This is a genomic window from Acidobacterium capsulatum ATCC 51196, from assembly GCF_000022565.1.
GTDB classification, from domain to species: Bacteria; Acidobacteriota; Terriglobia; order Terriglobales; family Acidobacteriaceae; genus Acidobacterium; species Acidobacterium capsulatum.
In genome coordinates, this window is record NC_012483.1 from 1 (window position 1) to 115,343 (window position 115,343).

General features: G+C 58.2%; 78 protein-coding genes, 2 tRNA genes and 1 pseudogene (1 of these 81 running past the window's edge). 36 read left to right on the forward strand and 45 right to left on the reverse strand.

The window, feature by feature from the left end:
- Positions 1-116 precede the first annotated feature (116 nt).
- The 9 genes from ACP_RS17945 to ACP_RS00045 form a co-directional block, all read right to left on the reverse strand.
- Entirely contained in the window at positions 117-764 is a 648-nt protein-coding gene (locus tag ACP_RS17945) for a LutC/YkgG family protein (protein ID WP_012680412.1), read from the reverse strand.
- Positions 751-2,181: a LutB/LldF family L-lactate oxidation iron-sulfur protein gene (locus tag ACP_RS00010; RefSeq protein WP_012680413.1), complete on the reverse strand. Its 1,431-nt coding sequence runs from the start codon at positions 2,179-2,181 to the stop codon at positions 751-753. The genes ACP_RS17945 and ACP_RS00010 overlap by 14 nt, the downstream gene beginning before the upstream one ends.
- The gene (locus tag ACP_RS00015) at positions 2,178-2,921 is read right to left on the reverse strand and encodes a (Fe-S)-binding protein (RefSeq protein ID WP_012680414.1); all 744 of its coding nucleotides are present in this window, start codon (positions 2,919-2,921) and stop codon (positions 2,178-2,180) included. Before ACP_RS00015 ends, ACP_RS00010 begins: the two co-directional genes overlap by 4 nt.
- Positions 2,922-3,176: 255 nt before the next feature.
- Positions 3,177-3,704, reverse strand: coding sequence for a hypothetical protein (locus ACP_RS00020; protein ID WP_041839113.1), 528 nt, complete (start codon positions 3,702-3,704; stop codon positions 3,177-3,179).
- 5 nt (positions 3,705-3,709) lie between these two features.
- Entirely contained in the window at positions 3,710-4,477 is a 768-nt protein-coding gene (locus ACP_RS00025; RefSeq protein WP_012680416.1) for a hypothetical protein, read from the reverse strand.
- Positions 4,478-4,514: 37 nt separating this feature from the next.
- The gene (locus tag ACP_RS00030; protein WP_012680417.1) at positions 4,515-4,694 is read right to left on the reverse strand and encodes a hypothetical protein; all 180 of its coding nucleotides are present in this window, start codon (positions 4,692-4,694) and stop codon (positions 4,515-4,517) included.
- Positions 4,695-4,763: 69 nt separating this feature from the next.
- Complete coding sequence (locus ACP_RS00035; protein WP_012680418.1) at positions 4,764-4,943, reverse strand: hypothetical protein; 180 nt, start codon at positions 4,941-4,943, stop codon at positions 4,764-4,766.
- A 65-nt stretch (positions 4,944-5,008) separates the two neighbouring features.
- Positions 5,009-5,188 carry a hypothetical protein gene (locus ACP_RS00040; RefSeq protein ID WP_012680419.1) on the reverse strand — a complete coding sequence of 60 codons (180 nt, stop codon included), beginning with the start codon at positions 5,186-5,188 and terminating at the stop codon, positions 5,009-5,011.
- Positions 5,189-5,694: 506 nt separating this feature from the next.
- The gene (locus ACP_RS00045; protein WP_052294621.1) at positions 5,695-7,161 is read right to left on the reverse strand and encodes a glycoside hydrolase family 125 protein; all 1,467 of its coding nucleotides are present in this window, start codon (positions 7,159-7,161) and stop codon (positions 5,695-5,697) included.
- Positions 7,162-7,265: 104 nt separating this feature from the next.
- On the opposite strand from ACP_RS00045, the pseudogene ACP_RS18755 reads away from it, so the two are divergent.
- Both ACP_RS18755 and ACP_RS00050 read left to right on the forward strand, forming a co-directional pair.
- Positions 7,266-7,385, forward strand: a pseudogene (locus tag ACP_RS18755) (twin-arginine translocation signal domain-containing protein); the annotation flags it as partial.
- Positions 7,386-7,427: 42 nt separating this feature from the next.
- On the forward strand, positions 7,428-9,761 hold the full coding sequence (locus ACP_RS00050) for a GH92 family glycosyl hydrolase (RefSeq protein WP_052294622.1): 2,334 nt from the start codon (positions 7,428-7,430) through the stop codon (positions 9,759-9,761).
- A 98-nt stretch (positions 9,762-9,859) separates the two neighbouring features.
- On the opposite strand, the gene ACP_RS00055 is transcribed toward ACP_RS00050, so the two are convergent.
- The 7 genes from ACP_RS00055 to ACP_RS00085 all read right to left on the reverse strand — a co-directional run bounded on the left by ACP_RS00055 (position 9,860) and on the right by ACP_RS00085 (position 19,157).
- Positions 9,860-11,992: an FUSC family protein gene (locus ACP_RS00055; RefSeq protein WP_012680422.1), complete on the reverse strand. Its 2,133-nt coding sequence runs from the start codon at positions 11,990-11,992 to the stop codon at positions 9,860-9,862.
- A 2-nt stretch (positions 11,993-11,994) separates the two neighbouring features.
- A complete protein-coding gene (locus ACP_RS00060) occupies positions 11,995-13,236 on the reverse strand; it encodes an efflux RND transporter periplasmic adaptor subunit (protein WP_012680423.1) in 1,242 nt (413 codons plus the stop codon).
- A 12-nt stretch (positions 13,237-13,248) separates the two neighbouring features.
- Positions 13,249-13,539: a YtcA family lipoprotein gene (locus ACP_RS00065; protein ID WP_012680424.1), complete on the reverse strand. Its 291-nt coding sequence runs from the start codon at positions 13,537-13,539 to the stop codon at positions 13,249-13,251.
- Between the two features lie 6 nt (positions 13,540-13,545).
- A complete protein-coding gene (locus ACP_RS00070; RefSeq protein WP_012680425.1) occupies positions 13,546-14,988 on the reverse strand; it encodes a TolC family protein in 1,443 nt (480 codons plus the stop codon).
- A 196-nt stretch (positions 14,989-15,184) separates the two neighbouring features.
- Complete coding sequence (locus tag ACP_RS00075; RefSeq protein ID WP_238525596.1) at positions 15,185-17,338, reverse strand: carbohydrate binding domain-containing protein; 2,154 nt, start codon at positions 17,336-17,338, stop codon at positions 15,185-15,187.
- A gap of 164 nt (positions 17,339-17,502) precedes the next feature.
- Complete coding sequence (locus tag ACP_RS00080) at positions 17,503-17,820, reverse strand: AtuA-related protein (RefSeq protein WP_012680427.1); 318 nt, start codon at positions 17,818-17,820, stop codon at positions 17,503-17,505.
- A complete protein-coding gene (locus ACP_RS00085; protein WP_012680428.1) occupies positions 17,820-19,157 on the reverse strand; it encodes an acyclic terpene utilization AtuA family protein in 1,338 nt (445 codons plus the stop codon). Before ACP_RS00085 ends, ACP_RS00080 begins: the two co-directional genes overlap by 1 nt.
- A gap of 256 nt (positions 19,158-19,413) precedes the next feature.
- Here ACP_RS00085 and ACP_RS00090 point away from each other — a divergent pair, with 256 nt between their 5' ends.
- The 3 genes from ACP_RS00090 to bglX all read left to right on the forward strand — a co-directional run bounded on the left by ACP_RS00090 (position 19,414) and on the right by bglX (position 24,517).
- Complete coding sequence (locus ACP_RS00090) at positions 19,414-20,331, forward strand: LysR family transcriptional regulator (protein ID WP_012680429.1); 918 nt, start codon at positions 19,414-19,416, stop codon at positions 20,329-20,331.
- 178 nt (positions 20,332-20,509) lie between these two features.
- Positions 20,510-22,090 carry a carboxylesterase/lipase family protein gene (locus ACP_RS00095; protein ID WP_202944482.1) on the forward strand — a complete coding sequence of 527 codons (1,581 nt, stop codon included), beginning with the start codon at positions 20,510-20,512 and terminating at the stop codon, positions 22,088-22,090.
- Between the two features lie 153 nt (positions 22,091-22,243).
- Positions 22,244-24,517, forward strand: a complete 2,274-nt coding sequence (gene bglX / locus ACP_RS00100; RefSeq protein WP_238525713.1) for a beta-glucosidase BglX — start codon at positions 22,244-22,246, stop codon at positions 24,515-24,517.
- A gap of 86 nt (positions 24,518-24,603) precedes the next feature.
- Here bglX and ACP_RS00105 read toward each other — a convergent pair whose 3' ends face one another.
- A complete protein-coding gene (locus ACP_RS00105; protein ID WP_041839116.1) occupies positions 24,604-25,521 on the reverse strand; it encodes a carbohydrate kinase family protein in 918 nt (305 codons plus the stop codon).
- 155 nt (positions 25,522-25,676) lie between these two features.
- On the opposite strand from ACP_RS00105, the gene ACP_RS00110 reads away from it, so the two are divergent.
- Positions 25,677-26,801 (forward strand): substrate-binding domain-containing protein, encoded by a 1,125-nt coding sequence (locus ACP_RS00110; protein WP_238525597.1) that lies wholly within the window; start codon positions 25,677-25,679, stop codon positions 26,799-26,801.
- Between the two features lie 193 nt (positions 26,802-26,994).
- Entirely contained in the window at positions 26,995-30,615 is a 3,621-nt protein-coding gene (locus ACP_RS00115) for a TonB-dependent receptor (protein ID WP_012680434.1), read from the forward strand.
- Here the strand turns inward: ACP_RS00115 and ACP_RS18195 are convergent.
- Positions 30,588-30,884 (reverse strand): hypothetical protein, encoded by a 297-nt coding sequence (locus tag ACP_RS18195; protein ID WP_169305873.1) that lies wholly within the window; start codon positions 30,882-30,884, stop codon positions 30,588-30,590. The two genes, ACP_RS00115 and ACP_RS18195, sit on opposite strands and share 28 nt — an antisense overlap.
- A 55-nt stretch (positions 30,885-30,939) precedes the next feature.
- Here ACP_RS18195 and ACP_RS17030 point away from each other — a divergent pair, with 55 nt between their 5' ends.
- From ACP_RS17030 to ACP_RS00135, 4 genes are all read left to right on the forward strand, one after another.
- Positions 30,940-32,343, forward strand: coding sequence for a glycoside hydrolase family 32 protein (locus ACP_RS17030; RefSeq protein ID WP_169305874.1), 1,404 nt, complete (start codon positions 30,940-30,942; stop codon positions 32,341-32,343).
- Positions 32,344-32,418: 75 nt separating this feature from the next.
- Positions 32,419-33,774 carry a sugar porter family MFS transporter gene (locus ACP_RS00125; RefSeq protein ID WP_012680436.1) on the forward strand — a complete coding sequence of 452 codons (1,356 nt, stop codon included), beginning with the start codon at positions 32,419-32,421 and terminating at the stop codon, positions 33,772-33,774.
- A gap of 60 nt (positions 33,775-33,834) precedes the next feature.
- The gene (locus ACP_RS00130; protein ID WP_169305875.1) at positions 33,835-35,475 is read left to right on the forward strand and encodes a sialidase family protein; all 1,641 of its coding nucleotides are present in this window, start codon (positions 33,835-33,837) and stop codon (positions 35,473-35,475) included.
- On the forward strand, positions 35,468-36,703 hold the full coding sequence (locus ACP_RS00135; protein WP_012680438.1) for an SGNH/GDSL hydrolase family protein: 1,236 nt from the start codon (positions 35,468-35,470) through the stop codon (positions 36,701-36,703). The genes ACP_RS00130 and ACP_RS00135 overlap by 8 nt, the downstream gene beginning before the upstream one ends.
- A gap of 80 nt (positions 36,704-36,783) precedes the next feature.
- Here the strand turns inward: ACP_RS00135 and ACP_RS00140 are convergent, their stop codons facing one another.
- A complete protein-coding gene (locus ACP_RS00140; RefSeq protein WP_012680439.1) occupies positions 36,784-37,914 on the reverse strand; it encodes an SIS domain-containing protein in 1,131 nt (376 codons plus the stop codon).
- Positions 37,915-38,319: 405 nt separating this feature from the next.
- Between ACP_RS00140 and ACP_RS00145 the strand changes: the two genes are divergently transcribed.
- Together ACP_RS00145 and ACP_RS00150 are read left to right on the forward strand one after the other, a co-directional pair.
- Positions 38,320-40,380 (forward strand): beta-N-acetylhexosaminidase, encoded by a 2,061-nt coding sequence (locus ACP_RS00145; protein ID WP_012680440.1) that lies wholly within the window; start codon positions 38,320-38,322, stop codon positions 40,378-40,380.
- Between the two features lie 230 nt (positions 40,381-40,610).
- On the forward strand, positions 40,611-42,761 hold the full coding sequence (locus tag ACP_RS00150; protein ID WP_238525598.1) for a glycosyl hydrolase family 18 protein: 2,151 nt from the start codon (positions 40,611-40,613) through the stop codon (positions 42,759-42,761).
- A 211-nt stretch (positions 42,762-42,972) separates the two neighbouring features.
- On the opposite strand, the gene ACP_RS00155 is transcribed toward ACP_RS00150, so the two are convergent.
- Genes ACP_RS00155 through ACP_RS00170 form a run of 4 tightly spaced genes read right to left on the reverse strand, consistent with a single transcriptional unit; the run spans position 42,973 to position 47,561 of the window.
- A complete protein-coding gene (locus tag ACP_RS00155) occupies positions 42,973-44,199 on the reverse strand; it encodes a lactonase family protein (protein WP_012680442.1) in 1,227 nt (408 codons plus the stop codon).
- A 49-nt stretch (positions 44,200-44,248) separates the two neighbouring features.
- A complete protein-coding gene (locus ACP_RS00160) occupies positions 44,249-45,661 on the reverse strand; it encodes a GntT/GntP/DsdX family permease (RefSeq protein ID WP_238525599.1) in 1,413 nt (470 codons plus the stop codon).
- Positions 45,662-45,673: 12 nt separating this feature from the next.
- Positions 45,674-46,060 (reverse strand): RidA family protein, encoded by a 387-nt coding sequence (locus tag ACP_RS00165; protein WP_041839118.1) that lies wholly within the window; start codon positions 46,058-46,060, stop codon positions 45,674-45,676.
- 37 nt (positions 46,061-46,097) lie between these two features.
- Positions 46,098-47,561: an N-acyl-D-amino-acid deacylase family protein gene (locus ACP_RS00170; protein ID WP_012680445.1), complete on the reverse strand. Its 1,464-nt coding sequence runs from the start codon at positions 47,559-47,561 to the stop codon at positions 46,098-46,100.
- Between the two features lie 92 nt (positions 47,562-47,653).
- On the opposite strand from ACP_RS00170, the gene ACP_RS00175 reads away from it, so the two are divergent.
- Positions 47,654-48,937, forward strand: a complete 1,284-nt coding sequence (locus tag ACP_RS00175) for an amino acid deaminase (RefSeq protein WP_012680446.1) — start codon at positions 47,654-47,656, stop codon at positions 48,935-48,937.
- 94 nt (positions 48,938-49,031) lie between these two features.
- On the opposite strand, the gene ACP_RS00180 is transcribed toward ACP_RS00175, so the two are convergent.
- On the reverse strand, positions 49,032-51,248 hold the full coding sequence (locus ACP_RS00180; protein ID WP_012680447.1) for a beta-N-acetylhexosaminidase: 2,217 nt from the start codon (positions 51,246-51,248) through the stop codon (positions 49,032-49,034).
- A 344-nt stretch (positions 51,249-51,592) separates the two neighbouring features.
- Here ACP_RS00180 and ACP_RS00185 point away from each other — a divergent pair, with 344 nt between their 5' ends.
- A complete protein-coding gene (locus ACP_RS00185) occupies positions 51,593-52,828 on the forward strand; it encodes a glycoside hydrolase family 18 protein (protein WP_169305877.1) in 1,236 nt (411 codons plus the stop codon).
- A gap of 139 nt (positions 52,829-52,967) precedes the next feature.
- Here the strand turns inward: ACP_RS00185 and ACP_RS00190 are convergent, their stop codons facing one another.
- A complete protein-coding gene (locus tag ACP_RS00190; protein WP_012680449.1) occupies positions 52,968-55,574 on the reverse strand; it encodes a glycosyl hydrolase family 18 protein in 2,607 nt (868 codons plus the stop codon).
- A gap of 551 nt (positions 55,575-56,125) precedes the next feature.
- Between ACP_RS00190 and ACP_RS00195 the strand changes: the two genes are divergently transcribed.
- On the forward strand, positions 56,126-56,911 hold the full coding sequence (locus ACP_RS00195) for a DeoR/GlpR family DNA-binding transcription regulator (RefSeq protein WP_012680450.1): 786 nt from the start codon (positions 56,126-56,128) through the stop codon (positions 56,909-56,911).
- 594 nt (positions 56,912-57,505) lie between these two features.
- Positions 57,506-60,862, forward strand: a complete 3,357-nt coding sequence (locus tag ACP_RS00205; RefSeq protein WP_169305878.1) for an outer membrane beta-barrel protein — start codon at positions 57,506-57,508, stop codon at positions 60,860-60,862.
- 58 nt (positions 60,863-60,920) lie between these two features.
- Here ACP_RS00205 and ACP_RS00210 read toward each other — a convergent pair whose 3' ends face one another.
- Together ACP_RS00210 and ACP_RS00215 are read right to left on the reverse strand one after the other, a co-directional pair.
- The gene (locus ACP_RS00210) at positions 60,921-62,102 is read right to left on the reverse strand and encodes a tetratricopeptide repeat protein (RefSeq protein ID WP_012680452.1); all 1,182 of its coding nucleotides are present in this window, start codon (positions 62,100-62,102) and stop codon (positions 60,921-60,923) included.
- Positions 62,103-62,387: 285 nt separating this feature from the next.
- A tRNA-Ser gene (locus ACP_RS00215) sits at positions 62,388-62,479 on the reverse strand.
- 815 nt (positions 62,480-63,294) lie between these two features.
- On the opposite strand from ACP_RS00215, the gene ACP_RS00220 reads away from it, so the two are divergent.
- From ACP_RS00220 to ACP_RS00245, 5 genes are all read left to right on the forward strand, one after another.
- A complete protein-coding gene (locus ACP_RS00220) occupies positions 63,295-64,713 on the forward strand; it encodes a flippase (RefSeq protein WP_148214949.1) in 1,419 nt (472 codons plus the stop codon).
- A gap of 540 nt (positions 64,714-65,253) precedes the next feature.
- Complete coding sequence (locus ACP_RS00225; protein ID WP_041839121.1) at positions 65,254-66,201, forward strand: glycosyltransferase family 4 protein; 948 nt, start codon at positions 65,254-65,256, stop codon at positions 66,199-66,201.
- A gap of 248 nt (positions 66,202-66,449) precedes the next feature.
- Positions 66,450-67,490, forward strand: coding sequence for a glycosyltransferase family 2 protein (locus ACP_RS00230; RefSeq protein WP_012680455.1), 1,041 nt, complete (start codon positions 66,450-66,452; stop codon positions 67,488-67,490).
- Between the two features lie 407 nt (positions 67,491-67,897).
- Complete coding sequence (locus tag ACP_RS00240; protein ID WP_012680456.1) at positions 67,898-69,148, forward strand: hypothetical protein; 1,251 nt, start codon at positions 67,898-67,900, stop codon at positions 69,146-69,148.
- Positions 69,149-69,160: 12 nt separating this feature from the next.
- Positions 69,161-70,258, forward strand: coding sequence for a glycosyltransferase family 9 protein (locus ACP_RS00245; RefSeq protein ID WP_083770463.1), 1,098 nt, complete (start codon positions 69,161-69,163; stop codon positions 70,256-70,258).
- 17 nt (positions 70,259-70,275) lie between these two features.
- Here the strand turns inward: ACP_RS00245 and ACP_RS00250 are convergent, their stop codons facing one another.
- The gene (locus ACP_RS00250; RefSeq protein ID WP_041839733.1) at positions 70,276-71,157 is read right to left on the reverse strand and encodes a glycosyltransferase family 2 protein; all 882 of its coding nucleotides are present in this window, start codon (positions 71,155-71,157) and stop codon (positions 70,276-70,278) included.
- 660 nt (positions 71,158-71,817) lie between these two features.
- Between ACP_RS00250 and ACP_RS00255 the strand changes: the two genes are divergently transcribed.
- Both ACP_RS00255 and ACP_RS00260 read left to right on the forward strand, forming a co-directional pair.
- Entirely contained in the window at positions 71,818-73,032 is a 1,215-nt protein-coding gene (locus tag ACP_RS00255; RefSeq protein ID WP_052294625.1) for a glycoside hydrolase family 27 protein, read from the forward strand.
- 152 nt (positions 73,033-73,184) lie between these two features.
- Complete coding sequence (locus ACP_RS00260) at positions 73,185-75,707, forward strand: 2-oxoglutarate dehydrogenase E1 component (protein WP_052294626.1); 2,523 nt, start codon at positions 73,185-73,187, stop codon at positions 75,705-75,707.
- A gap of 425 nt (positions 75,708-76,132) precedes the next feature.
- On the opposite strand, the gene ACP_RS18760 is transcribed toward ACP_RS00260, so the two are convergent.
- Positions 76,133-76,438: a type II toxin-antitoxin system RelE/ParE family toxin gene (locus tag ACP_RS18760; protein WP_012680461.1), complete on the reverse strand. Its 306-nt coding sequence runs from the start codon at positions 76,436-76,438 to the stop codon at positions 76,133-76,135.
- Positions 76,429-76,647, reverse strand: coding sequence for an addiction module protein (locus ACP_RS00270; RefSeq protein ID WP_041839735.1), 219 nt, complete (start codon positions 76,645-76,647; stop codon positions 76,429-76,431). The genes ACP_RS18760 and ACP_RS00270 overlap by 10 nt, the downstream gene beginning before the upstream one ends.
- A 101-nt stretch (positions 76,648-76,748) precedes the next feature.
- Between ACP_RS00270 and ACP_RS00275 the strand changes: the two genes are divergently transcribed.
- Positions 76,749-77,159 carry a hypothetical protein gene (locus tag ACP_RS00275; protein WP_148214950.1) on the forward strand — a complete coding sequence of 137 codons (411 nt, stop codon included), beginning with the start codon at positions 76,749-76,751 and terminating at the stop codon, positions 77,157-77,159.
- Between the two features lie 561 nt (positions 77,160-77,720).
- On the opposite strand, the gene ACP_RS00280 is transcribed toward ACP_RS00275, so the two are convergent.
- Both ACP_RS00280 and ACP_RS00285 read right to left on the reverse strand, forming a co-directional pair.
- A complete protein-coding gene (locus ACP_RS00280; protein ID WP_052294627.1) occupies positions 77,721-78,011 on the reverse strand; it encodes a hypothetical protein in 291 nt (96 codons plus the stop codon).
- A 77-nt stretch (positions 78,012-78,088) separates the two neighbouring features.
- The gene (locus ACP_RS00285; RefSeq protein ID WP_041839126.1) at positions 78,089-78,319 is read right to left on the reverse strand and encodes a hypothetical protein; all 231 of its coding nucleotides are present in this window, start codon (positions 78,317-78,319) and stop codon (positions 78,089-78,091) included.
- Between the two features lie 359 nt (positions 78,320-78,678).
- On the opposite strand from ACP_RS00285, the gene ACP_RS00290 reads away from it, so the two are divergent.
- A complete protein-coding gene (locus ACP_RS00290; protein ID WP_012680465.1) occupies positions 78,679-78,879 on the forward strand; it encodes a cold-shock protein in 201 nt (66 codons plus the stop codon).
- A gap of 64 nt (positions 78,880-78,943) precedes the next feature.
- On the opposite strand, the gene ACP_RS00295 is transcribed toward ACP_RS00290, so the two are convergent.
- Positions 78,944-80,218 (reverse strand): M16 family metallopeptidase, encoded by a 1,275-nt coding sequence (locus ACP_RS00295; protein ID WP_012680466.1) that lies wholly within the window; start codon positions 80,216-80,218, stop codon positions 78,944-78,946.
- A gap of 115 nt (positions 80,219-80,333) precedes the next feature.
- Between ACP_RS00295 and rlmN the strand changes: the two genes are divergently transcribed.
- On the forward strand, positions 80,334-81,524 hold the full coding sequence (gene rlmN, locus ACP_RS00300) for a dual-specificity RNA methyltransferase RlmN (protein WP_012680467.1): 1,191 nt from the start codon (positions 80,334-80,336) through the stop codon (positions 81,522-81,524).
- Positions 81,525-81,599: 75 nt separating this feature from the next.
- Here the strand turns inward: rlmN and ACP_RS17950 are convergent, their stop codons facing one another.
- From ACP_RS17950 to ACP_RS00330, 7 genes are all read right to left on the reverse strand, one after another.
- Positions 81,600-82,052 carry a hypothetical protein gene (locus ACP_RS17950; protein ID WP_148214951.1) on the reverse strand — a complete coding sequence of 151 codons (453 nt, stop codon included), beginning with the start codon at positions 82,050-82,052 and terminating at the stop codon, positions 81,600-81,602.
- Between the two features lie 98 nt (positions 82,053-82,150).
- Positions 82,151-83,239: an AAA family ATPase gene (locus ACP_RS00305; protein WP_012680469.1), complete on the reverse strand. Its 1,089-nt coding sequence runs from the start codon at positions 83,237-83,239 to the stop codon at positions 82,151-82,153.
- Between the two features lie 40 nt (positions 83,240-83,279).
- Positions 83,280-84,311 carry a gluconeogenesis factor YvcK family protein gene (locus ACP_RS00310; protein ID WP_238525601.1) on the reverse strand — a complete coding sequence of 344 codons (1,032 nt, stop codon included), beginning with the start codon at positions 84,309-84,311 and terminating at the stop codon, positions 83,280-83,282.
- A 92-nt stretch (positions 84,312-84,403) separates the two neighbouring features.
- Positions 84,404-84,925 carry a tetratricopeptide repeat protein gene (locus tag ACP_RS00315; RefSeq protein ID WP_169305879.1) on the reverse strand — a complete coding sequence of 174 codons (522 nt, stop codon included), beginning with the start codon at positions 84,923-84,925 and terminating at the stop codon, positions 84,404-84,406.
- Positions 84,926-85,146: 221 nt separating this feature from the next.
- Positions 85,147-85,764, reverse strand: coding sequence for a DUF4254 domain-containing protein (locus ACP_RS00320; RefSeq protein ID WP_012680472.1), 618 nt, complete (start codon positions 85,762-85,764; stop codon positions 85,147-85,149).
- A 69-nt stretch (positions 85,765-85,833) separates the two neighbouring features.
- Positions 85,834-86,232 (reverse strand): putative toxin-antitoxin system toxin component, PIN family, encoded by a 399-nt coding sequence (locus tag ACP_RS00325; protein ID WP_012680473.1) that lies wholly within the window; start codon positions 86,230-86,232, stop codon positions 85,834-85,836.
- Entirely contained in the window at positions 86,229-86,516 is a 288-nt protein-coding gene (locus tag ACP_RS00330; protein WP_041839129.1) for a ribbon-helix-helix protein, CopG family, read from the reverse strand. The genes ACP_RS00325 and ACP_RS00330 overlap by 4 nt, the downstream gene beginning before the upstream one ends.
- A gap of 161 nt (positions 86,517-86,677) precedes the next feature.
- Between ACP_RS00330 and ACP_RS00335 the strand changes: the two genes are divergently transcribed.
- Positions 86,678-87,733, forward strand: coding sequence for a UDP-glucose--hexose-1-phosphate uridylyltransferase (locus ACP_RS00335; protein WP_012680474.1), 1,056 nt, complete (start codon positions 86,678-86,680; stop codon positions 87,731-87,733).
- A gap of 24 nt (positions 87,734-87,757) precedes the next feature.
- Here ACP_RS00335 and ACP_RS00340 read toward each other — a convergent pair whose 3' ends face one another.
- The gene (locus tag ACP_RS00340; protein WP_012680475.1) at positions 87,758-88,789 is read right to left on the reverse strand and encodes a LacI family DNA-binding transcriptional regulator; all 1,032 of its coding nucleotides are present in this window, start codon (positions 88,787-88,789) and stop codon (positions 87,758-87,760) included.
- Positions 88,790-88,868: 79 nt separating this feature from the next.
- Positions 88,869-91,046, reverse strand: a complete 2,178-nt coding sequence (locus ACP_RS00345) for an alpha-galactosidase (RefSeq protein WP_012680476.1) — start codon at positions 91,044-91,046, stop codon at positions 88,869-88,871.
- A gap of 464 nt (positions 91,047-91,510) precedes the next feature.
- On the opposite strand from ACP_RS00345, the gene ACP_RS00350 reads away from it, so the two are divergent.
- The 4 genes from ACP_RS00350 (at position 91,511) to ACP_RS00365 (ending at position 98,919) form a co-directional block, all read left to right on the forward strand.
- Positions 91,511-95,071 carry an outer membrane beta-barrel protein gene (locus ACP_RS00350; protein ID WP_238525603.1) on the forward strand — a complete coding sequence of 1,187 codons (3,561 nt, stop codon included), beginning with the start codon at positions 91,511-91,513 and terminating at the stop codon, positions 95,069-95,071.
- 64 nt (positions 95,072-95,135) lie between these two features.
- Entirely contained in the window at positions 95,136-96,536 is a 1,401-nt protein-coding gene (locus ACP_RS00355) for a tetratricopeptide repeat protein (RefSeq protein WP_148214955.1), read from the forward strand.
- Positions 96,533-97,705, forward strand: a complete 1,173-nt coding sequence (locus ACP_RS00360; RefSeq protein ID WP_041839130.1) for an alkaline phosphatase family protein — start codon at positions 96,533-96,535, stop codon at positions 97,703-97,705. Before ACP_RS00355 ends, ACP_RS00360 begins: the two co-directional genes overlap by 4 nt.
- Positions 97,705-98,919 carry a hypothetical protein gene (locus ACP_RS00365; RefSeq protein WP_012680480.1) on the forward strand — a complete coding sequence of 405 codons (1,215 nt, stop codon included), beginning with the start codon at positions 97,705-97,707 and terminating at the stop codon, positions 98,917-98,919. The genes ACP_RS00360 and ACP_RS00365 overlap by 1 nt, the downstream gene beginning before the upstream one ends.
- Before the next feature lie 3 nt (positions 98,920-98,922).
- Here ACP_RS00365 and ACP_RS00370 read toward each other — a convergent pair whose 3' ends face one another.
- The 3 genes from ACP_RS00370 to ACP_RS00380 all read right to left on the reverse strand — a co-directional run bounded on the left by ACP_RS00370 (position 98,923) and on the right by ACP_RS00380 (position 103,470).
- Entirely contained in the window at positions 98,923-100,572 is a 1,650-nt protein-coding gene (locus ACP_RS00370; RefSeq protein ID WP_012680481.1) for a DUF5597 domain-containing protein, read from the reverse strand.
- Between the two features lie 52 nt (positions 100,573-100,624).
- Positions 100,625-103,123, reverse strand: coding sequence for a beta-galactosidase GalA (gene galA, locus ACP_RS00375; RefSeq protein ID WP_012680482.1), 2,499 nt, complete (start codon positions 103,121-103,123; stop codon positions 100,625-100,627).
- 271 nt (positions 103,124-103,394) lie between these two features.
- A tRNA-Lys gene (locus ACP_RS00380) sits at positions 103,395-103,470 on the reverse strand.
- Positions 103,471-103,784: 314 nt separating this feature from the next.
- Here ACP_RS00380 and bcsQ point away from each other — a divergent pair.
- The 4 genes in view from bcsQ to ACP_RS00400 are tightly spaced (at most 11 nt apart) and all read left to right on the forward strand, a layout consistent with a single transcriptional unit that may run on beyond the window.
- Positions 103,785-105,305: a cellulose biosynthesis protein BcsQ gene (gene bcsQ, locus ACP_RS00385; RefSeq protein WP_041839131.1), complete on the forward strand. Its 1,521-nt coding sequence runs from the start codon at positions 103,785-103,787 to the stop codon at positions 105,303-105,305.
- Positions 105,302-109,789 carry a UDP-forming cellulose synthase catalytic subunit gene (gene bcsA / locus ACP_RS00390; protein WP_012680484.1) on the forward strand — a complete coding sequence of 1,496 codons (4,488 nt, stop codon included), beginning with the start codon at positions 105,302-105,304 and terminating at the stop codon, positions 109,787-109,789. Before bcsQ ends, bcsA begins: the two co-directional genes overlap by 4 nt.
- 11 nt (positions 109,790-109,800) lie before the next feature.
- The gene (gene bcsZ, locus ACP_RS00395) at positions 109,801-110,952 is read left to right on the forward strand and encodes a cellulose synthase complex periplasmic endoglucanase BcsZ (protein ID WP_238525604.1); all 1,152 of its coding nucleotides are present in this window, start codon (positions 109,801-109,803) and stop codon (positions 110,950-110,952) included.
- Positions 110,949-115,343, forward strand: the 5' portion of a protein-coding gene (locus tag ACP_RS00400) for a cellulose synthase subunit BcsC-related outer membrane protein (RefSeq protein WP_169305880.1). 939 nt of this gene lie beyond the right edge of the window; only the first 4,395 of its 5,334 coding nucleotides appear in the window; it begins with the start codon at positions 110,949-110,951; its stop codon lies off the right edge, out of view. Before bcsZ ends, ACP_RS00400 begins: the two co-directional genes overlap by 4 nt.

Below are 115,343 nucleotides of genomic sequence, written 5' to 3' on the forward strand. Positions count from 1 at the left end.
GTCCCATGGAATCAATAGCTTACAGGACGTTAATGTGTGTTTTTTTAGCGCGCTCAGACCTCTCCGCAAGCACTCACTCCAGGCCTGAAATGCCCTGCTACTCAAGCACCGCCCCGCTACTCCAGCACTAAAGTCACATACAGTTGCCGGGGCCCATGCACGCCGCGAATGCGGGTCATCTCAATATCGGCCGTGGCTGACGGACCGGAAATCAGCGTCAGGGGCTCGGTGGCAGCATCCGCCAGCCGTGCAAAGGCTTCCGGAACCGTCTCCACCACTTGCGAGGCCCGCACCACGCAAAGATGCCGGTCAGGAATCAGCGACGTGCGCCGCCGTCCTTCCCCCGCGCCGTGCCGCAGCACCAGCGTGCCCGTCACCGCAATGCCCACGGAGCAAGCCGTCACCACGCCCGCGCAGCGGTCCAGCTCGTCCACGCCTGCCTCGCTCTCGGGCATAACCGCCGGGCTCCTGGCCAGCCACTCGGCAGGGAAGCCATCGGCCACCACCCAGGGCAGCGCCGCCTCGTCCGCCTCCCGCAGCACTCCGGCAATAGTCGAAGCCACATCACCCGCCTTCACACTCATTACCTGCGCGTCATACTCGCGCAGCCGCTCCAGAAATAGATCCAGCCGCTCTGGCAGCGTCAAAGTCCCGGCTCTTCGGTAGTTGGCTGGGCTGTCTTCCGGTTCGTAACGGTCATCGTTACCTTTCACCGCGCTTTGAATGCGCGCCAGAATCTCCGCGCGCGCTTCACTCTGCGTCACGATGCGTCTCCTTCCACCACTGCCGAAACGACTGCTTCGGAATCGCTTGTAGATCGCGCGCCGCCGTCCATGCCGACAGCTCCCCCGGCAGCCGGTGAATCCAGCCATCCTTCACCAGCGGAGCCTGCGCCATCTGCGCCAGCCGCTGCGCCGCCTCCAGTCTTCGGTGGCTGCGAAACACAGCGGCCACGGCCTTCATGCCCAGCGTTTCCGGCTTCAGCGCGCTCTGCTGCTCCCGCACCACCCGGCCGCGCAGGTGTATCAGCACCTCCGGGATATTGATCTTCACGGGGCACACTTCATAGCACGCGCCACACAGCGATGAGGCGTAGGGCAGCGACTGCGCGTGCTCCATGTTCTGAAGCTGCGGCGTCAGGATCGCGCCAATCGGCCCGCCATAGGTGGACCCATAAGCATGTCCGCCCGTCTGCCGGTAGACCGGGCATGCATTCAAGCACGCGCCGCATCGAATGCACTGCAGCGTCTGCCGCGCTTCCTCATCCGCCAGAATCCCCGTGCGCCCATTGTCGATCAGCACCACGTGAAAGTTCTTGGGACCGTCTCCGTCATGCACGCCCGTCCAGATCGAGTTGTACGGGTTCATCCGCTCGCCCGTGGCCGAGCGCGGCAGCAGTTGCAGAAAGACCTCGAGATCCTGAAAGCGGGGAATCACCTTTTCCACGCCCACCATCAGAATCAGCGTCTCCGGCAGAGTCAGGCACATGCGCCCATTGCCTTCTGATTCCACGATGCAGACGCCGCCCGTCTCGGCAATCAGAAAGTTCGCGCCGCCAATAGCCGTCTTTACCCGCAGAAACTTCTCGCGCAGATACTGCCGCGCCGCCTCCGTCAAATCCTGCGGACTCGCGCCCAGATCAGGCCGCTGCATCTTGTCCCGGAAAATCTCGCGCACCTGGTTGCGATTCTTGTGCAGCGCCGGAACCACGATGTGCGATGGCCGGTCCTCGCCTAATTGCACAATCAACTCGGCGAGGTCGGTCTCATGCGGATGAATGCCGGCCTGCTCCAGCGCGCGGTTCAGCCCGGTTTCATCCGCCGTCATCGTCTTGATCTTCAGCACTTCCTGAGCATTCTGCTGCCGCACCAGCTCCAGCACAATGCGATTGGCTTCTTCCGCATCGCGAGCCCAGTGCACATGGCCTCCTGCGGCGAGGCAGGCCGCCTCAAACTGCTCCAGATACTCATCCAGATGCCGCAACGTCTTCCGCTTGATCGCCGCCGCTGCCTCGCGCAAAGCCTGCCAGTCCGGCAACTCGCCGGCAACCATGTCGCGCTTGTGCTGAATCACCTCGGTCGCATGCCTTACGTTCTTCCGCAACTGCACGTCTTTGAGCAGCGGCAGCGCCGCTTTCTGAAAGGAAGGAGCCTCGGCCGAATCGCCCACACGAATCGTCATCGCACGGTCTCCTCTTCTGTGGAAGCAAGAATCTCCGCGAGATGTACGGTGCGAATCCCCACCTTCCGCTGATGTAGCCCGCCATAAATGTGCATCAGGCAGGAGTTGTCCACCGCCGCGCACACCTCCGCGCCCGTGTTCTCCACGTCGCGCATCTTCTCGGCCAGCATCTCTGCGGAAACATCGCCATTCTTCACCGCGAACGTGCCGCCAAATCCGCAGCAACGGTCGGCATTGGGCAGCTCCACCAGATCGATGCTGCGCACCTTGCGCAGCAGACGCAGCGGCAGATCGCCGAGTTGCAGACTGCGCAGAGAATGGCAGCTCGCATGGTAGGTCACACGATGCGGATAGTAAGCGCCGACGTCTTCCACTCCCAGCTTGTGGACGAGCAGCTCGCTGAACTCGAACACGCGTGGCAGCAGCGCATTCACCGCGCCTACAAGTCTCGCGTCTCCTGTCGAAGCCGCCATCTTGGGGTAGTGATCCCGAATCATTGCCACGCAGGAAGAAGAGGGAATGCACACCGCCTCCGCATCCTGAAAGATCTCAACAAATCGCTGCATCAGCGGCATGGCCTCGCGCTGATAGCCGGTGTTGTAATGCATTTGGCCGCAGCAGGTCTGCTCGCGGGGAAACTCCACCGTATGCCCCAACCTCTCCAACAGCCGGACCAGACTCCTGCCTGTCTCCGGAAAGAGCAAGTCGTTGTAGCAGGTAATAAAGAGTGAGACGCGCAAAAGCCAATTCTCCCAACGTGGCAGTTAAGGTGTGGCAGACCCGGCCGGAGTTCTTCCTTCATTCAGACGAGGAAGAAAGTGCAGCAATTTCATGCAGAGCCTGCCTCGCTGCTCTGGAACCTGATGCGTGACAACAACCCCGGCTTCCTTTGAGTGTAGCTCCTGGCGCATTTTGGATTGGGCACGGCTCTTGGATTATCGGGCAGCATAAAAGGCACCCTGTAGGGTGCCTTTTATGCTCAATCTGTTTGCGAATTACAGGGCCGCGGCCAGAGCCGGGTAGCGCACATACTGGCAGGTTTCATAGAGGGCCAGCAGTCGCTGCGTCATCAAATAATAAGAAGCTGCCGCCTGCTGCATGTGGAAGGGAACTCGCGGTGAGGCCTTCTTCAGCAGCATGTGCAACTGAATCATGAAGACCGCCCGCTTCACGATCATGGAATCCTGACGAATGCGCTCCGCGATGATGACCGCCTCTTCAAAATTCCAGCGCTGCACATAGGCCGCCAGGTTCACGAGCAGGTCTGCATTCTTGCGCATTCTCTTCAGACCTTCACGCCCTCCCAGCAATTGCCAGATATCGTCTGGCTCTAGCCGAAGCTCGCGGTTCTGGGGGTTCAGATGGTCTTGCGCGACCATGGCGAGGCCTTTTTCATGCATGGGCTGAATGCGGGAGACAATGTCTTCCCACTTCGTCGAGCGTAGCTTGTACTGCTGGAACTGGATGTACATCATCCAGACCAGACCGGAACCGCCTACCAGAAGGATGGGGAGTATCCACATGGCGTCTAAGGCTTCCTCAAGTTAGAAAGAATCTCTGCATCACTTTCCAACCTGCGCTGCATGTTGGAAAGGTAGATCTGCATGTCAGGAGACAGCTTACGTTCCGCCGGCTCGTTCAACCAGAACATTGCAACCCAATATACAGTAACTGCCTGCGTACTGAAAATTCTTATTTGGTCTAATACGATCCCGTGGTAATCCGGTCCGTGATAGGCCGACGCCAGTTCTTCAGCAAAGCCGATGGCTGCCCACAGGGCCCATCCTGTGGTGATGGCCATGACATGATTTCTCCAAACCAGCCCCAGCCGGGTGGAGGAGAAGCCCATGGCCACAAATAATTCCAGTGTTATCAGGGAAGAGAAAAGCCTTCCTCGTTCAATCCATGTTCCGAGAAAGCTGGATTCTGCCGGATGAGCGAGCCATGCCAGTCCCGCTGCGAGGACAATACCTGCGACCCCAAACACCAGAAACGAGCGCAAAGCGCTTCTGACCCAGGTTCCCGTCGGCCTTAGAACGTTGCGACAAATCTCGTAAATCACCCCTATCTGCAGCAGCAGGTCAATGATTTCTGCTAACCAGTAGGTGTAGTAGTACTCTCTCAGCGATCCCAAGACCGCGAAGAGTACCACATTCTTCAGTACCAGAAAGGCTATCCAGATCGTAAATATGGGAAAGGCTCGAAATCTCTTGCGCAGAAGCAGCACAAGCAGCAGGGCGGCCTGCTCGGTAAAGCCAGCCGCCCACAAAACTCGTGCTGCTAAGGAGAGGTGCATGACACCCCTATCGTATCGTCAGAATGCCCTTAAGTCTTTAGATTCCAAGGCTGCCGATGACCGCGTTGATGACCACGCCAACGATCGAGCTGTGGGGCGGCAGGTTAACCGGAGGCATGGGTTCGCTGCCAAAGATGCCTGCATGGGCGGGGGTAGCGATGGCGACAGCGCCCATGGCGACCAGGGCGAGAACGGCGGTGCGAGCAATCTTCTTCATGCGAAATCTCCTTTTAATGGCGCGCCATGCGCAGCCGATGAAACTGTTTGGATGGATCAGAGCCGTACTCTAGAGGCCTACCGTGCTGAAAAAAGCGGTGACAATCACGCTGACCACTGTGCTGTGAGGCGGCAGGTTAACCGGAGGCATGGGTTCGCTGCCAAAAATGCCGGCGTGGGCAGGGGTGGCAATAGCGACAGCGCCCATGGCGACCAGGGCGAGAACGGCGGTGCGAGCAATCTTCTTCATGAGAAATCTCCTTCAATGTGGCGCAGGGCGCGCGGATTTAATTCTGGGTATCAATCTCTTCCGGTCTAGAGACCGAGGGTTCCGATGACGGCGTTGATGACCACGCTGACCACGGTGCTGTGAGGCGGCAGGTTAACCGGAGGCATGGGTTCGCTGCCAAAGATGCCTGCATGGGCGGGGGTAGCGATGGCGACAGCGCCCATGGCGACCAGGGCGAGAACGGCGGTGCGAGCAATCTTCTTCATGAGAAATCTCCTTCAGTGAAATCTTCGATAAGGGGGAGTCAGCGAGTCTGTGATCAAGCTTCCTGGCAGCCAGAGTTCTGTCACTCTCTGAGCAATGGAGAAAGCATCATCCGGAGTGCCTGGCCATCCGGCCGGGCATTTTTGCTGGGCGTATAAGGAAACTTGCGGAGGGAATGTCGAGCGGCGGAAACGGCACAAGGCCATCCGGCCCGGGTAGAAGCGGGAAGAGCCGACCGAGGAGGGATATATGTCTTCACGGGTCCTGACTCCGAACCGTTAAAAATGACGATAGGGAAAGCCTAAGCTGTTAAGAAGCTGAAAAACAACCGAATTTAGATCAAATAAGCGCATTTTCAAAAAAAAAGCAATCCCCGAAGGGCGCTAAACAAAAAGAACTTACCAAGGTAACTCTCATCCTTCGATAAACGCCATATCTTCGGCGCCATCCCAGCCTCAACCCGGAATGCACTGCGGATGCGCCCCGTGTCGTTTTTCCAGCGGATATCCTAAGCCTGCTGCAGCAACGACGGCTTTTCATGAGCCAGTTTGAGCACTAGCTCGCCAAAGAGAGTGTTTGCCCAGGCAAACCATGGCCGCGTGTACTGCGACGGATCGCTCGCGTCAAAGGACTCATGCATATAGCCGGTTCCTCCGGTGGTGTTCCGCAGCCATCGCAGGCAGGCAACGATCTCCTCGTCATGAGTTGACGTCAAAGCTCGAATCAGCAGGCTCATCGGCCAGATAGCATTTCGGCCTGTGTGCGGGCTGCCGATGCCCTGGGCTGCGGAGCCCTCAAAGTACCAGGGGTTGGCGGTACTGAGCACAAACCGCCGGGTGTTTTGGTAAAGAGGGTCGTTCGAGTCGCAGCACCCCAGATAGGGCAGGCTCAGCAGACTGGGAACATTCGCATCATCCATGCATAACGTATTGCCGTAACCATCCACTTCATATGCCCAGATGCGGCCATGCTCCGGATGCTGCACCGTGCCATATTGCCGCAACGCGGCACGAACGGTTTCGAGCAGACTCTCACATTGTTCGGCGATGCCCGGTGCTCCCGCAGCCTTTGCTGCCAGCTCTTGCAACTGCTCAAGAGCGCGCACCGCAAATAGGTTGGCCGGGACGAAAAGGGGATAAACGCAGGAATCATCCGACGGCCGGAACATCGAATAAATCATGCCGACGGGCCGCGCCACATTGCCGTAGCCGTTCAGCGCCAATGTGTCATAGGGATTAGTGGTGAGCCGTCCGAAGGAATAGGGTCCCTGGCCCTGCAGGCGCTGCTGCTGCTTGAAGGTGGTGAGAATGCTTTGCGCGGCCTGTCTCCATTCCGCATCGAAGGGGCTTGTGTCGCCCGTGGCTTGCCAGTATCCATGAGCCAATCGCACCGTGTAACAGAGCGAGTCGATCTCCCATTTGCGCTCGGCGACGCCCGGCTTCATCGTGGTGCGGTCGTGCAGCGACCAACTCAGCGGCGGATCGGTGGTGGAACGCATGAATGCGTTCGCATACGGATCGATGAGGATCATGCGTGTCTGCCGCCGCACCACGCCTTCGAGCAGGCGTGCCAGACCTGCGTCCTGCCGGGCAAAAGGCAGGTAGGGATGCACCTGCGCGGAGGAGTCGCGCAGCCACATGGCGTCGATGTCGCCGGTGATGACAAATGTATCCGGCTTGCCGTTGACGCTCCCCGGAAAAACCGTGGTGTCGAGCGTATTCGGGAAACAGCGCTCAAACATTCTGCCCAGCACCGGATCGGCGATGAGAGCTTTCACCCGTTGGATGGCCGCTTCAATGGCCGGGCTCTGGAATTTGCGTTCTCCCACCGGGGGACGCCCCTGATCCATCTTCCATGTGGCAGCCTTGTATTGTGCCAGAGGGAAGGCGGCCAGAGCCGAAGCTGCCATGCCTCCTCGCAGCAGGTCGCGGCGTGTGATGGGAGTGGGAGCGAGGCTGGAGGAATCGTTTTTCATCTCGGTAATCCTTGGGTGGGTAGTTCTTTTGACCATTCCCGATATGTTGGCGTTACCATAATAAGCGATCGGGGCGGTCGCGACTGTTTCGACCCGAACAAGAGATGGTGAATCCTCGCCTTGTCCGGAAATTCTGTCATGAGGTACACGGAGTGAAGCAGCGCGCGATACAGCGGCGAGATTTTTTGAAAGCATGTGCAGCGGCTGCGGCCGCTTCGGCAATTCCGGCCTATGGATTGCGGTGGAATTCTGCGCATGCGCTATTGATGCCGGCCACCAAAGCCGCAGGCGAGATGCAGGATGTGCTGCCGATGATCGGCACCGGATGGCACGGGCATATGTTCCCAGGTGCGGTGATGCCCTTCGGCATGGTGCAGCTCAGCCCTGACACCAGCGGAATGCCCGAGCCGAAGTGGAACGGGAAATGGGACATCACAGGCTGGGATCATTGCTCCGGATATCACTACACCGACAACGTCGTGCAGGGCTTCAGCCATACGCACCTGCAGGGCACCGGCGCCAGCGATCTGGGAGATGTGCTCCTCATGCCGATGGTCAAAGGCCGCAACTGGAGCTGGAACTCCGGCACTCCGGCGCAGCAGGCGGAGGCGCAGATCGAGGCTCTGGGTGAAAACTCAGGCTGGGTCATGAATGCGGGCGAGCGGGGCTACTGGTCCTTCTTCTCCCATGACGAGGAAGAAGCCCGCCCAGGCTATTACCGGGTGCATTTGAAGACTCCCGATGTGCGAGCAGAGTTGACCGCAACCACTCGCTGCGGTATGCATCGCTATCACTATCCTGCAACCGGTGTGCACGGCCTCATGCTCGATCTGGTGCACGGCATCGGCTGCGAGGTTTATGCGGCGGAATTGCATGTGGAGAGCACGACCCGCGTCCGTGGCGTACGCTCCACGCATGGATGGGCCGCCGACAAGCAGGTCTATTTTGTAGCCGAGTTTTCGCGGCCCTTTGCCTCGGTGGAAGTCCGGGTGGACGGCAAAGAGCAGTCACTCCAGGCGGGCGATCATGTCGCCGGAAAGCAGGTTCAGGCCATCTTTACGCAGGCTGACAGCGCAGATGCGCTGGTGGTTCGCGTTGGCATCTCGGCCACGAGCATGGAAGGCGCCGCGAAGAATCTTGCGGCAGAGATTCCGCATTTTGACTTTGACCGCCAGCGCGGAGAAGCCGGGAAAGCCTGGAACGATGCGCTGCAGGTGTTGCAGGCCGATTGCCCCACGCCCGCGATGCAGCAGACCTTTGACACCGCGATGTATCACGGCCTCGTCGCACCAGCGACCTTCAATGATGTGGATGGCGCGTATCGCGGACAGGACCACAAGAACTATCCCAACCCTGGATTCACGAAGTACACCACACTTTCGATCTGGGATATCTATCGCGGCGAATTCCCCTTCATCATGCTCATGCAGCCTCACCGCGTGCGTGACATCATTGAGACGCTGCTCGCCGACTATCGCCAGCTCAATCAGAATTCCTTGCCCGTGTGGCCCCTGTGGGGCAATGAGACTTGGTGCATGACAGGCTTCCATGTGGTGGGCATGATTGTGGGTGCGTATGCGCGAGGCTTTCGTGACTTCGACGTGGACGCAGCGTACGCCGCGATGCGAGACACGGCGCTCGTCGGGGCCAAAGCGAATGGCAACTTTGAGCTGCAGCAGCAATTCCGCAAGCTGGGTTACGTTGCCTCTGGCGGACGCAACCAGTCCGTGTCGCGCACCCTCGATTTTTCCTATGACTATTGGTGCGTCGGGGCGATGGCCGAACTGCTCGGCAAAAAAGACGACGCCGCAATGTTTTACAAACTGGGGCAGAATTACCGGAACATCTTTGATCCGGCCAGCGGTTTCATGCGGGGCAAAACCGAAGAGGGCGCATGGCATGAGCCCTTCCGGCCTGATGAAGAGTACTGGCAGGACTACACCGAGTCCGATGCCTGGCAGGCGACCTTCAACGTCATGCAGGATGTGCAGGGACTCATCGGTCTCTATGGCGGAAACGACGCGTTCATCGCCAAGCTGGATGCGCTCTTCGCCGCGCCATCGAACATTCTCAATTCGCCACCGGACATCAGCGGCATGGTCGGCCAGGATGCCCAGGGCAATGAGCCCAGCAATCACATCCCGTACCTCTACTCGTTTGCCGGGGCTCCCTGGAAGACGCAGGAGCGCGTGCGGCAGGTGGCCGCGCTTTACAACAACACACCGGCGGGTGTGCCCGGCAATGATGATTGCGGCCAGATCTCCAGTTGGTTTGCCTTTGCGGCGATGGGCTTTTATCCAGTGAATGCGGTCACCGGTGTTTACGTCATCGGCAGTCCGATGGTGGAGCGCGCTGTGTTGCGCAATCCTAAGAGTGGAACGACCTTCACTGTCGTGACTGAGAACAACTCGGAACGGAACCTCTACATCCAGAGCGCCGAGTGGAATGGAAAGCCTCTCACCCGTTGCTGGATCACGCATGAGCAGATTCTTGCCGGTGGGGAACTGCGCTTCCGTATGGGCAGCCAGCCCAACAAGCGTTGGGGCTCCGCGCCCGAGGATCGTCCTCCGTCGGGGCTTGTGCATACAAAGCAGATGTAAACCAAGCAAGAAGGCCCTGGGGTGGTTTCGTCCCAGGGCCTTTTCACGCGTAGAGGCGGGGCTGCCAGAGCACTGGGAACGGCCAGAAAAGCGAGTTGCTACTCAACGGCGTAGAGCGAAGCGGAAGATATATCGCTCCATAACCGGTCGAGAATGCGCGCCAGTTCGGTGGCCAGCGAGAGAATGCCGCGCTGCATCTCTTCCTGATTGCCATGCTGCAGCCACTGCGGCCACTCGGGGCAGTCGGGCTGTGGCAGCAGTGGTGCGTCCGGCGAATCATCGGTCTGCTTTTGCAATGATTCTGCCATGATGGCGAGCCGCTGCGAGCAAAGACGGTCAAATGCTTCCAGGTCGCGCAGAGTTTCGTCTGTCAACGTCTCGGCCACGGCGAACGCCGTATATTGCAACAGTGCCAGTTCTAAAATATAGAATCCGCGCAGCATGGCCTGCCAGCGCCGAATGCGGTCTCGGGCAGCCATGTGCTGATTGCGGCGCGGGCCAATCTCAAAGGGAACGGCATCGGCCTGCGCATTCACCGCGCCAAAGTTATCGAAGATGCGGGCGCGCAAGCGCCTCACGCGGGTGATCGCCTTTGCGTCGTGGCCAGGAAGTGTGAACTCGCTCAACTGGCCGAGCAGGCTCAGGTTTCGAGTGAAAGTCTCCACCATCTGGTTGACTGCGGATTTTGGATGGAGTCGCTCGAAGACGAGCCACATCATGAAAATTCCAAGCAGCACACCCAGCGCGCGATTTCGTGCGATCGACAGTGAAAGCTGAATGCGGAAATCATTCACATTGATCAGGTAAAACGCAAGCGCAATCTGCAGTCCGCAGTATGAGAGCCGGGTGCTTGAGGTTCCTACCCAGGCGGCAAACGCAGTCACGGCGGCAAAGAACAGCGCGAATCCCGTGATGCCATTCAGCCACGGCAGCACCACAATCTGGGCCCCCATGCCAAAGATGAATCCGCCGATCACCGCGCCTGCCACCAGCAGCAATTGCTTTTGCCGCGATGCGCCTACATTCGAGAGCGCCGTCAGGGCGCAGGTGGTCACTGAGGTGGCCAGGCCCGGCCAGTCCAGCGCCATATAAGTGATGTAGCAGAGCATGCCGGCGAGGCATCCGCTCAAGGCATAGCGCAGGTGGTCGGGATTCTGAAAAGCGTCGCGAATGAAAATATGAAAACCCTGGTCGATGTTTTCAGTGAACGCTTCAAACGCCTCCAACTCGGCCGATCCTTCGAGAACTCGCGGGATGAGCGAAAACATTTCTTCCAGTTCGCGCAACATCGGCATGGTTTGCCCCGTAGAGACGCGCGCCAGCGCGGGAGGAACACATTTGGACGCCAGGCAGTTTTGAATTGCGGCAAGATGCTCGGCCAGCTTGAGCGCAACCTGTTGATCGGGAAGCGAAAGCACCGGATCGGTATGCGTCATCGCCGCCGCAAAATCGAGCGAGCGTCCCGTCAGGGAGACAATGGCATTCATCTGCGCGCGATAAAGGCGCGTGTAGTTTGACCGCATGACAGATCTGCGCAGACTACTCACGCCCACCATTGCGTTCTGTGTCAGGCGGCGCTCCAGTTCGCGCGGGCGATCTTTGCATTCCGCATAGCAGCGCAGAACATCTTCGATGGTCTTCAATCTGCGATTCAGGCCATCCACCAACTCATCCTGCTTATGAAAGGTGTGAAAGACCACCTCAACCGCAATCGTGACCGCCGCGCCAATGGTCGGCGCGAGCACTGCCCAGAGAGTGTTTTCTACATTGGCATTGGCCGGACCCGGCAGATACCAGATGGCCAGCGCCGAGCTGCCGATCAGCGCAATACCGCTCGTAATCGTGTAGTTTTCGAGCGTTCTGATCAGAAAGAAGATCAGAAAGATGCTGATGCCTTCCCATAAGAAATGGGTAAGCGGAATCGAGCCGAACATATGTCCGCCCAAAGGTACGAACACTGCGCACAAGCCGAAAGCAATGATCAGGTAAAAGGCGGATCTGGCGGAGGAAACCAGGTTTTCCCGGGAGATCAGAAATGCATACAGCGGGCCGGTCGCGGCGCCCGGGATACGAAACGTCATGATCAGGATCATGGTGATCGTCGCCGAGATCACCATGCGCGCAACCAGCATGCCGCGGCCCGGATAAGGGGCCAGTTCGCTGCGCAGAAAATCAGCAAACCATGCGGCAAATCCGCGTGTATCGGTCCGTCCCGCGGTCGCAGTGGTCATGACTATTTCTTGAAGTCCCGCAGCAGGGGCCTGCTGCCGTGAACCACCACAACAGCAGATTCCCCAAGCCGGAAATCCTGCTGAGGGCCGTTCAGAATGCGAATGCGAACCGGGAAGCGCGAAGCCAGATGCACCCAGTTCAACGTGCGCTGCACATCGGGCAAGCCCTGCGTCAACTTGCCGACAATGTCGGCGTCGGGTGTCACGCCATATCCCACGCTGTCCACTACACCGTGCAGCCGCAGGTCAGGCCGCGAAAGAATGTAGACATCGGCGCGCATGCCGGGACGGATATGCGCCAGCTGCGTCTCGCGGAAGTTCGCCACGACCCACCAGACGCGCGTATCAATCAGGGTAAAGATCTGTTGCCCTGCGTGAGCGTATTCTCCCTGTGAGATCGTCAGGTTGGTCACGCGCCCGTCAAAAGGGGCATAGATTTTGCAGTTTTCCAGGTTGTATTCAGCGGTTTCAATCGCAGACGTCGCACCGCTGCGTTGCGCCAGCAAGGGATCAAGCGTCAGAACCGCGTGCGCAGCCTGCTTGACCTGTGCCTGGCTCTGCTGCAACAAAGCCTGCGCCTGCTGCTGCTGCGCCATGGACGAAGCCAGCTGCGCGGCGGCGAGTGCCTGTTGTGCCTGCGCTTCGTTGTAGGCTTGCTGGCGAGTCGCTTCCAATGTCCGCGCCTGATCTACCTGATCGACTGTTACATATTGCTTGGCCAGCAGCGGCTCAATGCGATGCAGGTTGTGCGTGGCGTAGGCAAGCTCTGCCTTGGTGCGGGCCAGGGCTGCTTTGGCGTCTGCGACCTGGGCGCGCGCCTCCTGTACGGCCGCATCCGCGCGGGTCAGGCTGGCCTGGGCGCTCTTGACGCCTGCCTGGCTCACGCTCACCGCGCTGCTTTGAGAGGCGATGGTGCGGCCCTCATCGAGAATCTTTCCCTCGAGCGCGGCCTGATCTGATCTCGCCAGCTTCAGCGCATAGGCATAGGGCCGTTCGTCAATGTCGAGCAGCAACTGGCCTTGCTTCACATATTCGTTATCCACCACGTTCAACTGCATGATGGGGCCATTCACAATGGGCGCCATGCCGATGAAGTTCGCGAAGACCTCGGCGTCGTCTGTGCGCGGATTTTCGATGATCTGGCGCGCCACCAGAGCGCCGGTAATCAATGCGCCTGCGATGGAGACGACGCTGATCATTCGTCCCATCTGCCGCCGTGTCTTATCCGATAGATTCGAGAGCATCTGCCTCATTCCTCAACTGAACAGCAACAGCCACAATGTGAAGGCCAGGAACGCCGCCATGCACGGGTACGCAAGAATGGAAGGCTTGACTTCGCTTTCCAAGTGCAGTCGTTGCAAGCCCCAGTAAGCCAGTCCGGTCAGGCTGATGCCGGCGGTGATGCACAAGAGCCACGCAGGAAAATACGACCCGAGAATATTAAAGTTCGGTGCATGGCTGCATCCGGCTACAGGGATCAATGCTGCGCCTGCCGTCAGCACAGCAGCAGCGCGGTGTGTGAATCGTGAGCGCTTATGAATTCTCATTTGCATCTACGGTCCTGTCTTTCCCGGCGAAGCGGCGATAAGGTCTCCGGTCTGGAATGCAAGATTTGCGGTCTGCAACAGGAGCTGTGCTCTCGCTGTCACATCCTCGGCTCGTGCCTGTGCCAGAGCCTTTTGCGAGGCGATCACATCCAGAATATTGCGGACTCCGTAGTTGTAGGAGTCACGTGTCGCCTCGTAAGACTGTTCGGCTGAAGTCACCAGCGCTCCTGCCGCCTGGCGCTGGCGCAGGGCCGTCTCTACATTGGTATGCGCCGTCCAGACCTGATTTGCAATGTCATCCTGCAGCGTATCAATCTGTGCCTGAGCGGCGGCCTTTTGGGCGAGCGCCTCTGCGACCTGGTGCTCGCGGCGGCCACCGTCAAATAATGTCCACTTCAATTCCAGGCTTGCGTCCCAGGTTTCGCCGCTCGCATAGCCGGGGACCAGTTGATCCTGCGCGCCATACTGCCGGTCGAGTCCGCCGTTTCCGCTGAAGTTCAGCGTAGGGAAGTAGGACGACCGCTGCTGGCGAATCACTGCATTCGCTGACTTCACCTTTGCGATCAATGCTTCGAGGTCAGGCCGCTGCTTCAGCGCACGCTGCGTCTCTGCCTTCACTGTTCCGGCTAGCTGTGCGGGGAGTTCTAATGCGCCAATCGGCTGCACCTGAAAGTCCGTATCGGGAGGCAGTTCCAACACGGTCGCCAAATTGCCGTGCGCAATCTGTTCTTCTCCGGTCGCGGACTGCAAATCATACTCCGCCTGTGCGGTGGCCGCCTGCGCCTCCAGCAGGTCCGGTTTGGTCGCGAGGCCATGGTTCAGGCGATCCTGCACATCGCCTTCCACGGCCTGCGCATTGCGCAGACTCACTTCGGCTGCTTGCAGCAATCCTTGAGCATTGAGCAAACGGTAATAAGCCGACATCACCTGAAAGATGATGCGGCGGTGCGTGTCATTGAAGCTTAGATTCGCTGCCAGCAGATTCCACTTCGCCGCTTGAATGGCTCCGCTGCGGCCACCAAAGTCGAGCACCAGGTACTCGGCATGCAGCTCAGGCGAGAAGCTTCCGTACGTCTGGCGGTAAAAGGCTGAATTCAGCAGTACGCGAACGCGCGATGTATTGGCTACGGCTAATGCCGCCAGCGTGGGGTACCACTCGGAGCGTGCGATACCAAGCTGTGCGGCGCGCGCCTTTGCCTGCTGCCATGCAAGCCGCGTTGCAGGATTATGCTGCTCGGCGAGATCGATCAGCTCTGCCAGCGTATAGGCTGATTGGCTGGAAACGGCATAACCCATCATGGGCGCGGCGGGCAGCCTGGTGTTCAGCTTTAACTTCTTTTGCGGCTGCCAGATTTGCCCCGGAGCGGCGGGTGCTTTTTGGGCGATGCCGTTCCCGGTTGCAAGTCCCAGAACAACAGCCGCAGCTACAAATGGAGAGAAGAACTTCATGGCGTGAAAGAGTTGGAGAAGCCTTCTTCATTGTGCATGAGGCATAGGCAGGGAGCAATGCTTTGTCCTGGCAGATCAACGGCTGAGGCCTGATCTGCATGCAGGCTTTATCGCCGAGAGCCCGGCGAACTGCATTGCCCCCAAGAAAAACAGGCTGCCCTCGATCCTGCGAGAGCAGCCTGTTTCTTGTGTGACGTTATTCCGCGCTTTGCGTGACCGGGAACTGGTAGATACCCACGCTGATAGGCGCAACCGTGATGCTATTTGTTGCACGGCCCAGAGCGACCTTCCGGATGGAAACCTGCGGGGCCTGTCCCACGCGATCGGCAGCCTGCAGATCTTTGCCTGTGAGCTGCCAGAGTGTGGTGGGCCCGTCGACGCGGGTTCCCGTCACATTGAGGTGGAATGTTTCTGCCTTGTCGGTCGCGTTGACCACGGCCACATTCAAAAACTTGTGGTCGGGTGTGAGCGCCGCAAACATATCGAGCGGATAGGTCGGGCTTCCCGAGTTCGTCTTCGGCTGATCTCCACCTACCGGATATTGCGGTGCCGGCTGAGGAGAATTGCCGTTGAGCGCTACAGGAATGGAACCGGGAACAAAGTGATCGCCATAGAGCTTGAACATCAGCCCCGTGGTGTTGAATGTAGCGGCGGTGGGCGTGTAGTCCATGGTGGAAACGCCCATCGTATGCGCGGACATTCTCAGGAAGTCCGTGTGGCGCAACATCTCGTTGAAGATCATGCCGTAGGCCAGCGCCAGCTTCAGGTTTGCTCCATGAGTGAAGCTTCCGCCAAAGTAGGCGTACTCATCAATCGAAAGGAAGATGTGCTTCTTGACGAGTTGAGGAAAGCGCTGTTCGTAGCGATCCCACTCCTGCGCCTTCAGGTGAACAATGTTTGCAGGATAGCGGGCATACTGCAGCGTGGTCTGGTTTACCTTGACGAAGCCGTCGTCGGTGGGCGCGTCGAGCGGAAGATGCTTGGCCTTCTGAACATCAAACCGATGACCGCCCTGCGCATACCAGTGTTGCGTGATGCCGGAGAAGTTGCCCCAGCAATGCTCAATCTCTCCGCCGGTCCAGTCCACGGGAGTTCCCTCGACCGCGCGCATGTTGTCTACGTCCTTGGCGCGCATTTCGCCCTTCAGGTCCATGGGGTCAGGCATGTTGCCCGAGGCCAGCAGAATGATGGAAGGATCGGCCTTGCGCATGGCCGCGGCGAAGAAGTTGTGCTTGAGCACGTAATATTTCAGGTCGGTGCGGCCAAGCTGCCAGGTGCCATACGGTTCGTTGCCGATGTCCCAGTACTTCACGCCGTAGGGCGCTGGATGTCCGTCTTTGGCGCGCAGCGCTCCCATGGGCGAGCTTACCGGGCCGTTCATGTATTCGACCTCCTGCGCGGCTGAGTGTGCATCCTCGAATCCTGCGTTGACGGTGATGTACGGTTCCACCCCAATCAGCTTGCAGAGCGTCATGAACTCATCCATGCCCACGTCGTTGGGCTGCATCGCATTCCAGGCATAGTCAAAGGTGGGTGGCCGCTTGTCTCTCGGACCAATGCCGACATACCAGCTCCAGTCAGAGAGGAAGTTGCCCCCCGGCAGTCTCCAGAACCCGGAGTGCAACTGGCGCAGCAGCGCGATCGTGTCGGGGCGGAAGCCATCCACGTTGTCCGCCGGCATCATCGAGACGGTGCCCACATGGAAATTCCCACTGCCGGTGCCCGTAATCTCAAAGCTCGCCTGGTTTGTGTCCGCTTCTGCCGTGAAGGAAAACGGGAATTTCTGATAAGTGCCGCTCAGAGAGGAAAACGCGAAGGTCTTCTCATTGCCGGCGCCAGCAACCACGGAAACTTTTACGCGGCTTCCCGGCGTGCCTTTCAGCCAGATATGGCCTACGTAACGCTTGCCCTTCACGAGCGAGATTCCCGTTTGCTCAATGCCGTGCGGAGTCGCGCCGTCCAGCGCGATGCGGGGGCTATGGTCGCCAACAAACGGATCATTCGTATCCATCACCACATTGTTTTCCGGCCCCACGGGCCGCCACTTCCTGAGTCCGCGGCCAAAGCCGCCCTGACGGGCATGCGCAGGTGCGGCTGCCTTCTCCGCCGTGATGGGGAAGTAGAACTTGCGGTCATCGAGCATCTCTGCCCACAGGCTTCGATAAACCAGAGGGCCGATGTGCTCAATGAACATGCCGAACTGATACTTCGAAGTCGGTACGCCGGTTTGTTGCGCGTTGATGTCCACCACAATGTTCTTCTGTGGCGCTGCCGTGCTGGTTTGTGCCTGTGCGGCAAAGCATGGCAGCCCTATCAGGGCACACGCCATCAGTGCATGTCGAATTTTCATCGAACCCACCCGCTCTTTCTTTTCGATTGCTTTGAAATCTTCAGAAAATTGGCGTCCCGCCATTGCGGGAAACGTTTGCCAGCACCGGAGACTATCGCGGATGATCAACCTTTGTAAAGCGATTTATCCCCATACTCTGACTTCTCAAGGAAAATCGCGGAAGATCAACGGATTTCCGGTAGCGACAGTTCAAAATCCAGCAGAACATCTCCCAGGCACTTGCCATGCGCATCCAGCGAGAGCGAGCAGGTCACACTCTTTTCGCCCGCCCGCTGCAGCACAAAGTTCAGCGCATGCAGTGACGGAACCGAGTAGCGTGTCACGGGCGTGGCCAGTACCGGCGCGAAAACCTGTGAGAGTAGTTCGGCTGTTACATATTGCTCAAGCACCGGAAAATCTTCTGCCCGGTAAGCAATCAGCGAGATGGTGAGCAATCGGCCTTTGTCTCCCGTGCGCGCGTGGGCAATCTCTCTCAAGCGCATCAGGCGGTCTCCATGTGTATGCTGCAGGTGACGGCCTCGCGCGGAATCAACAGGCTCTCCACAGCGATCATCTCGCGGGTGAATCCGGTCACTCCGCCACCGCCTGCGGGGCCGTTGACATACAGTGCCTCCACCTCGCGCGGAATCCGCTGCGCCACGGCGCGATCATGAGCGCGCCCCGCCACGCGCAACCTGACTTCGTGCGGCTCATGAAGTAGATGAGGTGCGAGCGCATCGCCATGGATTGCATTGACGCCAATCAGGGAGCATTCCAGTTCGCCAGTCTCCCATGCTTTCAGTCGCTCCCGCACGATAGATTCTGCCAGTTGCGCGCGGCGCACGCAGCCGTGGCCTGCATAAGAGATTTGCCCTTCGCCCATATAGCCGTGATGAAAACCCGCGGACACCTTCAATTGCGAAGGGCGCGTGCGGCCTCCGGCATGAGAGACGCGAACCTGATTCGGGCCGCATTCAACGAGCTGAACAGTCGAAAAATCTGCAATTACATCGGGCGTGATGTAAGCAGCCGGGTCCTGTACCTCATACAGGAGCTGCTCTGTGCAGGTCGCTCGCGAAATGAGCCCACCGGCGCCCTCCACCTTCATGATGGTGGCCGTGCCATCGGGAGTCACTTCTGCCAGGGGAAATCCAAGATGCGCCAGATCGGGCACATCCTTGTATCCGGGATCGGCAAAGTATCCGCCCGTGATCTGGCCTGCGCATTCCAGTAGATGGCCCACTACCGTGCCTTGCCCAAGTTGTGGCCAGTCATCGGCGCGCCACGCAAACTCATGCATCAATGGCCCAAGAAAAAGCGAAGGGTCGGCCGTGCGCCCGGTCAGCACCACGTCAGCGCCCTGGGCAACTGCTTGCGCGATCGGTTCCGCTCCAAGATAGGCGTTAGCCGAGAGCAAATGCTCGCGCCATCCAGCCGGCATTGCGTAGCCGGCAACGGCCGGCTCCAGCAAAGAGGCAGCCAACGGCAACACATTGTCGCCCATCACATAAGCTACTTTGAGTCCACGCAGCCCGAGCGAGCGCGCAATCGAGAGCGTCGCCCGCGCCGCCGCTGCAGGGTTGGCAGCTCCCATATTGCTGACGATCCGTGTACCGTTTCGGTGGCAGATCGGCAGCACCGCCTCCATGCGCTCTCGCAGCCACGGGTCAAATCCGCCCTCAGGATTTTGCAACAGGTCGAGTTGCGCCAAAGCGATGGTGCGCTCTGCCAGGCACTCGAAAACCAGATAATTCAGCCGGCCTTTTTCTGCCAGTTCGACGGCGGGCTCCAGACGGTCACCGGAATACCCAGCCCCGCAACCAATGCGAATCATCTTCATTGCGGAATTCCCCGAAAAAGAAGCCCCCGGAAGGTCATCTGCACCGAAGCGGTCGCTGTTGGGGCAGCCGTCAGCACAGCCATTGGCAAAACACAGCGGCCGAGCGCTAGCACCAGCATCGAGAGAATAGTCAAAATCCCGGGGAGAGCAATCATGAACGAAAAGATGATCCGGTTTGCAAAAACAGGAGCAGTATAGGGAGCAGGTAATAGTTCTGTACAATGAATCGTTTTAAATTCAGTATTCTGAAAATACGATGATCAATGAGCTTCGGCATATTCGCGCGTTTCTGGCTGTCGCACAGCATGCCAACTTCACTCGTGCCGCGCAGGAGTTGCACGTCTCGCAATCGGCGCTCACCGTTCAGATTCAGCAATTGGAAGAAGCCCTCGGAGTCAAACTGTTTGACCGCAACAAACGGAGGGTGGCGCTCACTGACGCGGGTCGTGAGGTCATCGCTCCGCTTCAGCGGATTGTCGTCGATGCCGAGGCGATTGTGAGTCGAACCCGCGAAATCACAGGACTGCGCCGGGGCGTACTTTCGATGGCGGTTCTGCCTTCGATGGCTTCCGGAATTCTCTCCACAGCGCTGAGCCGTTTTACTGCGGCTCACCCCGGAATCATGATTCACATCCACGACGTCGTTGCCGACCAGGTGATTGAAAAAGTCAAAAAAGAAGAAGTCGATTTCGGCGTGGCGACGGTCATGCACGCAGACAAGGAACTTACCCTGATGCCGTTGTTTACAGATCGCCTCTTTGCATTTCTTCCGGAGCAGCATCCGCTCTCCAGCCGCGCCTCGGTTTCCTTGCAGCAGATCTCTGACTATCCTCTGGTTCTTATGGCAAGAGGTACCAGCGTGCGATCCATGGTGGACCAGGCACTTCGCGATCATGGCCTGACTGCCACGGCAGCCTATGAGGCAAATTACATGTCGACTGCCCTGAGCCTCGTTCGTGCGGGATTCGGAATTGGCATTCTTCCGGAAGACGCCGGAACCATGGGCAGTGCTCAAAATCTGGTCGCGCTGCCTATCGTTCGTCCCCAGCTCACGCGGCCCATTCATGTGCTTATGCGAAAGGGAAGAAGCGCGTCGCCCGCAGTTCAGCAGATGCTGCAGATTCTTAGAGACATTACTCGAAAGTCTGGCGACCCTGCTCGCGGCAAAGGGTAGGTTGTGGCGCAACTTCTATTCCGTCTAACAGAATAGTCTGTTCTATTATTTCTATTTCACAGATGTAGATTCATTCCCCTATAGTTACCGATCGGAATGAAAGAAGCGCCTGGCAAGATGTGTGAAGTGTAACCCGGACCAGGGCGAGCGTTTTGAAATGGAACTAAGGAGAGAAGCATTGCGCAAAGCACTTTCAGCGTTCATTTTGTGCCAGGCAGTGGCGCTTGCAGCGGTTGCTACCGCGCAGAGTGTCGTCACGATTGATACAGGCAAGTTGCAGGGCTCCACGCAAAACGGTGTGACAGCCTATAAGGGAATCCCCTACGCCGCCCCGCCCGTGGGCAAACTCCGCTGGGAACCTCCCCAGCCCGCGGCCCACTGGAAAGGCATTCGCCAGGCGACGCAGTACGGTCATGACTGCATGCAACTTCCATTTCCTAGCGATGCTGCTCCGCTCGGAACCACGCCTTCTGAAGACTGCCTGGTTGCGAACGTCTGGGTTCCTGCCCATCATGGCAAGGCTCCGCTGCCCGTCATGGTGTGGATTTACGGAGGTGGTTGGGTCAACGGCGGCAGTTCGCCCGCCGTCTACAGCGGCAAGCATTTTGCGCGCAAGGGCATTGTCTTCGTCAGTTTCAACTATCGCCTTGGACGCTTCGGCTTCTTTGCCTTTCCCGAACTGACCAAAGAGAGCAAGACCGGCCTGCTCGGCAACTATGGCTATATGGATCAGATTGCGGCACTCAAATGGGTACAGCGGAACATCGCGGCCTTCGGCGGCAATCCGCATGAGGTAACGGTGTTCGGTGAGTCTGCCGGAGGATTTTCAGTACACATGCTGATGACCTCTCCTCTGGCCAAGGGCCTCTTTGAGCGAGCCATGGTGGAGTCCGGTGGCGGCCGCACAATGCTGGGCGCAACCGGCCTGACCCAGGGCATGAACGGTCAGCCCTCAGCCGAACAGATTGGTGTAAATTTCGCGCGGAGCATGGGCATTGAGGGCGACGGAGCCGCTGCACTCAAAAAGCTGCGCGCGCTGCCGGCAAAAGATATCGTCGATGGTCTGAATATGGCCAGCATGCAAAGGGCCGCGACCACTTATTCCGGTCCAATTCTTGACGGTAAAATCGTCGTCGGCCAGCCGGAAACGCTCTACAAAGAAGGCAAATACCAGCATGTGCCTTTTGTGATCGGCGCAAACACTCTCGATATCGGCTTTACTCACGCTCACAATGTGCAACAGCTTTTTGCTCCTTTTGGCGCAAATGCCAACGAGGCAAAGAAGGCATATGGGGCAACCGCTTCATCCAATTTCTTCTTGCTCGGCATGCAAGTCGGTGCCGACGCCATGATGAGAGAACCGGCGCGTTTCGTGGCTGCAACACTTTCCTCGCAGGGAGTTCCCGCATGGGAGTACCGCTTCGGCTACGTGGCGAGTTCCATGCGCAGCAAGTGGCCCGGCGCTCCGCATGCAACCGAGATTCCCTTTGTCTTTGACACAGTCAAGGCCAAGTATGGGGCGGCGGCGACCGCACAGGATGAAAAGATGAGCGAAGCGATGAACACGTATTGGGCCAACTTCGCAAAGACCGGCAACCCCAACGGCGCGAGTCTTCCGGATTGGCCAGGATACTCGTCGAGCAAAGATGTTCTCATGGACTTCACCGAGAACGGCCCGGTCGCGAAGCGTGATCCCGCCGAGGAACGTCTCAACCTGACCGAACAGGTCGCAAATCACGCCCACGCCGGTAAGCAGTAGGTTCAACACATGCAATCAGAAAGTGGCGCGCTATGGTGCGCCACTTTTTGATGCGCAGATGTTCCACTCTGCGTTCTTCATAGAACCAGGAGTGCGATGCAGAAAGAGGTTTTCGTGCGACTCCGTGCAAGCTTGTGCTTTGCCATCTCCTTGATGCTGGGCCTTTCGGGTATCACGTTTTCTGCGCATGCCCAGGCGCCTGGCAACAGCAGCGCCGCTGTCAAACAAAGGGCAGATCATCTGCTCGCCGAGATGTCTACGCAGGAGAAAATCGGCCAGCTTAGCCAGCTCTTTTATTTCGGACCCAACGTGAAGATTCCCGGCTTTGACTCCGGCCCTTCGATTGAAACGCAGATTGCCAAAGGCGAGGTGGGGTCGCTGCTGTTTATTACCGATCCGGCAACCATCAACCGAATGCAGAAGATTGCGGTGCAGGATTCTCCGCATCACATTCCTCTCATCTTCGGCTTTGATGTCATTCATGGCTTGCGCACCATATTCCCGGTGCCGTTGGCGCAAGCCGCGTCGTGGGACCCTGTTATGGTCTCCCGCGATCAATCCATCGCGGCTATGGAGGCACGTTCGGTGGGTATCGACTGGGCATTTGCACCCATGGTGGACATCGCTCGCGACCCTCGCTGGGGAAGAATGGTCGAGGGGGCAGGCTCTGATCCTTATCTTGGTGCGGCCATGGCCGCTGCGCAGGTGCGCGGTTTTCAAGGGGCCTATCCCGGCGCGCCCAACCACATTCTGGCCTGCGCCAAGCACTTCGCCGGCTATGGAGCCGCGGAAGGCGGCCGCGACTACGATGCCTCCTATATATCTGACTCGCAGCTCTGGAACGTTTACCTCCCGCCTTTTCATGCGGCAGTGAAGGCAGGCGTAGCAACGCTGATGAGCGCCTATATGGATCTGAACGATGTTCCGGCGACCGGAAATCAGTGGCTCCTGCAGGATGTGTTGCGCAGAGACTGGAAGTTCGACGGCTACGTGGTGAGCGACGCCAACGCGGTCAGGAATCTGCAAACTCATGGGTTCGCACAAGATCAGGAAGACGCTGCAGTGCGCGCCTTCAAGGCCGGCGTCAATATGGAGATGGCCATCGGGCAGACAGCGTATGATTCGGAACTTTCGAAAGCACTGCAACAGGGCGTGATCACCGGTCAGCAATTGGATGATGCCGTCCGTCCCATCCTTGAGATGAAAATGCGCCTCGGCTTATTCGAGCATCCCTATGTGGATGTGGCTCGTTCCCAGCGCATTCTCGATGACCCCGCCCATCGCACCGCCGCGCGCATCGCCGCCGAGCGTTCCGCGGTTCTTCTGCGCAATGAAGGCGGACTTCTACCGCTCAACAAGACCAGATATCACAATATCGCCGTCATTGGTCCGCTGGCAGATTCTCAACGAGACACGCTTGGGCCGTGGACCTTCGACGAAAACCTCAGCGAGACCGTCACGGTCTTGCAGGGTCTGCGCAATGCCTTCGGCGCGTCCGCAAAAATCACCTATGCACCTGGCGCTCAGATGCACCGCAAGTTTCCCTCCATGTTTGACGCGCTGGATCGCGGGAAAAAGCCGCCCGTGTGGACGCCCGCGCAAGCACGCCAACAGATGCAACAAGCGATCGATCTTGCACGGAAATCTGATCTTGTTGTGATGGTGCTGGGCGAGCATCAGAATATGAGTGGAGAGGCCGCTTCGAGCGATTCGCTTAAACTGCCCGGCGATCAGGAGCAGTTGCTGCAAAGCGTTGCGGCCACAGGCAAGCCGCTCGTCCTGGTGCTGATGAATGGGCGTCCGTTGAACATCAAATGGGCAGCCCTGCATGTCCCCGCTATTCTCGATGTGTGGTACCCGGGCTCGCAGGGCGGCAACGCTGTGGCAAATCTGTTGCTCGGCAAAAGTGTGCCGGGCGGCAAGTTGCCCTTTGATTGGCCGCGTGATGTGGGGCAGGTGCCGATCCCTTACGCGCACAACCTGACGCACGAACCGCAGAATCAGGCGCGGCGCTATTGGGACGAAGCCAGCACACCGCTCTATCCTTTTGGCTACGGGCTCAGCTATACAGCATTTGCTTTTTCTCATTTGCAAATAGACAAAAGCAGCGTCAGCAAGAAGGAAGACGTACATGTATCTGTCGATGTGACAAATACGGGAAAGCTTGCCGGGGATGAAGTGGCGCAACTCTACATCCATCAGGAGTATGGGAATGCTTCCAGGCCTGTGCGGGAGCTGAAGGGCTTCGAGCGAATCACACTACAACCGGGCCAGACCAAAACCCTACAATTCACCCTGGGAAAAGAGCAGCTCCAATACTGGAGCCAGGCGCTTCATCGCTGGACCTACGATCCTTCTACCTATGATGTGTGGGTTGGGGACGACTCCACGGCAACCATGCATGCAAAATTTGTCGTGACGAATTGATCCCGGTGTTTACGCTGCATGCTTGTTCTTTCTGGCCGGTGGCCTCAGACCATCGGCCAGAAAGAAGGGAAATACTTTCCTGTCATCTAAGCCAGTAGCTTCTGGACGTCCTCAATTGACCAATCGGGAATAGCCGTAGCGCGGCTGGCGACAATCGCTCCCAGAGCATTTGAAAACCGCGTTATCTGATCGATGGCCCAACCGGATTGCAGCCCGTGCAGAAATCCAGCCGCAAATGCATCACCTGCTCCCACCGTATCGACAACAGTTGCTGGAAATCCGGGGTAAGTCCGCAGCGTGCCTTCTGAGAAAACAGCGCAACCTTCGCTGCCCAACGTAATGCAGATGCAGGCCAAGGCGTATCTGCGAGACCACTCGATACAAAACAGCTCCAGTGAAAACGGTTCGCTGCTATGCATGTGGAATAGCAATTCGGCTTCGTCCCGATTCAGCTTCAGAATAGTTGCCAGTTTGGTCAGGTTGTCCACCAGCGAGAAATCCCAATGGTTGGGCCTCAAGTTCAAGTCGTAAAAGCATGCAATGCGAGGGAAGCGATCTTTCAGCCGATGAAGCAGCATTTCATTCTGCGAAGAAGTTTGTGCGAGCGTGCCAAAATACAGCCATTGCGGTGCGAGCGCCGCAAGCTGCTCCAGATCCTGGTCCGCTACACTCAGATAATCAAAAGCTGCAGGTCTCGCTATCGTGTATGAAGGATTTCCCCGAGCATCCAGCTGAATTTCGGCAGTCCCAGTTCGAGCAGCTTCCACCTTACTCATGAATTGTGTGGTGAATCCCGACTCTCCTAGTTGTTGCAAAGCCCGCTGTCCGTCTTCGTCCGCGCCAAATGCGCTGATCAGAGTGGGCTGGTCTCCCAGCCGCTTGAGAGCTGCCGCCACGTTTAAAGGAGCCCCGGCCAAAGCCTCCGCGCCATCCTGAAAGCGATCCCAGAGAATCTCACCCACGCAGAGAATCGACACGAGCCGTTCCTTTCCAATGTTCGCCACGCAAATAAGTGACTACATTCCTGACTATAAACTGATATAGCAATTATGCTTTACCTGTCTACCTTTACTCTGCCAGGATGAAGAGGCGAGCAGAGAACCCTTAGAAGAGATTCAGGAGCCGCAAATCGACCATGAACAAGCCGCTGGAGAGAATCATGAAGACGAAGAAGGTGATGGAAGAGCTCTCGTCCGATGAACCGAAGTACCGCCTGATCGCCGATAGTCTTCGCGAGAGCGTGCTTTCTGGCGAATACCGGCCCGGCAGCCGGCTTCCGAGTGAAACTGACCTTGTCCGCCGCTTCGGCGTCTCGCGCATGACTATCGTCAAGGCCATCAAGGAGTTGCAACAAGCGGGCCTGGTTACGCGCCGCGTCGGGTCGGGCACTTACGTCAGCCCCCGGACCAGCCAGACCAGCCGGCTGTTCGGGTTGTTGATTCCAGAGCTGGGGCAAACGGAGATCTTTGAGCCGATCTGCCAGGGCATGGCCAGCTATCAGGGGACCACCCCTCATTCGCTGCTCTGGGGCAACTCTGTAGGTGACGGGCACCCTAAGGAACAGGTCGCCGAAGAGCTTTGCCAGCAATACATTACGCAGCAGGCTTCGGGCGTCTTCTTTGCGCCCCTTGAGCTCACCCCCAAAAAAGACGAGGTTAACCGGCGCATCATGGCCGCGCTCCACAAGGCAGGCATCCCCGTGGTCTTGCTCGATCGCTGCGTGGAACCCTATCCGCGGCGCAGTCAATACGATCTGGTTGGCATCGATAACCGGCGCACAGCCTATGCCGCCACGGCGCATTTGCTTTCAGCAGGCGCGCGCCGCATTGCATTTTTAGGCAAGGCGCTCGCGGCCTCGACCGTTGATGCCCGCATCGCAGGCTATCGCGAGGCGCTGAATACTGCCGGCATGCGCGCACAGGAGGTCGTCGTTCGTGGTGACCCTGGCGACAGCGACCTCATTCAAAAGGTGTTGAATGTTCAGAAGCCAGACGCTTTTCTTTGTGCCAATGACCACACCGCAGCCAGCCTGATGCAGAGCCTCTCCCGCCTCGGCCGCCGCGTGCCTGAAGACATCCGTATCGTCGGCGTGGACGACGTGAAGTACGCCAGCCTTCTGGCGGTCCCCCTCACCACGCAGCATCAGCCCTGCATCGACATTGGCAGAATCGCTATGTCCACCATGCTGAGCCGGCTTGAAAATCCTGATTTTCCCGCGCGTGAGATTCTTCTGAATTGCCGTCTGGTCGTGCGTCAGTCATGCGGAGCCCCAAGAGGGAACTGATCACCCTTTTCGGCGATTCTTCATCCTCTCGCCACTGAGACGTTCAGCCGCTGGTGGGCCATTCACGATGCCAAGGCGTTGTCGTGCGTCTGCCTAAATGCATATACAACTTTGTGGCCGATTGAATCACATCCTGATTGACAGTTGTCAATTCATATCACTACAACGAGTCCTGCCAATCTCAGGAGGCAGTATGAATCGACGAATCATTGGACTGGTCAATCTGGTCACAGCCAGGCGGCGCGGCAAGACGGCGGCTGTGGGCACGCCGGCAATACCAGCAGCTACCCCGGCGCGACGGGGTTCGCAAGGCACGCGAATGGCTTTGGCGCTCGCCATTTTGCTGGCAGCTTTTCTGTGTGCTCAACCCGTGAGGGCGCAGATGAGCTATGGCGGAGTGGTGGGCACGGTCACCGACAGCACAGGGGCGATTGTTCCTGGCGCGCGGGTTGTGCTCAAAAATGTGCAGACTGGTGCCACCCAGAGCGCAATGACCGGTACGGCCGGCAATTTCAGCTTCGTTAACCTGATCCCAGACACCTATCAGGTTACCGTTTCTAAATCAGGGTTCAAGTCGGTCACCCAGAGTGGAATCAATGTGCAGGTAGGCGGCGCTACGCAGGCCAATGTGGTTTTGAGCGTGGGCAACATCAGCCAGACCGTGACGGTGACCGCCTCGCAAGCGGGATTGCAGACGCAAAGCGCATCGCTGGGCGGCGTCGTTCAGGGCCAGCAAGTTCTAGAAGCCCCTCTGAATGGTCGCAACGTGAATAATCTACTCGACTTTGTGCCTGGTGTTGTGCCGGGCGGTGGCACGCAAGGCAGCACCATGTCCAATCAGGGAGATGGGCAGACGCAGGCAATCGCCTATAACAACTACCAGATTGGCGGTGGCTTCAGCGGTCAGAGCATCTTCTACATCGACGGCATGGAGCAGAACATCGCCGAGAACAACGTGAATCCGCTCGTGCCCACGCAGGACGCCGTGCAGGAGTTTCGTGTTTCCACGAATAACGTAAGTCCTGAATTTGGCGGTTACGGCGGCGGCGTCGTGCAGATTGTAACCAAAAGCGGTACAAACCAGTTCCACGGCAATCTTTACGAGTACTTCCGCAATACTGCTCTCGATGCCAATGACTGGTTCAGCAACCACGACGGGCTCGGTAAAACGCCTTTGCATCAGAACCAGTACGGCGCCAACCTGGGCGGTCCTATCGTCAAGAATAAGGCCTTCTTCTTTTTCTCGTGGGAGCATGAATCGCTGCTTTCCTCGCATCCCTCCACGGCCACGGTGCCCACCACTGCTGAGTTGCAGGGGGATTTCTCGAGCGACCCTCAGACCATCTACGATCCAAATACCGGCCAGCCATTCCCTGGCAATGTTATTCCGCAAAACCGCATCGACCCCATAGCGCTGAAGATCCTTCAGCTTGAAACTCCCGATGAATCGCACGTAGTTCAAAAGCCCTTCACCACCAACTTCGTTGCTTCTGCTCCCACCGAGGGCTACCAGACGCAGTACAACGCTCGCGTAGACATTGCCCCGACTTCACAGGATTCACTGTTCGCTCGCTATGTCTTCTGGAATCCCCACAATGGTTCCAGCGATCCTTTCGGCACCAAGACCGGACTCGGCCCAACAGGGAACTACACGCAGGAAGCCGAAGTGGGCGAGAATCATGTGTTCAATCCCACAACCATTGCAGATGTGCATTTCGGGTACCTGGAGAACTACAACTTCCAGTACATCCTGAGCCACGGCTTCGACATGTCAACCATCAGCCCGACATACGGCAACATACAGCAGGAAAGTCAAAACGCGAGCCAGGGCATTCTTCCCGCGCTGGGCATTCAGGGCTATGGAGTAGGGGCTGCGCAGAGCACCCTGTATTGGAACAACAATGCATGGGAGCTGAACGGCAGCCTGACCAAGATTCTGAACCGTCACACCATCAAGATCGGTGCGGACTGGCGTCAGTTGCTTTGGGAAGCCTACGGATATTGGACCTACGGGCTCAATGCGACTCCGTTTTTCACCGCATCTTCCAGCTCTGACCAGACCACGGGCAATGCTCTGGCTTCCTTCCTCCTCGGCATTCCATCGAGTACGGTCGCTTCTTATGGCAATACGGAACATGCCTTCATTCACAGCTATTCCTTCTATGCAATGGATACGTATCAAGCGTCCAAAAAGCTGACCATCACGGCCGGCCTGCGTTGGAGTCAGCCCGGTGCATTCTCTGAGGAGAATAGCCTCGATGCCGTATTGCAGCCCGATGCGGCCGTGACGATCGGCAATCTCAATTCCATTCAGAATCCCGTGAATGGCCAGTCTCAGCCTCTTACGGGCAGGGCGGCTCTTGAAAATAGCGCCGAATACCCGCATGGTCGCGATGAACTGCTTCACTGGAAACTCTTTGCGCCGCGACTCGGGCTCGCTTATCAGATCACGCCGCAAACCGTCTTCCGCCTCGGATACGGAATCTCTTATTTGCCGCCGGACATCACCCAGGATGGTCCACAACTCAGCCCCATCAACCGCGCCAATACGACCTATACCAATACGGTGGGCCAGCCGCTGATCGCTACAGTCGATAACCCACTGCCCAATGGATTCGTGAAGCCCGGTGGACACACGCAGGCAGCTCTCGATTCGCTATTAGGTTCAGGTCTGTGGGCCGGTCTTCCCAATGTTCCCTACGCATACACGCAGCAGTGGAATGCCGCTGTGCAACGCGCACTGGGGACCAACAGCAGCCTCACCATTGCCTACGCCGGAGCCAAGGGAACGCATCTCGTCATTGCAAGTGCCTACACCGGCCCCGGCTACAACCGGAATCAGTTGCCTGACCAATATGATTCGCTCGGCACCCAGCTTCTCAAGCAGGTGCAAAATCCCTTCTACGGCATCCTGCCTTCTACGTCAGTCGTGGGTGGGCAGACGGTGCAGCAAGGCTACCTGCTCGAGCCGCACCCGCAATATCCTGATGGCATGCTGCAGCAGAATGCACGCTACGGCTCATCAACCTATAACGCATTGCAAATGCAGTACACCCTGCACATGAGGCATGACGGAATCGTGCAGGTTGCTTACACCTACAGCAAGCTGTTGAGCGACACCGACAATACCAGCTCATTCCTTGACGGTCAGGGCGCGCAGGGCTTGCCGCAGGACAACTACAACCTTAAGGTCGAAAAATCCCTGAGCATGCAAGACATCACGAACAATCTCGTGATCGATTACGGTGTAGATCTCCCCTTTGGCCGCGGCCAGCTCTACCTTGCCAATGCAGGGCGGCTCGTCAACAGCATCATCGGGGGATGGCGCATCAACGGCATCACGATCTTCCGCAGTGGTACGCCCATCGCATTCACCGCGCCTCCCAACATCCTCAGCCAGTTTGGTGGAGGAACGGCTCCCTTTGGTCCGGGGCAATCTGGAATCATCCGGCCAGATTATGTGGCGGGATGCAACAAGAGCGCTCCCGGCTCTGCTCATAGCTCACAGCGCGCCAATGAGTGGTTCAACACGGCATGCTTCACGCAGCCAGGAGAATTCGCATTCGGCAATGAGCAGCGTGTCGATCCTACAATTCGCGGGGACAGGCAGGCAAACTTTGACACGGTCTTCAGCAAGTACTTTGACCTGCCGAAGAATGCAAAGTTCAAGTTCTCAGCCGAGGTCTTCAACCTCTTCAACCATCCTCAATTTGGACTTCCCAATAGCGAGGCTGGCATCCCTGGCTTTGGTGAAGTCACTTCTCAGATCAATCTTCCCCGCACCGCTCAGTTTGAGGGGCGCATCACCTTTTGAAGTAGTTGCATGTCTTTCTTCCGGCGAAGCTGATGCAATTCGGCATCAGCTTCGCACTTCTTTTTACTGCGGTATTCGCAGACGAAAGCGGCACTTGCAAGAAAGATCAACAATCGCGTCTGCTTCAGGGCAGCGAACACATCAAAACTTTGACGGGGAGAAACCAGAATGAATCGCCGCGAATTGTTCAGAACCGCTGCAGGTCTTGCGGGTGCGATCGCTCTGGGGCAAGCCGACTGGGCCATCAACAGGCCACGCAACACCGCCATCGCAGATCTCGAGGCGAGACTGGCTCTTGACCCGAGGCGCCCGCAATTCCATCTCTTGCCCCAGCGCAATTGGATGAACGATCCTAACGGCCCCATCTACTGGAAAGGCCAGTACCATATGTTCTTCCAGTACAACCCTGACGCCGCGGTGTGGGGAGATATGCATTGGGCTCACGCCGTCAGCCCCGATATGGTTCACTGGCGGCATCTTCCGATAGCCCTTGCGCCTACTCCAGGCGGTCCCGACGCGGCTGGCTGCTTCTCGGGCACAGCGGTGGTCGATAACGGAGTGGTCACGGTTTTATACACCGGCGTAGTCAACAGCACTCTGGCTAATGCCACACTCAATGATGGCCAGCACATATTCCGCGAGAGTCAGTGTCTTGCAACTTCAATTGACCCGGACCTCAAAACATGGAAAAAGCTTGCTGCGCCTGTGATCGCCGCTCCACCTCCCGGCCTGTCGATTACCGGCTTTCGCGACCCGTCGCCGTGGCGCAGCGGAGAGTGGTGGTATCTCGCCGTAGGTTCAGGCAATGCGCACACCGGCGGGGACGTGTTGCTTTATCGCTCGCGCGACCTCAGACATTGGCAATATCTGCATAAGCTGGTGAGCGGCGAGCAGTCCGCGAAAGGCGCAATCAATCCTGTTGCCAACGGTGACATGTGGGAGTGTCCCGACTTCTTTCCGCTCGGGGAGAAGCACGTGCTGATCTACTCCTCTCGCGGAGGCGTGCATTGGCAGACGGGCACGTTAGATAAGGAAGCAATGCGCTTCCACCCCGAGAAGACCGGCATTCTCGACTACGGCGCCTTTTATGCCGCCAAGACGCAATTGGATCAACAGGGGAACCGCATCCTCTGGGGATGGATTCCAGAGCAGCGTCCCGCTGCTGAGTACAGTGCGGCGGGCTGGGCTGGCATGATGTCTCTGCCTCGCGTGTTGCGCATGCAGCCGGATGGCGGCCTCGGCGTCGCCTTCAGCCCAGCCGTGCACAGCCTCCGCACGCGCGAACATCGCCTCGATCCTTCTCAAAAGATACAATCGCAACTCGCGGGGCTCTTTCTCCCACGTGCAACCGGGGAAATCTTGGCTCAACTGAATTGCGATCATCGAGCCTTTAGCTTCTCACTGATTGCAAAGTTTCCGCACAAGCAGCAGTCCCAGCCCATTGTGGAAATTGCCTATGATCCGTCGTCGCGGCAAATCTTTGCAGACAAGAAAGCAGTGCCCATCGCATGGGACCGCGACAATCTTTTGCAGTTGCACATTTATGTCGATGGTTCCGTGGCAGAGATTCTCTTGTCTGGTAAAGCGGTATACACCAAGCGCTTCTACTATGCCGGTGAAGATGCGCCGGGCATTTATGTACACCTGCAAGCTGCAGGGCAAATTCTCAATAGCTTCCGGCTTTGGCATCTCAAGGCAATTTCGCCGAACAGGCTAACTACTGGATAAGACAGGCGGCAGGACACCGCTGCAGCAAAATAGCGATCACCTCAACACACATACAAGCGAGCGAAATTTCTCACGATGCGTATGAATCGAATTCTGGTGAAGAGCACTCTGGTCGGTGCATTGGGTGGGCTGCTCTTTGGCTTTGATACGGCGGTGATCGCCGGATCAACGAGATCACTCACCCATACATTTTCGCTTACGCCATTCTGGCTCGGGGTCACGGTCTCCGTCGCGCTCTGGGGCACTGCCATCGGCGCACTCAGTTCTGGCGAACTCGGCGAGCGTCTTGGAGGGCGTGGCGCATTGCGCGTGATGGCAGCGCTCTATCTCATCTCCTCGTTAGGCTGCGCTTTTGCCTGGAACTGGGATGCACTGCTCGTCTTCCGCTTCATCGGCGGGCTGGGCATAGGCGGATCATCCGTACTTGGCCCGGTTTACATCGCGGAAATGTCGCCGGCCAAATGGCGCGGGCGAATGGTGGGCCTCTTCCAAGTCATGGTTGTGACCGGCATCCTCATCGCCTACTTCTCCAACTTCTGCGTCGCACAATTTCATCTCGGCAATGCGGAGTGGCACTGGCAGTTGGGTATTCCTGCCCTACCTGCTTTGTTGTTCCTCATACTGCTCTATGGAATACCGCGCAGCTCGCGCTGGCTGGTCACACAAAACCGTGTCGAAGAAGCGCGCGAAGTGCTCGCCATGATTGGCACGCCAGACACAGAGGCCGAACTGAACGAAATTGTACGTTCCGTGCATCGTGACCGCTCCCAGAAGCGGGAAGCGATTCTGCAAAGGAAATACCTGTTCCCCATATTTCTCGCCGTGGCGACCGGAATGTTCAATCAACTCGCCGGCATCAACGCCATTCTTTACTACCTCAACTCTATCTTTGCCTCTGCCGGATTCAACCAGATGTCCAGCAGCGGACAGGCCGTCATCATCGGCTTCACCAACTTGGTCGCGACACTCTTCGCCATGTCGATCATCGACAAGGTGGGGCGCAAAAAACTTCTGCTCGTCGGCGCAGTGGGAATGATCTTCTGTCTCGGCGGCGTGGGATGGCTCTTTCAGTCCGGGGCGCGATCGGCATGGCTGCTGTGGCTCCTGGTTGGCTACATCATTTTCTTTGCGATCTCGCAGGGCGCGGTCGTCTGGGTCTATATCAGCGAGATCTTCCCCAACAAGGTGCGTGCCAAAGGGCAGAGTTTGGGCGCTTCGGCAAACTGGATCACGAATGCGCTGATTGCCTGGTTCTTCCCGCTCGTCGCGGCGCGCTCGCATGCCATGCCCTTTTATGGCTTCGCCGCCATGATGGCTCTGCAGTTTGTTCTGGTTCTCTGGCTGTGGCCTGAGACCAAAGGCGCAACGCTTGAGCAGATTCAAGCGCGCTTCAAGATCGACCTGCTCGAGGGCGATGCTTCTCACAAATAGCGACGAGCAGTGCGTGTCAGCGTGCGCCACACTGCAAATTTCAGATGGAAAGGATTACGAATGAATCAGCGACAACGATTTCTTAGAGTATTCTCCTTCGCCTGCTGCTGTGCGTTTCTGCTGTGCAGCGCACAGGGCTGGGCTGCCACTCCCGCTCAAGCGGCTGCAAGCAATGTACAGAGTTCGGCAAAGAGCGCTCCGCTTTCGCAGGAGTATCTTTTGCTCGGCACTCCCAATCGGGGAGCCGGCGAGCCGTGGGTAGTCGTCAATCCTAAAGATCCAGACAACATCCTCGTCGTTGCCATGGCAACTCTGAACCGGCTTCCATCAGGAGAGCCGCCCATGCCGATGCCCGCCAAGCGAACCTGGAATTCTCCATGGACACAGTTACGAATTAAGGAATTGTCTGTGCCGAATGGCTCCCTTACAGACACTGCCGTCACGCGAGACGGCGGTAAAACCTGGAAGTTCGGCCAGGATGCCTTCCGAAGTACCTTGAAGAAGAATCGCTGCAGCGATTCCTTCGCCGGGGCAGGTGCCAATGGCACGCTCTACTATGGATGCCTCGCCTATCTGAATCCAGGAGCGGCAGATTATGCCGATGGATACGCTCCCGATGGGGAAGCGCGCTTCTATCACGGCGGTTCAGCCATTGCCTGGTCCACTGATAAGGGTGCGACCTGGAGTCAGCCGGTATGGGTGCATCCGGAAGGGCATCCTTCGCTTTATCCCACCGTGCATCCTGTTTTTGAGCAGGCCTCTCCAGTGGATCGGCCAGTATTTGTGCAGGATGCGTCCACGGGAACAATCTATGTAAGCTCCATCGGCTTTGTTTACACGGTCGATCCAAAGACAGTTCCAAGACCGGAAGTAAACCCAAAACTTCCGGGGAAGGGTTACGATGGCCTTCCACCTGCAAATGATATCCGGTTTGTTACGTTCATTCGCGCTTCTCACGACGGTGGTCACACGTGGGGCGATATCTATCCGCTCGATGAAAGCAATTACCCAGGCTTTGTTGGAATCTATGGATTCACTGCCGCATTCGGTCATCTGGTCATCGCCTATAACGCCCAGTCTGTCCCTGCTTCGATGCATGCCAACTGCCCCTGCGCCGTGCTGGGCATCAGTCAGAACGATGGCAAATCTCTCCGCTACAGCCTGATTCCGCCTCTGCCAGCCGCCACAAATGCCAAAGGAACTCCGCGGGCTTTTGGCCTGGCCGCGGGTGTCATGATCGCGGCAGACCCGATGAAGCAGGGACGCTACGCCGTAGCGCGGCAGGCCGGCAGCCAGATCTTTATCTCTCTCACCAATGACTCCGGTAAATCCTGGCAGCATCCGGTCCTTGCTGCGCAATTGCCTCCAGGAGCGAAGTTTGGTCATCTTGCCATGAAATATTCGTCCAGCGGCGATCTGGGATTAATCTGGCAGGCAATATATCCCGGCGGCAGTTTTGATATGTGGTCATCCGCCTCACTGGACAATGCGAATACCTTCCACACCGTCCGTATCAGTCATGCCATCTCTCCGCCGTGCAACCCTGACCGGTGCAATTTTCTGCTTGGCAATGATCTCTCATCCATGACGTTGGATAAGAAATATCTCTATGCGGTCTGGGGCGACAACCGCTCCGGTTTTGAAGGTACCTGGTTCGGCCGGGTCCCACTCTCGGCCTATAAGGGGAAGAGCAATGAATAGAGTGATTCGCTACGTCACGTCGGCGCTGGCGCTGCTCGCCTTCATGTTGGCGGTGAAATCTCCGGCTTCTGCTCAGGTGGTCACCAGGCCGCATTGGGTTGCCACTTGGGGAGCAGCGCCTCAGGCTGGCAACTGGCAAGATGAATTTCAAAATCAGACTGTGCGCATGATTGTTCACACCAGCCTTGGTGGAAGTCGCATCCTTGTGCAAATATCGAATGCCTTCGGTCACCGTTCACTGAAAATCGGCGCGGCACACGTGGCGCTTTCTGCAGGAGGCGCAAAGATAGTCTCTAGTTCCGACCACCCTCTCACATTTTCCGGTTTGTCTTCGGTAGTGATTCCCCCCGGCGCGCTCGAGGTCAGCGACCCGGTGGAGCTGCATGTTCCGGCTCTTGCCAATCTCGTGGTTAGCATCTATGTGCCCGGCCGCACGGAGCCGGCAACGAAGCATTTCCTCGGGCTGCATACTACCTATATCTCCGGTAGCGGCAATTTCACGGCATCAGAAGTCTTCCCCACCAAGTGGACCGCCAGTTCTTATTTCTGGTTAGCTGGCGTAGATGTGGAAGCCTCCAGCCAGTCGCATGCCGTCGTAGCCTTTGGCGACTCTATCACCGATGGATTCCATTCTTCGCTCGACAAGAATATGCAGTGGCCCAGCCAGTTCGCTGCACGCCTTCAGGCAAACGCTGCAACGTCTCATCTGGCGGTGGTCAACGAGGGTATCGGAGGCAATCGTGTCCTCCACGATGCAAAGCTCTATGGTGTGAATGCTCTCGCGCGTCTTGACCGTGATGTTTTTGCGCAGGACGGCGTCAGGTATCTGACCGTTCTCGAAAGCATCAATGACCTGGGCTTCCCTCACGCCGTCGGCGGTCACGGAGATCAGGAAGTCACAGCGCAGCAGTTGATTGCCGGACTCAGGCAGATCATCCTTCGCGCGCATGCGCACGGCATCCTGGTGTTCGGCTGCACATTGACGCCGTATCAGGGTGCTGATTACTACAGCACAGAAGGAGAGGCCAAAAGGGAAGCCATCAATCACTGGGTTCGCACCAGCGGTGCCTTTGATGGTGTCATTGACTTCGACAAGGCGGTGCGCGGTCCTAAGCACCCAGAGAGAATGCTCGCTGCTTACGACAGCGGAGATCATCTCCACCCCAACGATGCTGGCTATCAGGCCATGGCAAAGTCCATCGATCTATCTATGTTTGAAACGCGATGAGATCGTGTCTTCCCAAGAGGGCTGTTCAATAGAGATGCCCCGGATATGGTCTCATCCGGGGCATCATCTTCTGCCGATTCCTATTCTTGTACGACGGCTTTCACCAGGTTCCGCGGGTTGTCGACGTCAATGCCTCGCAAAATCGCGCTGAAGTAGGCCAGCAACTGAAGTGGAATCACCTCCAGCAGGGGCAAAAGATATTCACTCGTGGCGGGAATCGCAAAGGTGTGAGGCGTAATCTCAGCAATCGCTGTATCGCCTTCCGTTACCAGTGCAACCATCTGCGCGTTCTGCGCCTGCATATCGCGCATCAGCTGCAAGGTTTTCTCATAGCGCAAAATCGAGTCAGGATCCTCACGATCGACCGTCGCCAGAATCACCAGCGGTGCCTCCTGACTCACGAGCGCATTGGGCCCGTGCTTCAACTCGCCCGCCGGATATCCTTCCGCCTGCACATACGCAGACTCTTTCAGCTTCAACGCGCCTTCTCTCGCAATGGCATAATGAATGCCACGCCCGAGGTAAAGCAGCGTCTTGGCAGAACTGAATTGGCCGGCTAGCTCCTTGGCCTTGGCTTCCCACGCGGGCAGCGCAGCTTCCAGCGCCGGTATGATTGCGGCCAGCTGCTCGCAACGCCCAGAGACGGCCTGCGTCGTCATACGGCCGCGAAGCCGCGCAACCGCGAGTGTGAGCAGATAAAGTGTCGCAAGCTGCGTGGTAAAGCTCTTGGTTGCGGGAATTGCCTTCTCTTTGCCAGCCCAGGTCGGCAGGGAAGCATCCGCCTCGCTCGCCATGGTCGATTCGGCATAGTTGGTAATCGCCACAGTGGCCAGTTCCCGTGCTCTCGCTTCACGCAAAGCTGCGAGCGTGTCGGCAGTTTCGCCCGACTGCGAAATCACCAGCACGCAGGGGTCCTGCAGCGTGTGTGTCGAGCGATAGCAGTATTCGCTGGCATATTCGACGTCAACTGCAAGTCCAGCCATATCTTCAAACATGATTTCAGCCGCGAGGCCGGCATGGCGGCTTGAGCCGCTGGCTGCAATGACCAGTCGCTCCCGGCCACGAAAGGCTTCGAGTGCATTCTGAAAAATTGAGCTCTTGAGCTGGTTGCCGTCGAGGTTGTGAGCCAGGGTTGCCCTCAGCGCCTCAGGCTGTTCATAGATTTCCCGCAGCATGGCATGGGCAAACGTGCGTGCTTCCGTGGTCGTCATCGTTGCTCCCGTAGTGATTGGCTGGCACGGCATCGAAGAATTATGGGGCCATAAAGACCCGATGTACCTCGTGCCAAAATTCTATCGTAGTTTAGAAAAGCTCATATTGAAACGATTGAATATGCGGTCTTCTTCCATGTATAAATGTGGCGTCAAAAGAAAGCACGGATTTAGTTCTTAGGCCGTCTTGTGCGAGGAAGAAGAACTACAGGTACCTCTGCCGCAAAGTGTGATGCCAATGTTGAGGTATTGCTCTTCATGAAATCGGGTGCGGACAGGTGCAAATGATAAGGTGATTCGGAGCAATAAAAGGGAGGCTGGATGAGCGTGTTGTTAAAAGACTTGAGGTGCAGGCACTGTGCGCGCGTTACTGTGAAAATGCTTCAGTCCATTTTGCTGGGCTGCATGCTGGTCTCCTCTTCCGCTTTATGTGAAGCACAGAGTTCGCATTCTACGTTCACATTTCATAACACCCTCATGCCAGAGCCGTCTTCACTGCAGGCAGGGAAGGGCTATTTGGTGCTCACACCTCAGTTTGCCGCGACGACCGGCAAATTTCACGATCCTCGCCTCGATCATGCTATTGAGCGCGCCATGTCGCAATTGAAACAGGAAACTGGCGTCCTGATTCCTGTCGATGTTCAGTCGGCATCCGAGGTAAGCCATCCTGTCTTTTCGATTAGTGTGGATGGCCCCGGTGAAAAAGTGCAATCGGTCGATGAGAACGAATCCTATTCTCTGACTGTGACCTCGCAAAGCGTGCATCTGCAGGCTGCCACTGATGTGGGCGCGATGCATGGTCTGCAGACGCTGCTTCAATTGGTGCAGCACACAGACACGCAATATTTTCTTCCCGCCGTTACCATTCACGATTCCCCACGCTTTCCCTGGCGCGGACTAATGCTGGATTGCAGCCGCCACTTCGAACCGATTCCGGTTATCAAGCGCACACTCGACGCCATGGCGGCGGTAAAGATGAATGTCTTCCACTGGCACTTGAGCGACGACCAGGGCTTCCGTATCCAGAGCAAAGCCTTTCCCCTGCTGACCCAACGCGGTTCTGACGGGGACTTCTATACCCAGGCGCAGGCTCGGGAAATCGTGGCTTACGCTCGGGCGCGAGGCATTCGTGTGGTTCCCGAGTTTGATATGCCCGGGCATACCAGCTCATGGTTCGTGGGTTATCCGAATCTCGCGAGCGCTTCTGGCCCATTCCATATCGAGCGCCACTTTGGAGTCTTTGACCCCGTCATGGACCCGACACGCGCGAGCACCTATGTGTTCCTCGACAAATTCATCGCAGAAATGGCGAGCATCTTTCCTGACCCGTACATGCACATTGGCGGCGATGAAAATAATGGCGTGGAGTGGAAGCACAATCCTCGTATCCAGGCATTCATGCGTGCCCACAATTTGAAGGGCACTGCCGCCTTGCAGGCCTACTTCAATCGGAGACTGCTGAAGATTCTGCAGAAGTATCACAAGCACATGATTGGCTGGGATGAGGTGCTCGCTCCTGGACTGCCCACGGATGTCATGATTCAGTCCTGGCGTGGTTACGATTCGCTGGCCTCTGCCGCGCGCAAGGGATACACCGGTATTCTCTCCTCCGGTTACTACCTTGACAGCATGCAAACGGCCGCGGAGCACTATGCCGTTGATCCCATCCCGTCCAGCAGCACGCTCACACCTGAACAGCGCAAGCGCATTCTCGGCGGTGAGGCTTGCATGTGGGGCGAGTACGTCAATTCGAACATCATCGACTCGCGCGTATGGCCGATCACAGCCGCGATAGCGGAGCGTCTGTGGTCCGCGCAGAGCGTGAACAATGTGAATGACATGTACCGCCGCCTCAGGGTGGAATCATTACGGATAGAGGCGTTGGGTCTTACACAGATTTCACAGGAAGATGCAAGCCTGAGGCAACTTGCCGGCACTCAGAAAATTACACAATTAAAGGTGCTTGCTGCCACGCTCGAACCTGCAACCTTCGATCAACGGGATCAATACACCCTGCAGCATAATGTCACACAGCAGACACCACTCGATCATCTGGTGGATGCTCTCAGACCGGATCCGCCCTTCCGTCATGACTTTGAGCAGCTCGTCCAGAGATATCTGGACCATCCGGATGCGAACAGCAAGCAGAATCAGCGGTTGCGCATGCTGATGGAGACCTGGGTCACCCAACAAGACCGGGTATCTGAGCAGATGCGCCATTCTCCCCGCCTGGCCCCCGCGCAGATTCGATCAGTGCAGTTGGGGCAAATGGGTAGCATGGGATTGCAGGCCATCGGCTATCTGGGAACAGGCAAGACCCCGCCTCCGGGCTGGGAAGCAGCCCAAGTTGCGCTTCTCAAGCAGGCGGCGGAACCGATAGACCTGACGCGCTTTGACATCATGAAGCCAATGCAGATGCTGGTGGAAGCAGCGTCAGGAAAGCATGCTGCAGCCGCCGCACATTGAGGTCTCATCCCTTAACGCAAAGTACTGCGATAAACCATCAGCGGGTCGGCAGCGTTTATCATCTGTCAGCCCGCTTCTGTTTTCGGTCCCTGCATTATGGTCTGGCCTATCATTTGCGAATTGATCCGCAATAATTCCGTTTGACGGCAAGCAAGATCGACATTCCGTCACAGCCGCATTCTTCCTGTCTGAGATGAAAGACAGAATATGCGAAGAGATCGAACTATACTTTGAAGGCGCATGCGAATAGCCTTAACGCACTTGGCATCGGGCGCCACAAGGAGATAGTTGTGATGAGACTTGGCAGTCTGCTCTCGCTTGTTCTGTTTTTCGTTGCTGCTGCGTTAGCACAGAGTACCCTGCCGCATTTCACCGTGGCCGATCATCATGGGAGCGTCACGCTATTAGGACGTTCTCCATCGCAGTCGAAGACGACTGTCATTCCGACTGTCTTGGTGCCGGTGACACTATCTTTTGTTGCCAACCCGGCAAATGGGCGGCCAGCTACCTTATCTTCTCTGTCGGCTGTGCCTGCGGTCCTGCATTCTCCCGTCTTTGCCCGCTTCGGGTTTTCTGATTCAGAGCACACGCAGTACGCGGATGCCCTGTTGCGGAGCGCCGTGCATCATGCTGCCGGATGGCACACGCTTCTGGGTTCTCCGGCGGTTCATCCTTTGCATATCACGATTCCCCCAAGGGCCGGTTATCTGCTGAGTGATGGCCGAACCGGCGGCAAGATGGCGATTCTCGATGTTGAATATCTAGAGAGAAGAATCTTTGCGCAGTTGCCTTCTGAAAAAGGAAAGCTCTTCCTCATTGTGACGCCGAATGCAGCCTATTACACGTGGAGCGATGCAACCATCTGCTGTTCGTGGGGCGCTCATGGCATTGACCCTGCAACCGGAGATTCATTTGTATTGGGCACATATCTGCACGCTGCGCCTGCAATTGTGAAAGAGCAGGACGTTCAACCCCTGACGCAGCAGTTGGCTGAGTTCGTGCTTGATCCGGAGCATAATTCACTCTTTCACGGCGACTATGCGCACGCACCTGGAAATCATTTTGCGGCGTGGAAGAATCCCGTCACCGGCCGTTGCTCCGGCACAGGCATTGGCTCGGACTATTTTCTGCTCGAGCCAACAGACGTTAATCTGAAAAATAATTTTCCCTTCTCAAAGCCCTACTTTGCCAGCACGGCAGCTCGCATGTATCACTTGCAAAATGTTGCTCTTCCTTTCTGGTATGGCGCGTCCTCCAAATCGTTCAGAAGACAGCACAGCTTCCCTGACGCTCAGATTTTGGCAGCATCAGCTCAATCCTGCCAGAGCGCTACGCAGGTTTCTCCCGGCACCCTGGTCGCAACATCGCAGATCATCCCGAAGCCAATAGGCAAGATGCGTCATGAGCATCAACTGATTGGCTACTGGACCGGTGAAGACAGCACAGGTGCGTTGTTTCCTCTGCATGATGTTTCACCACAGTGGGACAACATCATCGTCGCCTTTGCAGCACCCGTTTCCGGTGGTCCAGAAGGAGCGTTGCGCTTCACGCTTCCACAAGGCATTTCTTCCCGGCAATTCAAGTCAGACGTGGCATCGCTGCAGCAGCAGGGCAAGACTGTCATGCTCTCACTCGGCGGAGGCGGAGAATTCTTCAAGCTCGATCAATCCGCACAGGTTCCAGTATTCGTACAGAGCGTCGAGCATCTTGTCGCGAAATACGGATTCCGTGGAATTGATCTTGATTTTGAAAGTCCATCGCTCGACCTCGCTCCCGGTGATACAGACTTCCGCCATCCGACCACCCCATCCATCGTGCATTTGATCGCTGCCATGCGCCAGATCAAAGCTCATTTCGGCCCCAAGTTTCTCCTCAGTATCGTGCCTGAGGGATCACAGGTGCCCGCGGGGTATGACACCTACGGCGGCCAGTTCGGGTCAGAGCTTCCGATCATCTATGCGCTCCGCAAAGATCTTTCTTTCGTCGATATTCAGGACTACAACACGCCACCAATGGAAGCATTGGACGGGGAAATCTATCAGTCGCACACGGTCGATTATCACGCGGCATTAGCTGATCTCCTGCTACACGGATTCTATGTCGGTGGCAATCGTGCGCAGTGGTTTCCACCCCTTCCTGCAAGTAAGGTGGTGATCGGCTTTCTCGTTGGCTATGCGCAGCCATCGGTGGTCAGTGATGCCATGCGCTACCTCATGACCGGCAACGCGCCTGTGGGCACGCACTACCGGCTGAGCAACTCGTACGGCTATCCGCATCTGCTGGGCGCGATGTTCTGGAATATCGATATGGACCGCCGGCAGAACTACAAGTTCTCCAATCTCATTGGGCCGCAACTTCATCATTTTGCTGTGCAGCCATGAGCTCTTCGACGGCCGATAGAGTTGCTGGTGTTGCGAAGCTCCATCTATCCGCAATAACCTGCATCTCACCCTGGGATCGATTCCCAAGGGTGAGATGTTTTCGAGCTAGGTCAGTGTCTTCAATTTGCGCATCGACGAGCGCTCTCAGGATAGATGCTGCTGTCTCGGCCAGGTTTCTTCCAGTCTTCGCATTGTGAAATCAAGTGTTTTATCAGCTAAGAAAAGTGATGCAAGCTGGCGTTGGAACCGCCGTATAGTTGCCAGAGAATTTCAGTGAACCATCGCTCTCGTGAATATGGAAGCGCACGATATTGTCACTGAGTTGGTTACATGCGAAGAGAAATCGGCCCGTCGGATCGATGCAGAAGTTGCGCGGGTAATCCCCCATCGTGGAGTTTTCTCCTGCAAATGCAAGCCTGCCGTCAGTGCCTATCTTAAAGACTGAAATTGTATTGTGGAGCCGGTTGGCCGCATAAAGGACGTTGCCTTGAGCGGAGATTGCAATCTCTGATGAGAAGTTGGTTCCCACAAAACCCCGAGGCAATGCGGAGATAATTTGCTGACGGTCGAGGATGCCAGAATCAGGGGCGTAGTGAAAGAAGGCGATGGTAGACGCTTCTTCCTGAATGGAGTACATCCAGCGCTTATTGGGGTGAAATGCAAAGTGTCGCGGTCCGTCACCGGTAGGCAGCTTAAAAAAAGGCGTTGCTGCAACCGGCGTCAGCTTGCCTGTTTCCTCCTGCAGTCGATAGCTGTAGATGCGGTCCTGTCCCAGATCAGTGGAGAGTACGAACCGATTGTTGGGGTCGGCATGAATCATATGCGCATGCGGAGCGTCGTGTCCGCTGATGGCAAAGCTGCCAGCAGGTGCGTTTGTAGCGCGTTGCGCGCCAATTGCGCCGGTGTCATGGTGCACGCATACAGCCGAACCAAGTGAGCCATCTGCTCGAATCGGAAGCACTGCTATGCTGCCGCCGATGTAATTGGCAACAAATGCAAACTTTCCTCTTGCGTCTACGCTCATATAGGCGGGGCCAGCTCCTGCTGAGCTGACGGTGTTGATCAAGCACAGAGCGCCTGAACCGCGATCAATGGCAAATGCACTCACTGAGCCATTGTTGCCCTCAAAGTTCTCTACTTCGTTGATCGCATAGAGATATCGTTTTGAGGGATGGATCGTTATCCAGGAAGGGCTAGGCGTTCTGGCCACCAATGTGCCATGCAGCAGGTCGCCGTTGTGAGGGTCCAATTCAAAGCGATAAATTCCTTCGCCGTTTTTTTGTTTCCCGAGGTCACCTGTGTATGTGCCCACGTAAGCAAATGTCTTGCCACTTTTGGAAATATGTTCAGTAGCCCCGGCCACACGATGCGCTGCCGCTGCAACGGCCACAGTGGCCGCACTCTTCAGGAATTGCCTTCGAGAGCTGTTCTCATTCACTTCGATATGCTCCTTTCAATTTTGTGAAACTTTGCTCATGCCGCGCACGCTATCGGATTGCGAAAGACACCGCAAAGGTCAACAGCAGCGCGCAGACAGAGATGATGCTTTCGCAGACTGACCACGTCTTGAGCGTATCGGGAACACTCATGTTGAAGTACTCTTTCACCAGCCAGAATCCGCCGTCATTTACATGTGAGAAAATCAACGACCCTGCTCCAGTGGCAATGGCAAGCAATGCGGGGTTCGCTCCGTGAGTATGGAGTGCAATTGGAGCAACTATGCCAGCCGCCGTGCTCATTGCAACCGTGGCAGAGCCAACGGCAAGTCGCATCAGCGCTGCCAGCAGCCAGGCCAATAGCAATAGAGGCACGTGAAGGTGCAGAGCGACAGAGATGATCGCAAGTGCGACGCCACTGTCTTGCAGCACTCGCCCGAAGCCTCCTCCTGCGCCCACCAATAAGGTGATTGTGGCTGTCGGAGCCAGACATTCATTGCTGAAGCGCAGGATCGTTTCCTTGGTGAATCCCCTCATCCGTCCGAAGGTGACAAAGCTGACCAGTACGCCTACGAGCAACGCAATATCATCATTCCCGGCAAGATGCAGCACGTTATTCAGCATGCTGCCACGGGCCGTGATAGCATCGGCGGCGCTACCGGCTAGCATCAGCAGCACCGGTAGCAGGATCGTGAAGAGCGAAATCCCGAAACTGGGAAAACCACGATCAGGGTTCCGTTCAAGAAATTGCGTGGCCAGGGGGTTCTCTTGCGCAAGGTGTATATGAGGAGCAATCAGCTTGGCGAAGACAGGGCCCGCAATGGCGGCGGTAGGTAGTCCGATCAACAGTGCATAGAAGATGGTGTGCCCCACATCGGCGTGGTACATGGTGACGGCCAGCATCGCAGCCGGGTGAGGCGGTACAAGGCCATGAACGACAGAGAGTCCCGCGGCCAAAGGCAGACCGACCAACACCATCGAAGTGCGTGTGCGTTTCGCGACCGTATAGGCGATGGGGATCACCAGGACAAATCCCACCTCAAAAAATGCAGGCAACCCTATGATCAAGCCGATCGTCATCATGGCCCAATGCACACGCTTCTCACCAAAGAAGCGAATGAGCGTGTGTGCAATGCGATCCGCGCCTCCGGATTCGGCCATCATTTTCCCGAGCATGGTTCCGAGGGCCACAACTACAGCAATGTGACCCAGCGTGCCGCCTAATCCTGCTTCGAAAGAATGCACCACGTTCTGTAATGGCATGCCGGTAAGCAGTGCCAGCGCCAGCGAAGCTAAAAGAATAGATAGGAACGGATTCAATTTCACAACGGCAATCAGCAGCACAAGACCAGCGACCGATCCGAGCGCAGAAAGCAACAGCAAGAGGCTATGGTGGGCAATCATAGGCAGCGGCATGACCTTGTCGGGTATGAAATAGAGCGAAAAAACGCGACGAAAAAGCATCTCGAATGCTGATCAGCGTATGGGCTTCTTGTAGGCGACGCAGTCGATCTCCACCTTGCAGTCGATCACCATGCTTGATACCACACAGGCGCGAGCGGGTGGATGTTCTCCAAAAAACTCCCGGAACACAGCATTGAAAGCGCTGAAGTCGCGAGGGTCTTCCAGCCAGACGCCGCACCGAACGATGTGCTGCCTTTCGTATCCCGCTTCGTGGAGAATAGCCATGAGATTTTGGATTGCTTGCCGTGCCTGTGCCGTTATATTTCCGGTCACAACTTCACCGTCCATCATTGGAACCTGACCGGAAACATAAAGCCAGCCATCGGCTTCTACTGCTCTTGAAAACGGGAGATGCTGGCCGCCCGTGCCGGTGCCACCTTCGATTCCATATCGCTTCATGCTCGCCACTTTCCTCCTGTGCGTTTGAAAACTTTGCCTACTGTGCCCAGCTCCTGGCAGAGCGGAATAAATAGCGCCCGCTCCTCCTGCCGGTCTCACTCTCTGCTCCGTATGAAAGTGTGCCGTTTACCCAGACAGCTACAATTCCCGCAGAGGGCGATTGAGAGTCCGTGAAAGTTGCGGTGTCAGTGATCCTCTCTGCGTCAAAGAGAACCATATCTGCAAAGTAGCCCTCGCGAATGGCGCCACGATGCCGCAGGCCAAATCGCTGTGCCGGCAACCACGTCATCTTTCTGATGGCCTCCGGAAGCGTGAACAGCTTTTCTTCGCGGCAATAGCGGCCAAGTACACGTGGAAATGTTCCCCATAACCGAGGATGCGGCCGCGGATCATGAGGCAGGCCATCGGAGCCGATCATCGTTGCCGGGTGCCCCAGGATGAGCCGCATGTCCTCTTCAGAGATGCTGTGATAGATGGCTCCCGCAGGTTGCAATTTGCGTGCGGCATCGAGTTGCGCAGTCTTCCACTTTGCAGCGATCTGGGCCAGGGTGCTGCCGGCCATTTCAGGATGAGGCTCGCTCCAGGTGATTGTGATCTTGACGCGTTCATCGACCTGGCGCAGATCAAGCGTGCTTGAGCCGGCCGCATATGGATAGCAATCCCATCCGATCTGCTGTGTTGCTCGTGCTCGGTCCAGTACTTGTAGTACTTCCTGGGCACGTCCCCAGTTATCGATGCCCGCGCATTTGAGGTGAGAGACAATCACCGGTACGCCGCAGTGATCTCCGGCTTCAAAGGCCTCGTGCAGCGCATCAAGAATCGTTGCGGTTTCACTGCGCAAATGTGTGGCATAGATGCCGCCGGCGGCTTCCAGCGGCTGCATCAGTGCCAAGACTTCCTTTGCCGTGGCGGCATTTGCTGAGCCATAGGCAAGCCCCGTGCTGAGTCCCAGTGCTCCATGCTCCAGGGCTTCCTGCAGTTGAAGGCGCATAGCTTCGATCTCGGCAGAATCTGCAGGGCGGTCGAGACGATCCATGTGATTATTGCGCAGCGCGGTGTGGCCCACCAAAGCGCCAACGTTCACTGCGGGCTGTGCTGTTTGCACCGCGGCTACATAGTCAGCGAAATGGGGATAGCGAAACATCCCTGCATCTCCCAGCAAGTTCATTGGGTCAGGAAGACCGTAACGAAGGGTGACCGGTGCTGCGCTGATGCCGCAATTTCCTACGATGACAGTGGTGACGCCCTGCGAGATTTTCGGCAGCATCTGCGGCGTCTCAATCACGCTGGTGTCATCATGCGTGTGAGTGTCGATGAAGCCGGGCGCCAGTGTGAGGCCATCCGCATCCACTTTGTTTCGGGCGCTTATATTCAATGCCTCGCCTACCGCAACAATCCGGTCGCCTGTGATCGCGACGTCTGCGCATCGTATGCTGGTATCGTTACCGTCGATGATCCGGGCTTGCCGGATTAAGGTGTCGCATTGGGAAGAGGCTGTCATTGAGAGTGCTCAGCAGGTAACTCCCTGTATAAACCAAATTCCCCTCAAAGCAAAGCATGCATGAGATATCCTGCAAACCTCAGGAGGCTGAAATGTCCGGCACCAGTGCCTTCAATCTCGCTCTTCAAGCCAGCTTGATCTCCCCGCTCGACAAAGGGCTGGGTTATTTGCAGGCTCCAGCTTCTTCCACCGAAATTGCTCATCGCAATTGGAACCTGCTCAAGGAAGAGCTCAGCCTTCCCGTGGCCGTGCTGTATCAGGACCGCATGCAACATAACCTTGCGTGGATGCAGCAGTTTATTTCCTCTTATGGGCTCGCTCTGGCGCCGCATGGAAAGACGACCATGGCTCCTGCACTGTTTGATCTGCAGCTCAAGCACGGTGCATGGGGCATCACGCTGGCTACTCCGCATCAAACACGCGTCGCTTATGAGCATGGTGTACGCCGCATTCTCATGGCAAACCAGTTGGTGGGCCAGGAAAACATGGCAATCATCTCACGCCTGTTGAACGATTCTGATCTCGAATTCTACTGTCTGGTTGACTCTGCGGATCAGATTCATCAGCTTGGAAAATTCTTTGCCGCCCGCGGGCAGCAGTTGCCAGTGCTGCTCGAGCTTGGTGTCGATGGCGGAAGAACGGGAGTCCGCAATGAAGATCAACTCAATGCCGTCCTGCTTGCGCTATCGCAGTGGAACAGTGCGCTTGCGCTCAGTGGAGTGGAGCTTTACGAGGGTGTGCTCGATGACGAATCGTCCATCCGGGAGTTTCTCGCCAGCGCCGTCGAGATTGCTCGAAAGCTTGCAGGACAGGGACGCTTTCGTCGAAGCCCTTTTCTGCTTTCCGGCGCTGGTTCAGCATGGTACGACGTCGTAGCTGATGTATTTTCGCAAGCAGGGCTCGGTGTCGCCGCAGAAATTATTCTGCGCCCAGGCTGTTATCTGACCCATGATGCCGGACTCTATCGCGAGGCCCAGCAACAGATACTGGAACGCAATCCCGTGGCTCGGCAAATGCATTCCGGGTTGAAGCCGGCTCTTCACCTCTGGGCTTATGTTCAATCTCGCCCCGAGCCTCAAAAAGCGATTATCGCGATGGGGAGGCGGGATGTTGCATTTGACGCAGGATTTCCGATGCCTGGCTTGCGATTTAGGCCCGGCCAGACATCCCCGCTCCCGGCTCCTGGTCATTGGTCCATCCAAAAAATGATGGATCAGCATTCTTATATGCAGTGCGCCGTTGAGGATGATCTTTGCGTCGGTGACATGATTGCGTTCGACATTTCGCACCCGTGCCTCACATTCGACAAGTGGCGCGCGCTGCCTGTTTTGGATTCTGCTTACAGGGTGATCGGGGTAGTGCAGACATTTTTCTGAGCACGATAGTTCGCATCTCGCTGCCGGTGGCTGCTTTTCAATAGATCATTGCGCAGGGCATCTCCTCTATTCGGAAATGCCCTGCGAGATTAGCTCAGTCAATTGCAGCGGTCGCGATTGTGGGGATGCCCGCTTTCTTGGGAGGGGGAAGTTTGCCGGTTTTCTCCCACTGATTGCTGATTTCCTGAATCTTCTCTCTACGCTGTTGCCATAGTTGAATCTTCAGATCGTAGCGAACCATTACGTTTTCAATCCAGAAGGGTCGGTTTTCTGACAGCCATGCCTGCCGATAGAGTCCGCGAATTCTGGAGTAGCCCTCAACCATATCCTCGCAGCGGCCGTCCACTCCATCCATAGATTGGAACAGCCTCTCGATGGTAGATTTCGTCTTCTTCGACTTGTCTTTGCGCATGGAATAGATCTGCGCATACGCGTCAGACATTTCGGCCGAGAGCTGAAATTTCATAGCCGCAAAATCGATGCGCTGTGCAGCCATCTCCATGGCGGCAATCACCTCGGGATGAATCAGGTGAGGGGATTCGCTCTGCGCTTCTCTCAAAAGGCGAAGAGCATTCTCAGCGTGCAGGCGAACCTCATGAACTTGAAGGCTCAGTTTCTGCACCTTCTCCTGCTCAACAGGGTTCCAGGGGTCAAGCCAGAAGACTCTATCCGACACGTCCCAGGTGTGCGTCACGTCCATCAATTCCTGTTGCGCTTCCATGACTTTTCCGCTCGTGTCATGAAAAAACACTTTGCCAAAGGCCATCTGATAGGGCGCTCCACTGCTCAAGCCCGGCTGCCAACTGGCGGCCGCGCCAAACAGAACGCCGAACCAGTCTTCATTGAAGAGGCCTTCCCCGTCATCGTTCCACACCGTGGTTAACGCACCCGTCGAGCCGAGCCGCTGGCCGGCTGCAATGAAGCCGGAGATATTATCGATGGCGTTCTCGCCCAGTGGGTACATGACTGACCAGTTCGAGTCTCCCGGCGCTACCCACGTCTCAATCCCCGCATTCTTAAACGGCAAAATATTTTTGTCGTAGTTGTCTTCATGCCAGTAGACCCACGGAACCGCAATCATATCTTTCGGCAGCCTGCTGATGGCTGCGGGGTCATTCCAGGCCACATCGCCCCAGAAGAGCAGTCGCCGGTGCAGCGGAGCCAGCGTGGAATGAATCTGTGAAAGGAAGTCGGCGTAAACAGGACCTAAGCCGCGTTTTTCTACCTCTTCTTTTGTGCGTCCGGTTCCCAGGTTGAAGGTCTCGTCCGCTCCAATGTGCAGAAACGGACTGGGGAAATCCTCCGCGAGCTGAGTGAACCATGACAGGATCAATTTTTGCGTGCCGGGCTGGTTCGGCGCCAGTACACTCCCGTGCGGATTTTCCGCCAGGTTCGAGTAGGTCTCATCCGTCAGCACATGATGCAGATGGCCAAAGGCTTCCTGCTCGGGAATGATCATGATGTGATACTGGCTTGCGTAGCGTGAAAGCTCCTGAGCTTGACCGCGCGTAATCGCACCGCCCGGTGGCACAACGCCCGGATCATTCGCATACTCGATCACATTCTCGAGATAAGGAGAGTAGACATTGATTTTGTATGAGGCAAACGTGCGGATCTGCTCCTTCATAAAAGCCAGCGTCGGAAGGGGACCGCGTGATAGATCGTCATCGATGCCTCGATAGCTCATCGCCGGCCAATCTCGAATTGTGCCGAGTGCTAGATAGGCTGAAGTGCCGTAACCAGACAACATCTGCTTGAGCGTCTGCACGCCATAAAACACCCCTGCTGCGGTCGCACCCACGATCGTGACTCTGCCAGGCGTTGCCAAAAGAACGTAGCCTTCAGCCTTCATGGCGGGCTCAAATTTCAGATTCGCGCTCTCCAAGGCCTGTTTCGCGGCCCGAGTATCTTTGCGCAAAAGCCGGACGGTCAGTTCGGGACTGCCCGTGCTGGGCGCGACCTGGATGCCCCGTGCCTTCATCGCTCTTTCGAGGTCTTCCGCGGCAAAGTTATCTTCTGGATTATCACCAGGAACAATAATCAGTGCACTGGCTGCGGAAGTAGTTCCCGAAAAATGACACTCTCGTGGCAAAGGAATCAGGCGCGGCTGAGGCTGCATCTGCGCATGCATGACAGGCGCAAAGCAGCACAGCAGAGCTGCGAGAAGCGCCCACACGAGGCGGTTCAGCCCAAATCCCGAACGACAACGTCGCAGTGCCGGTGAAAGAGTCTGCAGGCGCCGAAAGCAAAACGCGTAGCTTCGGGCGTCCGAGTTCCGATTGCAGGTGGAGGAGAGCGACAGCGATTTCATCGAGAACCTTTCGTGAGGAAGAGTAGATAGGCCGCAATGTTCATGGTGGATGGATGAAATGGTATACCGGAATGAAAACTACCTTAACACCTCTGCCATGTTCTCTCCGAAGAGCATGGACCCGTTCGCGATCCGATGGCTGCACGCAGGCTCGCGCTCCCGATACCTGCCACACAAAAAATCTCTCAGCGTCCAGCTTTGTAATCGGCCTGTGACTATCTCCTCAGGCGTACACTTGGCGCATGATTTCAAGGGCAGCGTTTCTGCGTATCTCAACCATCTACCTTGCGGGGTTGATCTTATTCCTCTCCGTCTGTGCGATTTCTGCGCAAGCGCAGAAGCGCGTGCTGGGAGCCTATTTTGAAGAATGGGATGGGCAGTATTCGGGCTACACCATGGCTGATCTGGAAAGGAACGGCGTAGCCGCGAAGCTGGATTACCTGATCTATGCCTTCGGCAACGTTACGCCCGGCGCTTCACCGGTCTGCGCCATTGCTTATCCCTACGCTGCGTGGGAAAACAAATCCGTCCCCGGCGTGAACGGCAAGCAATTTTCGGGTCCGGTCTACGGCAATTTCGCGGGCATGTTGCAACTCAAGGCGCTGCATCCCCACTTGAAGACGCTCATCTCGCTGGGCGGCCAGGCCGGCGATGTATCGGGATTCACCGCAGCCGCAGCCTCGCCCGCGAAGCGGCGGGCTCTGGTCAAATCGTGCATCCGTCTTTTTATTCAGGGGCATCTCGCCCCTGGTGTAAATGCTCCAGGCCTCTTCGACGGGTTCAACGTGGATTGGGAGTTTCCCCTCAAATCAGACCGCAACAACTTCACCGCATTGCTGCATGAGTTCCGGCAGCAGTTGAACGCACTGAGTCGCAAAACAGGCAGGCATTACACTCTGACCTTCGACTCTCCTGCTAATCCAAAGAAGTACGCGAACATCGACCTGAAGGCCGCAGCCAATGAAGTCGATTTTCTTACAATCGATGGCTACGACTACGCGTCTCCTGACCAGAAGCTTACGGAGGCCAGCTCTGCGCTCTACGACAGCCCCGCCGATCCTCTGCGCCACGATGCGCGCTCCATTGACGACACCGTCCGAGCCTATATGAAAGCAGGCGTACCCCCGTCCAAGTACACCATGGGCATTCCGCTTTATGGCTTGGGCTGGAGCGGTGTCAAAGCAGGCAACCACGGTCTTTACCAGGTTGCGGCAGCTCCGGCTCCCGTCTTCCTTGCCAATGGAAAGGGCATATGTCCTACTCAGAGCAAAGTGCATCCGGCTGTGGGTTGCGACAACATTCTCACCCCGGGCTTTGCCACCGACGCCACGCTCGCGCAGTTGTTGCATCGTCCAGACGCGCACTACTGGTATGACGCGAAACGTGTGGAAGCTACGCTATATCTTTCCTCTGGTCACTGGTTCTACACCTTTGACGACCTGCGTTCCATCAACGCCAAGGCTGCTTACATCCGCACGCATCATCTGCGCGGAGCCTACGTCTGGGCCGTGAACGACGAAGAGCCTGCTGCCAGCGAGATCAAAGCTCTGGCTGCCGGATTAAAGGAAGCAGGGAACTAGCTCATCGAAGGAACGCCGAGGCCGGACAGCAATAACACGCAAGGCGTCGCTTGGTAGCCTGGCATCGCCGCATGAGATCCGCCACAAGCACAGTTCTCATGTGGAGGACGATGTCCGTCCTCCACATGAGGGATCATGGCTACTGGTTAAGGTCGGCGGCGACTGCTTTTGTCAGTGTGCCAGAGGAATCATCATCCTTCAGCGCCCAGACATAGGCGCCGCCCAAACCATATTGTTTGATGTAATCCACCTTGCATTGCACCGAGTTGGCGTCGTCGAAGCTGAATGCCCAGTCACTGAAAGGCGCGGTGGAAGCATTGAACATGCGGGTTGCACATCGGGTGGAGTCAAAGCTCACAGTGAAGCCGTGGCTCATCATATTTTCGATAGTTCCGTAGGTCGCCATTCCGTCGGTGAGCAGCGGATCGCAGCCTGCCGCCGGACTGGATTGATTGTTACCGCTGGTGCAGAGCCCCGTACCGTTGGCCAGCGGAACAGGCGTGGTGCCGTTCGTCGTCATCGCGCCGGCGCCGTCAGTTGCACCGGTCGCATTTTGGTACATGCCGCTGTTGGTTGAGGTCAGCCCGCCTGCCCAGCCCACACCATAAAGTGGAATGCCCATGGTGTACTTGGCCGCCGGTGCGCCGTGGCTGAGATAATACTGCACCGTGCAATCGATGTAGTTGCATCCCTTGGTCGAACTGGTGCCGTAGAGCGGGTCCTGCCCTTCGTCATAGAGCGCCGAGCCATCGTTCGTGGCATTCGACCAGTCTCCGGCATAGTTATAGCCATCCACATTCAGGTAGTCGAGTTCCTGTGAGACGGCAGGGATATCGATCGTGTCATATCCTCCATCGTTGCCTGAGAACTCGGCCGCACCCGGCGTGGAAGGACCAGCAGCCAGATCGGCGATCAACTGATAGGTTTTGCCCGTCGTCGTTGACAGAGTATTCAGCTCATTACGAAACTCCGTCATCAGCGCGGTGAAGTTATTGGTCTCGGCGGCGTTGGGGAACTCCCAGTCAATATCAAAGCCATCGAAGAGGTTGGGTGCATTCACTCCGGACGCAATATTGCCCTGAATGAACATGTTGATGCACGAGCTGACAAACGCCTGGCGATTGGCGGCCGTGCTCGATGCTGTGTCAAATAGCTGGTTATACGTCGGTGGATTCCATCCGCCAATGGAGATCAGTATTTTCAGGTTGGGATGGAGTTGCTTCAGTTGCATCAGCGCGCCAAAGTTGCCTAGCAACGGAGAGGCTGCTGCTGTCGCACCAGGAACTTGCGGCACGGCCTTCTGGTAGTCCGCGTACGAGTCGGCGAGCGAGCAGACCACGTTCGTGCCGTTCGAGGCAGGCTTGGCAAAAGCGTAGATCACGTCTGTCAGCGAGTTCACGACGCCGCTGGTTTGCAGGTCCGCAACATTGGAGTTGGCGTAGTAGGTTCCCCACTCCTCAAACCATCCGCCCACAAAATAGCTTGCAGGCGCATTGGTAGTGGTCACTGCAACGGTGCTGGCCGGTCCTGTCCCGGCATGATCGGTTGCTGCCACTGAGAACGTGTATGACGTGGATGGGCTCAGTCCGGTGACCACATCGCTTGTCGAGGATGTGCTTTCTGTCGCGGGCCCTCCGGTGATGGTGTATCCGATGGTGCAGCCGGTAGGAGCAGTGACCGCGGACCAGCTCAATACTGTGGACGAACCGCTGGTATTGCCTGCGGTCAGATTGGCAGGTGCGCTCGTGGGAGCAGTCGTGCAAGGGTTGGCCTGTGTTGTAAAGCTGCCCGTAGCTGCGGACGACGAACCCGCCGAGTCCGTGGCCGCGACGGTGAACGTGTAAGCAGTGGAGGAAGCCAGACCCGAAACCGTTGCTGAAGTTGCGCTGGTGGTGACGGGTGATTGCTGACTCACTTGAACGGTGTAGCTCACGGTGCAGGCGGCCGGCGGCGTATCTGCGTTCCATGACAGGTTCGCGCTGTCATAAGTCGTGGAGGCAGCCAGACCAGTTGGGGTAGCGGGAGCTTGTGTGCAACTGGAACAGGCTCCCTGCGATGTCCACGGTTTCCCGCTCCCGGCGGGTCCGCTGTTCGTTGCCGGGTCCTGCCCCTGTGTCCACCAGTTGGCGACGTACGAGATTCCGTTTTCGCTAACTGTCATGCCGGTTGTGTAAGCCGTGGCTGCATTCCACGCTGCTCCGCATCCACCACCGGACGAACTGGCAGCGGTCGTAACTGGCACGGCCGTGCTCGCCGACGATGTTCCATCGGAGTCTGTCGCCTGCACAGCAAAGTTGTAGGTTGTGGAGGCCGTCAGCCCGGTCACCGTGAAGCTGGTTCCGGTCGCGGTACCGATGGAGCTTCCATTCTCGAGTACGGTATAGCTGGTGATCGAGCAGTTGGCTGGCGCCGTCACTGTTCCCCAATTCAGAGTCGTGCCCGTGCTTGTCGTGTTGGAAGCCGTCAGGCCTGTCGGCGAGCTGGGAGCCGTTGTGCATGAGCTGGTGGAGCTGGCCGGACTCCAGAGCGCGGGAGCATCCGGTGGATCCCAGCCCGGCTCCGAGGTATGCGATTGCAAACAGATGTAATCGACGCCGTTATAGCTCACCTCTTGGCCCGCCGTGTACGCAGTGTTGGTTTGCCACACGGGAATACTCTGCGCTTTCAACGTTATGGGAGCAGCAATCAGCAGCAGGATCAGGCACAGAACTCCCAGCAGACTACGGATGAAACGTGAGTGATTCATCTTCTCCTCCACGACTAATGTTCGGGGGACTTCCAAAGCCGCCTTCGGGGAACTCCCCGGGTTGGAGATATGCAGGCTCCGCATTGATTGCGGGTCTTTCATTTCGGGCAATGGTGATATCTGAGGAAAGGAGAGCGGATATCAAGGCTCAAAGAGCAAAGAATTCCGACATTTGAGCATATGTGCTAAAAATGATCAATCTCTTTTTCTGGAAGGCCGCTTCAAGGAGGAAGAGAAGTCCCGGCAGGCACCGCTTTTATATGGGATCAATACGAATGGGAGCGGCCAAAGAGAATGAATTGTTGCGTAAATAGTTCTATTGATGTGATTTGCTAGGGTATGCTCAGATTGCCATTGGGCTCGGCCAAACGCTTGGGCGGTTCCCGTCGGTCCTGGGCATCTGTGATTCACGAGAGGGAAGACGATCACCTGATCTCGTCATCAGGTCGAGCCCCGGCGATGTTCATCGGGGTCCCTGCGAAAAATCGTGGGGTTGGATTCCTCCTTTCGGGGAAAACGATGAAGAACTTGCTCCGTAGCCAGGGTGAATGATGTCCAACACGCTTAGTCCACGTTCCGAACAGATCCTCAAATTCCTGCTTCGCACCGGAACCGCTACCATCGAAGAGATTCTTGCCGCTGTCGGCTCTTCGTCCCCAAGCATCCGGCGCGATCTGGGCAGGCTTGAGAATCGCGGACTCATTCGCCGCATTCACGGCGGGGCAACACTCGTCGAGCCGCTTCTTTACGAGCCTTTTCGGTTTGACAGCTCTTTCCTGGCTCGCGAGCAACGCTTTGCTTCTGAAAAGCGCCGCATCGGTCTCGCAGGTGCCGAACTCATTCAGCCAGGCGAAACCATCGGGCTCTCGGCCGGAACCACGACGACTTTTGTCGGCCGCAGTCTGCGCCATCGCGAAAACATCGATGTCATTACCAATGCCGTCAATATCGGGATGGAACTGTGCAATCAGCCGGGAATCCGCACCTACCTCACCGGCGGTGTGATCCCCTGGACATGGTCGTTTTCTCTCACCGGCCACGCCGCCTTGGACTTCCTCGACGACGTATACATGGACCGCCTCTTTCTCAGCATCACGGGCCTTCATCCCGAGCGCGGCATCACTTCGCTGGAGCAGGAAGAGGCTCTGGTCTACCGAAAAATGATGAAGCGCTCCAAGCAGATCATTGTCGTAAGCGACTCCAGCAAACTGGACCGCGTCGGCCCCGCGCTCATCTGCCAGACCAGTGAGATACACACGCTCATCACCGACACTGGCGCATCTTCTGAAGCGATTGCCGCAATCGAGCGTCTGGGCATTCAGGTCATCCTGGCCTGACCGCAAAAGAGTCTCATCTTCACAAGGCCGGGCGCGCGCTCCCGCTCTCCCCTCCGCAATTCGGCCTCGCACCGAGCCGTGCATGCCCCCTGCTGCAGCCCGGTAATCGCAAGCGGATATCTCCCGCCGGGCCTATTTTGATCATTTCTGGCATATTTGGTCATTTTTTCCTTGAAATCTCATGAAATTCGCCCTATCGTCATCTGCAATTCAAAAAGAGGTCTTTAGAAAGACCTGAAAAGCAGCCTTTTCCCCAGTTCTCTTCGTTGCATTTGCCAGCATTTGGCTCATGCGCCGAACCATGATTCATCGCCGGATGAGCCTCAAAAGCTCCTCCGTTCGATGTTTCCTTCGCAGGTTTGCAGTACTTCTCTCGGTCGCCATAACTCCCCGGCAGAGGGAGTGGGACCGGCCCCAACGGCCGGGTGTGTTCATGCATCAGGATTGCAAATCGGAAATTTTAGGAGGTATGTGATGAGAACTTGCGATGGAAAGGGACCAACCGGCCCTCTTTCGCTCGAAGGCTTCAGTTCAGCGCGTCAATTCTTCAGGAACTCTGGCAGCATTTTTCTGTCGCTCTTGCTGGCTATGTGCATGCTCCACCCGCTGGCCGCGCGCGCCCAGGTGCTCACCGCAACGCTCTCCGGAGTCGTAACGGACTCGAGCGGCGCTGTGATTCCAAACGCAACCATCACCGTTACAGAGGATGGCGTTGCAGGCGTAAGCCGCACGGTCCAATCCGATGCGACCGGCAATTACTCCATCACCAATCTCTCAGCCGGAACCTACACGGTCACCATTACCGCCACCAGCTTTGAGAGCTTTCAGGCGCAGCACGTGGTCTTGAACGTTGCCCAGAAACGCGGCCTCAATGCAGTTCTCAAGGTCGGCTCCGCAAGCACGACCGTGACCATCAACGCTTCTGCCGTGGCGGTCAATACGCAAAGCGCAGCCGAGTCCGGCACGCTCACCGGCAAGCAGATTCACGAGCTGGAGCTCGCCGGCCGCAACTTTCAGGAGCTCGTCACGCTTCAGCCGGGCGTCGTCAACCAGATGGGCGACGAAACCAACGCCGGTAACACCGCAATGTCAGTCAATGGTGCCCGCACCAGCGCCAATAACTGGACCATTGACGGAGCGGACATCAACGATACGGGCTCGAATACGACCGTCACCAACTCGCCCAACGTCGACGCCATTCAGGAATTCACACTCGAGCGCGGCACCTACGATGCAGGCTATGGCCGCTCTGGCGGTGGCCAGGTGCTGGTGCAGACCAAGGCGGGCACCAGTCACTTTCATGGCGATGCCTACGAGTATGTGCGCAACACTATGCTCGATGCCAACGAATGGTTTAATAAGCGCCAGCAGGCAGAGAATGGCCTGCCCAACAAGAACCCGGTCAACCATCACAATGTTTACGGCTTCACCATTGGCGGCCCGGCCTTCATTCCCAAGCTCTACAACACCAGCAGGAAGAGAACCTATTTCTTCTGGGCAGAGGAATGGCGCAAGACCAGCACGCCCGGCGGCGATACCATGCCCGCGGCCTCCCAGGCAGAACTGCAGGGCATCGTACCCGGCGACTTTACCAATGCACCCGCCAACTGTACGACGTATGATCCTGCTTCCAACACCACGAAAATCTCGTCGCAGTGCTATAGCAGCAATTCCAAGGTCTATCTGACCAACGTCTTTGACAAATTCCCCGCCAATGACGGGGGTAATTACACTTTTTCATACAGCGCGCTGAACAACTACCGCGATGACATCGTGCGCGTCGACGAGTACTTCACAAAGAAGCTGCATTTCTTCGCGAGATACCTGAACGACACGATGCCTTCCGATGATCCTGAGGGCCTGTGGGCCGGCTCCAATTACCCCACCCTCACCGACACCTCCTACAACTCCCCGGGCAAGAACGTTGTAGCCAACCTCACATGGACCATCAGCCCCAAGGCGGTCAATGAGTTTGAGTTTGCCTGGTCGCAGGGCACCATCGCCGCGAATATCAAGCCGGGCCAGTTCGCAACCTCTTCCAAGATCAATAGCGAACTGACCAACCAATGGACGCCCGATCCCTATGGCAAGGTCCCAGCCGTCAGCATTATCGGAGTCACCGGCTTCAACCCCGGCTCGTCCCCATACAAGGAGCGCAACCTCGACCGCACATTCTTCGACAATCTCTCGCTGTCTCTCGGCAAGCAGACCATCCGCACCGGCTTCCAGTTGCAGCAGATGGTCAAGACCGAAAATGCCGTGAATGGCGATCCCAGCTTCAGCTTCAATTCGTGGGGTGACTTCCTCGTGGGCAACGTGGCTTCGTTCACTCAGACGCTGCCGGATATCGTGCCTGACCTGCACTTTGCCAATCTTGAGGCGTACATTCAGGATGACTGGAACATAACCCGCCGTCTCACCCTGAACCTGGGCGTCCGCTGGAGCCGCTTCCCATCACCCACCGATGTGAACAACACCCTTTCCAACTTCGATCCGGCATTTTTCAGCCCGCTCTTTGCTCCGCAGATCGATGGTGGAAATGCAGCGACAGACCAAAACGCCGGCAATTTCCTTCCCGGACAATCTATCAACGGCTACGCGCTTCTCCCGGCCACTTACACCAACGGCCTCATTTTTCCCAAAGGTGCTGCCTGCGCGCAGGCGCAGTCCATTGCACCTCTGTCCTCCTGTTCTCCCTATAACCGCTATGTCAATCCCAACTACAACGCCAACTTTGCTCCTCGTCTTGGCTTCTCCTATGACGTCAGGGGCAATGGAAAGACCGTCATTCGCGGCGGCCTTGGCATCTTCTACGATCGCCTGCTCGACGGCATCTGGGAGCAGAATGCCTTCAACAACCCTCCGCTCGCGCAGAAGGTCACTATCCTCAATGGTTCATTTGACAACATTCAGAGCGGATCAAACGCTGTCAGTTATGGGCCCAATAACATCACTGCCACAGGAACGCCCGCATTCAAGGTGCCCAACTACGCCAACTTCAATGTCTCGGTGCAGCATATGCTCTTGCCCAACACCGTTGTGGAAGTGGCTTACGTCGGCAACCTGGCGCGTCACCTTCTTGGTGAAGTCGACTTGAACCAGCCCACCGTGGCCGCCCGCGAGACCGCGCCCACGAACTCCAGCGTGAACTACATCCGTCCTTATCGCGGCTACGCGGCCATTGTCAGCCGTGTGCCCATATTCACCAATAACTACAACTCGCTGCAGATCAGCGTGAACCATCAATCCCACGGCCTGCAGTTGGGCATGGCCTACACCTACTCCAAAGACATGACCACCAATTCCTCTGACCGCAGCAACGTGGCGACAGACACCTATGACCTCAGCCTCGACTACGGTCCATCGACCTACAACACGCCGCAAATCTTCACTGCCGATTACGTCTACGATCTGCCCTTCTTCCGCGGCCAGCATGGCCTCAAGGGCAGGCTGCTGGGCGGATGGGAGGTTTCAGGCATTACCTCCTTCACCTCCGGCAGTTCCATCTCGCTCATTCAGCCGCTCGGACCCTGGGATCAAAGCGGTCTGAATACCGGCCTCGGCATGGGAGCGGCAGGCATCGCGCCTCGCCCGGACCAAATCGCTCCGGTTCACATGTACAAGAAGGTAGGGGAGTGGTTCAGCACCTCATCCTTTGCCACTGCCGTCAATCACTTTGGCTCCGAGCGCAGTGGCAGCATGCTCGGCCCCGGGTATGACAACTGGGATCTGGCCGCTGTCAAAAACATCAAGATCCTGAATGGGGATTCGTTCCAGCTTCGTGGTGAATTCTTCAATGCCTTCAACCATGAGAGCTTCGGCAGCCCCGGCAGCATTGGCAGTTCTAACTTCGACGGCGTCGATGTTGGAACCCAGGACCCCAGCTACGGGCAGGTGATTGCTGGACATTCACCGCGCCGCATCCAACTCGCAGCCAAGTTCTACTTTTAATCAGCCTTGAGCTGAATCAACTTGCATGACTGGGAAGGCCGGAGTCTATGCTCCGGCCTTACTTTTTTTGTGTCTGTGCTGGCGCGGCCGCCTTGGACTTCCCATCCGGCGCCTCTGACATCACCTGCAGCAGTCGCTCGTTCTCGGCTTTTTGCAGGCCCTGCAGCTTCTTGAACTCCGCATTCGACGCATCCACCATTCCCATCTTGCGATAGAGACGTCCAAGCCGCCAGCGGGCATTGGTGTCCTTCGGTGCCAGCCGCACCGCCTCCCGATACTCCGCCACGGCCTTCGCGTCGTCATTCAAGTCCGCGTAAACCTCGCCCAAATCGCGATGCGCCATCGCATTGCCCGGCCCCATCCTGACAGCCTTCTTCAGCAGCGGCAACGCATCGTCCGGCTTGCTCCTGCGCAGATCCGTATCGGCAAGGTAAAGCGTCGCCAGAAAGTTTCCGGGATCATTCGCAAGTTCCGCCTCAAACTGCGTGGCTGCCTCCGGGTACTGGCTCCGTGTCCACAACAGATATCCCAATCCAAAGTGAACATTCGGCTCTTTGGGGTTCGCAGCGATCGCCGCCCTGAACTCCCGTTCCGCGCCAATCCAGTCCTTCATCTCATCGAGTGCCTCGCCCACCAGCATGTGAGCCTGGGCCGACTGCGGATCGAGGGCAATAATCTGATGAAAGGTGTCCAGCACACACTTGTAGTCCCTGGCGTAGAGGCAGCTATGAGCCAGCGTCAGCAGCAGTGTCAGGTTATTTTGATCCAGCTCTGCCGCCTGCTTCAGATACGGAGTCGCCGCGGCATACTGAGCCAGCCCGTAATGTGACATGCCCATCAGCAGCACAATGCGCTCGCTCTTGGGGTCCTCTTTCAGCATTGGCTGAAACATCGCAATGGCCTGCCGGTAATTGCCGTTTCTGAAATACATGAGCCCAAGATTAGGCCGCAATCCGGGCATCGCCGGTGCAATCGCCATCGCCTTCTGATACTCCGCGATGGCGTCTGCAATGTGATTTTGCCGCTCCGCCAACTCGCCGGCATGCGCATAAGCCACGGCATCCTCTGGATGCTGTTGCAACCACGCACGCCAGAGCGCTTCAGCCTGCGCGTACCGTCCCTGCTGCTCCAGTTCCGCGGCCTTCTGGTTCGGATTCGTCTGCGCCACGACAGCCGGATTCCAGGTCAGCGTCAGCCCCGCAAGAGACAAGCCGAGCACATGTAGGCGTATTGATTTCATTGGTGACCATCATAAGTGCTCTAACGTCAGTTGTGACGCAAAACTCGCTGAACGTCCATACCGGAAAATATGAACGCAACGCGGCCAGTCTCATATTTGCACGACAACCGCGCACAGCAAAAAGGCTCTCGCAATCGAGAGCGCGCAAACCCTTCCTGGCGTCGCAGGCCAGATGATTCGGTAGTGCTTGCAATCTGTCTGGAAAACAGGAAATGCAGAATTCGAACCACTCTCCCATGCAGGGCTGGCTCACGTTGATTCTTAATTCTGAGACGAGAGAGATGCTGGCGGAGAGGGAGGGATTCGAACCCCCGATACCCGTAAAGGTATGCCTGATTTCGAGTCAGGTGCATTCAACCGGGCTCTGCCACCTCTCCGCTATCGGACTAATCGTTTTTCACCAGCCTGCTGTTTAGGCTGATTGAGTCACTTCCATGCGGGACGCGCCGGTGTCCGTTCTGGTCTCCCTTTGCTTTTCACCTATCGCCGGGCAAGATCTTCCCGGAAGCTTGGTGGCTGGCAGTGGGATGTGCTCAGCGCATAACGATCTGCAACGTCTTGCCGCCGGGGCAGATCCGCGCAAGCGCGCAGATCAAGTCCGGCCATAACGAGTTTACTGGCAAAGCTATGGGGAATGCAATGCCGCCCTTCCGGGCTTACGTTCTTCTGCCGGCTTCGATGCCTCGGGCTGGAGCGGTGCGCGTTTGTACTGGTCTCTTCTTGGTTTTTCTCTAAGCGGACTGTCCTCGCGGCAGCCGGGTACTCGGGAGTGCGGTCCGAAGAGCGCATCTCTATTGGCAGGGTTCTGTGCACGCGCAGTTCAGTCTCCGTGCGCAGGTCTCCTCCGGTCCTCACAAGCCTGCCCCCAGGGTATGGCGGTTGCAATGCCGGGAGTAGTTCTCAATCCCGGCCGCTTCCCTGGCCGTGGAGTGCCAGCCGAATCGCCGCATCGGAGGGAAGAAGAGATCGTTCAGAGCTTTGGGGGCAGGGGCCGGACCTGCCATCAAGGATCCACATATCGGAGCATGAGTGCGGATAGCGTGTAAATCGGGCATTCCTCAGTCGCCCGTATGGCTGCTCTCTCAGCAGCAGCCGATTACATGTGGCTCGCCTGAGCCGGGCAAAGACAGAGGGTTCGGATGTATATCAATTACAATCCAGTTGATGATCCGATCCGGCAGCCATATTTTTCTTGAAGCTGAGCTCAACCGCACTGCATTGTCTGCCTGGACTGCCTGCTGGAGCGGAAATTGGCCTGATGCTTAAGGATAAAAAAGCTGGACAATCCCTTCGGAACGGCAAAGAGGGCACAGATGGGGCGGATTCTGAGAACACGCGCCAAGGGGATCGTAGCCGCCTCGCCGATAACGTCATCTCGCTATATGTCCTCCAGGGGCTGAATTACCTTATTCCGATTGCCGTCTTGCCGTATCTGGTGCGTGTGTTGGGCCTCGATATGTACGGATTGATGGCCTTCGCCCAGTCGTTTGCCCAGTACTTTACAATTTTGACTGATTATGGCTTCGGCTTCTCTGCCACCCGCGACATCGCGCGTCAGCGCGACGATAATGAGGCCATTTCGCGCATTTTCTGTTCTGTCTTGACTATCAAATTAGCACTCCTGTTACTCGGTGCAGTGGTTGCTGGCATAGTCATAGCAGTCGTACCTCGATTTCATCATAATGCGCCCTTCTTTCTTGCCGCATACCTCGCGGTTGTTGGGAATACGCTCTTTCCGGTCTGGTATTTTCAGGGCATCGAGAGAATGCGTTATATCTCGGTTGTTATTGGGATTTCAAAGCTGGCAGCCGCCATCGCTCTCTTCGCCTTCGTTCACCGTCCTCAGGACGCTTTACTCGCGATTACCATTCAATCGCTGGGCACATTGGTTGGTGGAGCTATTGGATTCGTGTTGGCCTTCGGCCGCTTTCATATACAGGTCCGTCTCCCACGCCGGCAGGATTTGCGTACCGCACTGGTAGAGGGCTGGCACCTTTTCATTTCCACGGCCGCGGTCAGCTTGTATGCCAATACCAATGTATTTTTGGTAGGCCTGATCGCCGGAAACATAGAGGCCGGATATTTCAGCGCGGCAGATAAATTAATTCGCGCGATGCAAGGTCTTACAGTTCCGGTTGCGCAGGCCGTGTTCCCTCATGTGAATCAATTGGTCTCACAGTCCAGAGAGCGGGCACTGCGGTTTACCCGCGAAATGCTGAAATGGATAGGAGCAATTACTCTTTTGCCCTCTGCCCTTATGCTTATTTTTGCGAGGCAGATTGCTACACTTGCTTTCGGGCATGCTGCCATCGGGAGTACGCCTGTCCTGCGTTGGATTGCCTTCCTCCCCTTCGTGATAGCGCTCAGCAATATATTCGGAGTCCAAACCATGATTCCATTCGGTCTTGACGTGCAATTTAGTCGGATTCTGATTTTGGCAGGCGTTTTTAATATTATCCTTGCCGTTCCACTGATTCACATCTTTGGAGCCGCAGGGGCCGGCATGTCCGTCCTGGCAACGGAGGTTTCCGTTACTTTCGCCATGTTTGTACTCCTTGAACGGCAGGGAATTCACGTTTTTAATAGTCGCGAGGTCGATGCTCAAAGCTGATGTGGTCGGGGTCGGCTTGCGATAGTGTTCTCGCCGAACGCATTGCTGCCGCAGTCAGGATCGCTTTTTCGTTAGGGTAAATGCGGTCATCTCGAGAGGATTGTGATAGATATTCCCAGGCCCTCAGAGATATAGAGTATTGGGGAGGCAGGATGGGCGCATCATTTACCTGGCGTATAGCTCAAGATCGTTACTGTAATATATATGTGGCAGGTTGCGCAGCCACGAACGAAAACCGCTTCGCTCTTGGTGCCGGTGCCCAATTCCAAAGACTACACTGATTCAGGTGGAAGCCCAGTGGCCAAAATTAACTTCCTAGTTCCTCCTCTCTCCAAGCACTCGTTTACAGGTGGTATCTGGTGCATATTTGAATATGCTCGCGGCTTGACAGCTAGAGGGCATGATGTATCAGTTGTTCCAATCTTGCCGTCGCCTCAACCCTGTTGGTTTCCAGGTAAGAACTTTCCTGTTCTGACTCGATCTGGTCGCAACCGGGGAGCGACACTGGGTAGGGCTTTACTGGAGTTCGGAAAAGTCGGTATGCGTCAGCGAGTTGTCCCAGTGGAAGAATTGCGCAGGTTGGCCGAAAGCCTTTTGATGATGTATCCGAAGGTTTTTACTGAATTTGTACGCTCTGGTTTGGCCGAGTCCTACATTCGTACCGTTGTACCAGCCGCGGATATCAATATCGCAACTTCATTTGAGACGGCACGCCCAGCCGCGCTACTCGGCGGTAAGAAGTTTTACTTTGCGCAGCATTATGAGCCCTATTTTGCAACAGAAAAGCAAGATTCGGAGGGAGCTAAAACTCTTGCCTTGCAAAGCTATCATTTAGGTTTCAGATTGGTGGCGAATTCCTCGTGGCTGCTAAATCAGCTCAGGTCAGAGCTTGGTGATTATGATGTAGACCTATGCCCAAACGCGATTGATCATAAAGTCTTCTGGGGTGAACCCAAGCAACGGATTAGACCTGACAAGGTTGTCCTAATCAGCTACGGTGGGAGAAATGCGGAATGGAAAGGCTTTCTTGATATGGCTAAGGCTGTGGCGCGTGCCAGGTCAATGGCCCCTGATATCAACATTGAATGGAGGGTCTATGGAAAGGCACTGCTTCCCCCGGGAAATAATATCGCCTCCTACCACGCATTAGGATTTCTTTCTCCTCCCGAGTTGAGTTCAGCTTATAGGGAGGCCGATATCCTGCTGAGTGCCTCCTGGTACGAAAGCTTTCCGTTGTTTCCACTCGAGGCGATGGCATGTGGTCTTGCTGTAGTTACAACTCAATCTGGAACTGAGGAATATGCTATCCCCGCGCAAACCGCGGAAGTTGTTGAAGCAAGATCTACCGGTTCAATTTCCGACGCAATCCTCAAGCTTGTCAATAATCCTGAGCACTGCTACCGGATAGCAGTCGCAGGAAATCGCATCAGCAGAGAGTTCACTTGGGAGCGTTCCGTTCGGAGGCTCGAAGATATTTTATTAGCATAAAGATAAGCGAGGGCGACAGCGTCTCACGCATATCAAAAGTATGAGAAACAAGAGGGAACTCTCCTGTGTTTGCAATCACTTATAAAATAGAGGAAGTGCGTGAAAGATAACCGCCGTTGATAACGTTGAGCTATCCCGGTCCAGGGTGAGGCCATCTTACGCAGATGGGTAATAGATCATCCCTGTATTTGAAAAAGTAGTGTGGCGCCCTTTATTATGATTTATACCTGTTGCATTACAGGATAACAATGTCACAAGTCTATATCATAGTTGTGAACTGGAACGGATGGCGGGACACGATCGAGTGTCTCGAGTCCGTTTTTCGGCTTGAATTTCGGGATTTTGCAGTGATTGTCTGCGATAACGCATCAGAGGATGGTTCACTGGGCCACATCGCTGCCTGGGCCAGGGGGGAATTGATGGCGGGGTGCGGTAATCCCGATCTTGCCTGCCACTCGACCCCTCCAGTTCGCAAGCCAATCCCATACCTGGACGTCAGTCCGGCAGATCAGCTCTCGGTGGTCTCGCGCCAGGAAAGACTGTTCCTCCTTCAGACGGGAAGCAATTCAGGATTCGCGGCCGGAAACAATGCAGGCCTGCGCGTGGCCCTCTCGGACCCGAACTTCGAGTACGCCTGGCTGTTGAACAATGACACGGTCGTTCACCCGAAGGCGCTGTCCGCGATGGTAAACAGAATGGAAGCGCGGCCCGATGCCGGCATCTGCGGCTCGAAGCTGTTGTACTACAACAGACCCGAGGAGGTGCAAGCCCTCGGCGGATCATCGTACAATCTCTGGACTGCGCGTGTACATCATCTTGGCGCGGGCCCGATGTCCAGCCAATTGCCCCGCGAAGAGAGCGTAGAGGCAAATATGAAGTACGTGGTTGGGGCCTCGATGCTGGTCAGAAAGTTCTTCCTTGAGCGCGTTGGCTTGATGAATGAATGCTACTTTCTTTATTTCGAGGAAATCGATTGGGCGACTCGCGCCAGGGGCAAGTGGCGCCTCGTCGTTTCCCTGGATTCGGTAGTATTCCATAAAGAAGGCGGTAGTATAGGTACAGTACGGCAATCGGCATTGCAGCCAATAAAGACCGAATATTATGCGACTCGAAATCGCATTCTGTTTACTAGGAAGTTCTATCCATTTGCTCTAGGGACGGTCCTTCTCGCGGCAGCAGCAAGCTGTGTTCAGCGCATTGTTCGAGGGCATAAGGCAAACGCCCGAGCGGTGTTTTTGGGTATTAGCTCGGGGTTCGCGGGCGAAGAAGGCGCGAAGACGCGACTATGACGCGTCAACGCGGATAAAATATGGATTTTATTCTCCTAATTATTCTCGCAGTCCCAACGTTGATTACGCTACTGCGCGCTCGCGAGATTAAGCACAATTCTTTTTGCAGCGCAGGGTTCCTGTACTATCGGGTTCTTCTGTTAGGGATCGGCTATTTTTCTTTGGCTGCTACAAACTCAAACGCGGCTTATCGAAACTGGGCGAATATGTTTGCTGGTCTTCTAGGCCATCGAGTCGTAATCTTTGCGGCTTCGATCAGCGTCCTGCAGGATGCCGAGTGCGTGGTCCATCTGGCCGCTGAAACGGGAAAGGGCCAATCGGTGTATGAATAGGTTGAGCTTCGATTGCCGGTCGTTAGGAGCTATTAGTTTGATGCCGTTGGAAGCCACTCTACCTGGAAGCAGCAAATGCTGGCTGTAGCCGTTTATCTTGCTGTCATCTTCTGCGGCTATTTGCTGGTCAGCAGAAAAGATCGTAGTCTCCTTCATTGGATGACACCATCGGTGGCACTTAGCGTTCCTGCCCTTTTTCTGTTTCCAACGCTCTATACGATGATGTTCGGTACTGAATCCAGTACTTATGCCAGGCAATATACCTTAGCTGCGGAGACCGCACAATTGGTTGTTCCTGCCCTGGTCTACAGGTGGATTAAAACGCCTGCGATAGGCTGTCGTGGCAAACGTCCAGAGGTTCGCATCGGCCACTGGCTGGTTCTTTTCTTCGCAATAGCGGTATTCCTTCCCGTCCTGATTCAGTTCCATGCCTATCTTCTTGATCCAAGAGAGATTTACCTGAAAACCCGCCGCGGTTTCGGTATAACCTTCTTTGGGTCTGCCATGTTGCTGAATATAGCAGGCGCTCTCTTCTTCTTTCGAAAAGAAAAGAATAGGATTGCCGATGTCCTCTTCTGGCTGCTTGTGGTGGCTCTTTCTTTAGAGCACGGCAGTAAAGGCGAGTTGGTTCAATTTGTGTGGTTCTGGATACTGTTCAGGGTATATGTAGATGATCGTCCATTTAGGCTAGGCGAAGCTGTGCGCTTTATTGCGGTAGGTGGTGCATTAGCATGTACAGCGTTCGTATTTCTCGGGATAGCTGAACCAGGCGATATAATACAGGGGTTCGCCAAATATGCTGATTACAATAGGACGGCCGCTCTCGTAATCGATGACCCCGATCATCCCGTGTATTTTGGTCTAATTACCGTAGAAAATGAAATCTATTCAAGAATTCCACGTGCTATTTTTCCGAGTAAACCCACGGTATATGGAAGCTATATTCTTACCAGACGATATTTCCCAGCCTCCGCGTGGCGAGACGTTGGATCGCCTGATTTTGGAGTTGGGATTCAATATGCTGATTTTGGTCCGTTCGCTATTGTATATATCGCTATGTTCGCTGCCTTCGGCGGATGGGCAACTTCATGCGTTGTCCGGAGAATACGAACCGACCCCAACCCGGGCAATCTCTTGCTACTCGCCTTTTTCTCCGGCATTCAACTCATTCCGCTAGGCGCTGGCTATTTGCTGCCGGAGTCGCTTGTATTGGCTTTTGGTGTTCAGGCGGTTTTGCGACTTCCAAAGTTTCGCCTCTTGCCTCGCATTCGACCTTCGCTAAGCGAAGCATCGGTTGATGCTTCTCGTGACAGACTTCATACCTGAGTTATTGTTCCCATGGCAAATAATCAATCAGTCGAAAATTTGGGCAAAAGTGCCTCTTCATTGGCGCAGCCTTCCTGTTGCACTACAGGTAAAACCATTGTCTATGCGGCGTTCAAGGGGATGGGGGATCTCCTCAATGCGGCACCTGTGATATCAGAGCAATTGCGTTGTGGACATAGTGTAAAACTCCTTCTCTTCCCAGGAATGATGCTGGAGGAGTTCGTAAGCCTCCTCGATTTCGGACCTGAGGTGGCCAACTTGGAGCTTATTTCGCTTCCGGTCTCGGGAGGGATTCGGTCACTTGGGCGGTTTCTACGGATCGCATCTAAAATTCCGGCAGACCTTGTTTGGATTTCCCCGCATGGTCCAAGGGAGGCTTCTAGCTGGAAAATTCCTTTACTTCTGTGGCTTACAAAGATTGCGCTTTGGCGTAACGGCAAGATCGCTGCCGCAGACAGTGAGCACCTGTCTTGGCTATTCGACATCCGCGTTCCCATTGATCGAGACCTTCCACTATACGAACGAGAGTGGCGGGCCTTCATGATGATGGAGGCCGACGGAAAATTGGATGTGCCTCTGCCTCGGGTAAAGTTCCTGCCGAAAATAGACAGTGAAAAAACCAAGCCCCGCATGTATGACGTCCTGATTCATCCAGGTGCCAATGCCTCTAATCGTACCTGGCCGTATGAGCATTACAGCGCACTGGTTCAGAGCCTTCCGCCGGAGCTCACTATCGCGGTACTTGGACTTCCGCAGGATCTTCAAAGGATGCGGAGTGTCCTTCCTGATAATCGAGGCATCATTTTCCTTTCAGGATCACTTGAGGAGGCTATTATCGCAATCGCGCGTGCCAGAGTCGTTCTGGCCATGGACAGCGGAACTGCCCACTTTGCCCAGAATCTCGGAATTTCTACAGTGGCGCTGTTTGGGAAGTCAGCCCCGGATACTATCATCGGACGCAATAGTAGCGTGCTCCCGATCTATGAGCGCAGGTTTTCTTGTCAGCCTTGCGGGCGCGCGACCTGCAGCCAACCGGAGGTTTATTGTATGAATTCGATATCTGCCGAGACAGTGGTGGCCGCCGTTAAAAGCCTATTGTCGAAGAGCTAAGTGTGGAGCGCTATATTTCAGTCCGAAGCCGTATCCCCCGGGGGGCGATTGGCAACAGACTCGAATTGCTGAAGGGTGGCGCGATTGACCTTCTCCCTCTCAGGATCCCAGATCCAACCCCACTTGTTGAAATATTTAGCCATGTTGTAAAGATGCACCCATAGAGCGCGAGTACTCTTGTAGGACTCCCGGGCGTGATCGTGAACGACAGTAGCGTGAGGAAAGAAGACGGTCCGATACTCCGCGTGCATTCTACGTGTTATGTCGATGTCCTCCGGATACATGAAGAAACGCTCGTCGAACAAGCCAATTTGCTGAAGGGCCGAAGTACGGAAAAGCATAAAACACCCAGAGAGATAGGGTACTTCCATCACTCGGTCGTAGTTGGTAAATCTGAGATCAAATTGCCCCGCTGCCCGGCGTCCGCTCCAACGAAGCGGCACGGTCGAAAAGCGTCGTGATAAAAGGTCTAAAGGACTCGGCAACAGTTTGCAAAGGTATTGCAAGGCCCCGTCTGGATAGACCACCTTCGGCATCAGCTGGCCGACCGTCGGGTTTTCAGCCATAAACTCGACCATCTTTTGCAACTCGAAGGGATCGAAATAGATGTCTGGATTTAGGACGAAGTGAAATTCCGAGCTGTTTAGAATTCGCCGCATGGCAATGTTGTGGCCAGCCCCGTAGCCGTTATTCCTATTCGCGCGGATGTAAATCACCTGTGGATTATCTAAGTACGGGTGACGAGCGGGAACAGGAGAATTGTCTACCAGATATACTGTCAGGCGCAAAGAAGACTTGAGGGCGGAATCCAGCAATCGCCTCAACTGAGATTCGGGAGTGTTATACAGGACAACAGAAGCTGTAACCGTACACAAGGAGCTTTTAGCCGACCCAATCATAGAAGATACGAAGCACAAAACCAGAAAACAGACGTCTTGCTATTTAAAAACTTCATTGAAAAGTGCTTCAAAGCGTCGAACGCCTTACAGCGAATTGACTTGAGCCCAAAAGCTTGACGCAGTGGATGGGGTAGGCTTTTGGGCGAAAGCCTGTTCTTAGTTAAATGCCTAGCGTTGTATGGAGTGAGCCCATGAATTCCTCATTCTTGCCTTGGCTCGACTTTTATACTATAACAGCGTCGGACTGGAATTTCAGAACTGAGGATTGTCTCTGAATGGAAGGGTTTTGAGCTGCCCCGCAGCTCCTGCCTGTCATAACTGGAGTTTCTCTTGGTTGACCCGCTTGGCATTCCTAAGCCAGAAGGGGATGGCGCTTTCGGCTTGCGATGGTTCGGTGCGGCCTGTATTCACAGGCGAATTTGCGGTTACTGTAGCTCAGGTGACGCTCTCCCGCAACATCCGCAGAATCTCTTCCTCGCTGTGACCCTTCTTGCCCATCTCGCGGCTCTCCTCTCGTACTTCCAAGAGAACCACAACAGATCAAACTCTCAACCTCAAACCGGATTAGTTTTTGGGGGGGCACGCTTGCTCGCGCCGTCCTGCCCCTCTACACTTCAAGGGCATAAACCAAGCTGCCTTTGAAAGGACTCTGAAGTGAAAATGAAAGCGGTATCACAGAAAGCCCTGCGTTGCGCCGTGGTGCTCGCCGTGGCGCTCGTCACGGCCGTTGCTCTCCCTGCACAGAACAAGCCCTACCCCACCGCGGCTCAACTGGCTCCCACGCCGCCCATGGGCTGGAATAGCTGGAATCACTTCGCAGGCAAGGTGGATGAGGCCGATGTGCGCGCCGCTGCCAAGGCCATGGTTGACAGTGGCATGGCCGCCGCCGGATACAAATACATCGTCATCGACGACACCTGGCAGGGCAAGCGCGACGCGCAGGGATTCATTCATCCCAACAGCAAATTCCCTGACATGCCGGGCCTGATTCAATACGTCCATTCGCTTGGCCTCAAGTTCGGCATCTACTCCTCGCCCGGGCCGCAAACCTGCGCGGGCTATGAGGGCAGCTACGGTCACGTCCAGCAGGATGCAGAGACCTACGCCCGCTGGGGTGTCGATTATCTCAAGTACGACCTGTGCAGCTATCTCGGCATCATGCACAAAGAGGCCGCCAACAATCCTGCCAAGGCTCTCGCCATGCAACAGGCCGCCTACCTCAAGATGTACAAGGCCCTCGCCGCCGCCGGCCGTCCCATCGTCTTCAGCCTCTGCCAGTACGGCATTGGTGATGTGTGGAAGTGGGGCCCCAGCGTCGGCGGCAATCTGTGGCGCACCACCGGCGACATTCAGGACAACTACGCCCGCATGGCCACCATTGGCTTCGGCCAGGCGGGACTCGCAAAATACGCCGGCCCCGGTCACTGGAATGACCCCGACATGCTCGAAGTCGGCAACGGCGGCATGACCAATGAGGAGTATCGCACGCACATGTCGCTCTGGGCCCTCCTCGCCGCGCCGCTCATCGCCGGCAATGATCTCAGCCACATGTCGCCGGCTACTCTCGCCATCCTCACCAACCGCGAGGTCATCGCCGTCGATCAGGACCGCCTGGGCAGGGAAGGGGATCGCGTCTCAAAGAATGGCGCGCTCGAAATCTGGGCCAAGCCTCTCACCGGCGGAGCCAAGGCCGTCGGCCTCTTCAACCGCGACACGCAGCCGCACTCCATGACGCTGCAGCTTTCGGTCGTCAACTTCCCGCCGCACGCGCATCTGCGCGACCTGTGGCGGCACAAAACCGTGCATGCCCATCATGGCGCTTATACCGTCACGGTTCCCGCTCACGGAGTGGTGCTGCTTAAGCTCACGCGCTGAGCGCGGGTTGACAAAATGGATGCGCGCCGTCCCATTTTGTGACGAATCCCTTTCTATCCCGCCGCGCATCACCCCACGTGGGCGATGCGCGGCGTAGAATGATGTGTTACGGGTCAAGCAAGGGACTCTTTCGCACCCGTACCTATCTAAATATGAGTGCTACCCGACTGGAACCGAACCCGACTGAAGTTGCCGCCACTTTTCAACGCGAACAGATCTTTGATCACTACCGCCGCTGGGGCTACCTTGAGGCGCAGCTTGACCCGCTCGGCCAGTACCTTGCGCCTGCGCCCATCGATGGCGAAGTCTCTGAAGGCCCCGGGGCTGACGAAGCCCGCCGCTACTACTGCGGTACCGTCGGCGTGGAGTTCATGCACATTCCCTCCGCCGAGCGCCGCCGCTGGCTCCAGCAGCGTCTTGAGCGCGATCCAGAGAAGACCGCGCCCGAGGTGCAGCAGCGCATTCTCGACGACCTGACCCGCGCGGACATCTTCGAGCAGGTCATTCAGTCCCGCTATCTCGGTACCAAGCGTTTTTCGCTTGAGGGCGTCACCTCGCTCATTCCATTTCTTGAGGAGCTGTTGCACCGCGCCGCCGAACTGGGCGCCACCAAGAGCGTGATGGGGATGAGCCATCGTGGCCGCCTCAACGTCATGGTGAACACCTTCCGCAAGTCCGCCTCTGACATCTTCGCCAAGTTTGAAGACGTCGATCCGCGCAGCATTCTCGGCGGCGGCGATGTGAAGTACCACCAGGGCGCCACTGCGGAGCTGCCCATGCGCAACGGCTCCACGCTTTCGCTGCATCTGGTTTCCAATCCCAGCCACCTTGAGGCCGTCGATCCCATCGTGGCCGGCCGCGCCAAGGCCAAGCAGATGCGCATGCAGCGCGCCGACGGCAGTGACGGCCATGCTGGAGTGCTGCCGGTCACCATCCACGGTGACGCGGCCTTTGCCGGGCAGGGCATCTGGGCCGAGACGCTCAACCTCGCCTATGTCGAGGGCTTCAACATCGGCGGTTCCATCCACATTATTGTGAACAACCTCATCGGCTTCACCGCCGAGCCGGAAGAGTCGAACTCCTCGCGCTTTGCCTCTGACATGGCCAAGCGCCTGCCGATTCCCATCTTCCACGTCAATGCCGAAGATGCCGATGCCGTCGTGCGCATCGCCGCGCTGGCCGCGGAGTACCGCTACACCTTCCGCTCTGACGTCGTCATCGACCTCATCGGCTACCGCCGCCACGGCCACAGCGAGGTGGATGACCCCACCATCACGCAGCCGCTGCGCTACGCCCGCATCAAAGAGCACCCGCCGCTTTACGAGATTTACGCGAAGCACATTGGCGCCGATGTGGCCGCGCGCGTCAAGGAACTGCAGGCCGAGTTTGGCGAGGCGCAGAAGGCCGCGCAAAAGCTCGACAAGCAGCCGGTCGTCGCCAGGCTGCCGGAGTACTGGTCAGCCTACAAGGGCGGCCCCTACAAAGCGGAGTACGAGGTGGAAACCGGCCTCACCCGCGAAGAGATCGCCGCCATTGCCGAGGGCGTCACCCGCGCGCCCGAGGGCTTTCACGTGCATGCCAAGATTCAGAAGCTGCTGGAGCAGCGTCTGGAGATGGGCCACGGCAAGCGCCCCTTCGACTACGGCATGGCCGAGGCCATCGCCATCGGCTCGCTGCTCCGGCAGGGAATTCCCGTGCGCATGAGCGGCCAGGACACGCAGCGCGGCACCTTCAACCATCGCCACAGCGTGCTCACCGACATTGAGAATGAGCAGCAGTGGATCCCGCTCAACCATCTCGCCGAGGGGCAGGCGCAGTTTGACGTCTACAACTCCACGCTCTCTGAGGCCGGTGTCATGGGCTTCGAGTACGGCTACAGCCGCGACTTTCCTGAGTCGCTCGTGCTCTGGGAGGCGCAGTTCGGCGACTTCGCCAACGGCGCGCAGATTGTCATTGATCAGTTCCTCAGCTCGGCTGAGGACAAGTGGGGCCTGCTCAGCGGCCTCGTGCTGCTGCTGCCGCACGGCTATGAGGGCCAGGGGCCGGAGCATTCGAGCGCGCGCGTCGAGCGCTATCTGCAACTGACCGCGCGAGACAACATGCAGGTGTGCCAGCCGTCGAGCGCCGCGCAATACTTCCATCTGCTGCGCCGCCAGGCGATGCGCCAGTGGCGCAAGCCGCTCGTGGTCTTCACACCCAAGAGCATGCTGCGCCATCCGGCGGCGGTCTCGCCCATCGATGCCTTCACCCAGCCGCGCTTCCAGCCGGTGGTGCCTGAGACGGAGATCGAGAACGCCGAGCGTCTGCTGCTTTGCACCGGCAAAATCGGGCATGAGCTGCGCATCGAGCGCCAGAAGCGGCAAGACACCAAGACAGGCATCCTCTTCCTCGACCAGATGTACCCGTGGCCCGAGGCCGAACTGATCGCCGCCATGAACCAGCACCCCAACGCGCATGAGATCGTTTGGGTGCAGGAAGAGCCGGAGAACATGGGCGCGCTCTCCTTCGTGATGCCGCGCCTGCGCCGCCTCGCGCATGGCCGCCAGGTGCTCAGCGTCAAGCGCTCCGCCGCCGCCTCGCCGGCCACCGGCTCGGCCAAGGCCCACGAGATGGAGCAGAAGACGCTCATCGACCTCGCCCTCAGCCACTCCCTCAAGGAGCGTCTGGCGAAGTAGCCCGGCAAAACGCTGTCAGCAGGAAGAATAGAAAGAAGAGGAATCGCTCCCGGCCGGGAGCGATTCTTTTTTGCTCAATTCTCAAGAAGAGGGAGCCACTCCGGCGCGCTTCCAGGGGCCTGGGATGGCCCCTGGCGCTCAGAAAAAATCTCCATTAACGTCCTGGAAGTTGCAGATTCTAAATAAGTTGCGCGACATTAGGCGTGAAACTCGTTTAGAATCAATCGTTTACAGGACTCGTTCCGGGGCATATTAACCCCCGAAATCGGCAGGACACCCTGCCGGGCGGCCAGAGTCTGCCCTATATTTTCAGGATAGCAATTTCCCTCACAATTACCGGCAGGACTCGCCCACGCATGTGGACCTCTCCCTGCGAGCCCAATGACGAACCGGAGGGAGCGAACTGGCTCAGAACCTTGCAGCGATTACAGCCGGCCATGCCAGCGGACCGGATTGCGGCTTCCATGAAAACAGGCAACCACCGTGAGGGAATCGTCGGGCTCGATGAGGAACATAAGAAGGTATGGGAAGCGCCGGAGGACAGCGCGTCGAACATTGCGGTACACAAGAGGGAATTGGTGAGGATTGGCTTGTATTCGCTCTACCGCAGTGCTCACCTCTGCGCGAAATCGCTGCCCAAGGCCTTCGACTTCGTTTTCGTACCAGTCCTGCGCGTCCAACAGTTCATATCGGGCAGCAGGGGTGAAGTTGACCGGGTGGGTTACGGGCAACGACGCTCCAGCTCCGCTTTCAGCGCGTCCCAGGTCACGCTCTCGCGCCGGTCCGCGTCCAGGCGATCAAGACGCCGGTCCAGCTCGTCTTTCTGGGCCGCAGAAACAGGAAGCTGGTTCTCTTCGAGGCTGTCCCAAAGCTGCGCAATCATATCCAGCCGCTCCGGTGGCGTCAGCCGCGAAAGCTCGTCCTGGGTGAGTCGCTCCATGCTCAGAGCATATGAAACTCCGATCCAGCAGGCAAGTGCTTCCGTTTGCCTCCTTTTATTTGCCCCGATTTCCCACAGGATGATTGGCGTACCATCTCGCCATGATTCAGTCATTGCGAAAGGGACCTGCATTTGTCCATGTTGGCTATTTGGGCGGATGGGCTGATACGTTGCATGCCAAAGAACTCAATTTGGAAGCAAGTGAAGAACAGCTCATCTTGTCCATTGATCTGTCTCCCAATCAACGCGTTCGGAATAAGGATTCCAATTGCTACCAAGACGTTTGCAGACTGCTGGAAGATATCACTGCGGTCAAGTATTTTGAGTTATGGCCTGAACCTTGGCTTGGACCACTGCTCCAAGCGCTAGAGAAGTATCCCAACGCTGCCCATCAGTTGGAAATCAGACTCAAAGATGGCAATACGCATCTATATGAGGGGGAGCTAACGAAGAAGTCTGGACCCAATATGATTTTCTCCGTTCTGCGATCGTCGCTGGCACCTGTCGTTTGAAGATATTCATGGATGACTAGGACTCTTTCAATTGGCCCAGTTCCGGCGGGTGGCCCACACAAGCTTCTTTTGCTTGTGTGGGGTTCGAGACAGCCCCATTCGCTCCCCGTCCCTGCCGGAAATTCCCACCCCATTCGTTACCATGGAAGAAGGGGAAAACTCCGGCTTTCCGCCACCCAGACCTCCCGCTTTCCTCTGAAATCCAGCCTCACCGCCACCCTGTTTCCCGAGCCGGGAAGACCGCCCCGCCCCGAAAAAACCGCCATAAATGTGAATCTGGATTCACATTCAAAATGCGGCCGGTAAAGCGTATCTAAGTCATGCAAAATGAATCAGATAGTTCGAAAATCCGCACCCTCCGCCTTGGCAGCCGCAAAAAAGACACCCGGAATGTGAATCTCAATTCACATTCCGGGTGTCGGTCCTGCATCTATCTGAAAATAGGCAACTTACCGCCAAGCCGGGAGCATGCCGCCGCCATGTTTCGCGAAAAAACGCGAATTCACATTCACATTTTCGCTGCGAGGCGATCCGGCACTCTCAAACCCGGCAAGGGGACCGTTATGAGACGGCTGCGTCTTCGCCGGAGGCCGTGTCGGCCACCGGCCGGGCCGTCTGGCTCAGGGAGCGCGGCACGTACTGCGGGTCACACTCGACGCCCAGATTGGTGAGCACCAGAGCGGACTTGATCAGATTGGCGCGCTTGGTCGTCAGCTTGCGCACGTGCGCGTCGAGCGCGTCCTGCGACGCAAAGGTCTCCCAGGTCTGGCTGTGGGCGATCTTGCGGTCGATCAGGTCGATGTTCTGGTAGAGGTCTTTCAATTCATAGGGAGAGTGCGTATTCAGTTGCATGGAACCTCGCGGTGATTGTTCTGAAACGGAAAACTGCTGTCGGGGAGAAGTCATGGATGCGTCTGCCGGTACGGCCCTTACGCTGCGGGAGTGATGCTCAGCGCCTCGATAAAGGGCTGCGGCGCGGGAGCGGGAAGCGCCGCGGGAGCAAAGTGGCCCCGCGAAATGTCGGCAAGCGCGCGATTCGCCGTCTCCTGCGTGCGCGTCGAGTCCACATGCAGCGACCGGATGACGCGGGTGGCGACGGTGACGAGAAGAAAACGATTCTCGATGCTGCGTCCGGCGGAGTACACCAGATCAGAGCGCATGGATACCTCTTTTCGCGGTAGTGGTGCGTTGGGTACTTGAGCCGGACTCGATGCCAATACCGCTACGGGGCGGTGGGGAAGAGTGCTTCACGCGGCGCGATGGTGTGCCGTCAAGAGAGAGCGTCGAGGGCTGGCTGTGAGGTGTGGACGAGTCCACACACGATGAAGGCCTAGTTAGAGCATACGCTCTTTTCTCCGGTTTCCTGCGATTCTTTCCGGATAGCCGGCGCATTGGTGTTACTCTTGGAACAGATCGTCGAATCCTACTTGGTTTTCTTGCCTGTTCCGCTTCATCGCTTGACTTGCAAATAATCACACTTGAGTTCAGCGATACATTCAATTTGAAGAGGAATACTTATATGGAACAGGGAACAGTGAAATGGTTTAACGATGCCAAGGGTTTTGGATTTCTGAGCCGTCCCAATGGTGAAGATGTTTTCGTGCACTTCTCGGCGATCACCAGCAATGGCTTCCGCTCGCTGCAGGAAGGCCAGGCCGTTCAGTTCAACGTCGTCAAGGGCGCGAAGGGCTGGCAGGCTGAGAACGTTCAGGCTCTCTAATTTCTGAGTCGCAAGCAAAGCGGGAAGAGTGAAAACTCTTCCCGCTTTTGTTTTTGCCCGACTTCTAGCAGGCCAGTTGCGCGCGGGTGATCTTTACGCCGTCCAGGCGGCCGAGCAGCGTCACGGCCACGAGTTCGGGGCGGAAGAGCCGCTGCGCGAGCTGCATGATCTGCTCCACGGTCACGGCCTCGACCTGGGTGAGAATGTCGTCGAAGCTGAAGAAGTGGCCGAAGTACATCTCCTGCCGGGCCAGGTTCGACATGCGCGACATCGAGCTTTCAAGCGAGAGCAGCAGGTTGCCCTTGAGCTGGTCCTTGGCGCGCCGCAACTCATCGGCGGTGACCGGCTCCTGCTTCATGCGCTGCAACTCGGCCATGACAAGCGTGATCATGCGCTCCACGTTGGCCGCCGAGGTGCCGGCATAGACGCAGAGCGAGCCGGTGTCGCGGTAGGGCGCGAGGTCGCTGTAGATGGAGTAGGCGAGCCCATGCTCCTCGCGCACCGTCTGGAAGAGCCTCGAGCTCATGCCGCCGCCCAGAATGGTGTTGAGCATCAGCGTGATGTAGCGGTCCTCTGAGGACACATGCGGCGCGGGCACGCCCAGGCAGAGCTGCACCTGTTCGAGCGACTTTTTGTTGCGCATCTGAATGCGCGCCGTCGTGGTGGGCGGCGTCTGGCTCAGCTCGCTGCGGCCCGCGGGCAGCGACTCAAAGCGGCGGCGAATCTGCTCGACGAAGGCATCGTGCTCCAGGTGCCCGGCGGCGGAGAAGGTCATGTTGCCGCCTAGAAAACGGTCGCCGTAGTAGCCGAAGAGCGTGTCCTGCTCAAAGCGCTTGACGGTCTCGCGCGTGCCCAGGATGGGCTTGCCGAGGGGGTGGTCCTTCCAGAAGCTTTGCACAAAGAGCTCGTGTACGAGGTAGTCGGGGTTGTCCTCGTCGATCTTGATCTCTTCGAGTACGACGCCGCGCTCGCGGGTGATCTCCTCGTGCGAGAAAACGGGGTTCAGCACGAGATCAGAGAGCACTTCGGTGGCCGTGGGCACGTGCTCATCGAGCACCTTCATGTTGAAGCAGATGGTCTCCTTGCCGGTGAAGGCGTCCATGTTGCCGCCGATGGCGTCCACCTCGCGCGCAATGCGCTGTGCCGAGCGGTTGCGGGTGCCCTTGAAGACCATGTGCTCCACAAAGTGCGAAATGCCGTTCACCTCGGGCAGCTCGTGGCGCGATCCGGTGTTGATCCAAACGCCCATGGCCACGGAGCGCACGTGCTCCATGCGCTCGGTAAGGATGGTGAGGCCGTTGGGCAAAACTGTCCGTCGAATGTCTCGTTGTTGACTCATATATCCGTTTCTTGTCGGGTTGTGCGGCGGCGCCCGAAGAGGGGAGCGCTCGAAATGCTGCACTCAGACATGCCCTGCCCGTCGCGGAGAGGATGTGCGTTATCCTCGGGATGGGATGACCGCTGGCAGGAACAACCTGACTACCATTTTAGACGCTTCCGGGCGTCTGCCGGTGCATGCCCCTGCCCGCCCGCTGTTTGGCCTTTCTTTTGAGGAGCTTAGCGAAGCGCTGGCGGATTTCCGTCTGCCGCCCTGGCGGTTGCGGCAGGTGAGGCACGCCCTTTACCGCCAGTGGGCGGCTAGCTGGAGCGAGGTGACCACGCTGCCGCAGGAGTTGCGGGAAAGCCTCGAAAAAGCCGGTTTTGCGCCCGGATTGCCCGGGATTGTGGAGACTTTTCGCTCGGTCGACGGCACCGAGCGCTACCTGATCGCGGGCCATGACGGCCAGACGGTGGAAACGGTCTGGATGCCGGGCGGAGATGGCGGCGAGGCCGGCGACGGGTCTGGAAGCGACGGGGCTGGGGACGACAGGCCTGGGGAAGACTCCGGCGAGGCCGCCTACCAGCGGGCGACCATCTGCGTCTCGAGCCAGATTGGCTGCGCCGTGAACTGCCAGTTCTGCCTGACGGCGCGGCTGGGCATCATTCGCAACCTGACCGCAGGCGAGATTGCCGGGCAGGTGGTGGCCGTGCTCAAGCGCCAGCAGGTGGAGATGGGCCGCGACCGCATCAATCTTGTCTTTATGGGCATGGGCGAGCCGTTTTTGAACTACGACGCTTTCATGGACGCCGTGCGGCTGCTCAGTGACGAGGTCGGGATTCCCGTCTCGCGCATGACGGTTTCGACGTCCGGCATCGTGCCGGGGATTTTGCGCTTTGCCGAAGAGCCGGTGCGGCCGAAGCTGGCCATCAGCCTCAATGCGCCCGATGACATCGTGCGCGAAGCAGTCATGCCCATCAATCGCAAGTGGGACATCGCTGAGGTGCTCGATGCGGTGCGCAAAGTTCCGCTGCGCGCCAAAGAGCGCGTAACCTTTGAATACGTGCTGCTGGGCGGCGTCAATGACCAGCCGGAGCACGCCGAAACGGTCGCGCGGCTGCTGCGCCGGGCCAATCTGCCGCTGAAGGTGAACCTGATCGTGTGGAATCCCGGCCCGGATGTGCCCTACACCATGCCGAAGGCCGAGGACGTTGCGGCCTTTCAGGAGTATCTCGTAGGCAAGGGAGTTCCGGCATACATCCGGCGGCCGCGCGGACGGGATATTTACGCCGCCTGCGGCCAGTTGAAGCGCACGGTGAGTGGGTAGGGGACTGGCCGTTCAGGAAAGGGCAGAGGAAGAGAGCCCTTACATCGTTCCTTGTTCGACACCGATAAGCACACTCTAAGGTTTGAAATTCATCCGCTGAAGTTCGGATATGGCAGCATGCAGAGATGGAACGTAGTGTGGAGGGATAGCCGCATTCGGTCGAGTACACCGATAGAGACTTGTTGAACCTGTGCGAATGAGTTGACTCCAGTCCGCGTGTCTCCCCTTATAGTCCGTATTCTCGTCCACTTGCTCGTCATTCAAACACAAAATCCAGGTCTCGATGTTGCGTCGCGGAACGAGACACGCGATTTCTTCATTTCTTTCGATCCGTTGGACTTGTGCTTCATCGAGTGCATGACCGAGCTGTTGTAGTCGTGCTGGAACGGAATGTGTATCGGCATCAACGAGGACAATGAGTTTTGTTTCCGCATGACGGTTACGGCAGGCGGAGACTTCTTTCGGGAACTGCGTGCGTACCCATTGTTCGCCGCTTCCTGCGCCCGCAGGAGACTTTACGATGCGCATAGTATGCATGCCCAGGCCGAGCTTACGAAGGTACCGGACAATCAGTTGCTCCTGACAAGAGTCCTCTACCAAGAGAATGACTCGGGATGGTATTGCCATTATTCCCAGCCTCTAGCGATCAGTTCCGAAGGCGGAAGTTCACCGTTTTGCTTGGAGCTAAATTTCTCCGTGCGGACATGGCCGTTCTCTTCCCGGAAGAAGCGCAAGCCATATTCCTTCGCCCAGCGATCCAGGGTCTCAGGATGATGGGAGATCAGGATGAGTTGTCCACCGTGCTCTTCCACCATTTCTTCTGCAGCCAGCAGCCATGGCTGGATTTCCCGCAGCGAAAGAAAATTATCCGGTTCATCAATAAAAACCGTATCACCCCGATAGATGGGAAAGTGAAGAATCATGTACAGCGCAATCAACTGGCGCTGTCCCTGCGAAAGCTCAGAAATGGAATAGCTGACCTTCTTGCCCGCAGGCGCAGAGAACTCAGCGCGGAGGGTTCTGGAGCCGTCATCCTCAGAGGAGAAGCGAAACGTGATAAATCCATCCATGCAATCTTGGAGGGATTTCATAAATTTAACGTTCTCTTCGGGGGATGTTTGTACGAGATAGCGGTACCATCCAGCGAGATTCTCCAGTTCAAAGTCAGGGTCGCGCTCTTCACTATCTGCGGTTTCATCCATCTCTCCCGGGTACGCGTCAATGTCGAAACAGTGAACTCGATCCAGCCATTCAACAAAACGACGAACGTCAGGGTTACTTAACACTGCAAGATGCAATGCGGAGCGGTTTGTCTGCAGTGGGACAGCTTTTGATTCACCCTCACTTGGGAAGAAGCGTATCAGTCCATCTGCAAGCTCGAAAACTGTCTTCCCGAATACCTTTAGCCTTTCCAATTGCACCGATTGACTCTTGGCCGGTTCCGCATTGCTAATTTCAACGCGGTACTCAAAAGGCCTGTCATCGAGGCTGGCAACTAGTTCCATGACTTGCAGAGGCTGATTTTGCCAACGTGTGCGAGTGGACACTGCAAATCTGTTTGCATAGCCGGCAACGAAACCCTTCAAGTAACGAATCGCATCAAGAAGCGACGATTTGCCACTGCCGTTTGGGCCGAGCAGCAACTGCTTACTTTCCGGGCGGTACTCGAAATTGACGAAGCTCCGGAAATTGTCGATGTAGATGCGAGTCAGCATGCGAAACGATTATACGAATTTGCCCCATTATTTTTCTGCTTTATTTATGCCCGATCGGCAGGGCGAGTAGAGCTTCGGCGACGCGGTCGGGATTGTGGCGCACGACACCTTCCACCTCGGCAAAGTCGCCGGTGATGCAGCGGATGCCCATGGCTTCAATCTTCTCGACGTCGGCCTCAATCACTTCGGCATGCTCGGCGGCGTAGCGCTCGCGGGCTGCCTCCGGCACCGGAGCCGTGTTGATGAGCGCGTAGTCAAAGATAGGCGCGCGAGCATGGGCGTAGATGCGCTCGATGTGCTGCGAGGCCGAGAGGTGCAGGCTCTCATTGGCCTGCGTCATCAGGTTGGCCACGTAGACCCGCGTGCCGCGTGCCTGGGCCAGCGCTTCGGGAATGCCCGGCACCAGCACGTTGGTGATAATGCTGGTGAAGAGCGAGCCGGGACCGAGCGTGATCAGGTCAGCGGACTCGATGGCGGCGAGCGCTTCGGGCAAGGGCTGCACGTCGGGCGGCTCCAGCATCAGTTCCTGAATGACCAGATTGCTGGCCGTGATGTTGGTCTCGCCCTGCACAATGGAGCCGTCGCTCATGCGCGCAGCCAGCGTCACATTTGAGGTGGTCACGGGATAGATGTGGCCGCGCGTGGCGAGCACTTCGGCGGCCAGGCGCACGGCGTGGGCAAAGTCGCCCGTCATTTCGACCAGCGCGGCTACGAAGAGATTGCCAAAGTTGTGGCCCTCCAGCTCGCCGCCGTTGCGAAAGCGATGGCGGAAGAGCTGCGAGATCAGGTGCTCGTCCTCACTGAGCGCGACCATGCAGTTGCGCAGGTCGCCCGGGGGCAGCATCTTGAAGTCTTTGCGCAGGCGGCCGCTCGATCCGCCGTCGTCGGTGACGGTGACAATCGCGGCCAGATCGCTGATGCATGGGGGCGGACACTCGGGCTGCGGCTCAGAGCTGCTGGCGAAGAGGGGAGCCGCGCCAGCATGCGGCAGCACATGTCGCTTGAGGCCGCGCAGCAAAGTCGAGAGACCGGTGCCGCCGCCGATGGCGACCACGCGGCGTAGGGCGGTCACAGCGGAAACATTCACGCTGGGGGATGGAGACAAAACGGGCACGTGCACCTTAGAGTGTACCGGATGCTCCGTGGCTGTGCCCGTGTTTGCCGTCAGTAGACCTCGGGGTAAAGCATCTCAGTAAAGCGCGGATCATCGGACATGTCGCCGAAGTCTGAATCGCGCCGCGCAAGAATGCGGTTCTGCGGATTCAGCTCGATGGCCCGGCCCAGGTGCTGCAGGCATTCCTCGGCCTGGCCGGTCATGCTGGCCAGCAGGGCGGCGCCATAGTAGGCGTAGTCCGCTTCAGGGCGCGATGTCAGAATCGCGTCGATATGCTCGCGAGCGTCTTCGTAGTTGCCCTGGTTGAGCAGCAGCACGGCGTAGTCGTAGCGCTCTTCGATCGAGGAGAATTCGAGGCCCGAGGACTTCTGCATCTCCTTTTCGCAGGCGCGGGCAAAGACGATGGAGCGGTCCTTCATCTCGAAGGGGCCATCGCTGGCGAGCAGATCAAACTCCGATTTCGCCTTGTCGTATTTGCCTTCCTGCATGGCGCGCATGGCGCTATGAAAGCGCTTGAGGTGTTCGTCGTTGTGGTGATTCGAGTCTTTCTTTTCAAGAATGGAACGCGGCATCTTCCTGGCACCTGTGTGTGATCGTGCGTCCTGCATGTCGGCCCCCATCGCAATGCTCTTGGTGATTGTCGATCAGGTGATTCAACTGGCTCAGACTTGCATCCGTTGTTATCTTATCTGCTGCGCGACCGTCAACGGGCAGCGGGCATCACAGCAGCTTCTTCCGGTCTATGTTATGCGATGTGGAGTTTTTCTGCTCACGGCCCGAATTCCTTGCCCGATTATGAGCCGGAAGGCGAGCCATACATCGCAGGGTTGAGATCAGGGTCGTTGTACATCTTGAGCTGGCGGTAGAGCTTGAAGCGGCGCTCCCCGGCCATTACCTGCTGCCAGAGCGCATCGAGGCAGCTTACCAGATCTTCGCGCTGCTCCCGCAGAATCCTGAGCCGCTCGCGGTTCTTCTCCGCGTGGCCGGCGGGAGCGTCGGCCCGCGCGATCTGCTCCTCTGTATGAAACAGTTTCAGCGACAAAATAGAGAGCCGGTCGATCATGAGGCCGGGAGATTCCGAGTGAAGCGGCGCATTCGCTTGGGGCAAATGCAGCGGCCGCAGCGCGTCGAGCAACTGGGTGTCGCAGGCCTCGGCCAGATCATTGCGGCGCTGGTTGATGCGGTCAATAGCGCGCTTGACCGTGGCCAGCTCGGCGTCAGAGGCTCCGGGAGTGCGGGCACGATCCTCGGTGTGCCACAGTTCAAAGTTGGCGGCGTGCTGCTCGGCCACGGTGCGCAGCCACGCGTCAGCTTCAGGAATCGGCAGGCCATCCTCCCGGTGCCAGCGCGCTGTACAGGCATCCTGCAGCGCGGCAATCTCCCGGGCAGAGAATCGTGGGCGGTCGTTCATCCCTCCCATGTTAGAGCCTGCGAGGGTTTTCGGTGCGGGTTGTGCAGCAGATGCAATCATGCCGGTTGCCTATTTGAAATGGAGGTACTCCGCGGGCGTCACGATGCGCGTCCCACGGTACGCTCCCAGAGTCAGTAAGTCCTTGTCTCCCGCGACCAGCAAATCTGCCCCGGCGAGAGCTGAGCACTCCAGAAACATATCGTCGCCGGGATCGCGGCAGATCTTGACCGTGCCTCGAATTGCAATGTGAATGCCGCGTGCGAGGATTGTCCGCAGCGCTGCTTTCACCCGCTGCTGTTCCCACGAGAACTTCTCAGTCAGCACGCGCACGATCTCCGCATTGATTTCATCGCAGCTGGCAATCACGTCTTCGCTCATTGCTTTTTCCAGCGCCATCACCGGAGTACCCCGGCCTTTGGCAAACTGAAGCGCGGAAATCCAGACATTTGTGTCGATGACGACAATCACCCTTTGGAAGAGCTCCTGCGGCGTGGCTTCGTGGCGCGTACTTCCTGAATGAGCCGGGGCACGTCCGCTTCGGTGTAGCCCTTCGGATTGCGACTGGCTGCGTATTCTCCCAGTTCGTCGAGCGTCAGCCGCGCCTGCTGTGCGGAGTAGGTGCGGAAGGCTTCCCGGAATAGCTCGCTCATGGTGCGGCTGTCGCGCCGGGCGAGGGCTTCGGCCTTCAGTGCCAGTTCGGGTGGCAGGCTGATCGTATAGACCTTCGACCTTCTTTGAGTGGTAGTTGCCATACTTGAATATTACACTGTAATGCAATCCATTAATCATGGGTCAGGAGCGGCCCGGCTGGCGCTCGAAGACTCACGATAGGGCACGCGGCCTGTCTCTGGAATTTGGCGGAAGAGGGGACGGCGTGTTGCAATCGGTTACAAAAGAAATTTCAGGAGTTTCCGTGTCGAACGTCTCCGCGCTGTTCAGCTCGCCGCACCGCCGTTACAACCCGCTGCGCCGCCAGTGGGTGCTGGTTTCTCCGCATCGCACGCAGCGCCCCTGGCAGGGGGAAGTGAACCAGGCCACCGGCTTCTCAGACGTGACCTATGACGCGGCCTGCTATCTTTGCCCGGGCAACGAGCGCGCCGGTGGCCACAAGACGCCGGCCTATGAGAGCGTTTTTGTCTTTGACAATGATTATGCGGCTCTGCTGCCCGAGGCTCCGGCCGGGGCAGAGAGTACGAGCAGCTCTCCGCTGCTGCGCGCCGAGCCGGAGACGGGCCGCTGCCGCGTGCTGTGCTTTCATCCTCACCACAACCTGACCATGGCGCGCATGCAGCCCGGGCAGATTGCCCGCGTGGTGGAGGAGTGGCAGGCGCAGTATCGCGAACTGGGCGCCGATCCGGAGATTGGCTACGTCGAGATCTTTGAGAATCGCGGGGCTTTGATGGGCGCGAGCAATCCGCACCCGCATGGGCAGATATGGGCGACGCGGCATGTGCCCGATGAACCGGCGCTCGAAGGCGAGTCGCTGAGGGCCTATCGCGCCGAGCACGGCGGCTGCCTGCTGTGTGATTATCTGGCCGAGGAGATGCGCCAGCAGACGCGCGTGATCTGCGAAAACGAGGGCTTTGCGGTGGTGGTGCCGTGGTGGGCCGTGTGGCCGTTTGAGACGCTGGTGCTCTCAAAGCGCCATCTGCGTTCGATGAATGATTTTTCCGCTGCCGATCGCGCCGCGCTGGCCGACATTCTGCGCCAGACCACCATTCGCTACGACAACCTGTTTGAGACGAGCTTTCCTTACACGATGGGCTTCCATCAGGCGCCCGTGACGCCGGGCGGCCACGAGGAGTGGCACTTTCACGCGCACTACTATCCGCCGTTGCTCCGTTCGGCGACGGTGCGCAAATTTATGGTGGGCTTTGAAATGCTGGGCATGCCGCAGCGGGACATCACGCCAGAGTCCGCCGCCGAGCGTCTGCGCGCTGTGGCGGCGACGCACTTCATGGACCGGTAGCCGTTCTCCGCTCTGGGGCGGCCGTCAGCGAGCCCTGGCGCGCGTCTTTTTCGCAGGCGCGCCGTCTGCCGGGGGAGCGGTCGTCTCCCGAAGCACCAGGCTCGGCTGCACGACATGCTCGCGCTTGTGGCCGCGTCCGCTCCTGGTGTGCAGCGCGGCAAAGGCGGCGCGCGCAATCTCGGCGCGGGGCAGGCGAACGGTGGTCAGCGGCGGTTCGGTGTAGCCGCTGATCGTGATGTCGTCAAAGCCCACCAGCGAAATATCGCGGGGAACGCGCAGCTTCGTCTGATGCACAGCTCGCAGTGCTCCGATGGCGGTAAGGTCATTCGAGCAGAGCACAGCTTGCGGAACGGGCTTGCGTTCGAGCAGTTGCTGCATGGCGCGGAAGCCGCCTTCGATGGTGTGATCGCCCTGCACGATGTCTTCAAACTCCAGCGGCAGCTTGTGCGCGCGCATGTTTTTGCGAAACGCCTCCAGCCGGGCGCGGGAGGACTTGTGCGCCGGTGACCCGCTGATGAAGGCAATGCGCCGGTGGCCCAGGGTATACAGGTGTTCGATCGCCGCGCCAATGCCGGCGGCATAGTCGATGGTGATGGTGCTGACGTTGCCCTGCGGGCGCGCCGTGTCAAGAAAGACGAGGGGAATCTCGCGGCGGCTCAGCTCTTCAATCAGCCGCGGCTCCATCTCAGTGGTCATGATGGCCACACCGTCCACCTTGCGCTGCAGCATGCGGCTCACGCAGTGCTCGGTGCGGTGCGGGTCATAGTCGGTGTTGGCCACGAGAATCTCGCGTCCATTCCTGACCGCGATGTCTTCAAAGGACTTGACCAGCTCGGGGAAGAACGGATTGGTGATGTCCGAGATGATCAATCCATACAGCGAACTGCGTCCCGAGCCGAGGGCGCGAGCGTTGGTGTTGGGGTAATAACGCAGGGTCTGAATGGCTTTGCGCACGCGCTCGGCCGTCTCCCATGTGACCTTTTCAGAATCATTGATGGTGCGGGAAACGGTAGCGGTGGAAACCCCGGCGAGCCTTGCGACTTCTTTTATGTTCATGGTTCATCCTGTTCAAGGGGCGTGAAGGCAGCATCTATGATTGTCGCGCCATCGTCAATGTTGCCTGGAGCGTCTGTTGTCAGGGTTCACGCTCCAGGGTGAAGGCTGCGGCCTGAAAGTCGCCCCGAAGGGCAAGCTGAATTCCAACATTCGTCCAGTAGGCGCCGCTCGCGTTCGAGGGCGTCTCTGGCGCGGCTTTTCCATCGAGCATATGCAGGCGATAGGTGGCGCCCGGCTCTAATCCACGCAGGTAGAGCTCGGGATAGGGGTAGCCCATCTGGCTGGAATGCAGGAAGGCAAAGACCGCCACCTGCTTGCCATCCGGCGCCACATACTCGGTGGCGGAGTGTTCGCTGCCGTGGAGCGGCGAGATCAGCCGGTAGAGCGCGCCGCGCTGCACCGTGGCGCGAATGGACTTGTATTGCGCGACCAGTGTGCGCGCCTGGACGAACTCCTGGGGTGTCCATTGGTTCAGATTGGCCCCGATACCGAGCGCGCCCTGCATCGATGAGAGAAAGCGGTACGTCAGGGAAGTGACCCGCTGGTTGACCCAGTTGGGCGAATCCGTCACCCAGGCCATCATGACACCGGGCGAGTAGGCGTAGGTGAAGCCGTTCTGAATGGAGAGCCGGTCAAACGGATCGGTGTTGTCCGAGGTCCATACCTCATCGGTGTAGCGCAGAATGCCGAGATCGACGCGGCCGCCACCGCCCGAGCAGTCCTCAATTTCCACGTGCGGATGACGGGCGCGCAGCTCCTGAAGAATGCTGTACAGGTTTCGCGTGTACTTTACGTAGACTTCCTTCTCGTGGTCCGCGCCCGCCGAGGGCCAGCCTGGCTCTGACCAGTTCCGGTTGTAGTCCCACTTGAGAAAGTCGATGCGGTTATTGGTCAGCAGGGAATCGAGGGTGTGAAAGACGTAAGCCTTTACATCGGGCCGTGCAAGATTGAGCACGAGCTGGTTGCGCTCCTGGGAACGCGGGCGTCCGTTGAAGTGGAGCACCCAGTCTGGATGCTTGCGGTAGAGATCGCTGTTGGGGTTCACCATCTCGGGCTCGACCCACAGGCCAAAGCTCATGCCCAGGGAGTGAACCTTGGCGATCAGCGGCCCAAGGCCGTGCGGAAATTTTTGCGGGTTGGGGTACCAGTCGCCGAGACCGGCATGGTCATCCTTCCGCTGGCCAAACCAGCCGTCGTCCATGATGAATCGCTCGACGCCGATGCTGGCGGCCTTCTCCGCGAGCGCCTCTTGCCCGGCCTCATTCACCTGAAATCCCGTTGCCTCCCAGGAGTCATAGACGACCGGACGCAGCCCGGGATGCGGGTGGTGGGGCAGAATTTCGGCGATTTCAAAGCGATGCAACAGGCGCGAGGCTCCGCCCACACCGTTTCTCGTATAACCGGCGTAGAAGTAGGGCGTTTTGAGCGACTCGCCGGGAGCCAGAACGTAGCCAAAATCAAAGGGGTTGAAGCCGCCGGTGACGCGCACTTGCCGGGCCTGCGTCTGCTCGACGGCGATCTGCCAGTTTCCGCTCCAGCCCAGCGCGCCAAACCACACCTGCCCCTGATCCTGATCCGCTGAGGCACCGCGCTCAATGGCGAACCACGGATTATTGGCGTGGCTGGTGGGGCCTCGCCGGCTTTCGAGCACGATCTTGCCCGGATGCAGCGCCTGCTGCTGCAAGTCCCACTCCCCGGTCCAGCGGCCGGTCAGGTCATAGAGATGGTAGTCGCCGGCAGCGGGAAGATTCCAGGTCGCGGCGAAGGACTGCTCAATCGTGAAAGGCTTTCCCGTGCGGTTTTCGATGGTTGCCGAACGCCGCAGGATGCCGGTGGCTTCATCGATCTTGTAATCGAGTACAACGAAGACCTTTCGTTCGATGTCCTGCATGGTTACAGTGAGGCGGTCGCCGTCGATCTGATGCGATACGTAGTGGAGCACGAGATCGCGATTGCCGTCGGGGAAGGTGATTTTCAGATCGGGGGTGGTGTACAGGCCCCCACCCCAGCCGGTGAACTCCTGCGGAGTGGTGTTGACCGAAGGATCGAACGCGGCCCAGCCTGGCAACGCGTGCGGCTGGGGAAAAGAATCGGTGAAGCCCAGGCGCGAGCCCCAGTAGATCGACTGCAACTGGCCGTTCGGGTTTACTCCAAAGACATAGCTCACACCCTTTGCGTCGATACGAAAGACGTGGGTTTGGGCGTCATAGTGGACCGGCCCATTGCTGGCGGAAGCCCCGTGGGCCGCCATCGCCATGGCCAGCAGGCCGCCCAGCGCGCCCAGCCATCTCAGCGCCCGGCTCAGGCGCTGCTCCGTTCGATGAGGTTTGCCGATCACTCATTCTCTCCTTGCATATGCAATCGATGCGACGCTGGGCGGTTCGTTCAAGGATGAGCCGTGACCGCAACACGCGGCCGGGTATGCCCTTCGCCATCCCGCCAAAAATATCACGGCGAAGCAGGTGTGTGTAAGCGAATACATAAAAACCGGCAAGCTGTCAGAAGGCGCCATCAGAACACGGACAACATGCTTACTTTTTCTCTTGACAACTCCTTGCTTCCTTCAATAAACCCCTGTGAGCAGGCAAAAGTGTTTATTCATGTTGCCAGTTCAGCCTCATGAATGTAAGCGAGTACATAAAGCCTGAGATCGATCCCCGCCTTGGAAAGTTGCAACTGGTCTAGTTAAACGTTTTGGAGATTTTTGTGGAGGCAAAAATCGTGAGAATCCTAAGAGTCGCATGCGCATTTGTCCTTGCAGCCGGACTTTTCCTCGTCCTGCCGCAAGCCTTTGCACAGCTGGATACGGGCGCCGTTACCGGCGTTGTCGCCGACGGCACGGGAGCCATCATTCCCAGTGCATCAGTAACGATCACCAACACAGGAACAGGCTTCGCGGCCAAAACCAAGACCGATGCCAATGGGGTATATACCTTCTCCCCGCTCCGTATCGGCAGCTACAGCATCACGGCCAGCGCGCCGGGCTTTCAAACCACCAAACAGGAAAATGTGACGGTTCAGGTGCAGGAGCGGCTCAGTGTAAACCTGACGCTTAAGCCCGGCCAGGTCACGCAGACCGTTACTGTGACGACGGCTCCGCCGCTGCTTCAGACGCAGAGCGGTTCGGTAGGCCAGGTCATGACCGCCCAGACGATCAACCATGTCCCGCTGAATGGCCGCAACTGGGTTTACATTGCGCAGCTCTCCGCAGGCACCGCGCCGTCTGAAGGCTCGCGCGGCGGCGGCAAGGGTGACTTTGAGGCCAACGGACAACGCGCCGAGCAGAACAACTTCATCCTTGACGGCGTCGATAACAACGTCAACGTCGTGGACTTTGTGAATGGCGCGAGCTATGTCGTGCAGCCGCCGCCCGATGCGCTCTCTGAGTTCAAAGTGCAGACCGGCGACTATAGCGCGGAGTTTGGCCACTCGGCCGGCGCGGTCGTCAACGCTACCATCAAGTCGGGCACCAACCAGATTCACGGCGACCTCTGGGAGTATTTCCGGAACACCGTGCTAGATGCGCGCAATTTCAACGCGCAGACGGTTCCGGCCTATCACGAGAACCAGTTCGGCGCGACGCTTGGTTTCCCGATCCTCAAGAACAAGCTCTTCTTCTTTGGCGACACCCAGGCCAACCGCATCATCTTTGGCAATACGCAGACGCTCACCGTGCCCACGGCGAAGATGCGCCAGGGCGATTTCACCGAACTGCTGAATACCTCGCTGACCGGCAATGCACAGCCCGTCTACCTGTACCAGCCAAACAAGCAGGATGGTACGCCACTGGCCTGCAACGGCCAGCAGAATGTCTTTTGCCCGAACCAGATCAACAAGGTCGCGCAGAACATTCTGAACCTTTACCCGTTGCCGAACGCGAACAACGGCAAGACCTACAACAACTACGTGGTCAGCACACCCGATCGCGATAACACCTTCCAGTGGGATGCTCGCATGGACTACAACATGAGCAGCCACGACCAGATGTTTGCCCGCTTCAGCTATTATCACGAGCCGGGCTATAATCCTCCTCCGCTCGGTCCCATTCTCGACGGCGGCAGCTTTGGAAACGACGGCACGATTCTCAACCTCGGCGAGAACTTCGTTTATAGCGAGACGCACGTCTTCAGCCCGACGTTCTCCAACGAATTCCGCTTCGGCTACAACTATCTGCACGACGGCTATCTGCAGCCGAACTACAACACGAACATCGCACCGACACTGGGCCTGGGCGGCATTCCGTACGGCCCGGACTTTCCGGAAAATGGCGGCTTGCCAAATGTCTCGGTCAGCGGAATTTCCAGCTTCGGCAGCACCACTTACTTTGCGACGGACGAGCATGAAAACGTCTTCCAGCTTCTGGATGATGTGACCAAGATCGCCGGCAATCACTCGCTGAAGATGGGCGTCGACTTTCAAAGCATCCGCTTCTCGACGTTGCAGCCACCTTTTTCTCGCGGAACCTACAGCTTCAACGGCCTCTACACCAGCAATCAGAGCGCAGACTTCACCGGTTATGGCGTGGCTGATTTTCTGGCCGATCAGAACAACTTCGCGCAGATCTCGAACGAGTTCAAAAACGGCGACGCCCACTGGTATCGCGCGGCTTATTTTGAAGACGACTGGCGCGCGACGAGCAAGCTCACGCTCAACCTCGGCGTGCGCTACGACTACTACCAGCCCTACAAGGATGTCGGTGGTTACCAGGCCACGTACTACGTGACCGGCCCAACCGGCCCGGGCTTTGGGCAGGCCGTGTATCAGATTCCGGAGCAGCAGCGGAGCTATCCGATGTCGCCGGCCTTCCTGAATCTGCTGGCCAAAGACAACATCACGCTGCAGTATGTGAATAACCCGGCATTGATTAATGCGCAGCACGATAACTTCGCGCCGCGCTTCGGCATCTCCTACGCCGTAACGCCGAACGATGTGGTGCGCGCCGGGTATGGCATCTTCTACGGCGGACTGGAGAGCACCGGATACTATCCCAATCTCGGTGAGAACTATCCCTTCCAGTTCACTGATACCTTCAACGCGCCCTCGTGCAATCCCAACAGCTGCCCGAGCATCAGTGACCCGGCCCACGGCGGAATCTCGCTGGAGAACGGCTTCTCGAATGCTCTGGCCGCAGGACTGCAGAACTTCATCTCGACGCCGGCGCTGCGTGGTTCCGACCATTTGGCGAAGACTCCGTACACTGAGGATTACAACCTCTCCTATGAGCATGCCTTCAGCTCAAATCTGGCGGCGACCATTTCTTATGTAGGCGACGTTTCCCGTCATCTGCAGGTCTTCCCGGATCCCAACGCGCAGTTTGCGCTGACCAATCCGAATGTGAACTCAAACCCCTACCGGCCGTTCCCCGACTTTGGTGGAACTGCTTACACCAACTACGCCGGCATGAGCAACTACAACTCGCTGCAGGCCAAGCTGCAGAAGCGCATGTCAAACGGCCTGAACTTCCTGGTCAGCTACACGTGGTCGCACTCGCTCGACGATGCTCCCACGCCGCTGGGCAGCACCGGCGATCCTGGCTATCGCAACACCAACCTGCTGCCGATCATCAACGACTACAGCAACTCCGCCTTTGATGTGCGGCAGCGCCTCAGCCTGAATGCGTTTTATGAACTGCCCTTCGGCAAGGGCCGCAAATACCTCAACCGGGGCGGCGTGCTCAATGCCATCGCCGGCGGATGGGCGGCCAACATTACTTACTTCGCGCAGACCGGTAATCCGTTCACGGTGAGCCCCAATAACTCGGGTCCCTCGGGCGGCGGAACGCGTGCGATCCTGATCGGCGATCCCTTCAAGGGAGGCGGCTCGCCCAACTCCACCAACCCGAACGTCGTCTGCCCGGCCCAGGTGAGGACCAAGGCGAATTGGTACAACCCGTGCGCCTTTGCCAATCCTGACTCCGGCAAAGAGATCAGCCCCGGTCCTTACAACGGCAGCTACACGACTCCCCAGCCGGGATACAAGTATCCGGCCGAGGTCACCAACCGCGCCCAGGTGCTTGCTCTGCTCGGCGGTCGCCGCAACCAGATCTACGGTCCCGGCTACAACCGCGCGAACATGTCGGTCTTCAAGGATTTCCCCACGTGGAGAAAGCAGTACCTCGAATTCCGCGGCGATATCTTCAACCTGTTCAACACACCGGCGCTCGGAATTCCGAGCGTGACCAACCTCAACTCCAACGGCGGCCAGATCACCGGTCCCCGCTTCTTCCAGAACTTCACTCCAGACGCGCGCTTCCTGCAGTTCGCGCTGAAGTATCAGTTCTGAGCGTTACACTTCACTGGGAGAGCGGCGGCGATTTCGCCGCTCTCCTGGATGGAGACGATTCCCGGTGACTTCCGCACTTCGACCCGGCCGTCGCATGGCCTTTCTTCCGGCGCTGCTCTTTCTGGCGCTTTGTTTGACCGTGCTCCACGCGGCCGCGCAGGCCGCCAACCACGACAACCAGCTCTTTGCGCAGGCCAACGCGGCAATGCAGCCGGGGCAGTTGGCCGACGCAGAGCGCATCCTGCTCGAACTGCGCGCGCGTCATCCGCATGCATTTCCGATCAATGAGACGCTTGGGCTCCTGTACGCCGAGGAGAATCACTTGCATCGTGCGCTTCCGCTGTTGACGGCCGCCGTGCATGAGAGTCCGGGCGAGGCCGTGGCTCATGCCAACCTTGGCGACGCGTTGTTCAAGCTTGGAAGGTTGCAACCGGCAGCGCATGAACTCGCGATGAGCGCGAAGATGAATCCGAGCGATGCGGCGACGCAGAGCGCGCTAGCGCAGACTTATATGCTGCTGCACAAGCCGGCTCTCGCCGTGCCCGCGTTTGAGGCCGCGCTGCGGCAGAACGGCGATGACGCAGCATTGCTCTACAACACGGCACTGGCCTGCTACCAGGCAGGCCTGCCGGCCAAGGCGGAGCCGCTGCTGGCGCGTATGCCGGGCGTGGAAGAGTCCGCCGAAGCGCAATCGCTTTACGGCGATGTGGATGAGGCGATGACTCATTATGAGCAAGCCGCACAGCACTATGCGGCGGCCGCGCGTCTTGATCCAAGCGAGCCCAATATCTATATGCTCGGCATCGAGTTTATGCGTCACTGGACCTTCGACCCCGCCATCAAGGAGTTTCTTGCGGGCGTGCAGCGCTTTCCGGACAGCACTCGCATGAAGGTTGGGCTCGGCATCGCGTATTACGGCGGCAGCTATTACGACAAGGCGATTCCGGTCTTTTCAAATCTGCTGGCGCAGCACCCTGACAACGCCATGTATGCGGAACTGCTGGGGCGCGATTGCATCGTGCCGGGCGAAGGCACGGTAGCCCAATGCGCCGATCTCGCCAGTTTTGCCGAGAAGCATCCTGACAACGCACGGATTGCCACCTATGCAGCGATCACGATGCTGCATGGTCCACGGGACCCCAAACAGGCGGCTCTCGCGCGAAGCTTGCTGGTGCGCGCGATGCAGTCCAATCCAAAACTGGCCGATGCGCATTATGCCATGGGGCTGTTGCTGCAGGAGGAAGGGAAGTGGCCGCAGAGCATTCCTGAACTGGAGACAGCGACGCAACTCAAGCCCGATGACGCGGTCGCGCATTATCGCCTGGCGCTGGCATATTCTCACGCCGGGCGCATGCAGCAGGCGCATGAGCAGATTGCACTCCAACTCAAATACAGCCACGCTCAGCGCGCCGAGACGAATGCGCGCCTGAAGGCCGTGACCACTTTTCTGGTGAAGATGAAATGAGTGAGCAACGCATATTGCCCGGCATGAGCTTTCGAGACGCGGCTCAGGCCGTCTCTTTGAATCGCCGTGAGTTTTTGCGCTCTGCCGGGTATGCCTGCGCGGGCGCATCGATGCTGGGCTTTGCTCCGCTGCGCGCGGCTGCCTTGCCCCTCGGCCGCAAGGTGGTGGTGGTCACCTTTGGCGGCGGCGCGCGCGATGAAGAAACCTTCGCGCCTGAAGGGCAGGAGAATATTCCGCACCTGCTGCATGACCTGTTTCCGCAGTCCACGTTTTATGCGCAGGTGATCAATCGCGGCATTCTCGGCCACTATGTGGCGACCGCCAGTCTGGCGACAGGCGTTTATGAGACCTTTGATAACTTTGCGACCGTTCCTCCGCACGATCCCACGGTCTTTGAATATTTCCGCAAGGGGTTGCGCCGGCCCGCCACCGATGCCTGGGTAGTCGCTCCCAGCAATGGTTTCAATCGCATCGGTGAGAGTGACGCGCGCGGCTATGGCGAAGGGCTGGGCGCGGGCGTGATTCTGCCCAAGCACCTGCTGCAGGCGGCCATGCCCGGCGATGGGCTGGGCAAGTATGCGCATCTGCTGCGCGACAACTATGAAGACCCCTACTACACGCCCGCGCTGAAGGGCGGCGAGTTTGAGCTGCGGCAACTGGACCAGATTCTGAAGCTTTCAGTGAATGAGTTCACGCAGCATGCGCTCAGTCTCAGCAGTCCGGATGAGCTATCGGTGTACATTGCGCGGCAGTTGATGCGGCAGCTCGCGCCGAGCCTGCTCTGGATCACGCTGCACGATATGGACATCGCTCATTCCGGCGCTTACTCGCTTTATGTCGAAGGCATTCAGCGTTCTGACCGGCTGTGCGGTGAGATATGGAACGCGATCCAGACGGAGCCGGAGTATGCAGGCAAAACGACGATGTTCATCCTGCCCGACTTTGGCCGCGACTCCGACTTTGATTCCGGCGGCAATGGTTTTCAGCATCACCGCACCGGCGACGCACTTTCGCGCACTACGTGGATGATGGTGCTGGGGCCGGGCATCCGGCAGGGGCAGATGATTCAGCGCCCGGTGGACTCGCTCGATCTGGTGCCGACGCTGGGTGCGCTGCTCGGCTTCGCGACGCCGCGCGTGCAGGGCCGTCCTCTGGTGGAGGTGGCCTGATGCAGCCTGCGAAGCTGAAAGCCGACGACTTCTCGCACTATCCGCCTGAGGCGCGCGCGCTGGCGGTGCGGCATCTGGCGCTGATTCAGCAGTTGCCGCTCGCCTTTGCGGCGTTGTTGATGCGTGAGGTGCAACAGTATGACTGGCGCTTCCCGGCCGAGCGCCGCGTGCTCGATGATCAGTTTTCTTATCTCGATTCGCTTTCCTCGTCTGATCGGGAATCATTGCTGCGGGGCTTCGCCGGGGTGCAGCTTCCTGAGAAGGTCATGCGCATCGACTGGGTCAGGCAGCCGCAGGACTTTCTGAATGCACTCACAGCATGCCTGTGGTCGACGCACCAGATTGATGGCTTTCGGCAGACGGCGGAAGCCTACACGCAGGCCTGGCGCAAGGCGCGGCCCGAGCCCCAACCTGCCATGCCGCGCCTGAGCATTGTTGTGCTCGGCACGGGTTTGTATAAGGAAGACTATGCGCTCTTTCGCAAGCTGCGGCCGGAGGGGATGTATTTCCCCAAAGTGACGCCCGGGCAGGGCTGGCAGGCGATTGTGGCCGCCGCGCAAAAGCGCGCATCCGCGCATCCTGAGCCCTATCGCCACTGGTATGTGGAGGGAGCTACGGCTGATCCCGCGCTGGCCTCGACCTTCACTTCCACGTCGTATGACGGCATGAGCGGTGCGCGCCAGGCCCTGCTCACCCGGGTGCAGAAGATCATCGCCAGCGGCGATGGAGGCCCGGAAAAGCTGCGCACCGCGATGGCCATGATCACTCCCGAGCAGCTTGGCATGCAGGTAAACGGGCAGAATGAGGCGCTGCGCCGCTTTGAGGCGGATGTGCTGACCGAAGGCTCTGGCACGCAGATCTTCAGCACGACTTTTGTGCAGTGGACCGCCCGCGAAGCCCTGCGCCGAGCGCAACCGTACACGCTGGTGTTGCGTTATGCGCCGCGTCAGCGCAAGCTGCCGATGAACGTGATGCTCTCCGGCGACTCGCAGCAGGCAGGGCCGGACGCCGCGGGCTCATTGATGGATGCTGATATCGGAGCCTTCTACACGTGGCTCAATCAGCAGCGGCTCACCGGAGCCGGTGAGTCCTCATTGCTGGCGTGGAGCGAGGAGCATCAACAGGCTGTGGCCGTGGGGCCCGCGCTGCCGCGCGGCACGGTGGCAGCGAGCGAGGCGACCGTCCAGCAGATGCTGGCGATGTTGACTTCGTGAAGCTCAGTACGTGCCGAGGTGAATCTGCACGTACTGGTCTTCGTTGCGGAAGTTGAGTCCGCGATCGGTCTGGTCGCCATTCCAGATGCGCAGCGGCTTCCACGTGGTGCCGTCATATTCGCCTTGCTCGGCGCGCAGAATCTGCATGTGGCCGCTCTGGCCGGGCGCCAGGTAAAAGGTCACGCGGCTGTTGATGCCGGTCACCAGAAACGTATCCGGCCCAAGCTGGCCTACCAGCGCGCGGCCATCATGGTGCGGCGTGCCCGGAGCGTGCTGCTCGCCGTCCGATTGCGGAAACCCAAAGCTGACACGCGCCTGCCAGCGGCCAAAGTCGAGCGTCTTCTCGGTGCTGCCCGGGGCCTCGATGGCGGTTTTCAGTTTGCCTTCGAGGTTCAGCCTGGCCACGACGCGATCAATCGGCTCCAGCAGCGCATAGTTGGCGGCCAGTGCCTTGGGAATCTGCCCCGGCTTGTAGGTCCAGCTTGTCTGATCGGTGCCAAACGGTGAAAAGCCGATGGCGCCGTAGCCGAGCGCATAGAAAAACTCTGGCGCAAAGCTGTCGCCCGTGCCGGTCTCCGGAATCCAGAGAGGATTGTCGGGCCGGCGGTAGGTCTGCATGATCGTCTGCTCAAAGCCGCGGTCATCGCTGTACAGGTCAGGCCCGAGAATATCGATCGAAGTGGCCACGGCCTTCCAGATGGCAAGATTCGACTGCACGGGGCCGCCGCTGGGGTAATCAAAGCCCGGCAGCAGATAGCCGCGTATCTGGTAGCCGCGCGGGTACTCGACCCAGACATTGCAGTACATCGGAATCTTCAGCTCTGCCTTGCCTGCCTCGGCGACCGCATTGATGTATTTGGCGACAGAGTATGCCTGGAAGTATTCATCGGCCTTGAAGCCGAAGACCTGCCGCCAGGTTCCCGGAGACTTGTGCATGGCCGTGAGCACTGGCTGCGGCACCTGGGCTTCAAATTCCTTCTGGGCCGCAGGGGAGTGATCGCGCACCGCGCCGATGGCCCCGGACTCGTTCTCCACCTGAATCATGATCACGGTGTGCTGGGTGCCGTCGATCTGCGCCAGATGATGCGTGAGCGCGGTGAAGGCCTTGCGGTCTGCATTCAGGTTGGCGGGTGCATTGGCCGAGAGCACCTGAATGGGCTGGCCGCGCTCATCGATCATGCGCGGATAATGCGCCGGATCGGTCTTGATCCATTCGGGCACGTAGTGGTCTTCGCCGTTCTTCCACGTGCCAAACCACAACAGCACCAGATGAACGTGATGCTGCCGCGCCTGATGTACCAGCATGTCCACGGTGGAGTAGTCAAAGACGCCGGGATGCGGCTCGAACTGCTCCCAATAAACGGGAGCCTCAACCGTGTTCGCGTGAATGCCCTCGATCATCGGCCACACATCGGGCATGGTCGAGGGCCACGAGCTGGAGTTATTGATCTGTCCGCCGAGAATCAGAAATGGTTTGCCATCCAGATAAAAGGCATAGCGGCCATTCTGCTTCACGAGGTGAGGAGCCGCGTTGCTGGCCGGTTGTTGCGCGGCCGCTGCCGCGCCCGGCAGCAGACAAGCGGAGAGCAGCCCCGTCAGGGCCGCACCCGCCAGGGTGGGGCGCCGATTCGCGTGCAACAGGCCAGCCAGCATCACATTTCCTCCTCGATAGTCGGGTCCGATTTTTCTCAAGCAGCCGCGGAGCTTACGCGACCTCCGGCCGGAGGGGCGCTTGCTGCGTGGTGATGGTCAGCGTGGCCGGCTTCAGGGAATTGCCGCGCGTGCTGGCCTCGATCACCAATTGCCCGGGCGTCTTGTTGGCCTGCAAAATCACCTGCGCCAGCCCGTTGAAGAGGCTGCGCTTTGATCCCTTGTCAGACTCATGGCAGTTCGGGTCGCCATTGCCCACGCCGATCAGCGCGCCGTTGCCCGTCACCTTGAAGTCGATCATGTCCATCGCTGTGGGCACTGCGCGGCCCTGCGCGTCGAGCGCCTCCACGCGCACCATGGCCAGATCTTCGCCATCGGCGTTGATGGTGGTGCGGTCAGCCGTGAGGCGAATTGAGGCTGGCTTGCCGGTGGTCGCGCGGCGTTGGGTGAGCACGACCTTGCCGTTCTTGCGGGCGCGCGCTTCAATGAAGCCCGGCTCGTAGGGCACGCTCCACTCCACATGCGAGAGCGCCGGAACCTTCTTGACGCCGAGGCTCTTGCCGTTCACCAGCAGCTCCACTTCGTCCTGGTTGGAGTAGGCCCAGATCGAGATCGGCTGGCCCTCCTGGCCTTCAAAGTTCCAGTGCGGAAAGACGTGCAGCATCGGCTCATTGCTCCACACTGACTGGTAGTAGTAGTAGGTGTCCTTGGGGAAGCCGCAGGTGTCAGAGATGCCGAACTGCGAGCTGATCGAGGGCCATCCGTAAGGCGTGGGCTCGCCGCGATAGTCGAGGCCCGTCCACGCAAAGCCGCCCGAGAGCCACGGCCGCGCGTGATAGAACTGCCACCATGTTTCGGCCGTCTCGCCCCATCCCGGCTGATTGGTGTCATAGGCGCTGAGTTCGTTGCGTAAGGGATCGGTGCGGTAGACGCCGCGCGTTGAGATGGCGCTGGCGGTTTCCGTGCCGATGCTGGGCTGCTTCGGATGGGTCTGGTGATACTTGTCCGGTGAGTTGAGGTTGTAGTTGAAGCCCTCCACCTCGAGCACCTTGGAGATGCCGCTGTAGTAGCTCCCGTTCACCGCAGCCGTGCAAAGGCGTGTGGGGTCCAGCTCATTGCTCACGCGCTGCATGTCGTCCATGATGGGCACGCCCATCGGCCACCGCTCCAGCTCCCACTCTTCATTGCCCATCGACCAGAGAAAGATGCCGGGCGAGTTGCGGTAGCGCTTGATCATGATCTTCAGCGCTTCGATTGCTTCCGGCGTGGCGCTCATGGTGCGCGTTTCGCAGAGCATGAGCATGCCCATGCGGTCGCAGGCTTCTACCCACTCGGGCGTAGGCATATTGTGCGAGGTGCGCACCGCATTCGAGCCCATCGCCTTGAGCACGGCCATGCGGTAGTACTGCAGGCGGTCGGGCAGCGCGGAGCCAACGCCCGCGTGATCCTGGTGATTGCAGGTGCCCTGAATCCAGACATGCTTGCCGTTGAGGAAGAAGCCCTTGTCCGCATCGAAGTGAACCGTGCGCACGCCAAAGCTCACTTCCTCGGCATCGCGGGCTGTGCCATCGGTCTCCACGGTGACGGTCGCGGTGTAGAGCGTGGGCGAGTCGAGATCCCACAGCTCCGGATGGGCAATGCGCGCCGTGGCCGTATAGGTGGCGCTGCCATTCACTGCTACGGGCTGCGCTGCCGCCTGGGCGGTGGCGACGGTCTTGCCTGCGCGATCGCGAATCGTCCACCGCACCGAAGCATTTTCAGATTTTGCGCCGTGATTGTTCACCACCGTGCCCAGATCGAGCACGGCCGCGCCGCCCTCCATGCGTGTGCGCACATAGCTCTCCCACTGGCCCAGGTGCAGCTTGTCCTGCTTGATCATCCACACGTGGCGATAGATGCCCGCACCCTCATAGAACCAGCCGTCGTTGTAGGTCGCATCCATGCGGACGACGATGTAGTTCTTTTCGCCGTAGCGCAGGAAGTCAGAGAGATCGAAAGAGAAGGGCGTATAGCCGTTGTCATGGCGGCCGATGAAGCACCCGTTTACAAAAATGAGCGCGTCACGAAAGGCGCCGTCAAACTGAATGGAGATGCGCTTGCCCTGATCGCTGGCCGGCACCTCAAACGTGCGGCGGTACCAGCCCACGCTCGTCGCCGGATACTTGCGGCCCAGCGGCTTGTAGCCGTGCGACTGCAGTTCATCGTCCCAGACAAACGGCAGCTCGACCGCCCAGTCATGGGGCAGCCGCTGCTCGCGCCACTTGGAGTCATCGAACTTCGCGGTCGCGAACTCAAATTCGCCGGTCTTGGAGAAATTGTTATGGCCCATGCCGAAGTTCAGGTCCTTCGAGGGGTCCTCGGCATTGCCAAACATGAAGCGCCAGCCGTAATCAAAGAGCAGCTTCTCGCGCGGAGCCACGGCCGGCAGCGCCTGATCGTCGATGGCGTTCTGCATCAGGGCCCGGGCCTGGGCCCATCCGGCGTGGGGCAGCAAGGTGGAACCGGAAAGAATCAGGCCAGAGCGAAGAACGTCACGGCGCGTCAAACGTGGCATAAAGAGACCTCGAAGAAGTTGGAGTGCGGGAACGGGTTGCGTTCGTGAATTGCAGTAAACAATACAGGACTCGGTTGATTTTTGTAAACGCTTGCATTTGGCGCGCATATGGTTGTGCCGAGGTGCAGGGAATGGACGTCTTCGGAGGCCGAGCAGACTGGCTGGAGTGATGGAGTGGGCGCGGCAGAGGCTGCCAGATGGCGGGAGCCGGTTTACAGGCTGCTTGCCGGCTGGGATGGCGGGCTTCCCTGAGGGAAGCCCGCTGGAAAAGTGGTGAGCTCGCTGGGGATCGAACCCAGGACCCTCGCCTTAAAAGGGCGGTGCTCTACCATCTGAGCTACGAGCTCTTTCCACTTCAAAATTAACACAGTGCGGCCAATGGCATCCCAGTAACCATCCTGGTGGTAACCGAAGCGGAATATACGAACGCGCCAAATTTCCATAAATTGAAATTGGCTGGGCTCCGCGTCTGACTTCCGCCTGGAAGTTGCATCTAAACAACACAAAAATAAACGAGTTTTGCAGGTTTCACGGCTTCATCGCACGAAAGTGGCACGCCCGTCAGATGGGGTGTTATTGAGGTCTAACCATCCTGCTACTAATCTGTAGGCGTACAGAGGCTGAGAGGCAGGCAGTGAGCGCGGAAAGAGCACCGAAGAATATGGACGATGCAGGTGACATGAGCGATCCGAAGCACCAGGGCCCGTCCTCAAAAACGAGTGCCGCGGACGATGTCGCGACCTTGTATTCCTGGGCGAATCTGCATGGCGCCAAGTACCGCGACTTTACCGCATCGCGCCAGGAACTGCGCATGCAGGCCCGCCGCCGCGCCGAAGAGGCCGCCGAGCAGCCGCCGGCCCGGGCCGCAAATGTCATGGCCGCGCCCATCATTGATGAAAATATCCGCGTAGGAGGATGGCAGGAGGCTGCCCAGCCGCAAGAAATTCCCCCTGTTGTGCTGGAAGGCAAGCCCGCCGGGATCGAAGTGCCGGTGCAGGAAGACGCCCGCATTCGCCACGCCGGATTTGAAGAGACTGCCGCTGACGCGAGGCACGACGACAGTGGGCCGATCATGCCAGCGTGGCTGGAGCATATCCTGCCGGGCAAGCTACGCCGCGAAACGGAGGCCCCGGAGCAGGCGGAAGTTGCCTCCGCTGGTCCGGAATCTGCCGAGGATTTGCCATTGCCGGCCCCAGCAGAATCCGTTGCTGCGCCGTACCAGGATTTGGCTCCCCGTGGTCTGGGCGAGCGGCATGAGTATCCGGCCGAGGTGCGCGAGCTGACCTACGAGCCTCGTTTCGCGCAGCCCGTGGCTGCCCCCGCGTCCCCGGTCCGCGGCGGCAGTGAGTCGCGCTGGTCGGCATTGCAAGACCTGTTTGATGCAGCCCGCCGTCAGGAGCCGGTGGTTTCCTCCGTGCAGCGCTTGCAGGTTCCTGTGCTGGCCATCTTCTCGGTCGCCGGAGGGGTGGGCAAGACCAGCCTCACCGCCAACCTGGGTCGCGCGCTGTCTTCTTATGGCGAATGCCCGTTGCTGGCCGAGACTTCGATTCACGGCGTGCTGCCGTTCTACTTCGGGGCGCGGACTCCGCGGCCGGGCGTGCTGCGCACCTTCGCCAGCAACTCCGCCCAGGAGGCGCCCGTTCAGATGCTCTCCCTCGACGGCGACCGCCATATTGCCGAGGGAGATCAGTCGAACTGGCTCTATGAAGATCTGCGGCAGTCGAGCCGTGAGGCCAAGCGGATCGTGATTGATGTTTCCGGCGGTATGCTCGGGGCCATCCGCCAGGTGCTGCGGCTGAACCCGGTGGTGGTGGTTCCCGTGCTGCCCGATGTCAGCTCCGTCGCCGCGCTGCAGGCGGTGGATGATCTCTTCCGCAACCAGCCCGACGGCTCGGGAAAGAGAATCGAACCCCGCTTCCTGCTTAACCAGTTTGATGCGTCTCTGCCTCTGCACCGCGACGTCCGCGATATGCTGCTACAGAAATATGGCGAAAGGCTGTTACCCTTCGTCATACATCGCAGCCCGGCCGTCAGTGAAGCGCTGGCCGAAGGGCTGACGGTTTTGGACTACGCGCCGGCCTCAGAGGTCGCCAGCGACATTCTTCACTTCGCGGGCTGGGTACGCAGCCTTGCTAACGCCGGTGCCTCCGTTCCACGCGGAGTGCGCTGGAGTGAGCGATGACGACTTTCGAGCTATGGGAAGGCTTTGAATCGAGCGACCGCACGGGCTTCCGCCTGTTGCGCCTGGGGCTGGTTCTTTTCGGCGTCGTCGTAATGATTTTTCTCGGTGTGCTGCCGCTCACCTGGCCGCAGCAAGGCGTGCTGGGCCTGTTGCTGGTGCTGCTGGCCATCTGGCTGGGACGCGTCTCCGACTCCTACCTCATCACTCTGACACTGATGATGATGTCGCTGTTCGCGACCTTTCGCTATGCATTCTGGCGCATCGGCACTGTGGTGGCGTTTTTTCAGGATCCCGGCTCAAAATACACCCCGGCGGACGCCTTCTTCATCGTCATATTGGTAGGCGCGGAGGCTTACGCCTTCTCGATTCTCTTTCTCGGCTTCTTTCAGACCATCTGGCCGTTGCGGCGCGCTCCTGTGCCGCTGCCCGACGATCCAGAGGACTGGCCCCACGTCGATCTGCTCATTCCGACCTACAACGAGCCGATGAGCGTGGTGCGCTACACGGCGCTTGCGGCCCTCAATATCGACTGGCCCGCCGACAAGTTGCACGTCTATATTCTCGACGACGGCAACCGGCCCGAGTTTCGCGACTTTGCCATTCAGGCCGGGCTCGGCTACATGACGCGAGACAACAACGCGCATGCCAAGGCCGGCAACATCAATCAGGCTCTCGCCCGCCTGGATTCGCCGTATGTCGCCATTTTTGATTCGGATCACGTGCCCACGCGCAGCTTTCTGCAGGTCACCATGGGGTGGTTTCTGCGCGATGAACAGCTCGGCATGCTGCAGACGCCGCACCACTTCTATTCGCCCGACCCGTTTGAGCGCAATCTTGGCCAGTACAAGACCATCCCGAATGAGGGAGAGCTCTTTTACGGCATCGTGCAGGATGGCAACGACTTCTGGAACGCGAGCTTCTTCTGCGGCTCCTGCGCGGTGCTGCGGCGCACGGCGCTCGACGAGATTGGCGGCATTGCCGTCGAGACGGTCACCGAAGACGCGCACACCTCGCTGCGCATGCAGATCAACGGCTGGAACACGGCCTACATCAACATTGCGCAGGCTGCGGGACTGGCCACCGAGCGGCTCTCCGGCCATGTGAAGCAGCGCATTCGCTGGGCGCGCGGCATGGTGCAGATTCTCCGCATCGACAACCCGCTCTTTGCGCCCAATCTCACCTTTGCGCAGCGGCTTTGCTACTTCAACGCGATGACGCACTTCATGTATGCGTTGCCGCGCCTGATCTTTCTGACGGCTCCGCTGATCTACCTGATCTTCGGCTTCACCAATGTGCCCGGCTACTGGGTCGCCATTCTGGCTTACGCGCTGCCGCACCTCACGCTCTCTAACGTCACGAATTCGCGCATTCAGGGCCAGCACCGCCACTCCTATTGGAATGAGGTCTACGAGACGGTTCTTGCACCCTATATTCTGCTGCCGACGTTGCTGGCGCTGCTGAATCCCAGGTTGGGCAAGTTCAATGTGACGGCCAAGGGCGGCGTCGTGTCGAAGACCTTTTTTGACGCGCGCATCGCGCAGCCGTTTATCGTGCTGCTGGGCTTCAACTGCCTCGGTCTGCTGATGGTGGTGCCTCGCGCCGTGCATATTCCAGGACTCGGCTTCCTGTGGGATGGCACGCATCCGGGCACCATCGTGATGAACGCGCTGTGGACGATCTTCAACATCCTGATTCTCGGCACGGCCACTGCCGTTGCGCGGGAGTCGCGCCAGTTGCGCGAGAGCGTGCGCATCACCTTCAGTGCTCCGGTGCGCGTCAAGATCGGCAACCGCATCGTGCCCGGAGAAACCATCGACGCATCGAGCGGCGGCGTGGCCCTCAAGGCCATGGAAGACCTGACGCTCAAGAGCGGCGACTCTGCCCATCTGATTTTTCCGCTGCGCCTCGGGGACGCCGAATTTCCGGTCACAGTTGTCTCCTGTGATGGCCGCGGCTTACGGGTACGCTTCGATCCCTTGACCATCGAAGAGGAAGAGATGCTGACCATGGTTCTTTACTCCCGCGCAGATAACTGGCTCGGATGGGGTGAATCCCGCGAGGCCGATCAGCCGTTGAAGAGCCTGGCGCAGATCTGCGCGATCAGCATTCGCGGCTTGCTGGCTCTGGTCTCGGCCTTCACGACCCGCCCGACGAAGAAGAAAAAGAAGAAGAAATCCGCGCTGCCTGCCAAGGGCGCCGCGGCGGTGATTTTCATCGCGCTGCTGATGGGGCTCGCCACGGCGCATGCCGCGCAAACCACTTCTCCGGCCAGCCGGGCGCAGGCTCATGCCGGCAATGTATCGAGCGCGCAGCCTGCCAGCGCGTCCGCTGCGATCCTGCCGCCGGGTACGGCGGCTGCGGCCTCTGCCAATGCGGCGGCGGCGCCCGGCACCTTCACCACGGTCATGAAGCTCAAGGACCTCGGCGTGCCCAGCGCGATCACCCTGCACGGCATTGATGCGTACCACCCCATCTACTTCAGCCTGCCGCAGAATGAGGTCGTCCAGAACGCATCGCTGCACCTTTACTATGCTTTCTCGCCCAGCCTGATTCCGAACATGAGTCACATCAACGTGCTGCTCAACGGCACACTGGTGACTACCATCGAGATGCAGAAGAGCGCGACCAACGGGCTGCTTGACCAGACCATTTCACTGCCTGCGGCTCTGCTGGTGCGGCACAATGAGCTGAGCTTTGAGTTTGTCGGCCACTACGTCATGGTGTGCGAAGACCCCGCCAACACCGCGCTGTGGGCCCGCGTGGACTCGGCCACGAGCCTGACTCTCTCAGGCGATCTGCTGCCTCTCACCAATGATCTGAAGTTTCTTCCGCTGCCGTTTTTTGATTCCTCGCTCACTGAGCCGCCGGTGATTCCGATTGCTTTTGAGAGTCAGCCTACGCCGCAGTCTCTGCAGGCGGCCGGCATCGTCGCGTCGTACTTCGGCGTGCTGGGCGATTACCGCCCCATGCGCTTCCCGGTTTCGGTCGGCAGCATCCCGGCGGGCAACGTGGTTCTGATTGCGGACAACGCCTCCACCTTGCCGCCCGCCTTCAACCTGGGCACGCTGACGGGTCCCACGGTCGCCATGCGCACCAATCCGTCAGACCCCTACGGCAAGGTGCTCATCATCACGGGCTCCAACTCTGAACAACTGCTGCAGGCGGCACAGGCCGTTGCGATGGGCTGGAATGGACTCACCGGCGCCACTGCGTCATTGAACAGCTTCCAGTTGCCCGCGCCGCGCCAACCCGACGACGCACCCCGCTGGGCGCGCACTGATCACACGATTGCGCTCTGGAACTACAACGATGCGGCGTCGCTTCAAGGCGATGGTTCCGTGCCCATGCAGACCTTCTTCCGTCTGCCGCCCGATCTCTACTTCGCCACGCGCGACAACATTCCGCTCGAACTGCAATACCGCTACAACTCGATTCCGATCGGGCCCATTTCGAGCATGCAGGTTTCGGCCAACGACGCCTTTCTGGGCTCGGTGCCGCTGATTCCCGGCAAGTCCACGTCCAAGACCACCAAGACCGAGATCGCGGTTCCGGTGGTGAACCTGCGGCCATTCTCCAACTCGCTCACCTTCAACCTCACCTTCCAGTTGATGACGGCCGGCGGCTGCAAAAACACCACGCCCGCCAACATGCAGGGCGCGATTCTGCGCACCTCCTACATCGATGTGCGCGGATTTCCTCATTGGACGAAGATGCCCAACCTCGAGTTGTTCTCGAATGCCGGCTTCCCGTTCACCCGCTATGCGGATCTGAGCCACACCCAGGTCATTCTGCCCGATCAGCCCACGCAGAATGAGATTGAGCTTTATCTCACGCTGATGGGCCACTTCGGCGCGGAGACCGGATATCCTGTCACGCGCGTGACCGTCGGGAACCCCGCCGACATGCACGGCGGCAACCGCAAAGACTTGCTCGTGCTGACCGAGGGGCAGGACAGCGACGCCGTGGCCCGGCTGGGCAAGGCTCTGCCCGTGCTGATCAATGGCGGAGGCCTCACCGTGCAGAGCACGCAGGGGCTGCTGGCGCCGCTCGACAAGGCATGGTGGAAGCTGCCCTCGGAGCAGGCGGCGCCCTCGGGCGAACTGGGAACCAATGCTCTGCCCGATGCGATCATCGAGGGCATCGAGTCGCCCTATGAGAGCGGCAGGAGCGTCGTGCTGGTCAATCTCAAGGATGACTCCGAGTTTGATCCCTTCATGACGAGCTTCCTCAAGTATTCGCAATCGAGCGCGGTGGCGGGCACCGTCACCGTGATGCACGGCAAGGAGTTCCAGTCCTACAAGATCGACACGCGGCAGTACCACGTCGGCTATCTGCCCTTCTGGACGGCTCTGAGCATCTGGTTCATGGGCGTGCCGTGGATGGTCGACCTGGTGGTGCTGGCGATCAGCTTTATCTTTGCCGTGACCATGCGCAACTGGCTGCGTGGACGGGCTCGCCGCCGCCTGCAATCCCAGGGAAGATGATGAGGATGCGAATGAAATTACTCAGGCATGTGCTGTCCGTCGCATCCCTGTCGGCGCTGATCTTCGCGACGGGATGCCGCGCGCAGTCCTGGCCGCTCTGGCAGGCCTATCAAGGCAAGTTCCTCAACTCTGACGGGCGCGTGGTCGACTACAACGCGCAGGCGCGCACGACGTCGGAAGGGCAGTCCTACGCGCTCTTCTTTGCGCTGGTGGCCAATGACCGCCCCGCCTTTGATAAGGTGCTCGCCTGGACGCAGAACAACCTTGCGCAGGGCGACCTGACCGCGCACCTGCCGGCCTGGGAATGGGGCAAGGCGAAGGATGGTCAGTGGAAGACCATTGATCCCAATCCGGCCAGCGATGCCGATTTGTGGATCAGCTATACGCTGCTCCAGGCTGGCCGCCTCTGGCACGATCCGCATTACACGGCGCTTGGCACTGTCATGGCAAAGCGCATCGCGAACGAGGAAGTCGCCAATCTTCCCGGACTGGGCTCCATGCTGCTGCCGGGACCGACCGGATTTCATCCCAATGCGGCGACCTGGCTGCTCAACCCGAGCTACATGCCTCTGCCCGTGGTCGAAGGCATGGCGCACGCCGATCCCAGCGGACCCTGGGCTGGCATGGCCGCCGCCGTTCCTGATCTGGTGAAGGGTGCCTCGCCCGCCGGATTTGTAATGGATTGGGTGAGCTACTCCCAGGCGGGCGGATTTCAGCCGGCCGTGTTGCCCACCGCTCCCAAAGGCACGGTGCCCATGGGCAGCTATGACGCCATTCGTGTTTATCTCTGGACCGGCATGGCGAACCCCGCCACGCCCGGCGCCAAGCTGACTCTGCGGGCCCTCTATGGCATGGCGGCTTATCTGAAGTCACACACGCTGCCGCCCGAGAAGGTGGATCCCCAGGGCAAGGTGCTTTCCACCTCGGCTCCGGTCGGATTTTCCGCCGCCGTCGAGCCTTTTTTGTCGGCTCTTGGCGACAAGGGGGACCTGAATACACAACAGGCACGTCTTGACGCGATGGTGAACCCGAACACTAAGCTGTACGGGGAGCCGCCTGCATATTTTGACCAGAATCTCGCCATGTTTGGCGAGGGCTGGCAGCAGCATCGTTTTGGCTTTGCGAGCGATGGAGACCTCTGGGTGAAATGGAAGGGCAGATGAACGGCGTTCTGCGCCAATCCATAATGCTCATGGCGCTGGCCTGCGTGGCCGTGGCGCCAGCGCGGCTTTGCGCTCAGAATACCGGCTCTTCTCAGGCGGTTTCGCCGGCCGTGCAGCTTCTGCTGGAGCGTGCCTCGCAGCAGGAAGCCTCAGGCCACATGAATCTCGCCGTGCAAAACTGGCAGCAGGTTCTGCTGGCCGACCCAAACAATCTGCAGGCGCTCTCGGGACTTGCCCGCTGGAACCGCATGGAAGGCAACGACAGCGATGCGCAGAAATATATCGACCGCATCCGTCAGATCAACCCCAGTAGCCCGCTGATTCAGCAGTTGCAGTCCGTGGTGAGCAACCGTGCCCGCATCGGAGATCTCACCCGCGCCGCCAAGCTGGCGCAGAGCGGACATCCTGAAGACGCTCTGAAAATTTATCAGAGGATATTCGGCAACACTCCGCCGGACAACTGGGCGCAGGCTTACTACGACACCGAGGCCGCTATTCCCTCGAAGCGTGCCGACGCCATCAACGGTCTGCGTGCGCTGGTGCAGCGCTATCCGGGCAATTCAGCCTATGCCATCGATCTGGGCCGCACCCTCACCTACAATCCCAGCACGCGCCCTGAAGGCGTACATATGCTGGAGAAGTATCAGGGCAATCCCCAGGCCGAGGCCGCCCTGCGGCAAGCGCTGGCCTACAGCGTGCAGAATCCGTCTTACATTCAGTCGGTGCGCAACTATCTCAAGAGCCATCAGGACGCGCAACTGGCCGCCGAACTGGCCAAGACCGAGGCCTCGCAGGCCCGGGCATCCTCCGGACTCGCCCGCACTCCCGGCGAACAACGCGCCTATGCCGCGCTCAATGCCAATCGCCTGCAGGAAGCGCAGACGCGCTTTGCAGCTCTTTATCAGCAGAACCCCAACAATCCGCGCGTCCTCGCCGGGCTTGGCTTTCTGCAGATGAAGGCCAACAACTTCGGCGGCGCGATCAGCTATTTTTCACAGGCCGAGCAGGATGGTCTGCACGCCCGCGTGATTGAAAGCTCACTGGCCACTTCGCGCTTCTGGTACACCATGCAGCAGGCGTCCACCGCGCTCAACAACAATCAGTTGCAGGCCGCCGAGCAGGGCTATGCCGCCGCGCTGCAGATGCGCCACAACAGTCCCGATGCACTCGCCGGGCTGGCTGGCGTTTATATGAAGGCGCAGGAGCCAGCGCAGGCCATTCCCATCTATGAGCGGCTGCTCAAGGTGAAGGGTTCGCAGAGCCTGGCCTGGCGCGGACTGTTTCTCGCCGAGCAGCAATCCGGCAATGCCACGCAAGCGCTCGCCACCGATGCGCGCATGCCGGCAAGCATCCGCCGGTCACTCGAAAGCGACCCGGAGTATCTGCAGGCATTGGCCAACGCCTATCAGGGCACCGGCCAGAGCGGTAAGGCGCAGCAGGCGCTCGCGTCTGCGCTGCAACTGCCTTTCCCGCAGAATGGCCGCAACATGAAGGCCGGTACCCGCATGCAGTACGCCGGGCTGCTGGCGCAGGATCACCGCTACGCGCAAGCTGCCGGCATCTACCGCGACGTGCTCAACGATGATCCGAACAACGTCAGCGCATGGCAGGGGCTGGTCGCCATGGAGCACCAGACCAACAACGACGCGCAGGCCATCGCCATTGTCGAGCAGATGCCTCCTCCGGTGTATGACCAGGCGCTGCGCAGCCCCGATTTCCTGTCGATGCTGGCCGCCATTTACCAGCAGCAGAACCAGCTCAACATTGCCCAGACCTTTCTTCAACGCGCCTCACGCATCTATGCCGACAACGGCACGCCTGTGCCGGTCTCTCTGGAGATGCAGGCCGCGGCCATCGATCTGCAGCAGAGCCGCCCCGAGCAGGCTTATGGCATCTATCGCCAGGTGCTTATGGGCAGCCCCGACAATCTGAATGCATGGAAGGGACTGCTCTCCGCGCTGCATCAGACCGGGCATGATGCCGACGCATTGGCGCAACTGGAACAGATTCCCGCCCAGGTGCGCACTACGCTTGAGAAAGATACAGAGTTCCTGCAGACAGAGGCTTCGATCTACGCGGCCACCGGCAATCAGCCCGCGGCGCTTGGCATCATTCAGCGCATTGCGCGGCAATACTACTCGCAGCGCATGCTCATGCCGGCCAGCGTGGAGGTGCAGCAGGCCTGGCTGCTCTTCAACCTGAAGGATGACCGCGACCTCTACCGCACCCTTATGCACCTCGGCGACCGCGCCGATCTCACGACCGAGCAGCGGCGCACGGTGCAGACCATCTGGGCTTCGTGGAGCGTACGCCGCGCCTCCAATGACATCAAGGCCGGCAACACGCGGCTTGCCATTGAGATCCTTACTTCGGCGCGGCAGGCATTTCCTGGCAATCCCGACGTGAGCAAGGCACTCGCCGGCGGCTATCTGCAGGCGGGGCAGCCCAAACAGGCGCTGGCGATTTATGAATCGCTGAATACGAACAACAGCAGCGCCGACGATTACGCCTCCATGGTGGGCGCGGCGCTGGCCGCGCAGAATACGAAGCTTGCCGAGACGTGGCTTCGTGAGGCCCTGCAGCGCTACCCCAACGCGCCCTCCGTGCTCTCGGCCGCGGCTCGCTTTGAGCAGGCGCGTGGAGACAACCAGCGCGCGGCCGACTACTGGCGAGCCTCACTGCACGCCATGCCGCAGGTCAGTCCCACGACCGAGCTGGCGCACAAACTCGACCAGCCCGATGCCATGCGCCCCGGCAGGCCCGTGCAGCAGACCAACCTCGTCAACCTGCTCAACCCGGATGCAAATCTCATGGCTCAGCAGCAGCCTTATGTGCCGCTGCCCGGCTACCGCAATCCTGAGGTCTACTCGCCCGGCGTTCAGCAGGCCAACAACGAGCCTTATGGCCCCGATCCCTACTACCAGGGCACCGCTCCGGTCATCATGGGCAATCAGCAGATCGCGCAGGAGGCCGCACCTTCACAGCTTCCGCCCGCCACGCAGGTGCTGGCGCAGAGCGATCGCAGGGTAGTGCATCACCACTACTACCGCCGCCGTACCGTCAAAAAGGCTGCTCCGGTTCAGCATAGCGCTCACGTGGTGCATCATTCCCGCCGTCGGCGCCACGTGACGCCCAAGCGCTACACCGGCGAAACCCTCGGCCAGTATCAGCCGCAGTCCAGCGTGCCGGCGCCGCAGCAGTGGAGCTATCCGCCCTCGAACAATCCGCAGCCGCAGCAGAACTACACGCCGCAGCAGAGTTATCCGGCGCAGTCGCAGCCAGGCTATGGCACCCCGGTGCCGCAGCAGAACTACAGCTATCCGCAGTCGCAGCAAAACTACACTCAGCCTCTGCCGAGTGGCACACAGCCCACGTATCAGCAGAATGCGAATCCGTCGCAGTATGCACCCATCCGCCCGCAGGACAACAACTCCAACACCTACCCCTCGGGGAATCCCGGCGGGTATGGGCAAGGCGGGGACGGCAGCGGAAACGGCAACGCCAGCCTGAACTCCGGTGTGGTCATCGGCGGCAGCAGCGACGGTTCTGACAGCGATGGCAGCGGCGCGCAGTTGCATCTCAGCATCTCTTCCGGCCCGGTCATTCAGCCGCAACTTCAGCAGCCGGATGCCAGCCTGGCGCAGATGCCCGTGCACCAGCTCACGCTCGATACGAGCGAGTCGATCCGGGACATTCAGAATGCCCAGAAGCGGCAAGAGGCCATGCTGCGTGCGCAGCAGGAGTTAACCGAAGCAGCGCACCCGCAGAATGAAGGGCTGATCAGCACGCAATACTCCAGCCCACAGCCGCAAGGCTATCTGCCCGCTCCGCAGCAGCAGATTCAGCCCGCTCCGCCGCAGACCTATTCCATGCAGCCGGTCTCTCCGTTTGCCTCTTCGAATCAGGGTTCGTATCAGGTCGCCCAGGGGCAACAAACCAACCAACAGGCGGCCCCGCCGCCCTACGGATATCAGCCGCAGTATCAGTACCAGCAGCAATCGCAGCAGCAGCAACTGCCCGCTCCGCCTCCTCCCTCGCAGAACGGTGCGAGTAACCAGCAACTGCAGCAGGAGAATCTGCCGCCGCTCACCGGCCCCTACGTGCATGCGCCGCGCAGCAAGCGGCTCGACCCGCGCCAGGCTGCCGAAGAACAACTGGCCAGCATCGAGGGTGGCTACAGTGGCTGGCTCGGCGGTACGGGATATTTAAGCCATCGCAGCGGCAATCTCGGCTACGACGCGCTCAGCGCCTTTGAGGCACCGCTTGAGGCATCCACACCCGTCGGTTACGCGGCTCGGCTCACGCTGGTCGTGGACCCCGTGTTCCTCGATTCCGGCCAGGCCACCAAGGTGCCGGTCATCGGCTCCAGCGGGCAGTCCGAGCTCCTCGGC

What these genes read in the sequence shown, in the direction of transcription:
- ACP_RS00365 (WP_012680480.1), top strand. Translation starts at nt 97,705, where the DNA reads ATGCAGCCTGCGAAGCTGAAAGCCGACGACTTCTCGCACTATCCGCCT.
- ACP_RS00045 (WP_052294621.1), bottom strand. Translation starts at nt 7,161, where the DNA reads ATGAAAAACGATTCCTCCAGCCTCGCTCCCACTCCCATCACACGCCGC.
- ACP_RS00210 (WP_012680452.1), bottom strand. Translation starts at nt 62,102, where the DNA reads ATGAAATCAATACGCCTACATGTGCTCGGCTTGTCTCTTGCGGGGCTG.
- ACP_RS00340 (WP_012680475.1), bottom strand. Translation starts at nt 88,789, where the DNA reads ATGAACATAAAAGAAGTCGCAAGGCTCGCCGGGGTTTCCACCGCTACC.
- ACP_RS00290 (WP_012680465.1), top strand. Translation starts at nt 78,679, where the DNA reads ATGGAACAGGGAACAGTGAAATGGTTTAACGATGCCAAGGGTTTTGGA.
- ACP_RS00275 (WP_148214950.1), top strand. Translation starts at nt 76,749, where the DNA reads ATGATTCAGTCATTGCGAAAGGGACCTGCATTTGTCCATGTTGGCTAT.
- ACP_RS00315 (WP_169305879.1), bottom strand. Translation starts at nt 84,925, where the DNA reads ATGCCGCGTTCCATTCTTGAAAAGAAAGACTCGAATCACCACAACGAC.
- ACP_RS00190 (WP_012680449.1), bottom strand. Translation starts at nt 55,574, where the DNA reads ATGAATCACTCACGTTTCATCCGTAGTCTGCTGGGAGTTCTGTGCCTG.
- ACP_RS00125 (WP_012680436.1), top strand. Translation starts at nt 32,419, where the DNA reads ATGCGTATGAATCGAATTCTGGTGAAGAGCACTCTGGTCGGTGCATTG.
- ACP_RS00140 (WP_012680439.1), bottom strand. Translation starts at nt 37,914, where the DNA reads ATGACGACCACGGAAGCACGCACGTTTGCCCATGCCATGCTGCGGGAA.
- bcsA (WP_012680484.1), top strand. Translation starts at nt 105,302, where the DNA reads ATGACGACTTTCGAGCTATGGGAAGGCTTTGAATCGAGCGACCGCACG.
- ACP_RS00345 (WP_012680476.1), bottom strand. Translation starts at nt 91,046, where the DNA reads ATGGCGATGGCGGCCCACGGGGCTTCCGCCAGCAATGGGCCGGTCCAC.
- ACP_RS00250 (WP_041839733.1), bottom strand. Translation starts at nt 71,157, where the DNA reads ATGATTGGGTCGGCTAAAAGCTCCTTGTGTACGGTTACAGCTTCTGTT.
- ACP_RS00180 (WP_012680447.1), bottom strand. Translation starts at nt 51,248, where the DNA reads ATGAAATCGCTGTCGCTCTCCTCCACCTGCAATCGGAACTCGGACGCC.
- ACP_RS00050 (WP_052294622.1), top strand. Translation starts at nt 7,428, where the DNA reads ATGCCGGCCACCAAAGCCGCAGGCGAGATGCAGGATGTGCTGCCGATG.
- ACP_RS00305 (WP_012680469.1), bottom strand. Translation starts at nt 83,239, where the DNA reads ATGCTGACTCGCATCTACATCGACAATTTCCGGAGCTTCGTCAATTTC.
- ACP_RS00280 (WP_052294627.1), bottom strand. Translation starts at nt 78,011, where the DNA reads ATGCAACTGAATACGCACTCTCCCTATGAATTGAAAGACCTCTACCAG.
- ACP_RS00165 (WP_041839118.1), bottom strand. Translation starts at nt 46,060, where the DNA reads ATGAAGCGATATGGAATCGAAGGTGGCACCGGCACGGGCGGCCAGCAT.
- ACP_RS00010 (WP_012680413.1), bottom strand. Translation starts at nt 2,181, where the DNA reads ATGACGATTCGTGTGGGCGATTCGGCCGAGGCTCCTTCCTTTCAGAAA.
- ACP_RS00065 (WP_012680424.1), bottom strand. Translation starts at nt 13,539, where the DNA reads ATGAGAATTCATAAGCGCTCACGATTCACACACCGCGCTGCTGCTGTG.
- ACP_RS00285 (WP_041839126.1), bottom strand. Translation starts at nt 78,319, where the DNA reads ATGCGCTCTGATCTGGTGTACTCCGCCGGACGCAGCATCGAGAATCGT.
- ACP_RS00020 (WP_041839113.1), bottom strand. Translation starts at nt 3,704, where the DNA reads ATGTGGATACTCCCCATCCTTCTGGTAGGCGGTTCCGGTCTGGTCTGG.
- ACP_RS00360 (WP_041839130.1), top strand. Translation starts at nt 96,533, where the DNA reads ATGAGTGAGCAACGCATATTGCCCGGCATGAGCTTTCGAGACGCGGCT.
- ACP_RS00320 (WP_012680472.1), bottom strand. Translation starts at nt 85,764, where the DNA reads ATGAACGACCGCCCACGATTCTCTGCCCGGGAGATTGCCGCGCTGCAG.
- bglX (WP_238525713.1), top strand. Translation starts at nt 22,244, where the DNA reads ATGCTGGGCCTTTCGGGTATCACGTTTTCTGCGCATGCCCAGGCGCCT.
- ACP_RS00160 (WP_238525599.1), bottom strand. Translation starts at nt 45,661, where the DNA reads ATGCTTTTTCGTCGCGTTTTTTCGCTCTATTTCATACCCGACAAGGTC.
- ACP_RS00255 (WP_052294625.1), top strand. Translation starts at nt 71,818, where the DNA reads ATGAAAGCGGTATCACAGAAAGCCCTGCGTTGCGCCGTGGTGCTCGCC.
- ACP_RS00175 (WP_012680446.1), top strand. Translation starts at nt 47,654, where the DNA reads ATGTCCGGCACCAGTGCCTTCAATCTCGCTCTTCAAGCCAGCTTGATC.
- ACP_RS00055 (WP_012680422.1), bottom strand. Translation starts at nt 11,992, where the DNA reads ATGACCACTGCGACCGCGGGACGGACCGATACACGCGGATTTGCCGCA.
- ACP_RS00080 (WP_012680427.1), bottom strand. Translation starts at nt 17,820, where the DNA reads ATGCGCTTGAGAGAGATTGCCCACGCGCGCACGGGAGACAAAGGCCGA.
- galA (WP_012680482.1), bottom strand. Translation starts at nt 103,123, where the DNA reads ATGCCACGTTTGACGCGCCGTGACGTTCTTCGCTCTGGCCTGATTCTT.
- ACP_RS00330 (WP_041839129.1), bottom strand. Translation starts at nt 86,516, where the DNA reads ATGGCAACTACCACTCAAAGAAGGTCGAAGGTCTATACGATCAGCCTG.
- rlmN (WP_012680467.1), top strand. Translation starts at nt 80,334, where the DNA reads ATGACCGCTGGCAGGAACAACCTGACTACCATTTTAGACGCTTCCGGG.
- bcsZ (WP_238525604.1), top strand. Translation starts at nt 109,801, where the DNA reads ATGAAATTACTCAGGCATGTGCTGTCCGTCGCATCCCTGTCGGCGCTG.
- ACP_RS00135 (WP_012680438.1), top strand. Translation starts at nt 35,468, where the DNA reads ATGAATAGAGTGATTCGCTACGTCACGTCGGCGCTGGCGCTGCTCGCC.
- ACP_RS00260 (WP_052294626.1), top strand. Translation starts at nt 73,185, where the DNA reads ATGAGTGCTACCCGACTGGAACCGAACCCGACTGAAGTTGCCGCCACT.
- ACP_RS00240 (WP_012680456.1), top strand. Translation starts at nt 67,898, where the DNA reads ATGCTGGCTGTAGCCGTTTATCTTGCTGTCATCTTCTGCGGCTATTTG.
- bcsQ (WP_041839131.1), top strand. Translation starts at nt 103,785, where the DNA reads ATGGACGATGCAGGTGACATGAGCGATCCGAAGCACCAGGGCCCGTCC.
- ACP_RS00085 (WP_012680428.1), bottom strand. Translation starts at nt 19,157, where the DNA reads ATGAAGATGATTCGCATTGGTTGCGGGGCTGGGTATTCCGGTGACCGT.
- ACP_RS00035 (WP_012680418.1), bottom strand. Translation starts at nt 4,943, where the DNA reads ATGAAGAAGATTGCTCGCACCGCCGTTCTCGCCCTGGTCGCCATGGGC.
- ACP_RS00170 (WP_012680445.1), bottom strand. Translation starts at nt 47,561, where the DNA reads ATGACAGCCTCTTCCCAATGCGACACCTTAATCCGGCAAGCCCGGATC.
- ACP_RS00070 (WP_012680425.1), bottom strand. Translation starts at nt 14,988, where the DNA reads ATGAAGTTCTTCTCTCCATTTGTAGCTGCGGCTGTTGTTCTGGGACTT.
- ACP_RS00130 (WP_169305875.1), top strand. Translation starts at nt 33,835, where the DNA reads ATGAATCAGCGACAACGATTTCTTAGAGTATTCTCCTTCGCCTGCTGC.
- ACP_RS00245 (WP_083770463.1), top strand. Translation starts at nt 69,161, where the DNA reads ATGGCAAATAATCAATCAGTCGAAAATTTGGGCAAAAGTGCCTCTTCA.
- ACP_RS00075 (WP_238525596.1), bottom strand. Translation starts at nt 17,338, where the DNA reads ATGAAAATTCGACATGCACTGATGGCGTGTGCCCTGATAGGGCTGCCA.
- ACP_RS00195 (WP_012680450.1), top strand. Translation starts at nt 56,126, where the DNA reads ATGTCCAACACGCTTAGTCCACGTTCCGAACAGATCCTCAAATTCCTG.
- ACP_RS00115 (WP_012680434.1), top strand. Translation starts at nt 26,995, where the DNA reads ATGAATCGACGAATCATTGGACTGGTCAATCTGGTCACAGCCAGGCGG.
- ACP_RS00030 (WP_012680417.1), bottom strand. Translation starts at nt 4,694, where the DNA reads ATGAAGAAGATTGCTCGCACCGCCGTTCTCGCCCTGGTCGCCATGGGC.
- ACP_RS00295 (WP_012680466.1), bottom strand. Translation starts at nt 80,218, where the DNA reads ATGAGTCAACAACGAGACATTCGACGGACAGTTTTGCCCAACGGCCTC.
- ACP_RS18195 (WP_169305873.1), bottom strand. Translation starts at nt 30,884, where the DNA reads ATGGCGGTGTTGCGTGGCCTGTTGATGGCCCAGTCGGCTTGCCCCAGA.
- ACP_RS00090 (WP_012680429.1), top strand. Translation starts at nt 19,414, where the DNA reads ATGATCAATGAGCTTCGGCATATTCGCGCGTTTCTGGCTGTCGCACAG.
- ACP_RS00230 (WP_012680455.1), top strand. Translation starts at nt 66,450, where the DNA reads ATGTCACAAGTCTATATCATAGTTGTGAACTGGAACGGATGGCGGGAC.
- ACP_RS00110 (WP_238525597.1), top strand. Translation starts at nt 25,677, where the DNA reads ATGAAGACGAAGAAGGTGATGGAAGAGCTCTCGTCCGATGAACCGAAG.
- ACP_RS00025 (WP_012680416.1), bottom strand. Translation starts at nt 4,477, where the DNA reads ATGCACCTCTCCTTAGCAGCACGAGTTTTGTGGGCGGCTGGCTTTACC.
- ACP_RS17950 (WP_148214951.1), bottom strand. Translation starts at nt 82,052, where the DNA reads ATGCGCATCGTAAAGTCTCCTGCGGGCGCAGGAAGCGGCGAACAATGG.
- ACP_RS00225 (WP_041839121.1), top strand. Translation starts at nt 65,254, where the DNA reads ATGCGTCAGCGAGTTGTCCCAGTGGAAGAATTGCGCAGGTTGGCCGAA.
- ACP_RS00145 (WP_012680440.1), top strand. Translation starts at nt 38,320, where the DNA reads ATGCTGGTCTCCTCTTCCGCTTTATGTGAAGCACAGAGTTCGCATTCT.
- ACP_RS00270 (WP_041839735.1), bottom strand. Translation starts at nt 76,647, where the DNA reads ATGGAGCGACTCACCCAGGACGAGCTTTCGCGGCTGACGCCACCGGAG.
- ACP_RS00060 (WP_012680423.1), bottom strand. Translation starts at nt 13,236, where the DNA reads ATGCTCTCGAATCTATCGGATAAGACACGGCGGCAGATGGGACGAATG.
- ACP_RS00040 (WP_012680419.1), bottom strand. Translation starts at nt 5,188, where the DNA reads ATGAAGAAGATTGCTCGCACCGCCGTTCTCGCCCTGGTCGCCATGGGC.
- ACP_RS00370 (WP_012680481.1), bottom strand. Translation starts at nt 100,572, where the DNA reads ATGCTGGCTGGCCTGTTGCACGCGAATCGGCGCCCCACCCTGGCGGGT.
- ACP_RS00205 (WP_169305878.1), top strand. Translation starts at nt 57,506, where the DNA reads ATGCTCCACCCGCTGGCCGCGCGCGCCCAGGTGCTCACCGCAACGCTC.